We start from the raw sequence: 82420 nt of genomic DNA, 5'->3' as shown, positions 1-82420 counted from the left end.
CGCATCAGGCACTGAAGATGATGACGCCTGACCAAGCCTATGCCGCTACATTAACCACCTGACCTGTGCAGAAACCGATGGGTCATTACAGTGGTGTCCAACCGAGATTCTCCATTCTAGAGTAGCGCAGTGGTTTGGAGTCCGATTCCCTATCCGAGGTGATTGGATAGGCAGCGTACTCCAGACTTGCGATGAATACGTATGCACGAATGCGATTGAAGTTTGCTGCGCGGCTACGCTAGCGGTCTTGACTGAGCGCATGTTCTCGCGCTCGCATTGGCCCGGGAGGGGCGTACATGTCGCAGACACCATGGTGGCGCGGGGCCGTCATCTATCAGATCTATCCGCGCAGTTTTCTCGATTCCAATGGCGACGGGGTCGGTGATTTGCCCGGCATCATCGCCAAGCTGGACTACATCGCCGGGTTGGGGGTGGATGCGATCTGGATCTCGCCGTTCTTCAAGTCGCCGATGGCCGATTTTGGTTACGACATCGCGGACTATCGCGCGGTGGATCCCTTGTTCGGGACGCTGGACGATTTCGATCGCTTGCTGGACAAGGCGCATGAGCTTGGCTTGAAAGTGATGATCGACCAGGTGCTGAGCCATACGTCGATCGCGCATGCGTGGTTCCAGGAGAGCCGGCAGGACAGGACCAATCCGAAGGCAGATTGGTATGTGTGGGCCGATCCGCGCGAGGATGGGATGCCTCCGAATAACTGGTTGTCGTTATTCGGTGGCGTGGCGTGGCAGTGGGAGCCGCGGCGCGAGCAGTACTACCTGCACAACTTCCTGGTGGACCAGCCCGACCTGAATTTCCACAGTGCGGAGGTGCAGCAGGCGACTTTGGACAACGTGCGTTTCTGGCTGGATCGGGGCGTGGATGGCTTCCGGCTGGATGCGATCAACTTCTGTTTCCATGATGCGCAGCTGCGCGACAACCCGGCCAAGCCAGCGGACAAGCGAGTAGGGCGCGGCTTCAGTGCGGACAATCCGTACGCGTATCAGTACCACTACTTCAACAATACGCAGCCGGAGAACCTTGCGTTCCTGGAGCGCTTGCGTGCACTGCTGGACCGCTACCCGAACGCGGTGAGCCTAGGCGAGATTTCGTCGGAGGATTCGCTGGCGACCACCGCGGAGTATACCGCCCAGGGCCGCCTGCACATGGGCTACAGCTTCGAGCTGTTGGTGCAGGACTACAGCGCGGCCTATATCCGCGAAACGGTGAGCCGGCTCGAGGCCACCATGTTGGAGGGGTGGCCGTGCTGGGCGATTTCCAACCACGATGTGGTGCGCGCGGTAACGCGTTGGGGTGGCGAACATGCGTCGCCAGCATTTGCGCGGATGGTGGTGGCGCTGCTGTGTTCGCTGCGTGGGTCGATCTGCCTGTATCAGGGCGAGGAGCTAGGCTTGGGCGAAGCGGACGTGGCATTCGAGGACCTGCAGGACCCGTATGGCATTACATTCTGGCCGACCTTCAAGGGCCGCGATGGCTGCCGTACGCCGATGCCATGGACCGACGCGCCATCTGCTGGATTCACCAGTGGCAAGCCGTGGTTGCCGCTGGCGGAGCCACATCGTGCCGCTGCGGTGAGTGTGCAGCAGGACAATGCGCATTCTGTGTTGAGTGCAGTACGTGCGTTTCTTGCCTGGCGCAAGGAAATGCCGGCGTTGCGCGAGGGATCTATCGCTTTCTACGACACGGCCGAGCCTGTGCTGATGTTCCGGCGCGAGCATGCGGGTCAGGTCATGCTGTTGGCATTCAATCTGTCCGCCGATCCTGCTGACATGGCATTACCTGCCGGCGAGTGGGAGCAGATCGATGTGCCTGGTGTTGAGCGTGGGGCGATCGAGGGCGGTCAGATCAGGTTGGCCGGGCATGCGGTTGTTGCTGCGGTAGGTCGTGGCTGAGTACGACTAGCTGCAACTTCCATGCGTGAGCTTGAGATGGCTTTGAAAAACGCTGCGGCATTTTTTGCGATGTCGCTCCGTTCTTTTTAGCCGGCTGATCGTCTCGCGTACTAGAGCGTTGATAAGCCCTAGCATTGCAGGCCTTCTCACTAGTGAGTGGCAGGGTGTCATCAGGAGCGCATAAATTTTGATGCGTCTTCCGATCTGTTAGCTGGCTTGGCTAGCATGCGGCGTTATGGCTAGCGGCGACTCGCTGCAAGGCTTCTTTAAACCGCCTGCTGCCTTTGCGAGTGGGTCGCTAAGCGCATATGCGCGGCGTGCAGCTCGAAGGTCGGTCTTATGCCGCGTAACTTAGGACCTGTGGCCTGTGGCAGGAAAGGATGTGCTGCAAGTTGTCTTGCGCGATCTCGTTAGGTTGGACTTCGTGGTGAAGATATCAAAAGAAGACCTGCCGGCTTGATATCGGCGGGTCTTCTTTTATGCAGGGGCGCAATGGAAATGTCGTTTGGCGCTATGCGTTTCTTGCTTTGATCGGAGCTTACTTCGTCGAAAGTAATATCGATTTTGTAGCATTGATGCCTGGGCTTTAGGGAAGGGAGGGAGCCGTACCCTCACCCCAACCCCTCTCCCGGTGGGAGAGGGGCCTATCTTGCTGCTCTTGATCGCTGCGGCTTCGAGCGTGTCGTTCGCCTTCCGATGTGGAAGGCGAACTTGGGGTATGACGCTCCCCCGACGTTTCGGAAGCGACTCAGGCGTCTTGTCTCCAGAACGTGGTGATACCAGCCACTCAGAACTTGTAGTTCACGCCCAGCACAAAGGTGCGGCCCCATTCGATGTATTCGAGCGGGCGGTCCTTGGTTTCTGCGTAAGTGCGATACGGCGAGTTGCTGAGGTTGCTGGCTTGCAGCAGCAGTGTGAGGCCAGCGAGGGTGCTGCCTTCGGCGAAGTTGTAGCTGATCTGCGCGTCGGTAATGTTTTCGCCGACGACGTAGCGCAGGGTGCGGTTGCCGTTGAAGTTGCCGATCTCGCCGATGAAGTCGGAGCGGCGACGCTGGCTGACGCGTGCTTCGAAACCCTTGTGCTCGTAATACGCGGTGAGGTTGTAAACACGCTCTGACAAGCCGGGCAGGCTGATTTCACCATCACCGACGCTGGAGGCGCTTTCCGGGTCGCGGATCTTGACGTCGCTGTCGTTGAAGGTGGCGCTGGCCTGGATGCCGAAGCCTTCCAGCGGGGCGAACAGCAGATCCAGCGGCAGCGATGCAGTGAGCTCGACGCCGCGCAGCGTGCCGCCCTTGCCGTTGAACGGTGCACTGAAGGTGCCGGTGGTGAGCACCGGTGCCGAGCCCGGTGGCGGCACGTAGCCGGCGACCAGTGCGGAGAAATCGTAGTTGTCGCGGCTCTGGGTGTAGATGTAGCTCTTCAGGTCCTTGTAGAAGAAGGCGGCTGCGACATATGCGCGCTCGGCGAAATATTTTTCGTACGAGAGGTCGATGGCGTTCGCGCGCCATGGGTCGAGCATCGGGTTGCCGCCGCTGGCGCCGGGCCGGCCGGTCGAGGTGTCTACGCCAAACTCCAGCGAGGCACGCAGTTGGTCCACGCGTGGGCGCGCGACCTGCTTGGCCATCGCAAAGCGCAGTGTCTGCTCGTACGGGAACTGGAAGGCCAGGTTCAGGCTGGGCAGCCAGTCGCGATACTTCTTGCCATCGTCGATGGGCCGCACTTCGCTGCCAGGCGGCTGCGAGGCATCCCAGTAATTGGCCTGCGAGGATTGATCGGCGCTCTGCAACTGCACGCCGATATTGCCGCGCACGCCGACCTCGCCCCATTCGGTATCGATGTTGGCGCGCAGCCAGGCGGTGGTGATCTTCTCTTCGACCGTCCAGGCCTTGGAGACCAGGAACGAGGCGTCGTCGCTGGGGTTGAACAGCATGTAGCGCGAGACCGCCGCCGGTACATTCCACGCGGGCAGGGAGCCGAGACCGGCGAAGCCGAGATTGACCGGTGCGTACTGGAGATCCGCTGCCACCGTGGCCTCGCCCTGCGCGCCCAGCGTGATGTTGCCTTCCGGCTGGGTCTTCTGCTTTTCGCGGTTGGCGTAGTTGACGCCGACATCCAGATCCGAGAACCAGCTCAGCGCTTCTGGCATCGGGAAGCTGGCCTGCAGGCGTGCGCCCTTGAGCACGTCTTCCACACGCGGCACCTTGCCGTAACCGGAGCCGTAAATGGTGTTGGTAAGGAACAGCTCACCCGGATTGGAGTAATTCATGCCCGGCGCCAGCTGCGAGAAGCCATTGCCGGCCACCGACACGCCAACGGTGTCCAACTGTGGCATGGGGGCACGCTGGAGATTGTTCTCCAGGTTCAATTCATCGCGGGTGGCCTTGGAGTAATTCAGGTCGGCGATGATCTTGACCGCGCCTGCGGTGATTTCGTTGTTCCAGCCGAAGGCGTCGATCTTGTCTTCGCGCTTGTTGTACATGCCGCGGACCAGCGGGTAGACGCCGCTGGCGGTGCCGCCGATGAAGCTGTTGTTGTCGTTGACGCGCACGTCGGTGATGTTCAGGCCCGGCGTGTAGCCGCCGTTGTAGTTGCTCAGGTTGAGCTCGAACTGGTTGGCGGTGTCGATCTGCTCGGCCTTGGTGTGGAAGGCGTCGAGCGTGCTGGTCCAGGCGTTGGACGGGCGATATTGCAGCGTGGCCATGACGCCATCGCGCTTTTGGTTGCCGGTGCGGCGCAGCGCCTTGATACCGTCGGAAAAATACACGCCGTCGGCTACGCCGGGGCGTTGACGCTGTGCATTGACCTGCTGCCACGGTTCGTACAGGCCCACCTGGTTTTCCTGGATCGGCATGTCGGTGTGGGCGTAGCCGATGGTCAGGCCGATGGTGCGATCAGCGAACTGATCGATATAGCTGACGTTGAAGCGGTTGCCGTAAGGGTCGACGTTGGCAGCCTTGCCCAGCGAATTGCGCTGATAGCGGCCACCGATGGCGATCACCCGCTCGTTGTAGCTCAGCGGGCGCGCGGTCTGCATGTCGACGGTACCCGACAGGCCCTGGCCCACCAAACCGGCGTCCGGGGTCTTGTACACGGTGACGCCGCTGACCAGCTCGGACGGATATTGGTCGAATTCCACGCTGCGGTTATCGCCGGTGCTGACCACTTCGCGGCCATTGAGCAGGGTGGTGGAGAAGTCCGGCGACAGGCCGCGCACGCTGATGACTTGCGCGCGACCGGCCACCCGCTGCGCTGCCAGGCCAGGCAGGCGCGCGAGCGATTCGGCGATGCTGACGTCGGGCAGGCGGCCGATGTCTTCGGCCGAAATGGCTTCCACGATCGAGGTGGAGTCGCGCTTGACCGAGATCGCGCCTTCGATCGCGCGCCGCAGGCCGGTGACCTGGACCTTGTCCAACTCGGTGACTGCGCCGTTCTGTTGATTGGATGCGGTTTGTTCGGTGGCGGTGGCTTGTGCAGGCGTTGCCGACTGCGCGGCAGCCAGCGTCGGTGCCATGGCAACGGCCAGGGCGATACTCAGCGCAGAGCGCTTGTGCTTCAACATTTTCCCCTCCCAGGTACATGTTGTTCTTTGATTTTTTGATCCGGCAGACGCCTGGATGTCATGCGTCGCACGCCCGGACGGACGTCACGACTGCAACGTATGGTAGACACCGCACCCGCATGCAAACGGGTGCTGCATACGTATTCAACCCGCACAACTGCAATGAAATCGATTCCACGCAAGGCATCCAGCACAAAGCTGCTGCTGCAGATCACGCATGGGCGCGATGCACGACCTGCGGCGATGAGGCGCGGTGGTGAGATGCACTCGCTGGCGTCGGCGGCACCGCAGCGTGCTGCGATGCATCACTCAAGGCTTGCCATCCATCGGGACGAAGCGGATCGCCTGTCCGCCACCGGGTGCCAGGCGCAGTTCGAGGGTGTCGCTGCTGCCCACCTGGCGCTCCTCGCGCACGAAGGCGAACGGGTTGCTCAGGTAATCGGCGCCGTCGCCATCGCGATAGATCTGCGCGGTGTAGCGCACGCCGGGTTCGAGAAAACCCAGCGGCACCTGCAGCAGGCGGCCGTGCTCGTCGGTGATGCTGCCCAGGAACCATTCGCGGCTGTGCCGATCCTTGCGCGCGATGGTCACGTAGTCGCCCACTTCGCCATTCAATGCGCGGGTCTGGTCCCAGTCCACCGCCACGTCTTCGATGAAGCGGAACGCGTCGCGATGTTGCAGATAATGCTCGGGCAGATCGGCGGCCATCTGGATCGGGCTATACAGCGTCACATACAGCGCCAGTTGCCGCGCCAACGTGCTCGGGATGGCCTGGCCGTCGCGACCCTTCAGGCTGACGATGCCTGGCGTGTAATCCATCGGCCCGGCGAGCAGGCGCGTAAACACCAGGTTGACCTCGTGTTCCGGCGGATTGGGTGGCTGGCCCCAGGCGTTGTATTCCATGCCGCGCGCGCCTTCGCGCGAGATCCAGTTGGGATAGGTGCGGCGCAGCCCGGTGTCCTTGATCGGTTCGTGCGCATTGACTGCGATATGCCGCTCGGCCGCCTCGCGCACCACGCGCAGATGATGGCGCGCCATCCATTGGCCATCGTGCCACTCGCGCAACGGTGCACCGCCCGCAGGGTTGCGTCGCTCCACCTGGCCGTCGTCGCAGACATAGCCGGTCTTCACCGAGTCCACGCCGAAGCGTGCGTACAGGTCCATCGCCTCGGCGATCTGGTCTTCGTAATGGTCCACTGCGCATCCCGTTTCATGATGGCCGATCAAATGCACGCCTTTGGCTGCGGCGTACGTGCTCAGTGCGGGCAGGTCGAAATCCGGCGTGGATGTTGTGAAATCGAAGCGACCGCCGTTGCCGAACCATTCGCCGTCCCAGCCCGGGTTCCAGCCTTCGACCAGCACGCCGCGAAATCCATGCGCGGCGGCGAAGTCGATATAGCGCTTGGTCGTGGCAGTGGTGGCCGCATGTTTGGGCCCGGTGGCCCAGGTCTGTTGGTTGAGATGCATCGACCACCACACACCGACATATTTGGACGGCTTGACCCAGTCCACCGCGCCCAGCGCATTGGGTTCGTTGAGGTTGAGGATCAGGTTGGATTCCACCAGGCCGGTGGCCTGATCGGCGATCTGCAGCGTGCGCCAAGGCGTATCGAACGGCAGGCTGCGGCGCACCTTCCAGCCTTCGGCGGCCGGCGACAACTGCGCGCGCAGGCGCTGGTCGTCGGTGCGGCGTAGCCACATGCCGGCGTAGTCCACCAACGCCGCTTCGTGCAGCGCAATGTGCAGCCCGCTGTCGGTACGCAGCGTCAGTGGCGTATGCGCCAGTGCGACCTGATTCAACGGCGTGCGCCGATACAGATACTCGTAGTGGATCGGCTCGCCTGCGGGAATCCACCATGCTTCAGCCGGTTGTGCGATGGCGAACTCAGTGACTTCCTCGTCGATGATCGCTTCACGCAATCCGGCTTGCTGCGGGAAGTGGTAGCGAAATCCCACGCCGTCGTCGTAGACGCGAAAGATCACTTCGAAGCTGCGTTGCGCACCATTGCGTTCGCTCAGGCTGACGCGTAGTTCGTTGTAATGATTGCGCACCAGGCGTGTTTCGCCCCAGGGTTGCTCCCAGGTGTCGTCATGGCTCTGGCGTGATTGCGAACGCACCACTAACTCGCGGTCCAGGCGGCCGTCGCGCAAGGTAAAGCCCAGCCGTGAGCGCTGTATGACCGGCTGTCCCAGCCGCTGCACACGGTAGTACGGCGTGCCGCCATCCAGGTCCAGACTCACTTGCAAGACCTTGCCGGGCGACGCCACATCGATGGTGGTGACCTCGGCGTGCGCCATTGCGGTAAGACTGCCGAGGCAGGTCAGAACCAGCAGCCGCGCGATCCAGGCAGCGCCCAGTGTCGAGCGTGCTCGACGTGAAAACAGCGGCATATCCCCTCCCAAGGCGACCGTTGCAGAAGCGGCGACTATGCAGCGGCACACCGTACAAGCGCCGTGCTGTGCGCTCGTTGCCGCCATGAATACGTATGCAGTGATGCGTCAGGGCAGGGTGCGCGTCTACCATGGCGTACGGCACCTGGGAGGGTCCGCGACCGTGGCACGCCTGTGCCGCGCACCACAACGCGTGCAACGAGGGAGGAAGGCCGACGGCACCAGCCGTCTCGCCGCTTCGATGCTGAAGATGATCTGCATGGCTGCAACGCTCGGCGTTGCGGCAAGCTCGCCGGTATTGGCCGACGAGTTGGAATTTCAGGGGCGCCGCGCACATGCGCAGGCGCTGGACGATGGTAGCTTTGTGTTGCGCTGGCCGCAGGGCGAGCGCCGCATTGCCGCACAGCCGATGCGCGCACACACCGCCAGCCCGATGTTCGACGCCTTGTTTGCGTTGGCGCAGCAGGAGATGGCCGACGACCGTGTCGATGCGATCCGCGATCCGGCCTTCAACGGCCGCAAGCCGGTGCCGTGCAACTGCTTCGAGACCGGCGAACGCTGGCCATATGTGTGGACGCGCGATGTCAGTTTTGCCGCCGATCTGGCATTGGCGCAGCTGGAACCGGAGCGCACCCGCAATGCGTTGCGCTTCAAGCTATCGGCCGCACGCGACGGGAAGACCCCTGGTGTGTTCGTTGCGCAGGACACCGGCTCCGGTGGCAGCTGGCCGATCAGTAGCGACCGGGTGGTGTGGTTTCTGGCCGCACGTGGATTGCTGGACGATGCACAGTTTGCTGAAGAGGTCTGGCAGGCGCTGCAGGCGACGATCGCGCAGGATCGCGACGCGGTATTCGATGCGCAGATCGGCCTCTACCGTGGCGAAACCTTGTTTCTGGATTGGCGCGAGCAAACCTATCCGAACTGGACGCGGGAGAACGTGGTCTTCATCGCCGAGTCGTTCGCGCTATCGACCAACGTATTGCATTACCAGGCATTGCGCTTGGCCGAGCAGCTGGCACGCCAGCATGGCGACGCACGCGCTGCCAACTACGCACAGTGGGCCGATGCATTGCGCCAGACCATCGATGCACGCTTCTGGGATGCAGGCAGCAGCCAGTATGTGAGTTATCTCGGCACGGCGGCGCATCCGGTGCGCTATGCCAAGGTCGATCTGCTGGGCGTGTCGTTGGGCGTGCTGGCCGATGTGTTTCCCGCAGCGCGCGCGCGCGCCGCGCTGCGCAATTATCCGCTGGTTGCCGGTGGCAGCCCGGTGGTGTGGCCGCAGGAAGCGGCGCAGCCGATCTATCACAATCGCGCCATCTGGCCATTCGTCAGCGCCTATGCCTTGCGCGCGGCGCGTGCGCTGGACGATGCGCCGCGCATTGCATTGGAGCTGCAATCGCTGATGCGCGGTAGCGCGCTGGCCGGCTCCAACATGGAAAACTACGAGATGCAGAGCCTGGCCGTGCATGTGGAAGATGGCGTGCGCAGTGGCCCGGTGGTGAATTCGCCGCGTCAGCTGTGGTCGGTAGCCGGCTATCTTTCTGCGGTGCTGGACGGCGTCTTCGGCGTGTCTGCCGATGGCAGCGTTACCCCAAAATTGCCGCGCAGCCTGCTGCCGCTCCTGTTCGGCGACCGCCAGCAGATCGTGCTGGAGCAGGGCACACGTCGGTACGAGTTGCTGCGCCCGACAAACGGAGACGGCGACTTGCTGGTGGCCGGCCGTGTCACTCGGCAAGGCCAGACCACGCAGGTGCAGTTGGTCGGTCGCAAGGCCGATCTGGCTGCGCCGCCGCAGCCGGTGGAGGTGTTTGCTCCGCAAACGCCAGCGATGCCGGTTGCGCAACGGCGGAGCAACGGTCACCGCATCGCCATTCCCGCAGGCACCACGCTGTACATGAATGGCCGTGCGTTGGACGCCAGTGAACATTGGGATCTTGCCGATGACGGGGTGTTGCATGTGCTCAGCCTGACCCGTCGTGTGGAGGGTCTCGAATCGCTGCACAGTCCTTCGTTGACGCTTGGTCCGGCGCAGGAACTGCGCGGCAGCCACGCCTGGGCATGGCTGCCGTCGCGTAGCGGCCCGCATCGCGTGTCGCTGCGCTATCGCAACGACAATGGCCCGATCAATACCGGCGTCACTGCCGCAGTGAAGCAGCTGGTGCTGGAATGCGCGGGGAAAGCTGCGCAATCGCATGTCATCGTGATGCCGCATAGCGTGGGCGAGCAGGTCTCCACGCAGGCGAGCTTCGATGTGGTAGCGGGGCAGGCCTGTGCGTTTCGGCTGGACGATGGTTTCAACATGAGCGCCCTGGCGCACTTTGCGCAGTACAACGGCGGCCGTGGTGGTCGCGATGGGGTGGTCAACACGGCGCAGATCAGCGCGTTGATCGTCGGGCCGGCAGCCATCATGGAGACAGCGCAATGACCGCCAAACCACGCCTGAGCTTCTGGCAGATCTGGAACATGTGCTTCGGCTTTCTCGGCATCCAGTTCGGGTTCGCGCTGCAGAACGCCAATGCCAGCCGCATCTTCCAGACCCTGGGCGCGCAGGTCGACGATGTACCGGGATTGTGGATCGCTGCACCGCTCACCGGGCTGATCGTGCAGCCGATCATCGGCTATCTGTCCGATCGCACCTGGACGCCCTGGGGCCGTCGGCGCCCGTATTTCATGGTGGGCGCAGTGTTCACCACGCTGGCGCTGTTGGTGATGCCCAATGCGCCAGTGCTGTGGATTGCTGCCGGCACGCTGTGGGTGCTGGATGCATCGATCAATATCTCGATGGAGCCGTTCCGCGCACTGGTGGGCGACCAGCTGCCACCCGCGCAGCGGCCCACCGGCTATGCGATGCAAAGCTTCTTTATCGGTGTTGGTGCGATCGTGGCGAGCTTTCTGCCGTGGCTACTCACGCGCTGGGGCGTTGCCAATACCGCACCGCCAGGGCAACTGCCCGACAGCGTGCGCTACGCGTTCTACCTGGGTGCGGCGGTGTTGTTCCTGTCGATCGCCTGGACCGTGCTGCGTACCCGCGAATACAGCCCCGCGCAGCTGGCGAGCTTCGACGATGCGCATCCGCCTGTCGCAACGCAAGCGGGTAGCGGTGCGCTGCCGTCGCAGGCATCAAGCGCGGCGTGGTGCATTGCTGGTGTTTTGCTAGCTGCGGCCATCGCCTGGCAGCACGGCGATCGCATGCTGTATGTGCTGGCCGGCCTGTGCATCGCCTACGGCGCGCTGCTTGCGTTGACGCGTGTACTGCCGGGCACCAGCATGCTGGTCGTCATCGTGCAGGACTTGCGCAGCATGCCGATGACCATGCGACGCCTGGCCTGGGTGCAGTTTTTCTCGTGGTTTGCGCTGTTTGCGATGTGGATCTATACCACCGCAGCGGTGACGCAGGTGCACTTCGGCGCGACTGATACGGGTTCGGCAGCCTATAACGATGGTGCGAACTGGGTGGGTGTGCTGTTCGGCGCCTACAACGGATTTGCAGCGCTGGCAGCGTTGATCATTCCTTTGCTGGTGCGTGCGATTGGCCTGCGCTGGAGCCACCTGTGCAACCTGTGGCTGGGTGCTGCGGGCTTGCTGTCGATGTTGGTGATTCGTGACCCGCAGTGGTTGCTGCTGTCCATGCTGGGCGTCGGTTTTGCCTGGGCATCGATTCTGTCGCTGCCGTACGCCTTGCTGTCCGACAGCGTGCCCGCCGCCAAGATGGGCGTGTACATGGGCATCTTCAATTTCTTTATCGTGATTCCGCAGTTGGTCGCTGCCAGCGCGCTGGGCTTTGTGCTCCGCGTCTGGTTGGGCGGCCAGCCAATCTATGCGTTGGCCATTGGCGGGCTCAGCCTGTTGATTGCGGGCGTATGCGTGGTGCGGGTCCCCATCGCCTCGGGAGGGCAGTGATGCGTAGTGCGATCTATCTGGCGTTGACGATGTATGCGGGCGTGGCGCTCGCCGCGCCTGCTTCCAGGGAGTATTACGGCACCCTGGAGCCGTTCGCCGCCGATGCGGTGTATTTCGTGGTCACCGATCGCTTCGTCAACGGCGATACCGGCAACGATCAGCGCGAGCAGGGCGGTGCGCAGCGCACCTTCGATGTGCCCACACCGTGCGCCGATGGTAGCGACGACAACATCGGCTACCTGGGCGGCGATTTCAAAGGCATCGTCGAACAGGCCGACTACATTCGCGACCTGGGTTTCGGCGCGGTATGGATCACGCCGATCGTCGACAACCCGGACCAGGCATTTACCGGCGGCAAGCCGATCACCTGCGGCAGCACGCTCAGCGACCACGGCAAGACCGGCTATCACGGTTACTGGGGTGTCAACTTCTACACGCTGGACGAGCATCTCCCCAGCCCGGGACTGGACTTTGCCGGCTTCACCCGCGCCATGCACGCCAACAAGCTGAAGGTGGTGCTGGATATCGTGGGCAATCACGGCTCGCCGGCCTACACCATGCCGGTGGCGCAGCCGGGTTTCGGCAAGCTCTACGATGCGAGTGGTCGCTTGGTTGCCGATCACCAGAATCTGCCGCCGGCGCAGCTGGATCCGCAGCACAACCCATTGCACGCCTTCTACAACACCGGTGGCGGTCTGGCGGAATTGTCCGACCTCAACGAGAACAACCCGGCGGTGCTCGATTACCTGGCCGGCGCGTATCTGCAATGGATGGAGCAGGGTGCCGATGCGTTCCGTATCGACACCATCGGCTGGATGCCGGACCGCTTCTGGCATGCCTTCGTTGCGCGCATCCGCAAAAAACGGCCGGGATTTTTCATGTTTGGCGAGGCGTTCGATTACAACGCCGACAAGATTGCCGGCCACACCTGGGCACGCAACGCCGGCGTGAGCGTGCTGGATTTCCCGTTGAAGCAGCAGCTGTCGGCAGTCTTCGGCCACGCGCAAGAGGGTTTCGAACAGCTCGCCAAACCGTTGTTTCTGCGTCAGGGGCCGTATGCGAACCCGTACGAGCTGATGAGCTTCTACGACAACCACGACATGGCGCGGCTGGATGCCAGCGACACCGGCTTTATCGATGCGCACAACTGGCTGTTCACCGCGCGCGGCATCCCGGTGATCTATTACGGCTCGGAAATCGGCTTCATGCGTGGGCGGGCGGAGCATGCGGGCAATCGCAATTACTTCGGCGTCGAGCGCATCCAGGCCGCACCGCAAAGCCCGATCTTCGGCCCGCTGAAACAGATCGCCCGCGTGCGCCGTGAGACCCCAGCGCTGCAGCGCGGCGTGCAGGTCGACGTGTTGCTGCGCGGCAATCAGGCGGCCTTCTTTCGTGTCTATCAGCATGCCGGAACCAGCCAGACCGCCCTGGTGTTGCTCAACAAGGGCGATGCGGCTGCAAACATCGCGGTCAGCCGCTTCCTGCAGCCGGGCACGTGGCGTGATGCGATGAGTGGCGAAACGCTAGAGGTGCAAGGTCAGCTGGCGATGCAGGTGCCGGCGCACGGTGTGCGCGTCCTGCTCTCGGATGCACCGGTCACCGACCCAGGATTGCGCAAGCAACTCGATGCCCAGATGGCCGATCAAGCCATCCGCGATGCCCGCAATCGGTAGGAGCGCACCGGGGCGCGATGGGGCTTTGTCGGTAACGCTTCGTCGCGCCCGGGTGCGCTCCTACGAGGCATCAATGGTCTGCGGCCACTATCGCAGCCCGTCGTGCATGCTCTAACGATTCCCGATTCCCGATTCCCGATTCCCGATTCCCGATTCCCAAATCCCAAATCCCAAATCCCAAATCCCAAATCCTCATCGCGTCCCAGGCACATCAACGGCCCGCTCACGCCCGCCATCCTCGATCTCCGCCGCCGCGGCCGGCGACCAGCCTAGCGGCGGCTGCAACCCGCTGCTGCGCGAGGAATCGCGTAATGCCAGCCGCACCGGGATCGTGCGGCTCTGCGCCGCTTCGCCACGGATCAGCGCGACCAGGCTTTCCACCAACAACGCGCCGGCCTGCTTGGTGTCCTGTTGCACGGTAGACAGGGCCGGCGCAACCGATGCGGCCAACGCGATATCGTCGAAGCCGCTGATCGCCACGTCCTGCGGCACGCGCAGGCCGCGTTCGCGCAACGCGCGCATCGCACCGATCGCAATCAGGTCGCTGGCCGCACACACCGCATCGAACGCCTTGCCGCTCTCTAGTAGCGCCAGGCATGCCGCATGGCCCGACGATTCGGTGGTGATCGCATCGAACTGCAGCGCGGCATCGGCGACCAGATCCTGCTGCGCCAGCGCCGCGACGTGGCCCCGGTAGCGCTCTTCGAATTCGGGGTAGTGATTGGACGCGTGGCCAAGAAACGCAATGCGTCGGCACCCCTGCGCCAACAGGTGCTCGGTGATGTCCAGCCCGCCCTGATAATTGTCGCTGCCGATGGAAATGCCAGGCTGGCCCGGCAATGCCGCGCCCCAGCGCACGAAGTGCGTGCCTTGCTCCACCAGCAACTGCAGCCGCTGGCGCGATTCCTGATAATCGCCATAGCCCAGCAAAATAATGCCGTCGGCCTTGTTGCTGTCTTCGTAATCGGCCTGCCAGTCCTTTGAAAGCTGCTGGAAGGACACCAGCAGGTCGTAGCCCTGCAGCGCACAGGCGCGCGTGATCGAGCCCAGCATCGAGTGGAAGAACGGGTTGATCAGCGAATCGTCGGCGGTGGGGTCTTCGAAGAACAGCAGCGCCAGCGTGCCGGCGTTGCGCAGCCGTAGCGAGGAAGCGTTCTTGTCGACCTTGTAGTTCAGCTCATGCGCGATACGCAGAATCCGCTTGCGCGTTTCCTCGTTGACCATCGGGCTGCCGCGCAACGCGCGCGAGACGGTCGGCTGCGACACACCGGCCAGGTAGGCGATATCCAGCGAGGTGGCTTTACCCTTGATGGTCATGGTCGGCAACGGACAGGACAAGTGGCCGGCATCATGCCACGCGCCCGGCGGCGGCGTGCCGCACTGCCCAGTGGCCGCCTGATTGGTTTACCATTCACGTCCAAGACCCCTTGCGAGAAGGTGGCCCGCGCTCCGCGCCGGCCCAGCGTGCGACATGAGCACTATCACCGCCCACCGTTGACCCGGACCGGCCCCAGCGCAGCCAGCGCCCGCGTGCCGTTGTCCCGCGCAGCATGTCTCGTACGTTCTTTCCGAGCCTGTCCAGCAGTGGGCAGATCTCTCATGGCAGCTCACTGCTGCAGCCAGCCCAGACCTCATTCTTGCCCATGATCAATATCACGCTCCCCGACGGCAGTCGCCGCGAATTTGAATCCCCCGTCTCGGTGATGCAGGTCGCCCAGTCGATCGGCGCCGGGCTGGCCAAGGCCACCATCGCCGGCCAGGTGGACGGCCAGCTGGTCGATGCCAGCGACGTCATCGACCATGACGCCAGCCTGCGCATCATCACCGCCAAGGACGCCGAAGGCGTGGAGATCATCCGCCACTCGTGCGCGCATCTGGTGGGGCATGCGGTCAAGCAGCTGTACCCGGACGTCAAGATGGTGATCGGCCCGGTCATCGCCGAAGGCTTCTACTACGACATCTACAGCGAGCGCCCGTTCACGCCAGACGACATGGCGGCGATCGAGCAGCGCATGCAGGAGCTGATCGCGCAGGATTACGAGGTGATCAAGAAGGTCACCCCGCGCGCGGAAGTGATCGAGGTGTTCGCCCAGCGCGGCGAGGAGTACAAGCTGCGCCTGATCGAGGACATGTCCGACGACATCACCGCGATGGGTCTGTACTACCACCAGGAATACGTGGACATGTGCCGCGGCCCGCATGTGCCCAATACGCGCTTCCTCAAGGCCTTCAAGCTGACCCGCATTTCCGGCGCCTACTGGCGCGGCGATGCCAAGAACGAGCAGTTGCAGCGCATCTACGGCACCGCCTGGGCCGACAAGAAGCAGCTCGACGCCTACATCCTGCGCATGGAAGAAGCCGATAAGCGCGACCATCGCCGCATCGGCAAGGCGCAGGACCTGTTCCATCTGCAGGAAGAAGCCCCCGGCCTGGTGTTCTGGCACCCCAAGGGCTGGTCGCTGTGGCAGGTGGTCGAGCAGTACATGCGCAAGGTCTACCGCGACAGCGGCTACGGCGAAGTGCGTTGCCCGCAGATCCTGGACGTGTCGCTGTGGCAGAAGTCCGGCCACTGGGACAACTACCAGGACGCGATGTTCTTCACCGAGTCGGAGAAGCGCACCTACGCGGTCAAGCCGATGAACTGCCCCGGCCACGTGCAGGTATTCAACCAGGGCCTGCACAGCTACCGCGACCTGCCGATCCGCTACGGCGAATTCGGCGCCTGCCACCGCAACGAGCCCTCCGGCGCGCTGCACGGCATCCTGCGCGTGCGCGGCTTCACCCAGGACGACGGGCATGTGTTCTGCCTGGAATCGCAGATCGAAGCCGAAGTCACCGCCTTCCATCAGCAGGCACTGGCGGTCTACACCGCGTTCGGCTTCGACGACATCGAGATCAAGATCGCGCTGCGCCCGGAAAAGCGCCTGGGCGACGACATCACCTGGGACAAGGCCGAAGCCGCGCTACGCAGCGCGCTGGGCGTGTGCGGAGTGGAGTGGCAGGAGCTGCCGGGCGAGGGCGCCTTCTACGGCCCCAAGATCGAATACCACCTCAAGGACGCCATCGGCCGTACCTGGCAGCTGGGCACGATGCAGGTCGATTTCATGATGCCGGGCCGCCTCGGCGCCGAGTACGTGGACGAGCACAGCCAGAAGAAGCACCCGGTGATGCTGCACCGGGCCATCGTCGGTTCGATGGAGCGTTTCATCGGTATTTTGATCGAGCATCACGCCGGCGCCTTCCCGTCCTGGCTCGCCCCGGTCCAGGTCGTTGTCGCCAATATCACCGACGCTCAGGCCGAATATGTGGACTTGGTTCGGAAAACCCTTGCAAATCAAGGCTTCCGTGTCAACTCCGATTTGCGTAATGAGAAGATCGGTTATAAGATTCGCGAGCATACGCTGCAACGCGTGCCGTACCTGCTCGTCGTCGGTGACCGCGAGAAGGAAAATGGCGCAGTCGCCGTGCGGACGCGTTCGGGGGAGGACCTCGGGACCATGACGGTCTCTGCCTTCATCGAACGCCTGCAGGCAGAGCAGGCAGCGTGAGCCAACCCCGGCCGGTCTGGATGATCCGGATGCGCCGGTTCGATTCCCCTGGGAGATTGCAATATCAGTACCCCTGACAACAAACAGAACCGCAAGAACCAAGAAATCCGTGTGCCGCGCGTCCGCGTGATCGGCAGTGACGGTGAGATGGTCGGCGTGTTGTCGCGCGACGAAGCGCTCGCCAAGGCCGAGGAAGAAGGCCTGGATCTGGTCGAAATCCAGCCGCAGGCCGATCCGCCGGTCTGCAAGATCATGGATTTCGGCAAGTTCAAGTTCGAGCAGCAGAAAAAGGCCAACGAGGCCAAGAAGAAGACCAAGCAGGTCGAGATCAAGGAACTCAAGTTCCGTCCGGTCACGGACGAGGGCGACTACCAGATCAAGCTACGCAACATGCGTCGCTTCCTGGAAGAGGGTGACAAGGTCAAGGTCAACATCCGTTTCCGTGGCCGCGAAATGAGCCACCAGGAACTGGGTCGCGAGATGGCGGCACGCATCGAGGCCGACCTGGGCGAAGACATCGTCATCGAGTCCCGTCCGCGCCTGGAAGGGCGTCAGATGGTCATGATGATCGCGCCGAAGAAGAAGATCTGATTCCGCGCCGCGACGGGCCCCGACGGGGTTCGTCAGGGCGGCGAATCCGTCGATTTGCAAGAATTCCCGGCAACGGGTAGACTGCGCGGCCCGGTTTTGCCGGGAGCCGCGCAAGCGGCACAGGACCTGTCCGGATCGTGTTCGATCAAGGACTTACAAGCAGGCAAGGGCAAGGATGGAAAGCGTGGTCGCAAGACTGCCGCCCGTGTCAGTGACAAAACACCATCAAGGACATTGCAATGCCCAAGATCAAGACCAACCGGGCGGCGGCCAAGCGTTTCCGCAAGACCGCCTCCGGCAAGTACAAGTGCGGCCACGCAAATCGTAGCCACATCCTCACGAAGAAAGCGACCAAGCGGAAGCGCAACCTGCGGCAGACGAATCACGTCCGTGCAGAAGATGCTGGCCGTCTTGACCGTATGCTTCCCTACCTCTGAGGACTGAACCATGGCACGAGTAAAGCGTGGTGTGCAGGCGCGCCGCCGCCACAAGAAAATTCTGACCCTCGCAAAGGGTTACTACAACGCTCGCCGCAAGGTGTTCCGCGTTGCCAAGCAGGCGGTCATCAAGGCACAGCAGTACGCCTATATTGGCCGTAAGCAGAAGAAGCGTGTATTCCGCTCGTTGTGGATCACCCGCATCAATGCGGCTGCCCGCATCAACGGCTTGAGCTACAGCCGTTTCATGAATGGCCTGCTCAAGGCTGGCATCACCCTGGACCGTAAGGTGCTGGCTGATATCGCCGTGCACGACGCCGCCGGCTTTGCCGCGCTGGCCGAGAAGGCAAAGGGCGCGCTGGCGGCATAAGTGCGAGTCCCTCGCGAGAGCCCGCACATCCATGTGCGGACTTTTGAAGGGTTAGGCCATCGCGACATCGGCACATGCGTGTGCAGATGCCGGTGAGGGAACGCAGATATGCAGGGGAAGGGCGCGAGTCCTTCCCCTTTTGCGTTTTGGGCTGCCGGCTTGGAGTGATGCAAGGGCTGGCAGCATATGAGTGGTCATGCATTCCGGTGCATCCGGAAACACCGTTCGGCTGAGCAGTTGAGGCGCGAGTGCAATGAGTGAGATTCAATCCCTGACCGAGCGCGCGCTGGCCGATGTCGCCGCCGCGCAGACGCCGGACCAACTGGAAGCGTTGCGGGTCGCCCTGCTGGGCAAGAGCGGCAGCGTCACCGCCCAGCTCAAGCAGCTCGGCACGCTGCCGCCCGAGCAGCGCAAGGCCGCAGGCGAGGCGATCAACCAGACCCGAGATACGCTGAGCGCAGCGTTGTCGGAGCGCAAGACGACCCTCGAAGCCTCAGCGCTGGATGCACGTCTTGCCGGCGAACGCATCGACGTCACCCTGCCAGGTCGCCGCAGCGAGCGCGGTGGCCTGCATCCGGTCACGCGCACGCTCGAGCGCATCGTCGAGATTTTTGCGCGGCTGGGGTACGAGTTGTCCGATGGTCCGGAAATCGAGGACGACTGGCACAACTTCGAAGCGCTGAATTTTCCGCCGCACCACCCGGCGCGTGCGATGCACGACACGTTCTATTTCGGCGACGGTCGTCTGCTGCGCACGCATACCTCCGGCGTGCAGGTGCGCTACATGGATGCGCACAAACCACCGCTGCGCATGATTGCCGCCGGCAAGGTGTATCGCTCCGATTCGGACCAGACCCACTCGCCGATGTTCCATCAGGTCGAGGGTCTGCTTGTAGACGAACATTCGAATTTTGCCGATCTCAAGGGCACCTTGTCCGAGTTCGTGCGTGCGTTCTTCGAGCGCGATTTCGAAATGCGTTTTCGCCCCAGCTATTTCCCGTTCGTGGAGCCGGGTGCGGAAGTGGACATTGCCTGGCAGCAGCCCGACGGCAGCACGCGTTGGCTGGAAGTACTGGGTTGCGGCATGGTGCACCCGAATGTGTTGCGCAGCGTCGGCATCGACCCGGAGCGCTACACCGGCTTTGCCTTCGGTCTGGGCGTGGAGCGTTTTGCGATGCTGCGCTACGGCGTCAACGACCTGCGCGCGTTCTTCGAAAACGACGTGCGGTTTCTCAGACAGTTTGCTTGACGGCCGGGAATCGGGAGTTGGGAATGGGGAATCGCACAAGCCGCAAGCTCCGCGAGTCCCGTTCCGAAGTCCCGACTTCCCCGCTTTTGCGATTCCCAATTCTCCATTCACGATTCTCGGCCCCTCATGAAATTCTCTGAAAATTGGCTGCGTAGCCACGTTCCGATCCAGGCCTCGCGCGAGGAACTGGCCGCCACGCTGACGGCGATCGGTCTGGAAGTCGAAGACGTCACGCCGTTGGGTGAGGCGCTTGGCCAAGTGGTGGTGGCGCGTATCGTCGAGGCCGTGCGGCATCCGGAAGCCGATCGCCTGCAGGTGTGCAGTGTCGATGCGGGGCAGGGCGAATTGCTGCAGATCGTGTGTGGTGCGCCCAACGCGCGTGTGGGTCTGGTGGCGCCGCTGGCGCTGGTTGGCGCGCAGATCGGCGAGTTGACCATCAAGGCTGCGAAGCTGCGCGGCGTACCGTCCAACGGTATGTTGTGCTCGGCCAAGGAGCTGGGCCTGGATAGCGATGCGTCCGGCCTGTTCGAGTTGCCGGACGATGCGCCGGTGGGTCAAGCCCTTGCGGAGTATCTGGGCCTGCCGGATGCCAGCATCGAAATCAAGCTCACCCCCAATCGCGCCGACTGTTTCAGCGTGCGCGGCATCGCCTTCGACGTGGCTGCAGCGTGCGCCAGCGAAGTGGTGGCGTTCGATGCCGGTGCCGTGGCGCCGGTGTCCACGCGGACTCTGGCGGTCGAGCTGCAGGCAGGCAAGGAAGCGCCGCGCTATTGCGGGCGGGTGATCGAAGGCATCGACCCGCTGGCGAAGACGCCGGTGTGGCTGGCCGAGCGTCTGCGTCGCAGCGGCGTGCGCCCGGTGTCGCTGCTGGTGGATATCACCCAGTACGTGATGCTGGAGCTGGGCCAGCCGATGCATGCTTTCGATCTGGATACCTTGCAGGGGCCGATCGGTGTGCGTCGTTCGCACAGTGGCGAGCAGCTGGCGCTGCTGGATGGGCGTCAGGTCACGCTGGACGACAGCTTCCTGACCATCACCGATGCCGGCCGCCCCGTGGCGCTGGCCGGATTGATGGGCGGGCTGGACACGCGCGTCACCGACAAAACGCACAACGTATTCCTGGAGTCGGCGTATTTCGATCCGGCGGCGATCATGGGGCGTGGTCGCAAGTTCGGCCTGCATACCGATGCGGGCCATCGCTTCGAGCGAGGCGTGGATCCGGCGCTGCCGCCGCAGGCGATCGAGGTAGCCACGCGCCTGGTGCTGGAACTGGCTGGCGGTACGCCGGGCCCGGTGGTGCACGCGCAACTGCCGGAGCATCTGCCGCAGCCCGCGCGCATTCTGCTGCGTCGCGCACGCATCGCGCGAGTGCTCGGCATCCACATCGACGACGCCGATGTCGTGCGCATTCTCAGTGCGCTCGGCATGCAGCTCGATGCGGTTTCCGAAGGCTGGCAGGTCGTTGCGCCGAGCCGTCGGTTCGATATCGCCATCGAAGAAGACCTGATCGAAGAGTTGGCGCGCATCCACGGTTACGACCGGGTGCCGACCACGCTGCCGGGCGGTGCCAGCCGGATCGCGATGCCCAGCGAAACCCAGCTGGACGAGCTGACGGTGCGCCGTCAGCTGGTGGCGCGTGAGTTGCAGGAAACCATCAATTACGCCTTCGTCGATGCCGCCTTGCTGGAGCGCTGGCAGTTGACCGACGGCCTGGTGTCGCTGGCCAATCCGCTCAGTGCCGAGCTGGCCATCATGCGTCCGCGCTTGTTGCCGGGCCTGGTCGCGACGCTGGGCCGCAACGCCGCCCGTCAGGCTGGGCGGGTGCGTCTGTTTGAGCTGGGCAAGGTGTTTGCGGCTGCATCGCAGGCGGGCGCTGCGCCGCAGGAATCCCAGCATGTCGCCGCCGCAGTGTGTGGCGATGCGCTGGCGCTGCAGTGGGGCGAGCCCGCACGCAAGGTGGATTTTCATGATGTGAAGGGCGACCTGATGGCGCTGGCAGCGGCCAGCGGCGCGGCGCTGGAGTTTCAGCCCTCCGCCCAGCCGTTCGGGCATCCTGGTCGGTCGGCCGATATCTATCGCGATGGCGTGTGCATCGGCTGGATCGGCCAGGTGCATCCGCGCCTGACCAAGGCGCTGGAGATCGACGTCGATGTCATCGCGTTCGAACTGCAGCTGGCGCCACTGGTGCAGCGGGCGCTGCCGCGTGCTGGCGAGCTGTCGCGGTTCCCGTCGGTGCGTCGCGATCTGGCCTTCCTGGTGCCGGAGACGGTGAGTTGGGCGGCGTTGTCGGCCAGCGTGCAGACCACGGTCGGCCCGTTGCTGCGCGAAGTGCAGCTGTTCGACCGGTACGTCGGGCAGGGGGTCGAGCCAGGTTTCAAGAGTCTGGCTATGGGCTTGATTTTGCAGGATAACTCGCGCACTCTCACCGACCGGGACGTGGATGCGGTCGTTACCGATGTGGTGGCCGTGATTGAGCGCGAGCACCGCGCCCGGATCCGGAGTTGAGGCGGTAACCAGGGGATTGGCATGGCATTGACGAAAGCGGAGATGGCCGAACGTCTATTCGACGAGGTCGGTCTGAACAAGCGCGAGGCAAAGGAATTTGTCGACGCGTTTTTCGATGTGCTGCGCGATGCGCTGGAGCAGGGTCGTCAGGTGAAGTTGTCGGGTTTCGGCAACTTCGATTTGCGGCGCAAGAACCAACGGCCCGGTCGCAATCCCAAGACCGGTGAGGAAATTCCGATCTCGGCCCGGACGGTGGTGACCTTCCGCCCTGGCCAAAAGCTCAAGGAACGGGTGGAGGCTTATGCTGGATCCGGGCAGTAATCGCGAGCTACCGCCGATTCCGGCCAAGCGCTATTTCACCATCGGTGAGGTCAGCGAGCTGTGCGACGTCAAGCCGCATGTGTTGCGGTATTGGGAAACGGAATTTCCGAGCCTGGAGCCGGTCAAGCGACGCGGCAACCGCCGTTACTACCAGCGCCACGATGTGCTGATGGTCCGGCAGATCCGCGGCCTGCTGTACGAGCAGGGCTACACCATCGGTGGGGCGCGTCTGCGGCTGGAGGGCGATGGCGCCAAAAGCGAGTCGGCGCTGAGCAACCAGATCATCAAGCAGGTGCGTATGGAGCTGGAAGAAGTCCTGCAGCTGCTTCGCCGCTAGGAAAACGGTTCGCAAAGCCGCTATAATCGCAGGCCGTCCTCGCGACGGGATGCAGCATCTTCGGGGTATAGCGCAGCCTGGTAGCGCACTAGTCTGGGGGACTAGTGGTCGTCGGTTCAAATCCGGCTACCCCGACCAAACATCAAGCCCATGTCAGTCCGACATGGGCTTTTTTGTTGCGGCGCAACATTGCATTTTTGTGTCCTGGCAGCGTTCGCTCGATATGTAGATCGGCATATCGCAGTGCAGCATGAACCGAATGCTATCGCCCGGTTTTTGCGCTCCCGTTCGCTCTGGACTTGGGTCACGGAACGGTGCTAAGTGTCGGGAAACGCTCTAAATCATTAGTTTCAGATTAGAACGTGGATCACGTTTTTTTAACGCGACAACGACGAACTTGAATCAATAGGCCAACGCCGTCAAAAAAATGGCGTGCCGCGTCTTGCGATGCGATCGTTCTGTGCCATAGTGCAGTGCAACACGTCATACCTGTCGTGATCCCGATGTTCCTGGGATGAATTTCTCTGTCGTACGTTCGTGCTGGCGTGTTGGCCGGTTGAATGCTGCGCGAGCTCCTGTCCCACCCAACCGAGGCAGCCAGCCACACGCATGAAGAAACTGATCGGACGATTTTGCCAAGGCCTCAGCCTGGCGTTGATCTGCTCGATGGCCCTGGGTGCTTGCAGCACCGGGAAGGAGATGGCGTCGTCATTGCCGCTTCCCGATCCGCTGGCAATGTCCGCGGTACAGCCCGAATATCGACTCTCCCCAGGCGACCTGTTGCTGGTCAAGGTGTTTCAGGTCGACGATCTGGAACGGCAGGTCCGCATCGATCAGAACGGCCACATTTCGCTGCCGCTGATCGGCGACGTCAACGCCGCCGGCATGGGTGTCGGTGAGCTGGAAAAGATGGTTGCCGATCGCTACCGCGGCGGCTACCTGCAGGATCCGCAGGTGTCGGTGTTTGTGCAGGAATCCAATGGCCGTCGCGTGACCGTGACCGGCGCTGTCACCGAGCCCGGCATCTACCCGGTGATCGGTGCCAATTTGACCTTGCAACAGGCCGTGGCGCAGGCCAAGGGCGTCAGCACTGTGGCAAGCCGCGGCAATGTCATCGTGTTCCGCATGGTCAACGGGCAGAAGATGATCGCGCGCTTCGACCTGACCGAGATCGAAAAGGGTGCCAACCCGGATCCTGAGATCTACGGCGGCGACATCGTCGTGGTGTATCGCTCGGATGCGCGCGTCTGGTTGCGCACCATGCTGGAACTGACCCCCTTAGTGATGGTGTGGCGCGCTTACCGATGAGTATGAATTCCGACAATCGTTCCTCGCCGTCGCAGCGTCATGGGCACCTCGAACTGGCCGACGTCAGCTTGCTCGACTACTGGCGTGCCCTGGTGTCGCAGCGCTGGCTGATCATCATGATCACGATCGCCGCCGTGCTGTTGGCGCTGGTGATCACCTTCCTGATGCCGGAAAAGTATCGCGCCACCAGTACGCTGCAGATCGAGCGCGATTCGCTCAACGTGGTGAATGTCGACAACCTGATGCCGGTCGAGTCGCCGCAGGATCGCGACTTCTACCAGACCCAGTACCAGCTGCTGCAGAGCCGTTCGCTGGCACGCGCGGTGATTCGCGAGGCCAAGCTCGATCAGGAGCCGGCGTTCAAGCAGCAGGTCGAAGAAGCGCTGGAAAAAGCTTCTGCCAAGAATCCCGAAGCAGGCAAGTCGGTGGATTCGCGTCAGGCCATCATCGAGCGCAGCCTGACCGACACCTTGCTGGCAGGTCTGGTGGTCGAGCCGATCCTCAATTCCCGCCTGGTCTACGTCAATTACGATTCGCCGGACCCGGTGCTTGCGGCCAAGATCGCCAACACCTATCCGAAGGTGTTCATCGTGAGCACGCAAGAGCGCCGCATGAAGGCGTCTTCGTTCGCGACCAAGTTCCTGGCCGAGCGTCTGGAGCAGTTGCGCGACAAGGTGGAGGACTCGGAAAAGACGCTGGTTGCGTACTCGACCGACGAGCAGATCGTCTCGGTGGGCGACGACAAGCCGTCGTTGCCTGCGCAGAACCTGACCGACCTCAACGCGTTGCTGGCGTCGGCGCAGGATGCGCGCATCAAGGCCGAGGCCGCCTGGCGTCAGGCCGCTACCGGCGATCCCATGTCGTTGCCGCAGGTGTTGAGCAGCCCGCTGATTCAGACCTTGCGCGGCGAGCAGGTGCGTCTGACCAGCGAATATCAGCAGAAGCTGTCGACCTTCAAGCCGGATTACCCGGAAATGCAGCGCCTGAAGGCGCAGATCGAAGAGTCGCGCCGGCAGATCAATGGTGAGGTCGTCAACGTCCGTCAATCGCTCAAGGCGACCTACGACGCGTCGGTGCATCAGGAGCAATTGCTCAACGAACGCATCGCCGGTCTGCGCACCAACGAACTGGACCTGCAGAGCCGCAGCATCCGCTACAACATGCTCAAGCGCGACGTCGACACCAACCGTCAGCTCTACGATGCGCTCTTGCAGCGCTACAAGGAAATCGGTGTGGCGAGCAATGTCGGCGCCAACAACGTGACCATCGTCGACACTGCAGATGTGCCTACGTCGAAGACTTCGCCGAAACTGAAATTGAACCTCGCTTTAGGCTTCATCTTTGGCGTATTCCTTGGGTTGGCTGTGGCGCTTGTGCGTTACTTCCTGCGGGGCACTGGGCCGGAAACACGATTGCACTGACATCGTGATGTTGCAAAACAGTGGTTAATTAAAGTGACAACCGATTCAGCGTAGAAAAAGTGGGATCCCGTATGTTTCGGGCTCCCTCGTTTTGAAAGTTTGTCTCTGTTGAAACAAAGGGCTGTCGAGCGATCTGGGGTCGGTAGGTATTACCGCGGTGATCGCTCGACGGAGATGATTAAAAGCTCGCGTGCGATTCGTATGTTCCCCCGCATGCGCCGTATCGAGTTTGGAGGACATCCCCATGCTTTTGGCAGACTTGAGTAGCGCGACGTACACGACATCCTCGCCGCGATTGTTATCCAAGTACTCGGCGGCAGCCGACTTGGTACTGCGCGTGTTCGACCTGACCATGGTGGTCGTCTCGGGCCTGATCGCATACCGCATCGTGTTCGGTTCCTGGGTGCCCGCGGCGCCGTATCGTGTCGCAATCGCCACGACGCTGTTGTATTCGGTGATCTGTTTTGCGCTGTTCCCGCTGTATCGCAGCTGGCGCGGTCGCGGGCTGTTGAGCGAGTTGATGGTGCTGGGTGGTGCCTTCGGCGGCGTGTTTGCGTTGTTTGCGGTGCATGCGCTGATCGTGCAGGTCGGAGAGCAGGTCTCGCGCGGCTGGATCGGCCTGTGGTTCGTCGGCGGCCTGGCTTCGCTGGTGGCGGCACGCACCTTGCTGCGCGGCTTCCTGAACCACCTGCGTGCGCAGGGCGTGGACGTCCAGCGCGTGGTGGTGGTCGGCCTGCGCCATCCGGTGATGAAGATCAATCACTACCTGAGCCGCAATCCGTGGGTCGGCATGAATCTGGTCGGCTATTTCCGCACGCCGTACGACATCGCCGTGACCGAACAGCGCCAGTCGCTGCCGTGCCTGGGCGAGCCGGATGCGTTGATCGATTACCTGAAGGAAAATCAGGTCGAACAGGTGTGGATTTCGCTGCCGCTGGGCGAGCGCGACCATATCAAGCAGCTGCTGCAGCGTCTGGACCGTTACCCGATCAACGTGAAGCTGGTGCCCGACCTGTTCGACTTCGGTCTGTTGAACCAGTCCGGTGAGCAGATCGGCAATACGCCGGTGATCAACCTGCGTCAGGGCGGTGTGGATCGCGACAATTACTTCGTGGTTGCCAAGGCGCTGCAGGACAAGATCCTGGCTGTGATCGCGCTGATGGGTCTGTGGCCGCTGATGGCTGCGATTGCCGTGGGTGTCAAGATGAGCTCGCCGGGCCCGGTGTTCTTCCGCCAGCGTCGTCACGGCCTGGGCGGTCGCGAGTTCTACATGTTCAAGTTCCGCTCGATGCGCGTGCATGACGACCATGGCAGCACCATCCAGCAGGCCACCAAGAACGATACCCGCATCACCCGATTCGGTGCGTTCCTGCGTCGCAGCAGCCTGGATGAGTTGCCGCAGATCTTCAATGTGCTGGCGGGCAGCATGTCGATCGTGGGCCCGCGCCCGCACGCCGCGCAGCACAACACGCACTACGAAAAGCTGATCAACCATTACATGCAGCGCCACTACGTCAAGCCGGGCATCACCGGTTGGGCGCAGGTCAATGGTTTCCGTGGCGAAACCCCGGAGCTGCGGACAATGAAGAAGCGTATCCAGTACGACCTGGACTACATCCGTCGTTGGTCGCTGTGGCTGGATATCCGCATCATCGTGCTGACGGCAGTACGCGTGTTCGGACAGAAGACCGCGTACTGATGATGGCGGGGAGCGTGCGACCTGGCGCGTCAGGCGTCGCGGGCGGCTGCAGTGCAGCCGCCCCTCTCAGGCAGGCATGTCTATGCTGATCCGAATGAGCGAGGAAACCCGCGTTCGCTGGCATAACCTGCTGATCGAACTGACGTTGCTGGTCGGCGTGGGCTACAACCTGGTGCTGGCACTGATCAATGCGAACGTGTTCGCCGTGCGCCCGGTGATCACCTACGCCGTCGAATTCATCGTCTACGCGGCCTGCTTCGTGCTGGGCCTGGGCTCGCTGAGCCGTCAGCGCATTGCATTGATCGTCAGTGGGCTTGGATTGATCGTCCTGCTGATGTTCGTGCGGTTCCTGGTGAACTGGCAGATCGATCCTAAATTCTTCCGCGATGCCCTGGTGGTGTTCGCCTTTGTGGTGCTGGGCTCTGCCTATACCGGGTCGGTGCCCAAGTTGTTCATCCGCATGACCATCATCGTCTCGCTGGTTGCCGCCTTCGAGCTGGCAATGCCAAGCGCCTATGGCGACCTGGTCAATCCGAAGAGCTTCTTCGTCAACGCGCGCGGCATGAGCGCCGAAGGGTTCTGGAACGAAGACAGCAATTTGTTCGTCAGCGCCACGCGGCCGGGCGAACGTAACTTCCTGCCAGGGTCCAATCTCCCGCGTGCCTCCTCGATGTTCATCGAGCCGGTGACGATGGGTAACTACATCTGCTTCTTTACCGCCATCGTGCTGGTGTTCTGGCGCTGGATGCGGCCGGCGGCGCTGGTCCTGTCGGTGGGCTTGATCGGTTTCATGATCGTCGCCTCGGATGGACGCTTGGCGGCGGGCACCTGCGTGCTGATGGTGTTGCTGACGCCACTTTTGAAACGCATGGATCAGCGCTTGGCGTTTTTGGTCTTCTTGCTGGTAATCATGAGTGCGTGGCTACTGGTGTGGATGACCGGAATCACGGCCTACCAGGACACCACCATGGGCCGAATATTCTTCACCGTTTACTCGATGAACAACCTGTCTTTCGAGTCATGGCTGGGGCTGGATTTTGCGCAGGCCTACCGTTACTTCGATAGCGGCATTTCGTACTTCATCGCGTCGCAGTCGATCGTCGGGGTGCTGGCATTCCTGTTGTCGTATTCGTTCCTGTTGCTGATGCCGAGCAAGGAAGGCCAGTTGTTCAAGAACCTGGCCATCTTCGCGTTTGCGCTGAGCCTGTTGGTGTCCAACGGCTACTTTTCGATCAAGACCTCGGCGCTGTGGTGGTTCGTGTGCGGCTGCCTGTGGCATATGCGCCCGACCTGGTCTGCGTCGGCCGTTTCCATTGCTTCGATCAAGGACGATCCAACGGTGGATGGCGCGCAGTTGCCATTGCCTGCGGGAGCGGGGCGATGAGCGCGGCGGCGGCAGAGCCGTCGTCGGTCGTCCCTGACGCGGGCGTGCGGATCGCAGCCGGCGGGAAAGCGCGCGATCCGCGGATCGATGCGGCCAAGGCAATCGCGATCTTGCTGGTGGTGTTCTGCCATGCCAAGGGCGTGCCGCATGACATGACCTTGTTTGCATACAGCTTTCACGTCCCGCTGTTCTTTTTGGTGTCTGGCTGGTTGGCCGCTGGCTATGCGTCGCGTACTACCAGCATGGCGCAGACGATCACCAAGCAGGCGCGCAGTCTGCTGCTGCCGTATGTCACGTTCTATCTGCTGGGCTACGCGTACTGGCTGCTGACCCGCAATATCGGCGAGAAGGCCGCGCGCTGGGGAAGTCACCCGTGGTGGGAGCCGATCGTGTCGCTGTTTACCGGGATCGGTCCGGACCTGTATGTGCAGCCGCCGCTGTGGTTTTTGCCGGTGATGCTGGTCACTGTGGTGAGCTACGTATTGCTGCGCCGCTTGCTGCCGCCGTTGGCGATTGCGGCGGCGGGATTGGTGCTGGCGTGGGTCTGGATGAACTGGTTCCCGACGCAGGGAGTGAGGCTTTTTTTCGGGCTCGATGTGCTACCGGTGTCGTTGTGCTTCTACGCGCTGGGCGCGCTGTTGATTCACGTGTCGCCGCGTCTGCCGACCTCGTTGCCGGTCAGTGCGTTGGTGAGCGTTGCATTGGCACTTGCGGTGGCGTGGCTGGCGCAACGTAACGGACGTATCGACGTCAACATGCTCGGCTTCGGCCGAGACCATGCCGTGTTCCTGCTCAGTGCGGTGCTGGGGTCGTTGATGGTGATCTGTGCGGCGCGGCTGGTGCAGAGCTGGGGCTGGGTACAGTGGATCGGCCGCAATACCTTGCTGATCCTGTGCACGCATATGCTGGTGTTCTTCGTGCTGTCCGGCGTTGCCGCGGTGGCGGGTGGATTCGGTGCAGGGCGGCCGGGTCTGGGTTGGGCGGTCTTCGTGACCGTCTTCGCGCTGGCTGCCTGCGTGCCGATGCGCTGGGTGTTGATGCGTTTTGCCCCCTGGACCCTGGGTGCGCGCACGGTGGCGGCATGACCGGTGTCGCGACATGACGACTGCGCCTTATCCGCAGCAAGCAGGGCACGACAAGACCGTGGTAACCGCTGGTCGCGCGCCGGCAATGGCCCGCGATTGGCAGATCGATGCGGCAAAGGCGCTGGCTATCGTGCTGGTGGTGCTGGGGCACGCGAGCGGCATGCCGCCAGCCTACAAACTGTTCGCCTACAGCTTCCATGTGCCGTTGTTTTTCGTGCTTTCCGGCTGGGTCGGCGAGCGCTTCGGACGTCGCGGGTTGAATGTGTCGACGGTGAAAAAGCTGGCGCGGACGTTGCTGGTGCCGTACCTGGCGTTTTTCCTGGTGGCGTACGGGCTATGGCTGCTGACGGCCGTGCTCAATCATGCGTTCCAGCAGCCCGGTGCGCGGGCGTGGTGGGACCCGCTCCTCGGTGTGGTCTGGGCCAACGGCACGCGCCTCTACGTGCTGCCGGCGTTGTGGTTTCTACCGGCGTTGTTTGTCACAACGCTGACCTACATCGCATTGCGTGCACGTTTGAGCACGACGGTGGTAGCGGCGCTTAGCGTGCCGATCGCCCTGGCATGGGCGGCATTGTTTCCCTCGTTGCAGCTGCGCTTGCCGCTTGCGCTGGACGTGTTGCCGATTGCCTTGTTCTTCATCGCGGTGGGTGGCTGGCTGTCGCGCTTTGCCGATGCGCTGCGCGCGCTTTCGGCATGGGTGTGGGCGTTGGCGCTGCCTGTCGTCGCAGCGGTATGGTGGCTGCTGGCCGGTGCGAACGGGCAGGTGGACGTGAACAACCTGCTGTTCGGCCAATCGGCTGCGCTGTTCCTGGTGGTGAGTCTGTTGGGGACCGCGATGACGCTATGCCTCGCGTATTTCGTCCGGCACTGGCAGTGGGTGCAGTGGATCGGCACCAACACCTTGCTGATTCTGTGCACGCATACGCTGGTGTTCCTGGTGGTCACCAGCGTGGTTGCGCGCACCGGGGTCGTCGATCGCGGCCTCATCGGCACCCCAATGTGGGCGATGGGGCTCAGCGCATTTGCGATCGCCTGCGCGGTGCCGATGCGTGCAGTGCTGGTGCGTAGCGCGCCTTGGATGTTGGGGTTGAAGAGTCAATGACGCAGTTCAAGAATCATCAGCTGTCGCGGCACATGCGTGCGCGTCACTGGCACAGGAGATTGGCGTAATGAAAGTGGTGCATGTCGTCCGCCAATTCCACCCCTCGATCGGGGGCATGGAAGAAGTCGTTCTCAATGTTGCCCGCCAGCATCAGGCCAACAGCGCCGACACGGTGGAAGTGGTGACGCTGGATCGGGTGTTCACCGATCCGGGTGCGCAGCTTGCGCCGCAGGAGACCCATCAAGGTCTGCCGATCCGGCGGATCGGCTATCGCGGTTCGTCGCGCTATCCGCTTGCGCCGTCGGTGCTGGGCGCGATTGGTTCGGCCGATGTGGTGCATCTGCACGGGATCGATTTTTTCTACGACTATCTGGCCTTGACCAAACCGCTGCACGGCAAGCCGATGGTGGTGTCCACGCATGGCGGGTTCTTCCACACTGCGTATGCGTCGCGCATGAAGCAGCTGTGGTTCCAGACACTCACGCGCACCTCGGCGTTGGCGTATTCGCGGGTGATCGCAACCAGCGAAAACGATGGCGATCTATTTGCCAAGGTGGTGTCGCCGGCACGCTTGCGGGTGATCGAAAACGGCGTGGACGTGGAGAAGTACGCGGGGCAGGGTGCGGCCACTGCGGGTCGGACACTGCTGTACTTCGGGCGCTGGTCGGTCAACAAGGGGCTGATCGAGACGCTGGAGCTGCTGAAGGCGATGCTCACGCGCGATCCGCACTGGCAGCTGATCATCGCCGGCCGCCAATACGATTTGAACGAAGCCGACCTGCGCAAGGCGATTGCCGAGCGCGGGTTGCAGGACAAAGTGCAGCTGAGCATGTCGCCGTCGCAGGAGCAGCTGCGCGCCTTGATGCAGCAGGCGCAGTTTTTCGTCTGCCTGTCGCGCCATGAAGGCTTTGGCATTGCCGCGGTGGAGGCGATGAGCGCGGGCCTGATTCCCATCCTCAGCGATATTCCGCCGTTCGTGCGGCTGGCCAGCGAGTCGGGGCAGGGTGTGATCGTCAACCGCGACAGGATCGAAGCGGCGGCCGACCAGGTGCAGGCGCTCGCGCTGACAGCCGATGGCGACTTTGTAGCGCGTCGTGCGGCGTCGATGGCCTACGTGAGCCGCTACGACTGGAAGCATGTGGTGGGGCGCTATATCGACGAGTACCACAGTGCCCTGGGCACCCCGCGCCCGCAGGAGACGCTGCGATGAGCGCGCTTGCATCGGCGTCGATGGCACGTGCGGCGGCCAAGCCGCAGGTCACGGTGTTGTTCTCCACCGAAAAACCCAACGCCAGCACCAACCCGTATCTGACCCAGCTTTACGACGCGTTGCCTGACGCGGTGCAGCCACGTTTCTTCTCGATGCGCGATGCCTTGCTGTCGCGCTACGACGTGCTGCATCTGCACTGGCCCGAATACCTGCTGCGCCATCCCAGCGCGGTGGGCACGTTGGCCAAGCAGGTTTGCGCGGCATTGTTGCTGCTGAAGTTGCAGGTCACCGGCACGCCGGTGGTGCGCACCTTGCATAACCTGGCCCCGCACGAAGATCGCGGTTGGCGCGAGCGCAGCCTGCTGCGCTGGACCGATCGCCTGACGCGCCGCTGGATCCGCATCAACGCCACCACGCCGGTGCGCCCGCCGTTTACCGACACCATCCTGCATGGTCACTACCGCGACTGGTTCGCGACGATGCCGCAAGGCACCACGGTGCCAGGGCGGCTGCTGCACTTCGGGCTGATTCGTCCGTACAAGGGCGTGGAAACGCTGCTGGAGGTCATGCACGAGGTCAGCGACCCACGCGTGAATTTACGCATCGTCGGTAACCCGGCCACGCCGCAGATGCGCACGCTGGTGGAAGAGGCCAGTGCGCAGGATCCGCGCATCAGCGCATTGCTCGCCTATGTCGAGGAGCCGGTGCTGGCACGCGAAGTCAGCGAGGCCGAGCTGGTGGTGTTGCCGTACCGGCAGATGCATAACTCCGGCACGTTACTGCTCGCATTGTCGTTGGCGCGCCCGGTGCTGGCGCCGTGGAGCGAATCCAATGCGGCGATTGCCGAAGAAGTGGGGCCGGGCTGGGTGTTTCTGTACGAAGGCGAATTCGACGCGGCGCTGTTGACCGGCATGCTCGACACGGTGCGCGCTGCGCCGCGCGGGCCGGCGCCGGATCTGTCGCAACGCGATTGGCCACGCATCGGGCAGCTGCACTACCGCACCTACCTCGAAGCGCTGGGCAAGGATGGAGACGCCGCGCTGTGACCGCAGAAACCCCCACGACGTCCTCTCCCACACCGCCGCCGCAACGCAGCCTCGGCGCGCGCGCTGCCGGCGGAGCAGCGGTGACCATGCTGGGCCAGTCGGCCAAGATGGTCGTGCAGTTCGGCGGCATCATCCTGCTGGCGCGGTTGCTGACGCCCTACGACTACGGGTTGATGGCGATGGTCACCGCGATTGTCGGTGCAGCCGAAATCCTGCGCGATTTCGGCTTGTCGGCGGCCGCGGTGCAGGCCAAACACGTCAGTCGCGAACAGCGCGACAACCTGTTCTGGATCAATAGCGGTATCGGTCTGGTGCTGTCGGTGGTGGTGTTCGCCTCGGCGCATGTGATCGCCAATTTCTACAAAGAGCCGGCACTGGTCACGATCTCGCAGGCGCTTGCGGTGACGTTCCTGATCAACGGCATGACCACGCAGTACCGCGCGCATCTGAGCCGTGGGCTGCGCTTCGGGCAGGTGGCGCTGAGCGATGTGGGCTCGCAAGTGCTGGGGTTGGGCGCGGCCGTCGCCGCTGCGCTGCTGGGCTGGGGCTATTGGGCATTAGTGGTACAGCAGGTGGTGCAGGCGGTGGTCAACCTGGTGATCGCGGGCAGCTGCGCACGTTGGCTGCCCGGAGGCTATCGGCGCGAGGCACCGATGCGCGATTTCATGAGCTTCGGCTGGAACCTGATGGCCGCGCAGTTGCTGGGCTACGCCAGCCGCAATGTGGGGCAGGTGATCATCGGCTGGCGCACCGGGCCCGATGCGTTGGGTCTGTACAACCGCGCGTTCCAGCTGTTGATGATGCCGTTGAACCAGATCAATGCACCGGCGACCAGCGTGGCGTTGCCGGTGCTGTCGCAGTTGCAGGACGACCGCGAGCGCTTCAGCGCGTTCCTGCTGCGCGGGCAGACGGTGATGGTGCACCTGATCGTGGCGCTGTTCTCGTTCGCGTGTGCGGTGGCGATGCCGTTGATCGTGCTGGTGCTGGGCGAACAATGGCGCGAGGCAGTGCCTTTGTTCCAGGTGCTCGCGCTGGGCGGTATTTTCCAGACTGCGTCCTACGCCACGTATTGGGTGTTCCTGGCGCGCGGGCTGATGCGCGAGCAATTGTTGTTCTCGCTGGTCAGCCGCATCGTGCTGATCGCCTGCATCTTCGTCGGTTCGCGCTGGGGTGCGATGGGGGTCGCCATCGGCTATTCGTTCGGGTTGCTGGTGACCTGGCCGATGTCGCTGATCTGGGTCGGCAAGATTTCCGATACGCCGGTGGGTGTGCTGTTCACCAATGCGGTACGCGCGATGGTGGCGTACGGCGTTGCCGGCGTCTGTGCGTATTACGCCTCGATTACCGCCGGCGGTCCGCTATGGCAGCAATTGGCCGCAGGCGCAGCGGCGATGGCTGCAGTGTGCCTGCTGATGCTGGGTATCTGGCCGTCGTTCCGTCGCGACGTGATCTCCATCGTCAACATCCGCAAGTTGCTGAGTCAGGCCAAGGCACGTCGATGAGATCGACATCGTCTTCGCCTGCATTCGGGCATTCTTTCTTCCACTCATTCATAGGACACGGCCCATGAGCGAAACACCCGCCGCCGCTGCTTCCGGCATTCGCCGGCCTTGCTATCTGGTCTTGTCCGCACACGATTACCGCACGCCGCGCCGCGCCAACATCCACTTCATCACCGATCAGCTTGCGCTGCGCGGGACGACGCGATTTTTTTCGCTGCGTTACAGCCGCCTGTCGCGGATGAAGGGCGATATGCGGCTGCCGCTGGATGACACCGCCAATACCGTGGTGTCGCACAAGGGCGTGGAGTGCTATCTCTGGCGCACCACGGTGCATCCGTTCAATACGCGCCGGGCGTGGCTGCAGTCTGTCGAAGATGCGATGTTCCGCTGGTATGCCGCACATCCGCCGAAGCAACTGCTGGACTGGATGCGCGAAGCGGATGTCATCGTGTTCGAAAGTGGCATTGCCGTGGCTTTTATCGAACTGGCCAAGCGCACCAATCCCAGTGCAAAGCTGGTGTATCGCGCTTCTGATGGATTGAGCACCATCAACGTCGCCTCCTATATCGAACGCGAGTTCGACCGGGTTGCGCCCACCCTGGACGTCATCGCGCTGGTGTCGCCGGCCATGGCCGAAGAGATCGCAAGCCGCGATAACGTCTATCACGTCGGGCATGGCGTGGATCACAACCTGGATCAGCTGGGCGACCCATCGCCGTACGGCGAAGGAATCCATGCGGTGGCGGTAGGGTCGATGTTGTTCGATCCGGAATTCTTCGTCGTTGCCAGCAAGGCGTTTCCGCAGGTCACGTTTCATGTGATCGGGTCGGGCATGGGCCGCCACCCTGGCTATGGCGATAACGTCGTCGTCTATGGTGAAATGAAGCACGTCGAGACGATCGGCTACATCAAGCACGCGCGGTTCGGCATCGCGCCGTATGCGTCGGAGCAGGTGCCGGTGTATCTGGCCGATAGCTCGATGAAGCTGTTGCAATACGACTTTTTCGGCTTGCCTGCGGTGTGTCCGAATGCAGTTGTCGGGCCGTATCGGCAGTCGCGCTTTGGTTACACGCCCGGCAACGCCGATTCGATCGTCGCTGCAATCGGGCAGGCGCTGGACGCGCCGCATGTACGTTACCGCCAATGTTTGAACTGGTCCGACACTACCGACCGTGTGCTGGATCCGGCCGCGTATCCGGAAACCCGTTTGTATCCGCAGCACATCGGCGCAGCCGCGCGTGCTTCCTCGGAGGCCGCGCTCTCGCATTGATGCAGCGCACCTCATACGTTTGAGACAGGAGACCCCTCTTTATGGCCAACGCTTTGCTGCAGAAGTGGATAGAACACGCAGAACGTCGCGCATTGTTCTGGTGGCAGCCGAAGAACGCTGGCGTCAACATGGGGGATCATCTGTCCAAGGTGATCGTGTCCTGTGTGCTTTCGCTGCAGGACAAGACCCTGATCGAGAAACGCGATCTCAGCAAGAAGCTGATCGCGATCGGCTCGGTGCTGCACTTCGCCAAAGATGGCGACACCGTCTGGGGCAGCGGCATCAATGGCAAGATTCCAGCCGAGCGCAACACCTTTGGCACGCTCGATGTGCGGGCGGTGCGTGGGCCCAAGACCCGTCAATTTCTGCTGGACCGTGGCATCGCAGTGCCGGAAGTCTATGGCGACCCAGGTCTGCTGACGCCGATGTTTTTCCCTGCCGAGGCACTGGGCACGGTCGAAAAGCGTCCGTTCGCCATCGTGCCGCACTTTAACGAACCGGTGGAAAAGTACAGCGCGTACACAGATTACCTGGTGTTTCCCAACGTCAAGCCGGCAACCTTCATGAGCCAGCTGCTGGGTGCCGAGCTGGTGGTGAGCAGCTCGCTGCACGGCCTGATTCTTGCCGAAGCCTATGGCATTCCGGCGGTGTATCTGGACTGGGGCAACGGCGAAGACCGCTTCAAATACGACGATTACTACTACGGCACCGGACGCACGCAGTGGCACTCGGGCAACAACATCGAAGAGTGTCTGACGCTGGGCGGCAACGGCGCGTTCGATCTGGAAACACTGCAGGCCGGCTTGCTGGCTGCATTCCCCTACGACCTTTGGTGATTCGATGATGCAGGGCCAGCGTGTGGACAGCGAAACAACGACCGTCGCCGCCGTCGACACACCGCCAGGTGTGGTGATTCCGCTGGGTGGGTTTCCGGTGTTGTCCACCACCCAGGAAGCATTCGCGCTGGATCTGTTCCACGCATTGGCCGCCCAACAGCCACGCCGGGTGTTCTTCGCCAACACCAATTTTGTGGTGCAGTGCCAGGCGCTACGGATGCGCATGCGCGAACCCAGCGTGCGGATCGTCAACGATGGCATCGGGATGGACCTGGCGGCGCGACTGATTCATGGCCGCCGCTTCGCCGGCAACCTCAATGGCACCGATCTGATTCCGTATCTGTGCCGCCAGGCAGCGCAGCCGCTCAAGTTCTTCCTGCTTGGCGGGCGGCCCGGTGTGGGCAAGACCGCTGCCGCCACCTTGACCGGCACGTTGGGGCAGCAGGTAGTCGGTATGTGCGACGGCTACGGCGAATTTGCCGCCGCGGGCGAAGGCCTTGCCGAGCGCATCAACCGCTCCGGCGCCGATGTACTGCTGGTGGCGTTCGGCAACCCGTTGCAGGAACGCTGGATTCTTGATCACAGCCAGGCGCTGCGCGTGCCGCTGGTGTTCGGCGTCGGTGCGCTGCTCGACTTTTTGTCCGGCACCGCCAAGCGCGCGCCGGACTGGGTGCGCCGGCTGCATCTGGAATGGATGTATCGCCTGCTCAACGAGCCGCGCCGTCTGCTCAAGCGCTACAGCTGGGACCTGCTGGTGTTCTTCCGTACCTGTCTGCGCGCGGGCAAGCACCTGCCCTGATGCATGGCGGCGGCGTCTGGGCTTAGCATGCACGCATGCATCCGACCGCCGCCGCCCTGATCCGCTCGCTCGACCTGTCGCCGCATCCGGAAGGCGGGCACTTCCGCCGCGTGTATGCCTCCGAGCGTCAGATCAGCGACAACGGCCGGTCCCGCCCTGCGCTGACCGCGATCCGTTTTTTGCTCGCTGCCGGCGAATGCAGCGCCTGGCATCGTGTCGATGCCGAGGAAAGCTGGCACTGGCAACAAGGCGATGCGCTGGAATTGCTGATTTACGACGAGGCCAGCGGGCAGCTGCAACGCTTGATGCTGGACGCCGCCGACCGTGGCGAACCGATGCAGGTGGTTCCCGCAGGGCAGTGGCAGGCGGCACGTTCGCTGGGCGAGTTCACCCTGGTCGCTTGCACCGTGTCGCCGGGATTCGTGTGGGAGGGATTTGCGCTGCTCGACGCCACCTCGCCATTGGCCACCCACCTGGCAACACTCACCCCACGCTGATCGATCGCGGCGCCGCGTGCGGCCGAACGCTTCCCTAACGCGGCGCGAGCGGGCTTGGCGTACTGTCCGCCTCAAACAGGGGCGACATGTGATGCGATACAGGCCAACGTTATGGGGCGCCGGCGTGATGCTGGCATCGATGCTGGCGACGGCCAGCGAGACCGCGCCGCAAACAGCGGCCGCGCCACCGCCGGTGGTCGACCTGGAGGCGATGGTGGTGCGTGGCGTGCAGCCCGGCCCTGGCTTGTGGAAGGTCAGCAAGGGCGACCACGTGTTGTGGATCCTCGGCACCTTGTCGCCATTGCCGAAACGCCTGCAATGGCAGTCGGCCGAGGTGGAAACCATCATCGGCCAGTCCCAGCAGGTACTGATGGCGCCAACCGTGCAGGTCGATGCGGACATGGGCTTCTTCGGCAAGCTGACCTTGCTGCCATCGGCGATGAAGGCGATGAAGAACGAAGACGACCGCGAACTGCGCGATGTGTTGCCTGCCGAGTTGTATGCGCGGTGGAGTGTGGCCAAGGCGCGCTACATCGGCAGCGATCGTGGCGTGGAGCGCAAACGCCCGATGCTGGCGGCCGGCGAGTTGTATCAGGCGGCGATTAAGCGCTCCGGCCTGGCCCGTTCGCCGGTGATCTGGTCGGTGGTCGAGCGCGCGGCCAAGCGCGCAGGCATCAAGCCCACCCCAACCGCGCTGGACTACAAGATCAAGGACCCGCGTCAGGCGCTCAAGGAGTTCCGTGCCGGCGGCATGGACGACACCGCCTGCTTTCGCAGCATCCTGGTGACGGTGGAGCGCGATCTGCCGACCATGGTCGAGCGTGCCAACGCCTGGTCGGTGGGCGATATCGAGGCCTTGCGTCAATTGCCGCGCGAAGATCCGCAAGCGGCGTGCATGAGCGCGATGGCCAGCTCCGGCGCCGCCAGAAAACGCGGCATCGACGATCTGGAGCGGCGCATGCGCGAACATTGGCTCGGCATCGCCACTACCGCGCTGCAACGCAACCGCAGCACCTTCGCGGTGCTGCCGATCAGCCGCATGACCGCGCCGGACGGCTATCTGGCGCGATTGCAGGCGCTGGGGTACGAGGTAGAAGCGCCTTGAGCGACCGCCATCGCGCATGAGCTCGTCGTAGAGCTGCCGGCGGGGCGAGGGGGCGCAGGGATTGCGACGTGTGGCGCTGGTCGCAGTGCACCGGCTCGTCAGTCGCCGCCGGGCGGCAGTTACGCGACCGCTGCTTCGGTCATCGTTCGTTCGTGCGCACCGCTGCTTCATCGCTGTCACCTCGGGTTAGGCCAGCCCAGCCAGCCACGGTATGCTGCGCGCCTTGTTCACTGAGAGCTCCGCGTTGAACGCACTGCCGCTGCGCATCCTCGGTACCGGGCGCCACCTCCCGGCCAGGGAAGTCACTTCGCACGCGCTGGACGCGCGCTGGCAGTTGCCGGCCGGCACCACCTTTGCGCGCCTGGGTGTCGCCACGCGCCATTACGTGGGCGAGGGCGAGACTGCATCGTCGATGGGGGCCGCCGCCGCACAGCAGGCACTGGCCAACGCGGGCATCGACAGCAGCCAGATCGATTGCCTGATCTCTGCCTGCAGCGTGATGGAGCAGCCCATTCCGTGCCAGGCGGTGCTGATCCAGCGCGCACTGGGGCTGGGCGATTCCGGCATCCCTGCCTTCGACGTCAATGCAACCTGCCTGAGCTTTGTGGTTGCGCTGGACATGGCCGCCAATGCGCTGGCGCTGGGCCGCTACCGACGCGTGCTGATCGTTTCCAGCGAAGTCGCATCGGCCGGCCTGGACGAGGCAGTACCCGCCACCGCCGGTCTGTTCGGCGATGGCGCCGCGGCCGTGGTGGTCGGGCGCAGCAGCGCCGATGATGGCTCGGCCTTACTGTCCAGTCGCCTGTCCAGTTATGGCAGCGGCGCAGATGTCTGCCGCATTCGCGGCGGCGGAACCCGCGCAGCGCATGAGCAGGACAGTGCAGTCGACGCATCGCGCGCATTCTGGATGGATGGGCGCAGCGCCTACCGCTTTGCCGCGCGGCAGCTGCCGGCGTTCTGGGAACAGTTGCTGCACGATGCCGGCATCACCGCGGCGCAACTGCGCTATCTGGTACCGCATCAGGCCTCCGGTGGCGGCCTGGATCACGTGGTGCGCGCGCTGGGGCTACGCAGCGATCAGGTCGTGCGCATCCTGCACGCCACCGGCAACCAGGTAGCCGCTTCGCTCCCGCATGCCTTGCATCACGCCTGCGTCGATGGGCAACTGCAGCGCGGCGAAGTGTTTGCGCTACTCGGCACCGGCGCCGGTCTGGCGATCGGCGGCATGGTGTTGCGCTACTGATGCGCGTGCGCGTTTCTCTCGAGCTGTTGCGCGTCGGCCACTGCCGGCATTGCGAGCGCATGGTGCGTGCAGACGGCCATTGGCATGCGGTGGAATTTCCCGCATTGAGCGTGTTGATCCGGCACCCGCAGCGCGGGGCGATGCTCTACGACACCGGCTACGCCACGCATTTTTTCCAGGCCACCGATCCCTGGCCGGAGCGCCTGTACCGCTGGACCACCCCGGTGACCCTGCCCACGCACGAAACCCTGCGCGCGCAGCTGGCACGTCGCGACGTGCAGTTGGACGATATTGCCTGGTGCCTGATTTCGCATTTCCACGCCGACCACGTGGGCGGTTTACGCGATCTGCCAAACGCACGCTTCCTCTGTCTGCGTGCGGACTACCAGCAACTGCGCAGTTGTTCGCGCCTGGGGGGATTGCGCCGTGCCTTGCTGCCGCAGCTACTGCCGGAAGATTTCGATCAACGCCTGCAGTTTGCCGAGCAGGCGCCGCAGCGCGAGCTGAGTGGCGTCTGGAAGGGCCTGGGCACCGCATACGATCTGTTCGAAGACGGCAGCGTGCTTGCCGTGCCGTTGCCCGGCCACGTACCCGGACAAATGGGCCTGTGGCTACGCGACCAGCATGACCGCGAGGTGCTGCTCTGCGCAGATGCGGTGTGGTCGTCGGCCACCTGGGCAACGTTGCAGTGGCCGGCGTGGCCCACCCGTTTGCTGATGCACGACTGGAGCGCGTTCCGGCGCACCGTGCAGCAGTTGCATGGGTTGTCGCAGGCGCATCCGGAGCTGGCGATCCTGCCCTCGCATTGCCAACCCAGTCTTGACCGTTACCAACCGGAGTGGCGATGAGCCTGCGCATTCTCGTGACCGGCGCATCCGGTTTTGTCGGCGGCGCGTTCCTGCGCCGTTTCCAGGGGCAAGCCGGTGTGGAGATTCACGGCATCGGGCGTCGTGCCAGCGAATTACCCAACTATCACCGCATCGATCTGAGCCAACCGTTTTCGCTGGACTGGCGGCCGGATGTGGTGATCCACGCGGCGGCACTGGCATCCCCGTGGGGGAGTCGCGCGCAGTTCCAACTGCACAACGTGCAGGCCACCGCCAATGTCATCGATTTCTGCATGCGCAACGGCTGCCCACGGTTGCTGTACGTTTCCTCCAGCTCGGTGTTTTACCGCGAGGCGCATCAATACGATCTGGATGAAGACAGCCCCATCGGCCCGCACTTCGTCAACACCTACGCCCACACCAAATACCTCGGCGAAACCTTGCTGGAGCGCTATCCGGGTCAGACATCGGTGTTGCGCCCGCGCGCGGTATTCGGGCCGGGCGACACGGTGTTGTTCCCGCGTGTGATCGCCGCTGCGCGCAAGGGCGCGTTGCCGCGCTTTGTCGGCCAGACCCAGCCGGTGATCGGCGATCTGATCTATATCGACACGCTCTGCGACTACCTCTACCGCGCGGCCACTGCACCGCAACTGCAGCGCGCTTACAACCTCACCAACGCGCAGCCGGTGGATCTGCAGCAAACGGTGCTGGATGTGCTGACGCGCCTGCAACTGCCGTTGCCGCAACGCGAAGTGCGCATCGGCACCGCGCTGCGCATGGCCAGCGTGGTGGAAGGTCTTTATCGCGTGCTGCGGTTACGCAGCGAGCCGCCGATCACGCGGTTTGGCGTCGGTGCGTTTGCCTACTCCAAGACCTTCAATCCGCAACGCACGCTTGCCGATCTTGGGGCGCCCAGCGTGGGCGTGGAAGACGGCATCGAGGCCTTCGTGCGCTGGCAGGCGGCGCAATGGGTGTAGCCGTGCTCGCCTTGGCCGCGCTGTATCTGAGCCTGCTGGTGGTGAAGGCGGGCGCGGCGCTGTGGGTCATGCGTGACGCGCACGCACGGCCAGCACGCGGGCTTGCCGCTACCCAGGCCGAGGTGGCAATCCTGCAGCCGATCCTTGGCGGTGATGCGCATTTGCACAGCGTACTGGCGGCCAATCTGCAGGCGCTGCCGCATGCGCATTTCTGGTGGCTGCTGGACGCGGACGATGCGGCGGGGAATTCGGTCGCAGATGCATTGGTCGTGGAATATCCGCAGGTGCGTATCACACGGATGCTGGTGCCCGCAGAGCCGGCCAGCATCAATCCCAAGGCGTGGAAACTCGAATACGTGCTTGCCCAGGTGCAGGCGCCGATCTGCCTGATCCTGGACGACGATGCGCAGCTGAGCGAAGCCGCCCTGGTGCAGCTGTTGCAGGATCTGAGCCATGCCGACGTGGTGACCGCATTGCCGTACTACTGCGACAGCGACACCTTGGCCGGCCGCCTGCTGTCGCAGTTCGTCAACAACAATGCCGCGCTCACCTATCTTGGCTGGCTGCCGTTCGCCGCGCCGCTGACCATCAACGGCATGTGCTACGCCGCGCGCACGGCGCAACTGCGTGCCTGGGGCGGCTTTGCCACATTGCTGGAGCAACTGACCGACGATCTGGCGGTTGCCACGCTGGTGCGCGAACGCGGCGGGCGCCTGTGGCAATCCACGGCGCCAGTGGCGATGCGCACTGCAATGCCGGATCTGCACAGCTACGCGCGGCAGATGCATCGCTGGATGTTGTTCGCCTTGATCCTGCTTGGGCAACAACGTGTGCGCACGCGCAGTGCCATCGGTCTCTTGCAGGGCTTGCCGCCGCTCTTGCTGGTTGCAATATCGATCGGCGCCTGCCTCTGGCCTTCGTGGTGGGTGCTGGCAGGTGTTGTTGCCACGGTGGTGCTACGTGCGTTGCTGTTGTGCGCCGTGCAATGGCGCGCGACCGGTGCACTGCGGCATCGCCCGCTGTTGTCGCTGTGCGCCGAGTGTCTGCAACCGCTGCATCTGCTGCATGCCGCGTTGGTGCGCACCATTCGCTGGCGCACCCGCCGGTACCGCGTGTTGTCGAACGGGTGCTTTCGTGCGCAGTGACGCCGCGCTGCTGCAGATCGCCTTCCTGACCGGGCAAAGCGACCCGACACGTTGCGCCTTGAGTGCAGAACAACACGAATTTCTGCACGCGCTGCAAGGCGCGCGCCGACGATTGATCGCGTGCAATTACCCGTACTGGCCGGACAGTGCCCCGCACCGGCGCACGCCGCTATGGCGTGCGAGTCTGTCCAACGCGCGCCACTATCTGCAGGCGCGTGCCGGTCGCGTTGCAGAGGCCGAGCGCGTGCGGGTCGGTGCACTGTTGCAGCAGGCGCCGATGACGGTACTGCTGGCCGGCAGTTGCGGGCTGCAGTTGCTGACAGCACTGCAGTTGCCGCAGGCGCTACGCGCGCGGCTGGCCGTGTTTGCATACGGCCCGGTTTGTCGCACGCCTGCGACATTCGGTGACTTGCGGGTGGTGCAAGGGCAGGGCGACTGGATCTCACGCGCGTTGTTCGATGCTACGGTTGAGCTGACGCCGGCCTGCGGTCATATGGATTATTTGCGCGATGCAGCGGTGCTTGCCAGCTGCCAGGCCTTTGTTGCCGAGGTCGAGCACACCCTGCGGAGCAGCGCGGATGCGGATTGATCTGATCGCGCCGCCGTACAGCGGTCATCTGCATCCGATTCTGGCCATTGCGCGTCAACTCGCGGCCCGGCATGACGTCCAGGTCATCAGCACCCCGGCGGCGAAGGCGCGTATCGCTGCCTGCGGGGTGCGCGCGGCAAGTGTGCTGGACGCGCAGGCCGATCGCGTCTTGCTGCAGATCGCCAACCCACCACACGCCGTGGGCCATCACCCGTTGCGTCTACGCCGACAGCTGCACGATGCGCTCGGCCTGATGGCACGTGTGGGCACTGCACTGCAGCAGCGCTGGAGCGAGCGACGGCCGGATCTGGTCATCGTCGATTTCACCCTGCCCAGCGCCGGGCTGACAGCGCAGGCCATGGGGATTGCGTGGTGGACCAGCATGCCGTCGCCTTGCGTGATCGAAACCTCCGACGGCCCCCCCGCCTATTTCGGTGGGTTGCTGCCTGCAACCAACCTGCGTCAGCGTGCCTGGCATGCGCTGGCGCGGCGGCTCACCCGCGGATTCAAGCGCAGCCTGCATGCCTGCTATCGGCGCCAGATGCGCGCCTGCGGCTTGCCGGCGCTCTACCGAAGCGATCGCAGCGAGGCGGTGTATTCGCCGCAGTGCATTCTGGCGTTGGGGCTGCCGTCATTCGAATTCGCGCAGCGCTGGCCGGCGGCGCTGCGCTTCGTGGGGCCGCAGTTGTGCACGCCGCCTTCCACGGTGGCAGCACCCCAATTCGTCCCTGGTCATCGGCATGTGCTGATCACGCTGGGCACGCATCTGCAATGGGTCAAGCAGCGCATGGATGGCGTGCTGCGCGCGCTGGCGCCGCAGTTTCCCGAGGTGATCTTTCACTTCAGCGATGGCGATACGAGTGCGCCTTACCAGCCAGGGCAGGGCAATTATCTGAGACTGCCGTATGTGGATTATGCGCAGCATCTGCATCGCTACGATCTGGTCGTGCACCACGGTGGTGCCGGCATTCTGTATGCCTGCCTGGCCGCGGGATTGCCGTCGATCGTGTATCCGCTGGACTACGACCAGTTCGATCATGCGGCGCGTCTGCACGTCGCAGGCGCCGCAACATGGCTGCGCGAGCTGAGTGCATTGCCGCAAGTGCTGAGCGAGGCGCTGACGGCGGCGGGGCCGCCCTCGGGCGTGCTGCGCCTGCAGGCGGAGTTGCAGCAGGTCGCCGTGCAGGCGCGCATCGTGCGGCTGGTGGAGGCCTTCGCGCAGACGGGAACTGTGCCGAGCGACGACGGCATCGACGGCATTGCAGCCCAGGTGTGATGCATCGCCTGCGTTGATTGTGAGGATGCAATGCGCATTGGTGCAGCTGCTTATGAAAGCGATGCTTCTTTCAATGCGTTAGCTTCGTCGCTGCGGATGCCGGTGACCGAGTCGCGCAGGGTCTGCAGGCGGATAGCGAACCGGTGCGATGTATCCGTCGCCGCGCAGGCGTCGCATCGAGATCATCCATCGCACGCTGGACACAGCACACGCAGAACGCATCGCGCGCCTTGGCGTGGCTAACACACTGATGCGAGCAATCGTCGTTGGACCAACATCTGCGCGAGCAGGTCGCGCGCACCGATCATCTGAAAATCGCGCTTACCAAGCGTACCCACACGACCGGCGAACCCGGTCGTGTGGGTGGCGCCGCGCTTAACCTGCAGCAGCGTTACGCGGTGCGGTGGTGCCGGCCATCAGTTGCGGCCAACGCTTGAGCACGGCGGCGCGGATGCCGGCCTGGTCGATGCCGGCTTCGGCCAGCAGGTCTTCGCGGCTGGCGTGATGCTGGAAGCTGTCAGGCAGGCCCAGGTGCAGCATGGGCATGGTGATGGCTTCGGCATTGAGCAGTTCGGCCACGCCCGAGCCGGCGCCACCGGCGACGACGTTGTCTTCGATGGTGACGAAGCCATCGTGGGTCTTGGCCAGCTCCAGCAGCAGCGCCTTGTCCAGCGGTTTGACGAAGCGCATGTTGACCACGCTCAGTCCCAGTTCGCGGCCGACCGCTTCTGCTGCTTCCACGGTCACGCCGAAGCCCAGCAGCGCGATGCGCGTGCCGCTGTGGCGCAATTGCGCCTTGCCGATCGGCAGGGTGGTCAGCGCTGCGTCGAGCGCTACGCCGGGGCCGGTGCCGCGCGGGTAGCGCACTGCCGCCGGGCCTTCGTAACGCACACCGGTACTCAGCATCTGGCGGCACTCGGCTTCGTCGGCCGGTGCCATCACCACCATGTGCGGCACGCAGCGCAGGAAGCTCAGATCGAGATTTCCGGCATGGGTGGCGCCATCGGGGCCGACCACGCCGCCGCGATCGATCGCGAACAAGACATCCAGTTTCTGCACCGCCACGTCGTGCACCAGCTGGTCGTAACCGCGTTGCAGGAAGGTGGAATAGATCGCCACCACGGGCTTGGCGCCCTGGGTCGCCATGCCGGCGGCCAGCGTGACCGCGTGCTGCTCGGCAATGGCCACATCGAAGTAGCGCTGCGGGTATTCCTTGCTGAAACGCACCAGGCCCGAGCCTTCGCGCATCGCCGGGGTGATCACCAGCAGCTTGGGCTCGGCGGCGGCCATGTCGCAGACCCAGTCGCTGAAGACATCGGTGTAGGTCGGCTTCTTGGCGCCGGTCTTGGCCACCAGTCCCTTGCTTGGATCGAACGGGCCGACCGCGTGATAGCCGATCTGGTCGCCTTCGGCCAGCTCGTAGCCCTTGCCCTTGGTGGTGATCACGTGCAGCAGCTGCGGACCCTTGAGGGTCTTCAGCGTCTTGAGCGCGCCGACCAGGCCGGGCAGGTCGTGGCCATCGATGGGGCCGGTGTAATGGAAGCCCATTTCCTCGAACAGCGTGGAGGGCACGAACATGCCTTTCCAGTGTTCTTCCCAGCGCCGCACGAAGCGCGCAGTGGGGTTGTTCTTCTTGTCGCCGAGGATCTTCTTGCCGCCTTCGCGGATGGCGTTGAGCGTGCGGCTGCCGCTGGCACGGCCCAGCATCTTGGTCAACCCGCCCACCGCTTCGGAGATCGACATACGGTTGTCGTTGAGGATCACCAGCAGGTTGGGTTCCGGGTCCATGCCGCCAGCGTGGTTGAGCGCCTCGTAGACCATGCCGGCGGTCATCGCGCCATCGCCGATCACCGCAACGACCTTACGGTCGTCGCCATTGCGCTGCGCGGCGATGGCCATGCCGAGCGCGGCCGAAATCGAGGTGGACGAATGGCCCACGCCGAAGGTGTCGTAGATGCTTTCTTCGCGCTTGGGAAACGGCGCCACGCCGTCCTTCTGCTTGACCGTATGAATCTGGTCGCGACGGCCGGTGAGGATCTTGTGCGGGTAGGTCTGATGCCCGACGTCCCACACCAGCTGATCGACCGGGGTCTGATACAGGTAGTGCAGGGCGACGGTGAGTTCGATCACGCCCAGGCCCGCCGCGAAATGCCCGCCGCTTTTGCCGACCGATTCGATGAGATAGGCACGCAGCTCCTCGGCGATCGCCGCAAGCTCGGCTTCGTCGAAGCTGCGAAGATCGTCGGGGGTCTGGATGCGGGACAGACGCGGGTAGCGGGTGGAGTCGATCATCATCGTGTCAATGTTCTGAAGCTATATTGTCCTCCCCATGCGAAGGCCCGGCAAGCAAACCGGTTCAGCTGTCAGCGGGTGGTGATGGTCGGGCGCACCGTCGCTGCTGGCCTGCGCGGGCGTTGCTGCTGCCTGCGGCAATCTGCCGCACCCTGGAGGCGGTACGTTGCGTTTACCGCAGCCCGCACTCAGCAATACGCAAGTGGCGCGTCGCGGCCAGTGTTGGTGCCGCTGTTGGTGGGTCGCGCACTCGATGGGTGGGCAGGCGCGGAACGTGCTCTCGGCCGAAGCGGTGACCGCTGCTCTGTGGCGTCATCCGCGAGGGCACCGCAGCGTCGCATGCAACGCAAGCCAAGTCAGGCGAGGCTTTGATGGATGACCACCCTCGTCACGGGTGCATCAATCGCTTGCACGATGGCGCAGCATCAGTTCCAGCGGCTGGCGTCGCTAGCGTTGTTGGCGTCGTTCAGTTCGTCGTTGCGTGTGCCAGCGCAGTCAACCAGGCTTACAGCGACAGCTTCGAACGCTTCGGCAGCTGCGCGCGCAGGAAGGCCATCTGATCGGACAGGATGTTGCGGTTGGACAGGATCAGATGCTCGATCCAGCTCGGCCGATACGGCACCGCCAGCAGCGGCATGTGCGCCTGCTGTGGCGTGCGGTTGGCCTTGCGCGAGTTGCACTGGAAGCAGGCGGTGACCACGTTCTCCCAGCTGTCGCGCCCGCCCTTGGAGACCGGCATGACGTGATCGCGGGTCAGATGCGGGCGGCTGAAGTGCTGGCCGCAATACATGCACAGCTGCGAATCGCGTGCGAACAACGCGGTGTTGCTCAGGGTCGGGGTCGGGTCCAGCGCACGCGAGCGGGCGTGGCCGCGTGCAGCGATGATCGGGTGCAGCTCCAGCGTGCTGCGCTCGCCGGTCAGCCGCGAAATGCCGCCGTGGATCTGCATGCACGGCTCGCCCAGCGTCCAGGACACCGCACCGCGGGCATACAGGCAGGCCGCATCCTGCCAGTTGATCCAGTCCAGCACGCGGCCATGCGCATCGAGGGAAAGCAGGCGCAAAGTGGGAAGTTGCTGGATCGCAGCGACAGCGCTGCCCGCGACCGGGGCAGAGATGCCTCCGGGGACGATCACATCACGAGCGTGCGTGTCTGTCTCCATCGGGAAAACAGCTTATACCCGATCGTTGACAGTTTGTGTATCGCAGCGAACGCCGTTGGCGCGTGTCTTGCAACGAATGGCTCAGTGATTACTCGCTAGGCCGCGATGCCGACGTGCTGCGGGATCAATCTTCGGACGCGTCGAAGGCTTTGGTTACCCCTAGGAGCGCACCTGGGCGCGACGTCTTGTCGATCGGTACTACCTCATCGCGGCCAGGTCCGCTCCTACGACAGCAACGGAATCCCGCGATGTTTGCCTGTAGGAGCGCACCTGGGCGCGACGTCTTGTCGATCGGTACCGCCTCATCGCGGCCAGGTCCGCTCCTACGACGGCGGCAGCCCGCGATGCGGCGTGGCTCAGGCTTCGCCGAACAGCTCCGCTTCCAGCGTCATCAGCGGGGTGGCACCGCTGCGGATGGTGGCGGCATGGGTCAATGTGCGCGGCAGGATGCGGGCGAAGTAGAAGCGTGCGGTTTCGCGTTTGGCCCGCTTGAAGTCGTCGCTGTGTGCGGATGCATCCGCTGCGGCAACGCTGCGGGCCCACCAATACGCCAGCACCACGTAGCCGGAATAGAACAGATAGTCGTAGCTGGCGGCGCCCAGTTCGTCAGGATCACGTGCGGCGCGGTCCAGCACATCGCGGGTCAGCATGGCCCATTCGCTGCACTTGTCGCGCAAGGGCTTGATGAACTCGGCCAGTGCGGCGTTGCCTTCCTGCGCATTGGCGAAGGTTTCCACATCGGCAAGGAACAGCTTGAGCCCGGCGGCCTGGCTGGCGGCGGTCTTGCGGCCGATCAGATCCAGCGCCTGGATGCCGGTGGTGCCTTCGTAGATGGTGGTGATGCGGGCATCGCGGGCCAGCTGCTCCATGCCGTATTCGCGGATATAGCCGTGGCCGCCGAAGCACTGCAGCGCATGGTAAGTATTTTCGATCGACCATTCGGTCTGGCAGGCCTTGGAGATCGGGGTGAGGAAGCTCACCAGGGTCTCGGCATCGGTGCGTTCCTGTTCGCTGCCGCCGCGGTGCGACACATCGACCAGGCTGGCCGCATGCAGCGCCAGCAGACGGCTGCCTTCGGTCAGCGACTTGATGGTCAGCAGCATGCGGCGCACGTCCGGGTGCACGATGATCGGGTCGGCCGGTTTATCGGGGAATTTGGCGCCGCTGAGCGCGCGCGACTGCAGGCGCTCGCGGGTGTAGCGCAGGGCGTTCTGATAGGCGCGCTCGGACAGACCGTTGCCTTGCAGGCCCACGCTCAGGCGCGCGGTGTTCATCATCGTAAACATCGCCTGCAGGCCCTTGTGCGGCTGGCCGACGAGATAGCCCTGCGCGCCTTCGAAGTTCATCACGCAGGTCACCGAGCCCTTGATGCCCATCTTGTGCTCGATCGAGCCGCAATGCAGCGCATTACGTTCGCCCACGGTGCCGTCGCGGTCCACCTTGAACTTGGGGGTGACGAACAGCGAGATGCCCTTGGCACCGGCCGGGGCGTCGGGCAGTTTGGCCAGCACCAGATGCACGATGTTATCGGTGAGGTCGTGCTCGCCGGCGGTGATGAAGATCTTGGTGCCGGTGATGGCGTAGCTGCCATCGGCATTGGGTTCGGCGCGGGTCTTGAGCAGGCCCAGGTCGGTGCCGCAATGCGGCTCGGTCAGGCACATGGTGCCTGTCCAGCGGCCGTCGGTCAGCGGCTTGAGAAACGCCTCCTGCTGCCAAGCCTCGCCGTGCTGACGCAGCGCTTCGCTGGCGCCGTGCGAGAGCAGCGGGAAGTTGCCCCAGGCCAGGTTGGCCGAGTTGATCATTTCGCTCAGCGGCACGCCCAGGGTGTGCGGCATGCCCTGGCCACCGAACTCCGGCTCGGAAGTCAGCCCGTTCCAGCCGCCTGCCACGAACTGGTCGTACGCCGCGCGGAAGCCGGGCGGGGTGGTGACCGCGTGGGTGCTCTTGTCGAACGCGCAGCCGATTTCATCGCCGACGCTGTTGAGCGGCGCCAGCACCTGGGTGGTGAAGCGGCCGGCTTCTTCGAGCACCGCGTCGATGATGTCGGCGCTGGCGTCGCCATAGCCGAGCCGGGCGAACAAGGCTTCGGCACCGAGCACGTCGTGCAGGGCGAAGCGGAAGTCGGTCAGTGGGGCGCTGTAGCTGCTCATGCGGAATCCTTACGAAAGACGGTGCGGGAGGCGTGCGCGTCAGCGCAGCACGCCGTTGAGGCCGGGGGCCGGGCTGAGCGTGTTGCGCGATTCGACCGCGAACTCGCGTTGTTTCTTGTCCTGCGGGGTGGCCCAGACCGTGCCCTTGAGCGAGTACGGCAGCGAGCGGCCGCTGGCGAGCACATCGGCCACGGTGATGCGGCCCAGGGAGGTGGGTTGCAGGGTGACGGTCACCACGTCGGCGGTTTCCGGGCCGATCGAGATCCCCACCGCCCGGTCGAGCTTGCCGGCGACCTGTTCGCCGGCAGAAATTTCCAGCGCCACACGCTCGAACTGCATCGGGATGCTGCTGTAGTTCTGCAGGCGCAGGTCCACCGACCAGGAGCCGTCGGCACGCACGGTGAGCTGCTGGATGCTGGCCGCCGGCTCGGACACGCGGCGGACCGCGCCACCGCAGGCGCTCAGCAGCAGGCCGCAGGCTAGCGACACGATCAGAAGGCGATAGGCACGCATGGAAGTGAGTCCTTGGCGGATGTGAGGCGGCGCCAAGAATACTACGCAGTACGGATGCCGCCTTGCCGCCGGCGTGGACGCTGCGCTGCCGGTCAGCCGGCGCCCTAGCTCATAGCAAGCCAGCTCACAGCAAGCCAGCTCACAGCAAAGGCGCTGCAACGATCAGTGGCGACAGGTCGTAGCCCATCTGCGCGGCCTGCGCCTTGAGCTGCTCGAACTGCGCGCGCGGCATCTGTGGCGAGCGCGACAGGATCCACAGGTAGTTACGATCCGGCTCGCCGACCACCGCCCATTGATAATCCGGGTCGAGCGCGATCACCCAATAGTCGGCCCATACCAGCGGCAACCAGCTCAACCATTCGGGCGCAAAGCGCACCTGCAACTGTCCGGCGTGGCCATCCACCGGTTTCGCCACGCCCTCGGCCTGGGTCAGGCTGCCATCGGCGGTACGGCAGCCATTGCGCACGCCGATCAGGCCGTCGTCGCGCAAGGTGTAGCTGGCGGTGATGTCGCTGCGGCACTTCTTCTGGAACGAGACCGGCAGGTGCGCGATTTCATGCCATTGCCCGGCATAGCGCGAGATGTCCAGTTGCGTCACTGCACGCACCGGTTGCTGCGCAACCGCCGTCAGTGGCAGCAGGACAAGCGACAGCAGCAGGCGGGGCAGGCGCATGACGATCTCCGGTTGACGCGGGCAGGCTAGGCCATCGCCCCTGCCGCGCGGCGTGAACCTGCGCAAGAAACGCAGGCTCCGACGCAGCGCTGCAACAAAGTTCGTCACAACGCTTGCCCAAACTGCGCCTGCTCGCTATGATGCGCGTCCTCGCAACGCTGGCAACAGTGTTGGGTTAGTGGCCGAGTAGCTCAGTTGGTAGAGCAGGGGATTGAAAATCCCCGTGTCGGCGGTTCGATTCCGTCCTCGGCCACCATTTCTTCAGTCTCGCAGCGCAAGTGGGTTGTACCTTCGCGCTGCCGATCACCGCAACACCTCCCTTCGATCTGATTTGCTCTGCAGCTGCCGACTGCCTGACGTTTTGCTGCGTCGGTCGCTTGCTGTTTTGACGCTTTGCGATGCGAAATGCCGGCATGGATTTCTAGCCTCTTTTCCTCATCGTATAGAACAGGCGCTGTGGATGCGCAGTGCGGCCCGCACTGCGTTTCCACGTGATCTTCAACTCTGCGTGGCGATACTGCGCGCATGACGCACAAGACACTTCGACGCACATTGATCCACGGCTATTGCGGCGAGTTCCGCGTGGAGACGATGGAAAGTCAGGCGCCCGGCCAGACGCGCTGGCTGTCGACCGCATTCGTCTATCACCGCGACCGTGCGGCACCGATCGCCACCATCGAAGGAGCGGGCGAGGGCGACTATCGCGGCGACGCGCGCGAGCAGGCATTGCGGGTGGGGTCCTGTCTGGCGGATTTTCTCGACCCGAAGGAATATCGCGTCTGAGAACGGGATGGTCAGTAGCGCGCCGGCAACAGACGTATTGATGCCTGCCTGCCGGCTGATTGCGTCGCCCGTGGCGTCACAAGCCGCTAGAGCAGCACCCTGCAATGCAGGTGGGTCTCCTGCCCTTTACGCAGGATGCGGAAGCTGTGGCGGCAGCACAGCCTTGCCAGTTGTTGGGCAGCGTAGCCGCCGGGGAGCATCTGCGGTTGCGCTACTGCAGCCACGCCACTGGCTGCATCCTGCAATTGATTCAAGGCGTGATGACCGCTATTAGCGGTTATGTACTGAAAAGCGTGGAATTGAGAAGCGGGCAATCACTTGGTCAACCCGGCGGCGACCAGTCCGCGCAGCACCAGACCACGGCCGCCATCGCTCAGGTCCGCCGCATCGATCGCAAGCGGCACATCAGGCACGACGCCGATGGACTGGGTTGCGAACGGATGCGTTCGGCTTGGGTGAAAACCGTCTGCCGCGACGCGATCGACGAGCGTCGCTTCGTCCATCTCGCCAGCGCGCAGCTCTTCGGTCGGATCGAAGATGTAGAAGTTTTCGCTGACAAGCGCGCGATATCCGGAATCGCCCAACGCAACACCCTGGCTTTGCGAATCCCGGCCGCCGCCTGCACCGATGGTGCGCTCGCCCATGATCGTGGCGCCGCTGGCCCACAGGTAGGTGGCCAGCAATTCGCCTGCCGATCGGGTGCCTGCATCCACCAACACAAGGAGCGGCTTGTGCGACGCGACGCTGCCGCAGCTGGCATCGTCCTGCAGCGCTTCAAGACGCACGATTCCCGGCGTTCCCGACGCGCTCATCTCGTAGGTTTTCACCGGCTTGCGTCCGATCAGTGCCCAGGCGAATCCGCGCACTTCGCGTGCGAATCCACCCATGTTGCCGCGCAAGTCGATGAGCATGACATCCGAGCGCGCTGCAATGGCATCGTAGCGACCGATCAACTCCCGGGTCACCGCACAGAACCCCGCCAACGTGGGCGCGTCCGGGTTATTTGCCTGTGGCGTTGCGGCCTCGCTGGCTTCCGCCGCCGTCGTGAAGGCGGCGTTGTACTGCGGCGCAAACGCGCCCAGGCGAATGCTTCCCACCCGTGTGCTTCCGACCTGCACAACCTCGGGCAGATCAGGCGCGTCGACTGCGGATGCGAGCGTGCGCGCAAGCTCCTGGGTCATGGGCTGATAGGGCAGCGCGACCTGGCGCGGTGCCTGCGCGGACCTCTGCACGCGCAGGGCAACTGTCTTGCCGGCACCGGCCACCTGATGCGCCGCCGGCGTGCCGAGTGCGAGCGACAAGGCAGCTTCCGCTTGTCGCGCGCGCGTGTTGCCGCCGAACGTCAGCTCTGCTGCGTTTTTCAGCCATGCCGAGGTGGGTGTGCCGTCGATTTGCAGCACCTTGTCGCCTTGCGCGAGGCCGGTGATGCGCGCATCGAGGATGCGCCATACGATCATCTGACCATCGCTTGAGGTTCTGAACAGAACGCCCAAGGTTTCTGTCTTGCCGGCCTTCGCCCCGGCGAGCGCGACGTGCTGATCCGCGAGGCCGACAAGCCGTCGCGAAACATCGCTGGCTGTGGTTTCGGGCGCAAGGCTGGCGCTTGTCGCCCACGCCTCATCGCTGCCTTGCACATCTTCTGGATGCGTGGCGCGGTAGCGCTCGACGTACTTCAACGACGGGTAGTGGGCACGCAGATACGCATCGAGTTCTTCGGCCGACGCTGCGACGCAAAGCAAGCATGTCGAGAGTGCGAGACAGGCGATGAGTCGTTTCATGAAGTTCCTGACGTACGGTGCACGGCTGTTGCCGGGTGAGGTGAAACCCGCTTGGCGCGCCTGCCGCCCGGCTTCGCTCGCGTCGATGATAAGACGCTGTTGCATGCTGGAGGGGTACTATCCGGCACTGTGACCTCTGGCGCGCGATGTCGGAGGCATCCACGCAGCAACGTCTTGCAAGCATGCGGCTGAGCGCTGTCGTGCGGGAGTTGTGGCCGTCGGTGGCGTGGTAGGTCGGCGTGACGGTCCGGTCCTGCGCGGTATCGAGATCGGCATCGTCGAGCGTGTGCTCGAACCGCATGCCATCGCGCGCAAAGGATTGCCGGCTATGCTTGCGCGCTCGATGCAGACCAGATGAGGGAACGGCCATGACAATGCGATGCTGGTGGTTGACGGTGGTAATGACAATCGCGCTGCCGGCTGGCGCCGCCACGTTGCCCGCGGGCGCTGCCAAATTGGTACCTGCCGGGCAGTCGGTCATTGCTGTCGCCAGTACGGATTTGACTGGCGATGGCCGGCAGGATTATGTCGTTGCGTTGCGTGCATCCGCAGAAGAGACGCTGCATGCGAATGGCCACGCAGCGCCAGCGCGCACCTTGTTGGTTCTGGTGACGAATGCGGACGGGAGCGTTGTCGAGGCCGCGCGCAACACGCGGGTGATCTTCAAGGCCGACGAGGGCGGGCAGTGCGATCCGTTTCTGGATGGCGAACAAGGCCTGGTGACCAAGGGCGCCTACTTCACTGTGCAAAATGGCGTGGCCTGCGGCCAGCACTGGACCGACTACATCACCTTCCGCTACGACCGCACACGCTGCGCATTCCTGTTCCACAAGCGCGTGATCGAAGCCTGGGAACTGAATACCGACGACACGCCCGACGCCGATGCGCTGCGCCTGAGCGAGCACAAGGAGATCAACGCCGATCCGCGCAAGCCGGTGCTGTTGTCCGACTACACGCCTGCGCCGTAAGGGCGTGGTGCCCTCACGCGTCTGCCGGCCACCAGTTGTCCATATTGCGGCGATAGACGAACAGCCGCGGCGCCTTGGCCACCTGCGCCGAGGCCTGGCGCTCGCCGGCGATCAGCGAAAACCCGATATCGGCCAGCATGCGCGAAAGCGCGTTGGCGTTGCCGCGGCCAGGGTCGCTGATCACGATCTCGCACGAGGGCTTGGCCAGCCCCGGGATCAACTTGGCCAGCATGGTGGCGTGGCGGGTTTCGTAGAGCACGTCGCTGGCGATGATCATGTCGAACTGGCCCATGTTCGGTGCGCCCGCGTCCCAGTCGAGCCGGCGATACGGCACCGAGTCCAGTGCGTTGAGCGCGGCGTTGTACGCCAGAAATACCTCTGCCAGTGGATGGTGATCGCTGGCCACCACGTCTGCGCCGCGTTTGCGTAACACCAGACTCGCCAGGCCCAGGCCGCAGCCGAGCTCGAGAATGCGCTTGCCTTCCACCGGACGTGTGGCCATCGCTTCGGCCAGCAACTGGCCTGCCGGCCACACCTGGCCGAACAGACTCCACTGCGCCGAAGAAATGCCGGCGTCGGCCGCCGCATCGTCGGGGTCGGCGAATTGCTGCTTGTCCGCCAACGCGCGGATGACGTAGGTCTGCTGCCCGAAGGTCAATTCGTGAATCTGGGTCTGATAGCCCGTCATGGTGGCGTCGCATGGTCGCCAGGCGCGTACGCCGGCGTGGGAAAAGGTGCGCGCGACGCAACCGACACGGCGGGACGACGGCGCAAGAGCTGCAAACTGCCCGGGCATGCTACGGCAAAACAGCGCGGGCGCGTGGCCGTCTCGGCCGGCACCAGCGCGCTGCATCAAGCCGCTGCCGCTGCGCGCGATGCGCGGCTACGCAGAGCCACTGTATTTGGTTGCATCGACGCACGCAGTCGTACCGGAATGGCTCATCGATGTGAGGAATTAACTCACTTCGCCCAAATAGACTGTGCCCACGGAAATGGCCCGCGGAGAACATCACTTGAACGATACCCGTCACGGAGAGCTACGGGCGCCTCATATCGGCGAATCTCGCAGCCTGCCTGTGGAGAAGCATCGCTCGGATATCTTTTTTGCCGCCGTGGAAACCACGCGGATGCCGATGACGGTCACCGACCCGCACCTGCCCGACAACCCGATCGTATTCGCCAACCGTGCGTTCCTGGAAATGACCGGGTATTCGGCCGAGGAGATCATCGGCAACAACTGCCGTTTTCTGCAGGGCCCGGAGACCGATCCGGCCAGCGTGCAGGACGTGCGCGCGTCCATCGAGCAACGCCGCGAATTCGCCACCGAGATGCTGAATTACCGCAAGGACGGCTCGTCGTTCTGGAATGCGTTGTTCGTCTCGCCGGTCTTCGACGACCAGGGCAACCTGGTGTATTTCTTTGGCTCGCAGCTGGACGTGAGCCGTCGTCGCGATGCCGAGGATGCCTTGCGCCAGGCGCAGAAGATGGAAGCGCTGGGGCAGTTGACCGGCGGTATCGCGCACGATTTCAATAATTTGCTGCAGGTGATGTCCGGACATCTGGAAGTGATCCAGATGATTGCGTCCAAGGCCGGCGGCAACGCCGAGCGCATCGCCTTCAGCGCCGAACATGCCGCAACCGCCGCGGCCAAGGCGGCCACCTTGACCCAGCAACTGCTGGCGTTTTCGCGCAAGCAGAAATTGCGTGGCCGGGTGGTCAATCTCAACGGTCTGGTGTCGGGCATGAACAACATGGCCGAGCGCGCGCTCGGTGGCGGCATCAGCCTGCGGCAGTCGCTGGAAGACGGGCTGTGGAACTGCCAGATCGACACCACCCAGGCCGAAGTGGCGCTGTTGAACGTGCTGATCAATGCGCGCGATGCGATGGCGCAGTCCGACCGCAAAGAGGTCACCGTGCAGACCCGGAATGTGGAGATCACCAGCCACGATCTGGCCATGCACCACCAGCTGGTACCGGGCCGCTATTTGAGCATTGCCGTCAGCGACACCGGCTCGGGCATGCCGCCGGAGGTGGCTAGCCGCGTCATGGAGCCGTTCTTCACCACCAAGGACGAGGGGCAGGGCACGGGGCTGGGGTTGTCGATGGTGTACGGCTTCGTCAAACAGTCCGGCGGCACCGTGCGCATCTACAGCGAAGTGGGCGAAGGCACCACGGTGCGGTTGTATTTCCCCGCATCCAGCGAGTTCGAGAACGATCTGCAGGCCGTCAAGAGCCGTGCCATCGACAAGGGCGGCAACGAGACCATCCTGGTGGTGGAAGACAAGCAGGACGTGGCGGTGGTCGCCAAGATGTTCCTGGAAAACGCCGGTTATCGCATCTTGTCGGCAGCGAGCGGGCGCGAGGCGATCGAGTTGCTGGAACAGCACCCGGAGGTGGATGCGCTGTTTACCGACTTGATCATGCCCGGTGGCATGAACGGAGTGATGCTGGCACGCGAAGCGCGCCGCATGCTGCCCAAGATCAAGGTGCTGCTCACCACCGGCTATGCCGATGCCAGCATCCAGCGCACCGATGTCGGCGGCGCGGAATTCGACGTGGTCAACAAGCCGTACACGCAAAAGGAATTGCTCAAGCGCATCCGCATGTTGCTGGATGGGCCGACCGGCGTGGGCTAAGCAGGTTGTCGTGCCCGGTGACACGCTACCGCTCTGCGGTGGCGTCGCCCATGCGCGGTTGGGAGTGGCGATTGGCTGCTGCTTGAAGACTGCGATGATCTTGTAGCGCCACCGTGGAAACACCGGCGGCGTCAATAACCGTGCCTTGGGTCGCGGGCGCGGATGCACCCAAGCGTGGGCGTGGTTTGTACTGCGGATAACCGGCGATGCAGCCGCAGCGGCGAGCGGTGCGATCAGCGATGCTGATCAGATTCAGCGCGCCGTCGATACAGCAGGTGTAGACGCATGCCAAGCAGCATCGCCAACACGAACACCAGACTGGACGGTTGTAACGCAGCCGCGCCCAGCAGTGCGGGCGCCGGGCAGAGCCCGACCAGCCCCCAGCCGATGCCAAACAATGCGCTGCCCCACAGCAGTGGGCCGTCGATCTGCCGTTGGGTGGGGAGCTGCAGCGATGCCCCGCGCAGTGTTCGGCCACGCCGACGCGCCCACCAGAAAGCGGGCGCTGCCACACCGATGGCGCCGAGCATGACCAACGCAAGCGATGGGTCCCAGCGGCCGGCGACATCGAGAAAGCCCAGCACCTTGGCCGGATTGGCCATCCCTGAGAGCAATAGACCGGCACCGAAGATCAGCCCGGCGATCGCGCTGCTGAAAACCCGATTCACGAAACGCCCCGTAACTTAGTGAGCAAGGCATGCGTGGCGATCGCCACGCCCATGAACACGGCGGTGGCGACCAGCGAGCGGCGTGCGCCCCGCGCGATGCCGCACACCCCATGGCCGCTGGTACAGCCGCCGCCCAGGCGCGCGCCAAATCCCACCAGCAAGCCTGCGCCGAGCAACAGCCCCCATGTCGCCTGCGGCTGCATGGAAGGCAGCGGCCGCACGATGGCCCACAGCGGCACGGCACTGAGCAACCCGAGCACAAACGCACCCCGCCAGTTGCGTTCATCGCGGCCCTGGCGTTGCATCAGGCCGCCGACGATGCCGCTGACACCGGCGATACGTCCTTCGAATACCAGGAGCCACGCGGCAGCAAGGCCGATCAAGCTGCCGCCGGCCAACGCACTGAGCGGGGTGAAGTTGCTCCAGTCCACGGCCATGTCAGTTTGGCTCCGCGGCGCCGCAGACGCTGGCATACAGGGCCTGCATCACCGCCAGCACGTCGGCGCTGGCGAGTTGGTAGTAGATGTATTTGCCGGCGCGGCGGGTACTGACCAGGCCTTCGTCGCGCAGCACGCCCAGTTGTTGCGACAGCGTGGGTTGCACGATGGCCGTGGCTGCCTGCAGCTCGCCGACATTGCGCTCGCCTTGGGCCAGCTGGCAGAGCAGCAGCAGGCGATCTTCGTTGGCCATGGTCTTGAGCAGGGCACAGGCGCGCCCGGCCGACGCACGCAGGCGCTGCATGCTGTCGGGATCGGCGTGGAAGCGTGGTAGTGCGGGCGTGGCGTGGGTCGGCATGCCATTCAATCTACTTAAAAATATAATGTCTTGCAATAGAGTGTTAGGGTCTGACGGGGTCGCAGGCTGCGTTTCAGAGTCCCGAAACCCCGAGGTATCGGACCACCAGAGGTCGGCAATGCATGCAGGAAGCGCCTGAACCGCCGGTTGGCACGCGCGCGGCGCAACGGGCGAACGACCTTTGGCACCTCGGTCCCGGGGGCTTGGAGCGGCTCGCACAACGTCGCGGGCAGTCGTCAGGCCGGTGTGGACGACGCGCAGGAGCTGCGATGGACGCGTGGGACATGCCGCACTGCGCACTGGGTGCGCCCGCTTGGCGGTGAGCGCAGGCGTGTTGCTAGCTACTCTTGGATACCTGAAGCAGCGCGCTGCACGACGCAATGCCTAACGCGGACGCCTCAGCGTGCGTGCGACGAATGCGCCGCAAGGCGCACCTCGCGATGTCGCCAGTCGGTGACATCGCCCGCTGCCTCAAGCCGACCGCTGCGAACAAGGCGGGCAATGCGTTGCGCAACGTGGTCGGCCGCGTCCTCGACGTCGGCCAATTTCAACTGCGGGTCAGTGAGCGCTCTGGCAATGATCATCGCGACCTTGTGCCACTGCGCGTCGACAGCGTCGGTGATGAACGCATCGATCGCGTGCAGTTCAATGCTGGATGGGCCAGTGCGTGTCATCGCGAATCACCGCTGCAGATGTCCGGAGCATCGCCGCAGGATGCGTGATCCCGCATTGCGGCGATCGACTCCCGACATCACTGCCAATCTCCAATTCCCAATTCCCAATCTCGGAACCAGCTACTCCTCGCCAAGCGGCGCCACATAGCCTTCGGGTTTGTCGGCATTGCGCTCGAACAGGAACTTCTGCAGCTCGGTTTCGAGAAAGGCGCGATGCTTTGGGTCGCGCGGCGAGAGCCGGTTTTCGTTGATCAGCATGGTCTGGTGCGCCAGCCATGCCTGCCACGCGGTCTTGCCGATCTGCGCGAAGATGCGCTGGCCGAGTTCGCCGGGATACGGCACAAAATCCAGGCCGTCGGTGTCGCATTGCTGGTACTGGCAGAACACGGTGCGGGACATGCGAATTCCTTTGAGGCGTGCTTAAGAGTAGCTAACAAAACTGCTGTGAAGCGGCCAGGCGGGCGCGGCCGGTGCTCGGTGCGGCATGTACCATCTCGTACACTCCGGCTCCTCCGCGCCGCCCACACCCACCTGACGAGCGCTCGCTACGTTTTGTTAGCCACTCTAAAGCGTGTCGAGCAACTTGCGGATCGGCGCCGGCAGGCCCAGCGAGCCGAGATCGGCGCGGGCGACCCAGCGCAGCTCGTCATTGTCGCGCACCGCCGCGCGCAGTGCGACCTTGCGCAAGCGCAACGGCTGCAGATGCAGGCGGTAATGGCTGAAGGTGTGCACGATTGGCGCCATCTCGTCGGCGCGTTCGTAGTCGCCATCCAGGTGCGTGGCGAACCAGGCGCGCATGCCGCTGTCGGTGTCGGCCTGCGGCAGCGTCCATAGCGAGGCCCAGATGCCGGTGGGCGGGCGGCGCTGCAGCAAGATCTCGCCGTGCGCGTTTTCCAGCAGCAGGGCGGTCGCTTCGCGCTCGGGCAGCACCTTGCCCGGTTTGGGCGTAGGCAGCGCCTCCACCAGACCCTCGCGGCGGGCAACGCAGGCATCCTGCAACGGGCACAACACACAGGCCGGCTTGGCACGCGTGCACAGCGTGGCGCCGAAGTCCATCTGCGCTTGCGTGTAGTCGGCCAGGCGGCCGTCGGGGACCTGCGCAACATGCGTGGTCGCCAGCTGCCACAGCTGCTTTTCGACCGCCGGCAGGCCGGGGTAGCCGGCAATGCCGTGGAAGCGTGTCATGACGCGTTTGACGTTGCCATCCATGATGGGAAAGCGGTCGTTCCACGCCTGACTCAGGATCGCACCGGCGGTGCTGCGGCCGATACCGGGCAGCGCGAGCAATGCATCGAAGTCGCGCGGCAACTCGCCAGCGTGCAAGGCGACGCACTGTTTGGCGGCGGCATGCAGATTGCGCGCCCGTGCGTAGTAGCCCAGCCCGGCCCAGTGCGCCATGACCGTGTCGTTGTCGGCTGCTGCCAGATCGGCAAGGGTCGGAAAACGCGCAACGAACTTCTGGAAGTACGGAATGACCACCGCAACCTGGGTCTGCTGCAACATGATTTCCGACAACCAGACGCGATACGGCGCGCGTGGATGTTGCCAGGGCAGATCGTGGCGCCCGTGGCCGTCGAACCAGTGCAGCAACGGGGCGACGAAAGCGTCAGCGGATGAAGCGGCGAGATCTGCGGGCATGAGGTCTGCTGGCAAAGGGAGGCGATGAACGGCAATGGGGTCAGGACGGACACCGGGACGACCGTACGCTGTGGTGGGGCCCGATCACTGCAGCGGAAACGCAAGTCCGACCAGGCATTGTTCGCAGAAGAAGCCTTCATCGCCAGGCCAGTGCGGTTCTGCGGGTGCATGGTAAGCAACCACCGGTGCATCGACGCGGGCTTGTGCGCGTAACGTCGCAGGCAAGGGCTGGGCGAATTCCAGCACCTGTTTGGCGCGCGACCAGCCGTGCGACACCTGCTGCACCGTGCAACCTGCCTGCAGTGCCTGTGCGCACAGTGCTTGCAGATGCGGGCAGGGGTCTTCCAACTCAGCTGCCCAGCGCTTCCGGGAGCAGGGCATCGACGAAGGCGACCGGGTCGAACACGCGCAGATCTTCCGGGCGTTCGCCGATGCCGGCAAAACGGATCGGAATATTGAACTCGCGCGCCAGCGCGAACACCACGCCGCCCTTGGCGGTGCCATCGAGCTTGGTCACCACCAGGCCGGTGACGCCGACTGCCGCATGGAACTGACGCAGCTGCGAAATGGCGTTCTGGCCGGTGGTGCCGTCGATCACCATCAGCACTTCGTGCGGCGCGGCGGCGTCGATCTTGCCGAGGACGCGGCGGATCTTGCCCAGCTCGTTCATCAGGCCGGTCTGGGTGTGCAGGCGGCCGGCGGTGTCGGCGATCAAGACATCGGTGCCGCGTGCCTTGGCCGCCTGCAGGGCGTCGAATGCCACCGAGGCGGCATCGGCGTTTTGCCCCTGCGCGATCACCGCCACGCCATTGCGATCGCCCCAGGCCTGCAACTGCGCCACGGCAGCGGCGCGGAAGGTGTCGCCGGCGGCCAGCATCAGGCTGTTGCCTTCGTCCTTGAAGCGCTTGGCCAGCTTGCCGATTGTGGTGGTCTTGCCAACGCCGTTGACGCCGACGGTGAGCACCACGAACGGTTTGACCGAGCGGTCGATCACCAGCGGTTTGGACACCGGCTGCAGCAACGCGATGAGATCGGCGCGCAGGGCCTTGAACATGGCCTGGGCATCGGCGAATTCGCGCGACTTCATGCGCTTGCGCAGGCCTTCGATCAAGGCGGTGGTGGCGCCGATGCCGACATCGGCGGTGATCAGCGCGGTTTCGATCTCGTCGAGCAGATCGTCATCGAGCTTGGGGTTGCGCGAAAACAGGCCGCCGAAGCTGCGTGCAAAGGTGCTGTTGCGCAGCCGCTCGCGCCAACCCGGCTTGCCGGCCGGTGCGGCAGGCAGCGCGTCGTGCTGGCCGACGATGCTGTCGGTGTCCTGCGTCGCTGGCGCCGGGCTGCTGACGATGGCCGGTGCGGTCACCAGCGGTGTGGCGCTTGAGTCAGGGGCTGCGGCAGGCGGCGTGGACGCGATGGGTGTTGCGGCGGGCGGCACGACCACAGGCGGAGCCGCGACCGGCGGGGCGGCAGCGGGTGCCGCAACAACAGGAGCCGCAACAACCGGTGCTGAGACCAAGGGTGCGGTGCTCGGCGCCAGCGCTGCAGGTTGCGCCGGGGCAGCGACAGGCGGCGTTGGTGCAGACTGCGGCTGCACAACGACAGGCACCACTACCACCGGGGTCGGCGCGGCGGGCGCGGTGGCCGGTGCCGGGTCCGGCAACGCCTGCAGGGCAGACGGCGCAGGAGGTGTGGGCGCGGCGGGCGCGCTCGGCACAGCGGCAATGCTCTGCGCCTGGCCGGTGCGGGTGGCGATATCGCGTGCAAGCGCCTCAGCCGGTGTTGCTGGCGCGGTGGTTTCGGCTATCGGTGCAGGCGCGACCGCCGGCGCGGCGGCAGGCACTGTGCCGGACTGCGCAGGCGGGATGGCCTCGATCGGCGATGCGGGCGTGGCGGCCGATGGCGCAGTGGGGAATGCGGCTGCCAGTTCTTCCAGGCTATAGCGCGAGGTCCGCGAGCTGTCGGGCGTGGTGGGCTTGTTGCGGCGGAAAAAGCTGGCCATTGGCAACGCAGTAGGGGAAACCCGGAATTCTATCATCCGGGTCCCGGCTCACCTTGACGCGCCCTTCAGCGCCGCCCTGTTTCAAGGGGACCAAAATGCACCGCGGCGGGGTGCTCAATCCTGCCGAATTCTGCATTTGTGCCAGCTGTGTGTCAGCACCCGATTACAGCCTGCAACCGGCGCTCTTACAACTGGCCCTTGAGCGCGCGGTAATCGCGCGGTGTCATGCCGACGGTGGCCTTGAACTGGCGGGCGAATGCGCTCTGGTCGGCAAATCCGCAGCGTTGGCCGATGCTGGCGATGCTGTCGTCGCCGTACAGCAGGCGCATGGCCGATTCGATGCGTAGCTTGGTCAGCAGCTGCTGCGGGGTGACCTGGAACACGCGACGGAAGTGCCGCTCCAGCTGCGCCACCGAGAGCCCGGCCAGGTCGGCCAGCGCCTGCACGCGCAGGTTGTCGCCGAAGTTGGCCTGCATGTGTTCCATCACCTGGCTCAGGCGCTCGTAGGCCGAATGCCGGCTATCGGGCTGGCCCAGATCGCGCGAAATTCCCACCACGCCAATGACTTCGTTGGCCTCGCACAGCGGGCGTTTGAAGGTCAGGCACCAGCCGGGCAAGCGGTTGGGATACAGATGCACTTCGAGCTGGTTGTCGATCAACTCGCCCAGCAGCACGCGACGGTCCTGCATCATGTAACTGCCGCCCAGCGGCAACGGAAACACTTCCAGCGGCGAACGGCCGATGATCTCGCTGCGCAGCTTGCGCCCGAGCCGGCGCACCAGGGTGAGGTTGCAGTGGGTGTAGCGGCCCTCGCTGTCCTTGATGAAGAACACCACGTCCGGCAGTGCATCGAACAGCGTCTGCATTTCCAGCGCGGGAAGGTTGAGGTCCATCAGGGTCATGATAGCGGTCACGATTTGACGGCTGCACGGTGGTGCAACCCAGGCTTGATCCTAGCGTAAACGCATGGCTGTGAATCAGGTTGGCGATTGTGCAGATTTCCGCATTTTCACTTCGCATTGAACGCTAGTCGTCGAAGGGTCGGCAATGGGAGCATAAGCCATGCACACCATCGACGTCATCGACTCCCATACAGCCGGCGAACCCACCCGCGTGGTCCTGGCCGGCTTCCCCGATCTGGGCGATGGCGACCTGGCGCAGTGCCGCGAGCGCTTCCGCCAGGACTTCGACCACTGGCGCAGCGCGATCGCCTGCGAGCCGCGCGGTTCGGACACCATGGTGGGCGCGTTGCTGCTGCCGGCGCGCGACCCTTCCGCCTGCACCGGAGTGATCTTCTTCAACAACGTTGGCTATCTGGGTATGTGCGGCCACGGCACCATCGGGGTGGTACGCACGCTGGCCGAGCTGGGGCGTATTGCGCCCGGCCAGCACCGCATCGAAACCCCGGTCGGCACCGTGGGCGTGGAACTTGCCGAAGACGGCACGGTGTCGGTGGACAACGTCGAGAGCTATCGCGCGGCCGCCGGTGTGGAAGTGGACGTGCCGGGCCATGGCCGGGTGCGTGGCGATGTGGCCTGGGGCGGCAACTGGTTTTTCATCACCGAGCAGTCGCCGTGCGCGCTCGATCTGGCGCACCAGCGCGAGCTCACCGCCTACACCGAGGCGATCCGGTTGGCGCTGGAAGCGGCCGGGATTACTGGTGAGGCGGGTGGTGACATCGACCATATCGAAGTCAATGGCGCCGCCCCCGATGGCAGCGGCGTGGCGCGCAATTTCGTGCTGTGCCCCGGGCTGGCCTATGACCGCTCGCCTTGCGGCACCGGCACCAGCGCCAAGCTGGCCTGCCTGGCCGCAGACGGCAAGCTGGGCGAAGGCGAGCGCTGGGTGCAGCAAGGCATTCTGGGCAGCGCGTTCGAGGGCAGCTACCGCCTGAGCGGGCGCGGCATTGCGCCGCGCATCAGCGGGCAGGCGTTCATCACCGCGCGGTCGCAGTTGATCATCGACCCGGCCGACCCATTCGCCTGGGGCATCGTGGCCTGATGCAAGTGTCGCCGCCCGCGCCGGATGCTGCGTTGGCTGCGCCGTCGAGCGGTTCGGCTGCGGCGTTGCTGCATGGCGATGCCAATGCGGAGTCCAACTCCGCTGCCGCCTCCACGCGGCGCAGTTACGACCTGATCGTGATCGGCGCCGGCATCGTCGGTGCCGCCTGTGCGGAAGCTGCGGCAGCCGAGGGTTTGCGTGTGGCGATCGTCGAGCCGGGGCCGATTGGCGGTGGTTCGACCGCAGCGGCGATGGGACACCTGGTGGCGATGGACGACGACCCGGCCGAGCTGGCGTTATCGGCGTATTCGCTGCGCTTGTGGGAGCGCTTCGCGCAATTGAGCGAGGCCGAGTTCAGTCGCTGCGGCACGCTGTGGGTGGCACGCGATGCGCGCGAACTGGCGGCGGTGCCGGCCAAGATCGCGCGGCTGGCAGCGGCCGATCTGCACGCAGAAGCCATCGATGCGCAACAGTTGTATGCCCTGGAACCGCAGCTGGTGCCCGGGCTGGCCGGTGGCATGCGGGTGCCCAACGAAGCGGTGGTGTATCCGCCGCGGGTGGCGCGGCATCTGGTAAGCCTGGCCTGCAAGGCCGGTGCGCAGCTGTTTGCCGGCCGTCGGGTAACCCAACTGCAAACGCAGGGCGTGCGTCTGGACGATGGCCAGCTGCTGTCCGGGCCGGTGCTGGTCGCCAGCGGTGTGGCCCTGCCGCAGTTGCTGCCCGAGCTGGCGCTACGCCCGCGCAAGGGCCATCTGGTCATCACCGACCGGCATCCCGGCCTGATCCGGCATCAATTGCTGGAGTTGGGCTATGCCGATTCGGCGCATGGCGCCGACGACACCAGCGTGGCCTTCAATGTGCAGCCACGGCCGACCGGGCAGATTCTGATCGGCTCGTCGCGGCAGTTCGGCGAACACGACCGCGCGCTGTCGATGCCGGTGCTGCAGCGGATGTTGCAGCGGGCATTTGCGTATCTGCCGGTGTTGCGCGAGCTGCAGGCGATCCGGGTATGGACCGGCCTGCGTCCGGCCACCCCGGACGGGCGCCCGTATCTTGGGGCGGTGCCCGGCCGGGCCGATGTGTGGGTGGCAGCGGGGCATGAAGGGCTGGGGGTCACCACGGCGCTGGGGAGCGCACGGGTGATCGTGGACAGCCTGCTCGGGCGCACGCCGGCCATCGACCCGGCGCCGTACGCACCGGCGCGCGCGGTGCAGGGCGCCGCGGCATGAGCGCCACGGTTCGCCTGTACGTGGATGCGCAACCGGTGGACGTGCCGGCCGGCGCCAGTGTGGCGGCAGCGGTGGCGCAGGCCACGCTGCAATTTCGCCAGTCCAGCAGCGGCCAGCCGCGGGCACCGTTATGCGGCATGGGCGTGTGTTTCGAATGCCGCGTGCGCATCGACGGCATTGCGCAGCAACGCGCATGCCTGGTGGATGCGCGTGACGGCATGCAGGTGCGCACCGATGGCTGAGCGCGTGCTGCATTTCGATGTGCTGGTGATCGGTGCCGGCCCGGCCGGACTGGCTGCCGCGCAGGCGGCCGCTGGCCATGGCGCACGCGTGGGCGTGGTGGACATGCAGCCGCGTGCGGGCGGGCAGGTGTGGCGTAGCGACGTGCAGTACGGTGCGCCGGCCGATGCGCGCGCGCTGCTGCGGCAGGCGCAGGGCAATGCCGCGATCAGCCTGCTGACGCGCACGCAGATCTTGCTGGCCCAGCCGGGCTGGCTGCTGGCCGATGGCGCGGACGGCACCCTGCAACTGCATTACGCCGCGCTGGTACTGGCCACCGGCGCGCGCGAATTGCTGTTGCCGTTTCCGGGCTGGACCTTGCCCGGCGTTACCGGTGCAGGCGCGGCGCAGGCGCTGGCCAAACAAGGCTGGCCGGTGCGCGGCAAGCGCGTGCTGGTGGCCGGTAGCGGGCCGTTGCTGCTGGCCAGCGCGGCCACCTTGCAGCGTCATGGCGCGCAGGTGCTCGGCATCCACGAACAGACCAGCGCTGCAGCATTGCGCGCCTTTGCTGCGCAGTTGTGGCGCTGGCCAGGCAAGGCCGCGCAGGCGGTGGCGCTGCGGCTGCAATTGCATCGCGTCGCCTATCGCGCCGGCAGCGTCGTCGTGGCTGCGTATGGCGATACGCAGTTGCGCGAGGTGGAGCTCGATGGCCCGCGTGGCCGCACCCGCGTGGCGTGCGACCAACTCGCCGTGGGCTACGGCCTGGTACCCAATACCGAGCTGGCGCAGCTGCTGGGTTGCCACCTGGAACCCTGCGGCGCGCATCGACAGATCCAGGTCGATACCTTGCTGCGCACCAGCGTCGTGCAGATCTTCGCCGCTGGCGAAGCCTGCGGCATCGGCGGACGCGATTGCGCGTTGGTCGAAGGTGCGATGGCCGGGCATATGGCCGCCGGCGCACCCGATCACGCACTGCAGCTGCAGCCGCGTCGGCGGGCCGCACGCGGGTTTGCGCAGCTGTTGCAACAGCAATTCGCACTACATCCGCGCATCCGCACGCTGGCGCAACCAGACACGCTGGTCTGCCGCTGCGAAGACGTGCCACTGGGCGCGCTGGACAACTTCGACGATGCACGCGACGCCAAGCTGGCCTCGCGCTGCGGCATGGGCGCCTGCCAGGGCCGCATCTGCGGCAGCGCACTGGCCGAACTGGGCCGTTGCCCGCCCGATCTTTCCACCGACGCCGGCCGCCGGCCGCCGTTGTTCCCGGTCCGCCTCGCGGCGCTGGCCGACTCGTTCACTTCCGACTCGCAAGGGAATCATCCATGAGCATCGCTACGTTCTGGCACGGCGTGTTGCCGGCCATCACCACCCCGTTCACCGCCTCCGGTGAGATCGACCACGACTTCCTCGGCAAGCACGCCAACCAGCTGGTGGATGCCGGCTGCACCGCGATCGTGCCGCTGGGCTCGTTGGGCGAAGCGGCCACCTTGAGCGTGGACGACAAACTGGCGGTTCTGCGGACCCTGGTCGCTGCCTTGAACGGCCGCGTGCCGGTGGTGCCGGGCAGCGCCAGCCTGGCCACCGGCGAAGCGGTAGCGCTGGCCAAGGCGGCCAAGGAGATCGGTTGCGGCGGCTTGATGGTGTTGCCGCCGTATGTCTATTCCACCGACTGGCGCGAGATGGGCGCGCATGTGCGCGCGGTGATCGGCGCGACCGATCTGCCGGTGATCCTGTACAACAATCCGGTGGCCTACAAGACCGATTTCGGCCCGGCGCAGATCGCCGAACTGGCCGCCGAATTCCCCAACCTGCAGGCAGTGAAGGAATCTTCCGGCGATGTGCGCCGCTTCGCCGCGCTGCAGGAATTGCTGGGCGATCGCCTGGCGCTGCTGGTGGGTATGGACGATGCCATCGTCGAAGGCTTGAGCATGGGCGCCAAGGGCTGGATCGCCGGTTTGGTCAATGCCTATCCGAAGGAATCGGTGCGGCTATTCGAGCTGGCGCGCGATGGCGGTTATCCGGCCGCCAAGGAGCTGTACAACTGGTTCCTGCCGCTGCTGCGCCTGGATACCGTGCCCACCTTCGTACAGCTGATCAAACTGGTGCAGGCAAAGGTCGGCCTGGGCAGCGAGCATGTGCGTGCGCCACGGCTGGTCGTGGCCGGCGCCGAGCGCGAAGCGGCGCTGAAGGTGATCGATCATGCGATTGCCACCGCGCCTAAGCTGTCCTGATGACGCAGGCACCATGACGCTGCGCAACACGCCGATCTGTCAGCGTGTTGCGCAATCACGTCGCCGTGTGCGCAGCGACGTGTGCTGATCGATGCGGATGTCGCGTTTGATACGGCATCGGCATCGGCCCCTTGGTCGGCCGCTGCCGCACGCGGCGCACAGGTCGATTCCATGCAATTGAAGGTGCCGCAATGAACGAGACGATCCAACCCATTCTGCTGGCCGGCCAATGGCAGACCAGTCACGCGGCGACGGGCAGTTTCCGCGCCGCCAACCCCGCCACGGGCGAGGCGATCGGGCCGCTGTTTCCGGTCAGCGGTGCCGACGATATCGAAACCGCGCTGAGCGCCGCGCAAGCAGTCGCCGCCGAGTTGGCCGCCGCGCCGGCCGAGCGGATTGCCGCATTTCTGGACGCATACGCCGGTGCGCTGGATGCCGACGCCGACACCCTGGTCGCACTCGCGCATGCAGAAACCGCATTGCCGGCGCCCACGCGTTTACGTGGCAATGAGCTGCCGCGCACCAGCGGCCAGTTGCGTCAGGCCGCAAACGCGGTGCGCAGCTACAGCTGGACCAACCCCATCATCGACACCGCCGCCGATCTGCGCTCGCATCTGGCGCCCCTGGGCAAGCCGGTGCTGGTGTTTGGCCCCAACAATTTCCCGTTCGCGTTCAACGCGATTGCCGGCAGCGATTTCGCCTCTGCCATTGCTGCGCGCAACCCGGTGATCGCCAAGGCGCACCCGCTGCATCCGGCCACCAGCCAGCGCATGGCGCAACTCGCGCATCAGGCACTGGTGGGCGCGGGTCTGCCGGCGGCGGCGGTGCAGTTGCTGTATCACTTCGACAATACCGTCGGCGTGCGCCTGGCCGGCGATGCGCGCCTGGGCGCCATCGGGTTTACCGGTAGCCGCGCGGGCGGGCTGGCGTTGAAGGCGGCGGCGGATGCGGCCGGCGTGCCGTTCTATGCCGAGCTGTCCAGCGTCAACCCGGTGTTTCTGTTGCCGGGCGCGCTGGCCGAGCGCTGCGACGCGCTGGCGCAAGAGTTTTTTGCCTCATGCACCTTGGGCAGCGGCCAGTTCTGCACCAATCCCGGTGTGGTGGTGGTACCGCACGGCGCGGCGGGCGATGCATTCGTTGCGGCCACCAAGGCGCATTTCGATGCGGCCATGCCGATGGTGCTGTTCTCGGCTGCAGGAGTGGATGGCGTGCAACGTGGGGTCGCGAGCTTGCGCGCTGCCGGCGCCGCAGTGCTGGCGGGCGGCCACACCGGTGAGGACGGCTATCGCTATGCGCCGACCTTGCTGAGCGTGGAGGCATCGGCATTTCTCGCCAAGCCGCATGCGCTGCAGACCGAGGCATTCGGCCCGGTGAGTCTGCTGGTGCGTGCGCAGGACAGCGCGCAGATGGCGCAGCTGGCCGCCGCATTCGAAGGCAACCTGACCGGCACGTTGTATCGTGCTGTCGATGGCAGCGACGATGCGGCATGGCAGGCCATCGCACCGGTGCTGCGTGCGCGGGTGGGCCGGTTGATCAACAGCAAGATGCCGACCGGCGTGGCGGTCAGCGCCGCGCAAAACCATGGCGGCCCGTTCCCGAGTACCGGACATCCGGGCTTCACCGCGGTGGGCATGCCAGGCGCGATCCGCCGCTTTGCCGCCTTGTACAGTTACGACGCCGTCCCGGATGCCTTGCTGCCGCCGGAACTGCGCCAGCACAATCCCGGCGGTGTCGCGCGGCTGGTCGATGGGCAGTGGAGCACCGCCGATCTGGGAGCGGGCACATGAGCACGCAGATCGGCGGTCTGTCGTTGGAACAGGCGCGCGCACAACTGGCGCCCTGGGCGCCGCGCGCCGCGCCGATCGCCGCCGACGAGTACGCAAAGCGCATCGAACGCGCACGCGGGCTGATGCGCGCACATGGTGTGGACGCGTTGTTGATCGGTGCCGGCACGTCCTTGCGCTATTTCACCGGCGTGCCGTGGGGCGCCAGCGAGCGGCTGGTCGCCGCGTTGCTGACCCTGGACGGCGACCCGGTGCTGCTCTGCCCGGCGTTCGAGGAGGGCTCGTTGGACGCGGTGCTGCAGGTTCCGGTGGCGAAGTACCTGTGGGAAGAACACGAAGACCCTTACGCGCTGGCGGTGCAGGCGATGGACGACCGCCATGCGCACGCACTGGCGTTGGATCCGGGCATCGCCTTCGCCGTGCACACCGGCTTGCGCGCGCATTTGGGCACGGCCATCCGTGATGCGGGCGTCATCATCGACGGCTGCCGCATGTGCAAGTCGCCGGCCGAGCTGGCGCTGATGCAGCAGGCCTGCGACATGACGCTGCTGGTGCAACGGCTGGCCGCGGGCATCGCGCACGAAGGCATCGGTACCGATCAGCTGGTGCGCTTCATCGACGAGGCGCATCGCGCGCTGGGCGCGGACAACGGCTCGACCTTCTGCATCGTGCAGTTCGGGCATGCCACGGCGTTTCCGCACGGCATTCCCGGCGTGCAGCACTTACGCGAAGGCGAGCTGGTGCTGATCGATACCGGTTGCACCGTGCAGGGCTACCACTCCGATATCACTCGCACCTGGAGTTACGGCACGCCCAGCGATGCGCAAGGGCGCATCTGGGACCTGGAGCAGGCCGCGCAGGCGGCGGCATTTGCGGCGATCCGCCCGGGCGCGGCCTGCGAGGCGGTGGACCAGGCCGCGCGCACCGTGTTGGAAGCGGCCGGGCTGGGCCCGGATTACCGGTTGCCGGGGTTGCCGCATCGCACCGGCCATGGCTGCGGTCTGGCCATTCACGAGGCGCCGTATCTGGTGCGCGGCAACGCGCTGCCGCTACAGCCGGGCATGTGCGCCAGCAACGAACCGATGATTGTGGTGCCGGGGCAGTTCGGCGTGCGGCTGGAAGACCATTTCTACGTCACCGATGCCGGCGCGCAGTGGTTTACGCCGCCTTCTATCGCCATCGATCAACCGTTTGCCTGAGTCCGCACAGGCAAACCAACCGTAGGAGCGCACCCGGGCGCGACGAGGCGACGGGCATTCCCGAGAAAGCCAGTCGCGCCCGGGCGCGCTCCTACCGCCGTCCCTGCATTCTGGAGTCACTGCATGAAGCACCTGCGTCCTGTCGCCATCGGCCTGCTTGCAGCCGCATTGTTCACCGCCTGCAAACCGGCGCCGTCCACGCCGGATCGTCCGGCCGCCACTGCGGCAGCCGTACCTGGCGAACAGGCAGCCAAGGCCTTCGATGCGCTGCTGGACAAACAGTGGCAATACCAGCTGCAGCACAGCCCCGAGTTCGCCAGCATCATCGGCGACAAACGCTATAACGACCGCTGGAGCGACTACTCGCTGGAGGCCGTACAGGCCGACCGCAGCGCCACCGCCGCGCTGCTCACGCAATTCGAAGCAGTGGATGCCAAGGCGCTGGATGAGCAACGTCAGCTCAGCCTGCAGATGATGCTCGGCCAGTTGCGCGACAAGCTCGAAGGCATCGACCTGAAGACCTATGCGATGCCGCTGGAGCCGATCGGCGGCATCCAGCTGGCGCTGGCCGGCTATGGCGATGCGTTTCCGTTCGAAAACGCCAAGGATTACCAGGATTACATCACCCGGCTGCAGGCGATCCCGACGGTGATCGATCAGGTCATTGCGGTGTCGCGGCAGGGCGCCAAAGAGGGCCTGGTGCAGCCGAAATATCTGCTGGAGCGCCTGCCCGAGCAGATCGACAAGATCGCGGCACTGACCGGCGAGCAGAGCCCGTTCGCCTCGCCGCTGAAAAAGCTCGACGCCGCGGTGCCGGCCGATCAACGCGCTGCACTACGCACGCAACTGCTTGCGGCGATCGATCAACAGGTGCGTCCGGCCTACGGCAAGCTGGCGGCATTCGTGCGCGACGAATACGCCGCACAAGGCCGCAGCTCCGAAGGCATCTGGTCGCTGCCCGATGGCGAGCGCCGTTATCGCTACGCCATCCATACCCAGACCACCACCGACATGGCGCCGGAGGAGATCCATCAGATCGGGTTGAAGGAAGTGGCGCGCATCGAAGGCGAGATGGCGGTGATCGCCAAGGCGCAGGGCTTTGCCGATCTGGCCAGCTTCCGCAAGGCGGTGGAGACCGACAAGCGGCACTTCGCCACCTCCGGCGAGCAGATCCTGCGGCAGTACCGCCAGTACATCGCCGCGATGGAGCCGGAGCTGCCCAAGTTGTTCGGGCACCTGCCCAAGACCGCGCTGGAGGTGCAGGCGATGCCAGCCTTCCGCCGCGCTGCGCCGGGCGCCGAATATTGGCAAAGCAATCCGGAAGGCACCAAGCCGGCCATCGTGAAGGTCAACACCAGCGACTTCGCCAGCCGCACCTTGATCAACATCGAAACCACCGCCTATCACGAAGGCGTGCCCGGCCATCACCTGCAGATCTCGCTTGCGCAGACGCTGCCGTTGCCGCCGTTCCGCCAGCAGGCCGGCTACAACGCCTATATCGAAGGCTGGGCGCTGTATGCCGAGCGCCTGGGCAAGGAGATCGGTTTCTTCAAGGACCCGTATAACGACTACGGCCGCCTGTCCGGTGAGTTGCTGCGCGCCAACCGCCTGGTGCTGGATACCGGAGTGCATTACAAGCGCTGGAATCGCCAGCAGATGGTGGATTTTTTCCACGCCCATCCGTCCGATGACGAGCCCAGCATCCAGTCCGAAACCGATCGCTACATCGTGTGGCCGGGGCAGGCGCTGGGCTACAAACTGGGGCAGTTGCAGATCCTGGCGCTGCGTGCCGAAGCGGAAAAAACACTCGGCGAACGTTTCGATGTGCGCGCCTTCCACGATGCGGTGCTCGGTGGCGGCGCAATGCCGTTGGCGATGTTGCAGCAACGCATGCGGCAGTGGATTGCGCAGGCCAAGGCAGCGCCGGAGGCACGCCAATGACGACCAGCACCGTGTGGCGTGCCAGCGCATTGAGTGTCTTGATTGCAGCCAGTGTGGGTGGCACCGCATTGCAGGCGCAGGCCGCAGCACCCGCATCAGCCACGCAAGACAGTGCAGCAGCGCGCTTCAAGGCGCTGTACACGCGCGAATGGCGCTGGCGCCAGGCGCAGCTGTCCGGCGCGGTGGATGAAGACAACCAGGCCACGCAAGACAAGCAGTCCGACCATCTGCCCAAGGTCGATGCGGCCACGCAAAACCTGCGCACTGCGTACTGGCAACAGGCCTTGAAAGAGCTGGATGCAATTCCGCAGGCGCAGCTGTCGGCCGACGATCAGGTGAGCTACCAGGTGTATCGGCAGCAGCTGCAGGTGCTGCTGGACCAGCAACGGTTTCGCGCCTGGGAAATGCCGTTCAACAGCGACTCGGCGTTCTGGAGCGACCTGGGCTTCAGCGCGCAGGCCACGCTACGCACGCGCGATGACTATCAGCGCTATCTGAAGATGCTGGCCGATATCCCGCGCTATTTCGCCGAGCACACCGACAATATGCGCGCCGGCCTGGCGCGCGGCTTCAGCCAACCGAAGGTCACGTTGACCGGGCGCGACCAGTCCATCGCCGATGTGGTGCAGGCCAGGGGCGAGGCCAATCCGTTCTACGCACCGTTCAAAACGATGCCGGCCACGCTGCCGGCGGACGTGCAAGCACAGCTGCGTGCGCAGGCAGTGGCAACCATCGACGCACAGGTGGTGCCCGCATATGCAACGTTGCTGGATTTCATCCGCACAGAGTATCAGCCGCGTGCGCGCACGACGCTGGCCGGGGAAGCCTTGCCTGATGGCCAGGCCTATTATCGCGCGCAGATTCGCGAGTTCACCACGCTGGAGCTGAGTCCGGACCAGATCCATCAGATCGGTTTGCAGGAAGTCGCCAAGCTGCGCAAGCAGATGGACGCCACCATTGCCGAGAGCGGCTTCAAGCCACCGGCCGGGCAGGCGGTGTTCCCGGCGTTTCTGCACTTTCTGCGCACCGACCCGCAGTTTTATGCCAAGACGCCGGAAGAACTGCTCAAGCAGGCGGCATGGATCGCCAAGCGGGTGGATGCCAAGGTGGGCGATTACGTCGGCCGGCTGCCGCGTCGCCGTTTCGCGATCGAACCGGTACCGCCGGAGCTGGCGCCGTTCTACACCGGTGGCCGCGGCGGCCCCGGCGTTTATCTGGTCAATACCTACAACCTGCCATCGCGGCCGTTGTACAACCTGACCGCACTGACGCTGCACGAGTCCTCGCCCGGCCATGCCTTGCAGATGCCGCTGGCCGCAGAAGCGCAGGGGCTGCCGGCGTTTCGCCGCTATAGCTATATCTCGGCGTATGGCGAAGGCTGGGCACTGTATTCGGAGTATCTGGGCCAGGAAATGGGCATGTACGACACGCCCTATGATCGCTTCGGCTATCTCACCTATCAGATGTGGCGCGCCTGCCGGCTGGTGATCGACACCGGAATCCACCACAAGGGCTGGACGCGGCAACAGGCGCAAGCCTACCTGCGCGATAACACCGCGCTGAGCGAGCACGAAGTCACCACCGAGGTGGATCGCTACATTGCATGGCCCGGGCAGGCGCTGTCGTATTACCTGGGCGAGGTGAAGATTCTAGAGCTGCGCCACAAGGCCGAAACGGCGCTTGGCGAAAAATTCGACTTGCGCCATTTCCACGATGCGGTGCTGCAGACCGGCTCGGTGCCGTTGCCGGTGCTGGAGGCGCGCATCGCGCGCTTCATTGCCGACGGTGGCGTGTCGCCGTATCCGGACGACACCACCGACGATTGATGCACCACCACCACGGGTGCGGCGTTACTGCCGTCACCGCGCTTTCCACTCTTCGGGGCGACGTATGACAACACACGGTGCGACCACGCAAGGCAAGTTCCACAAGCGACTGAGCCTGACCGACCTGACCTTTATCGGCCTGGGTTCCATTTTCGGCTCGGGGTGGTTGTTTTCCGCAAGCCATGTGTCTTCGATCGCCGGGCCGGCCGGCATCCTGTCATGGATTCTCGGCGGCATTGCGGTGTTGCTGCTGGGGCTGGTGTATTGCGAACTCGGTGCCGCACTGCCGCGGGCGGGCGGGGTAGTGCGTTACCCGGAGTATTCGCACGGTGCCTTGCTGGGCTCGTTGACCGGCTTCATCACCTTGATCGCATTTTCCAGCCTGATTGCGATCGAGGTGGAAGCCGCGCGGCAATATGCGGCAGCGTGGTTTCCTTGGCTGAGTCAGCCAGGCAGCAGCCATCCCAGCGTGTGGGGCTGGTTGGTGCAGCTGGCTTTGCTGCTGCTGTTCTTCGTGCTCAACTACTTCAGCGTCAAGACCTTTGCGCTGGCCAACAACATCGTCAGCATCTTCAAGTTTCTGGTGCCGATCCTGGTGATCGTGCTGCTGATGAAGCACTTCAACGCAGACAACCTGAGCGTGCATGGGTTCGCCCCGTCGGGCATGGCCGGGGTGGAAGCGGCGATCTCCGCCGGTGGCATCATCTTTGCGTATCTGGGGCTCACCCCCATCGTGTCGGTGGCCAGCGAAGTGCGCGACCCGCAGCGCAATATTCCCATTGCCTTGATCCTGTCCGTGGCGCTGTCCACGGTGATCTATGTGCTGCTGCAACTTGCCTTTCTGGGCAGTATTCCGGCCGCGCAACTTGCGCAGGGCTGGAGCGGCATCGACAAGGCATTTTCGTTGCCGTATCACGACATCGCGCTGGCCTTGGGCATGGCATGGCTGGCGGCGCTGGTGATCTGCGATGCGATGGTCTCGCCCAGCGGCACCGGCAATATCTACATGAATGCCACGCCGCGCGTGGTGTATGGCTGGGCACGCAGCGGTGGATTTCTGCCGGTGCTGACGCGAGTAGACCCGGCGTCGGGGATTCCGCGTCCGGCGTTGTGGTTGAGCCTGGGGCTGTCGATCTTCTGGACGCTGCCGTTCCCGTCATGGGAGACGCTGATCGGGGTGGTATCGGCCGCCTTGGTGCTGAGCTATGCGGTGGCGCCGGTAACGGTGGCTGCCTTGCGCCGCAGCGCGCCGGACTTGCCGCGGCCGTTCTATGTGCGCGGTTTGACGGTGTTGGGGCCGCTGTCGTTCATGGTGGCGGCGTTGATCGTGTACTGGTCCACCTGGCCCACCTTGTCGTGGTTGCTTGGCCTGCAAGTGTTCGCCTTTGTCCTGTACGTGCTGTACCGGTTGCCATCGCGCGAGGGCAGAGCGCGCTTGCTGCGTCAGGTGCGTGCGTCGCTGTGGTTGATCGTGTTCTTCGTGCTGGTGATGGCGGTGTCGTGGGCCGGTACGTTTGGCGGCCACGGCTGGATCGCGCATCCGTTCGATACCCTGAGCGTGGCGGTGATTGCGTTCTTCATCTATCACTGGGGCGCGCGCAGCGGCTTGCGCAATGACGAACTGGCATTGGAAGAAGACGATGGCGAATGACGCCTGGCGTCACGCATGGATAACGCAGGCGGCGCGCGTCATCGCCGCCTGCATGCTGTTGCTCGCGGCCACTGCGCAGGCGGCGCCCAGTGTGGCCGATTACCAACGCTCGCTCGGCCTGCGCGCGCGCTGGAGCACGTTGACCGAAAACGTCGCCTGGCCAGCGCAGTGGCAGGACGACGGCACGTTCTATTACCGTAAGACCGTGCCTGGCGGGTTCGCTTTCATCCGCGTGGACGTTGCCACATTGCACAAGCAGCCGGCCTTCGACCAGGCGCGCGTGGCGCAGGCGCTGCAAGCTGCCACTGGCGTCGCCTATACGGCGTTGGGGTTGCCGTTCGAGCAGTTTGTGTACTCGCAGGAAGGCACGCGTGCGGATGGCGCGATCGTGTTCGCCATTGAGGACGCTGCGTGGCGCTGCACCTTGACCACGTATCAGTGCGCGCCCGACGCCCCCGGCCGGCAGCCGCAGTTGCAGCAGCGGCCGCGCGGCTTTGGCGTGGTGCGCGACCCGGACGTGGCGGCCGACACCACCCCGCGCCGCTCGCCCGACGGGCAGTGGGAGGCGCTGGCCGATGGCTGGAACCTGGTCGTGCGCCGGGTGGCCGATGGCCACCTCGTGCAGCGCACCGACGATGGCCGTGCCGAGGATTATTTCGATCCGGACAGCATTGCCTGGTCGCCTGATTCGCAGCAGCTGGCGGTGTATCGGGTGCGGCCTGGTACTGCGCGCCGGGTCACCCGTGTGGAAGCCGCGCCTGTCGGACGTCTTGAGCCGGTGGTGCACACCCAGCTGTATCCCAAGCCGGGCGATGCGGTGGATGTGGAACGGCCGGTGCTGATGGCGGTGGATGGCACACGCCGCGTGGTGGACAACGCGTTGTTCGCCACACCGTACTCGTTGTCGCCGCTGCAGTGGCGGGCGGATGGGCGCAGTGTGAGCTTTGAGTACGTGCAACGCGGGTTTCAGCGCATGCGCGTGATTGCGATCGATGCCGCCACAGGGCAGGCGCATGTGGCAGTGGGCGAGGACGCACGCACGTTCGTCTATGCCGACCGCAGCTTTCGCCATGAGGTGGATGCGCATGGCGACCAGATTCTGTGGATCTCCGAGCGCGACGGTTGGCGACATCTGTATCTGTACGACGGCCATAACAGCACCATCATCGAGCAGGTCACCCAGGGGCCCTGGGTGGTGCGCGATGTGCTGAAGGTCGACGATGCGCAGCGCCGCATCTGGTTCACCGCCAGCGGCATGGATGCCGGCAAGGACCCGTACTATCACCAGCTCTACAGCGTGGATTTCGATGGGCGCAACTTGACGCGACTGACCACCGCCGATGCCGATCACGAGGTGGCGATTGCAGACGATGGCCGGCATTACGTCGATGTCTACTCGCGCCCGGATCTGCCGCCGGTGATGGAGCTGCATGCCATCGACGGCCGGCTGTTGCAGCAAGTGGAACGCGGCAACATCGATCGGTTGCTTGCCGCAGGCTGGCGTGCGCCGGAAACTTTCGTCGCCAAGGGCCGCGACGGCCGCACCGACATCTGGGGCATGGTGGTGCGGCCGCGCGATTACGACCCGCACAAAAAATACCCGGTGATCGAAAACATCTACGCCGGCCCGCACGACTCGTTCGTGCCCAAAACGTTCTGGCCGTTCGGCTATCACTCCGGCGGCGACAAACAGATCGGCATGCAGGCGCAGGCGGATCTGGGCTTCATCGTGGTGATGATCGACGGCATGGGCACCGCCAACCGCTCCAAGGCCTTTCATGATGCGGCGTGGAAGAACCTGGGCGATTCCGGATTCCCCGATCGCATCGCCTGGCATCGTGCACTGGCGGCCAAAGATCCTTCCTACGACATCAGTCGAGTTGGTATTTACGGCGCTTCTGCCGGTGGGCAGAGCACCTTGGGCGCGCTCGAGCGCCATCCGGATTTCTACAAGGTGGGCGTGGCGTTCGCCGGTTGCTACGACAACCGCATGGACAAGATCAGCTGGAACGAGCAGTGGATGGGGTGGCCGGTGGATGCCAGCTATGCCGCTGCCTCGGGGGTGGTCAATGCGGCCAAGCTGCAGGGCGACCTGCTGCTGATCGTCGGCGAGCAGGACAGCAACGTGGATCCTGCCTCCACCGCACAGGTGGCCGATGCCTTGATCAAGGCCGGCAAGGACTTCGACCTGCTCAACGTGCCGGGCGGCGAGCATTCGGTGGGCCGCTCCAGCGGGCCGATCGACTACGTGCAACGCCGCCAGTACGACTTCTTCGTGCGCCACCTGCTCGGGCAGCCCACGCCGCATTGGAATTCATCCACCCCGGAGGCTCGTTGATGCTGTTTGCCCGTTTATCCGCCATGCGCCGGCGTGGCCGCGCGGTTGTCTGCCGGTGTGTGCTGTCGTTGCTGGCAGTCGCGATGACACCGGCAGCATGCGCGGAAGAAATGCCACGCTTCGTCAGCCAGAACGGCCGCCATGCGGTCTTCGTCGATGGTGCGCCGTATACGATGTTGGCCGCGCAATTGCATAACTCCAGCGCATGGCCGGCAGTGTTGCCGCAGGCACTGGACGAGGTGGTCGCGCTGCATGCAAACACCGTGGAAGCGCCGGTATATTGGGAGCAGTTCGAGCCGGCACCGGGCCGTTTCGACACCACCAATGTGGATGCGTTGATCGCCGGCGCACGCAAGCGCGGCCTGCGCGTTGCACTGCTGTGGTTCGGCAGCTGGAAGAACGGCCAGATGCATTACGTGCCGGAGTGGATCAAGCGCGACGATGCCACGTATCCGCGCATGCGCGATGCCGATGGCACGCCGGTGGATGTGCTATCCCCGCATGTAGCCGCCAATGTGCAGGCCGATGCGCGTGCGTTCACCGCGTTGATGCAGCATCTGCGCAAGGTCGATGGCGACCGCCACACAGTGATTCTGGTGCAGGTGGAAAACGAACCCGGTGCCATCGGCACGGTGCGCGACCACGGACCGGCCGGCGAGGCGGCGTTTGCGCAGCCGGTGCCTGCAGCAATCGCAAAGGCGTTGGGCAAGCCGCAGGGCAGCTGGCAGCAGCTGTTCGGTGCCGAGGCAGCGGAAGCCTTCAATGCGCATGCCACCGCCGCGTATATCGAACAGGTGGCCGCGGCCGGCAAGCGTGCGTATCCGCTGCCGCTCTACGTCAATACCTGGCTGCGCTACAAGGGCAAGCGCTACCCGGGCATGGATTACCCGTCCGGCGGCGCAACGGTGAATGTGTTCGCACTGTGGCGCGCGGCCACGCCGTCCATCGACTTCATCGGCACCGACATCTACACCAGCGATTACAACGAATACACCAAGGTCATCGGCCAGTACGCGCGGCCGGATAATCCGGCCTGGGTGTCGGAGACCGGCTTCGAAGCGGCCACCGCGCCGTATCTGTTTCATGTGCTGGGGCAGGGCGGGATCGGGTTTTCGGTGTTCGGCATGGACGGCAACCCGGATAGCGACGCCAATCGCGCTGCCGTCGCTGCGCATGCGGCCAATTTCAAGTTGTTGGCGCCGCTGCAACGCGTGCTGGCGCAGGCCGCCTTCGACGGACGGCTGCAAGCCATTGCCGAGCAGCCCGGCATGCCGCAACGCACCCTGCGCTTTGGCGATTGGCAGGCCAAGGTGTCGTTCGGCGCGCCGTTGTGGGGCGATGCGCCGGCGATCCTGCCGGGCAACGACGATCACGGCGGGCGGCTGCTGGTGGCGCAGCTGGGGCCGGAGGAGTTTCTGGTCACCGGCATGGCCGCGCGCATTGAATTTTTCCGCGAGGCGGCCGATACCCGTCATGGACAGCTGTTGCGGGTGGAGCAGGGGCGGTATGTCGACGGGCGCTGGCAGGTGGAAAAGCAGCTCAACGGCGACCAGACCGACTACGGGCTCAACTTCGGCCGCGGGGGTCCGGCCAGCCAGGAACCTGTCGTGCTGCGGGTGCGCGTCGGTTCTTACTGAGCCTTGCTGATCGTGTCGTTGCCGCCCTTCGCATGCTGTCTGCAACGCGTGGGTACTTGTTTGCATCCACTAACCGCCACACCGGAGCCACCATGAGCATCAGCAGCATCGCCAGTTCCGGAATGCAGGTCGCCGCGCTGCGTCAGCAGGTGGCCGCCAGCAATGTGGCCCGCCAGCCGGTGGACGGCAGTCCGCGTCAGGCCGTTGCGGCCAGCACGCAAGCCAATGGTGGAGTGGCGGCCAGCGTGGTCGATGCCAGCTCCGATCCTTCTGCGCCAGCCACTGATCTGGTCGAAGGGCTATCGGCACGCAACGATTTCCAGGCCAACGCCGCTGCGCTACGGCGCTCCGACGAGATGTTGGGTAGCTTGTTGGACGTATTGAGCTGAGAGCCCGGAGTGGACGACGGCCGTTGTCGATCTAAGGAAGGTCTGAATAACGATGCCTGAGAGGGCAGAATGTCCGCATCGTTCCGGAGAATCGCGTTTGGATCTTCGGAGTTTCGCCATTT

General features: G+C 64.4%; 67 protein-coding genes, 2 tRNA genes and 2 other RNA genes. 51 read left to right on the top strand and 20 right to left on the bottom strand.

Going from position 1 to position 82420, the window contains the following annotated elements:
* The first annotated feature begins 296 nt into the window (after window positions 1-296).
* Window positions 297-1913, top strand: a complete 1617-nt coding sequence (locus XdyCFBP7245_RS15265; protein WP_104616405.1) for an alpha-glucosidase — start codon at window positions 297-299, stop codon at window positions 1911-1913.
* A gap of 787 nt (window positions 1914-2700) precedes the next feature.
* On the opposite strand, the gene XdyCFBP7245_RS15260 is transcribed toward XdyCFBP7245_RS15265, so the two are convergent.
* Window positions 2701-5475, bottom strand: coding sequence for a TonB-dependent receptor (locus XdyCFBP7245_RS15260; RefSeq protein ID WP_170068668.1), 2775 nt, complete (start codon window positions 5473-5475; stop codon window positions 2701-2703).
* A 309-nt stretch (window positions 5476-5784) separates the two neighbouring features.
* On the bottom strand, window positions 5785-7866 hold the full coding sequence (locus XdyCFBP7245_RS15255; RefSeq protein WP_104616403.1) for a glycoside hydrolase family 97 protein: 2082 nt from the start codon (window positions 7864-7866) through the stop codon (window positions 5785-5787).
* A 241-nt stretch (window positions 7867-8107) separates the two neighbouring features.
* Between XdyCFBP7245_RS15255 and XdyCFBP7245_RS15250 the strand changes: the two genes are divergently transcribed.
* From XdyCFBP7245_RS15250 to XdyCFBP7245_RS15240, 3 genes are read left to right on the top strand one after another with little or no spacing between them, the layout of a single operon-like run.
* Window positions 8108-10294 carry a glucosidase family protein gene (locus XdyCFBP7245_RS15250; RefSeq protein WP_104616402.1) on the top strand — a complete coding sequence of 729 codons (2187 nt, stop codon included), beginning with the start codon at window positions 8108-8110 and terminating at the stop codon, window positions 10292-10294.
* Window positions 10291-11769, top strand: a complete 1479-nt coding sequence (locus XdyCFBP7245_RS15245) for an MFS transporter (protein ID WP_104616401.1) — start codon at window positions 10291-10293, stop codon at window positions 11767-11769. Before XdyCFBP7245_RS15250 ends, XdyCFBP7245_RS15245 begins: the two co-directional genes overlap by 4 nt.
* Window positions 11769-13442: an alpha-amylase family glycosyl hydrolase gene (locus XdyCFBP7245_RS15240; protein WP_170068667.1), complete on the top strand. Its 1674-nt coding sequence runs from the start codon at window positions 11769-11771 to the stop codon at window positions 13440-13442. Before XdyCFBP7245_RS15245 ends, XdyCFBP7245_RS15240 begins: the two co-directional genes overlap by 1 nt.
* 192 nt (window positions 13443-13634) lie before the next feature.
* Here the strand turns inward: XdyCFBP7245_RS15240 and XdyCFBP7245_RS15230 are convergent, their stop codons facing one another.
* Window positions 13635-14759 carry a LacI family DNA-binding transcriptional regulator gene (locus XdyCFBP7245_RS15230; protein ID WP_170068666.1) on the bottom strand — a complete coding sequence of 375 codons (1125 nt, stop codon included), beginning with the start codon at window positions 14757-14759 and terminating at the stop codon, window positions 13635-13637.
* A gap of 326 nt (window positions 14760-15085) precedes the next feature.
* Between XdyCFBP7245_RS15230 and thrS the strand changes: the two genes are divergently transcribed.
* From thrS to XdyCFBP7245_RS15085, 29 genes are all read left to right on the top strand, one after another.
* Complete coding sequence (gene thrS / locus XdyCFBP7245_RS15225) at window positions 15086-16990, top strand: threonine--tRNA ligase (protein ID WP_158255513.1); 1905 nt, start codon at window positions 15086-15088, stop codon at window positions 16988-16990.
* Window positions 16991-17038: 48 nt separating this feature from the next.
* On the top strand, window positions 17039-17581 hold the full coding sequence (infC, locus tag XdyCFBP7245_RS15220; RefSeq protein ID WP_070690874.1) for a translation initiation factor IF-3: 543 nt from the start codon (window positions 17039-17041) through the stop codon (window positions 17579-17581).
* A gap of 239 nt (window positions 17582-17820) precedes the next feature.
* Window positions 17821-18018: a 50S ribosomal protein L35 gene (rpmI, locus tag XdyCFBP7245_RS15215; RefSeq protein ID WP_002811096.1), complete on the top strand. Its 198-nt coding sequence runs from the start codon at window positions 17821-17823 to the stop codon at window positions 18016-18018.
* Between the two features lie 10 nt (window positions 18019-18028).
* A complete protein-coding gene (gene rplT, locus XdyCFBP7245_RS15210) occupies window positions 18029-18388 on the top strand; it encodes a 50S ribosomal protein L20 (protein ID WP_016903313.1) in 360 nt (119 codons plus the stop codon).
* Between the two features lie 253 nt (window positions 18389-18641).
* The gene (gene pheS, locus XdyCFBP7245_RS15205) at window positions 18642-19637 is read left to right on the top strand and encodes a phenylalanine--tRNA ligase subunit alpha (protein WP_104616398.1); all 996 of its coding nucleotides are present in this window, start codon (window positions 18642-18644) and stop codon (window positions 19635-19637) included.
* Between the two features lie 126 nt (window positions 19638-19763).
* On the top strand, window positions 19764-22142 hold the full coding sequence (gene pheT / locus XdyCFBP7245_RS15200) for a phenylalanine--tRNA ligase subunit beta (RefSeq protein WP_104616397.1): 2379 nt from the start codon (window positions 19764-19766) through the stop codon (window positions 22140-22142).
* A 21-nt stretch (window positions 22143-22163) separates the two neighbouring features.
* Entirely contained in the window at window positions 22164-22463 is a 300-nt protein-coding gene (locus XdyCFBP7245_RS15195) for an integration host factor subunit alpha (protein WP_002811076.1), read from the top strand.
* Complete coding sequence (locus XdyCFBP7245_RS15190) at window positions 22444-22800, top strand: MerR family transcriptional regulator (RefSeq protein ID WP_005995911.1); 357 nt, start codon at window positions 22444-22446, stop codon at window positions 22798-22800. The genes XdyCFBP7245_RS15195 and XdyCFBP7245_RS15190 overlap by 20 nt, the downstream gene beginning before the upstream one ends.
* Before the next feature lie 61 nt (window positions 22801-22861).
* Window positions 22862-22938, top strand: a tRNA-Pro gene (locus XdyCFBP7245_RS15185).
* A 471-nt stretch (window positions 22939-23409) separates the two neighbouring features.
* Window positions 23410-24108 carry a polysaccharide biosynthesis/export family protein gene (locus tag XdyCFBP7245_RS15180; protein ID WP_170068665.1) on the top strand — a complete coding sequence of 233 codons (699 nt, stop codon included), beginning with the start codon at window positions 23410-23412 and terminating at the stop codon, window positions 24106-24108.
* Complete coding sequence (locus XdyCFBP7245_RS15175; protein ID WP_104616396.1) at window positions 24090-25529, top strand: GumC family protein; 1440 nt, start codon at window positions 24090-24092, stop codon at window positions 25527-25529. The genes XdyCFBP7245_RS15180 and XdyCFBP7245_RS15175 overlap by 19 nt, the downstream gene beginning before the upstream one ends.
* A 244-nt stretch (window positions 25530-25773) precedes the next feature.
* Window positions 25774-27228 carry an undecaprenyl-phosphate glucose phosphotransferase gene (locus XdyCFBP7245_RS15170; protein WP_104616395.1) on the top strand — a complete coding sequence of 485 codons (1455 nt, stop codon included), beginning with the start codon at window positions 25774-25776 and terminating at the stop codon, window positions 27226-27228.
* Window positions 27229-27322: 94 nt separating this feature from the next.
* A complete protein-coding gene (locus XdyCFBP7245_RS15165) occupies window positions 27323-28612 on the top strand; it encodes a polysaccharide biosynthesis protein GumE (RefSeq protein WP_170068664.1) in 1290 nt (429 codons plus the stop codon).
* Window positions 28609-29697, top strand: a complete 1089-nt coding sequence (locus XdyCFBP7245_RS15160) for an acyltransferase family protein (RefSeq protein WP_104616393.1) — start codon at window positions 28609-28611, stop codon at window positions 29695-29697. Before XdyCFBP7245_RS15165 ends, XdyCFBP7245_RS15160 begins: the two co-directional genes overlap by 4 nt.
* Window positions 29698-29782: 85 nt before the next feature.
* The gene (locus XdyCFBP7245_RS15155; RefSeq protein ID WP_211287713.1) at window positions 29783-30799 is read left to right on the top strand and encodes an acyltransferase family protein; all 1017 of its coding nucleotides are present in this window, start codon (window positions 29783-29785) and stop codon (window positions 30797-30799) included.
* A gap of 67 nt (window positions 30800-30866) precedes the next feature.
* Window positions 30867-32009 (top strand): glycosyltransferase family 4 protein, encoded by a 1143-nt coding sequence (locus XdyCFBP7245_RS15150; protein WP_104616391.1) that lies wholly within the window; start codon window positions 30867-30869, stop codon window positions 32007-32009.
* A complete protein-coding gene (locus XdyCFBP7245_RS15145; RefSeq protein WP_104616390.1) occupies window positions 32006-33055 on the top strand; it encodes a glycosyltransferase in 1050 nt (349 codons plus the stop codon). The genes XdyCFBP7245_RS15150 and XdyCFBP7245_RS15145 overlap by 4 nt, the downstream gene beginning before the upstream one ends.
* Window positions 33052-34557 carry a lipopolysaccharide biosynthesis protein gene (locus tag XdyCFBP7245_RS15140; protein WP_104616389.1) on the top strand — a complete coding sequence of 502 codons (1506 nt, stop codon included), beginning with the start codon at window positions 33052-33054 and terminating at the stop codon, window positions 34555-34557. Before XdyCFBP7245_RS15145 ends, XdyCFBP7245_RS15140 begins: the two co-directional genes overlap by 4 nt.
* Before the next feature lie 64 nt (window positions 34558-34621).
* Window positions 34622-35827 carry a GumK N-terminal domain-containing glycosyltransferase gene (locus tag XdyCFBP7245_RS15135; RefSeq protein WP_104616388.1) on the top strand — a complete coding sequence of 402 codons (1206 nt, stop codon included), beginning with the start codon at window positions 34622-34624 and terminating at the stop codon, window positions 35825-35827.
* 41 nt (window positions 35828-35868) lie between these two features.
* Window positions 35869-36663: a polysaccharide pyruvyl transferase family protein gene (locus XdyCFBP7245_RS15130; protein ID WP_104616387.1), complete on the top strand. Its 795-nt coding sequence runs from the start codon at window positions 35869-35871 to the stop codon at window positions 36661-36663.
* Window positions 36664-36667: 4 nt separating this feature from the next.
* Entirely contained in the window at window positions 36668-37462 is a 795-nt protein-coding gene (locus XdyCFBP7245_RS15125) for a WecB/TagA/CpsF family glycosyltransferase (RefSeq protein ID WP_170068663.1), read from the top strand.
* Window positions 37463-37497: 35 nt separating this feature from the next.
* Window positions 37498-37959 (top strand): cupin domain-containing protein, encoded by a 462-nt coding sequence (locus XdyCFBP7245_RS15120; RefSeq protein ID WP_104616386.1) that lies wholly within the window; start codon window positions 37498-37500, stop codon window positions 37957-37959.
* A 91-nt stretch (window positions 37960-38050) separates the two neighbouring features.
* Window positions 38051-39064: a TraB/GumN family protein gene (locus XdyCFBP7245_RS15115; protein ID WP_104616385.1), complete on the top strand. Its 1014-nt coding sequence runs from the start codon at window positions 38051-38053 to the stop codon at window positions 39062-39064.
* A gap of 211 nt (window positions 39065-39275) precedes the next feature.
* Window positions 39276-40307 (top strand): 3-oxoacyl-[acyl-carrier-protein] synthase III C-terminal domain-containing protein, encoded by a 1032-nt coding sequence (locus tag XdyCFBP7245_RS15110; RefSeq protein ID WP_170068662.1) that lies wholly within the window; start codon window positions 39276-39278, stop codon window positions 40305-40307.
* Window positions 40307-41155: an MBL fold metallo-hydrolase gene (locus tag XdyCFBP7245_RS15105; protein WP_104616384.1), complete on the top strand. Its 849-nt coding sequence runs from the start codon at window positions 40307-40309 to the stop codon at window positions 41153-41155. The genes XdyCFBP7245_RS15110 and XdyCFBP7245_RS15105 overlap by 1 nt, the downstream gene beginning before the upstream one ends.
* Entirely contained in the window at window positions 41152-42111 is a 960-nt protein-coding gene (locus tag XdyCFBP7245_RS15100; protein WP_104616410.1) for an NAD-dependent epimerase/dehydratase family protein, read from the top strand. Before XdyCFBP7245_RS15105 ends, XdyCFBP7245_RS15100 begins: the two co-directional genes overlap by 4 nt.
* Window positions 42102-43256, top strand: coding sequence for a glycosyltransferase (locus XdyCFBP7245_RS15095; protein WP_104616383.1), 1155 nt, complete (start codon window positions 42102-42104; stop codon window positions 43254-43256). Before XdyCFBP7245_RS15100 ends, XdyCFBP7245_RS15095 begins: the two co-directional genes overlap by 10 nt.
* Window positions 43177-43845 (top strand): hypothetical protein, encoded by a 669-nt coding sequence (locus XdyCFBP7245_RS15090; RefSeq protein WP_211287712.1) that lies wholly within the window; start codon window positions 43177-43179, stop codon window positions 43843-43845. The genes XdyCFBP7245_RS15095 and XdyCFBP7245_RS15090 overlap by 80 nt, the downstream gene beginning before the upstream one ends.
* The gene (locus tag XdyCFBP7245_RS15085) at window positions 43835-45121 is read left to right on the top strand and encodes a glycosyltransferase (RefSeq protein ID WP_104616381.1); all 1287 of its coding nucleotides are present in this window, start codon (window positions 43835-43837) and stop codon (window positions 45119-45121) included. The genes XdyCFBP7245_RS15090 and XdyCFBP7245_RS15085 overlap by 11 nt, the downstream gene beginning before the upstream one ends.
* 375 nt (window positions 45122-45496) lie before the next feature.
* Here the strand turns inward: XdyCFBP7245_RS15085 and dxs are convergent, their stop codons facing one another.
* The 5 genes from dxs to XdyCFBP7245_RS15060 all read right to left on the bottom strand — a co-directional run bounded on the left by dxs (window position 45497) and on the right by XdyCFBP7245_RS15060 (window position 51911).
* Entirely contained in the window at window positions 45497-47413 is a 1917-nt protein-coding gene (dxs, locus tag XdyCFBP7245_RS15080; RefSeq protein ID WP_104616409.1) for a 1-deoxy-D-xylulose-5-phosphate synthase, read from the bottom strand.
* Between the two features lie 505 nt (window positions 47414-47918).
* Window positions 47919-48575, bottom strand: a complete 657-nt coding sequence (locus XdyCFBP7245_RS15075) for an HNH endonuclease (RefSeq protein WP_104616380.1) — start codon at window positions 48573-48575, stop codon at window positions 47919-47921.
* Between the two features lie 356 nt (window positions 48576-48931).
* Window positions 48932-50725 (bottom strand): acyl-CoA dehydrogenase C-terminal domain-containing protein, encoded by a 1794-nt coding sequence (locus XdyCFBP7245_RS15070; RefSeq protein ID WP_104616379.1) that lies wholly within the window; start codon window positions 50723-50725, stop codon window positions 48932-48934.
* Between the two features lie 39 nt (window positions 50726-50764).
* Complete coding sequence (locus XdyCFBP7245_RS15065; protein ID WP_104616378.1) at window positions 50765-51238, bottom strand: LEA/WHy family protein; 474 nt, start codon at window positions 51236-51238, stop codon at window positions 50765-50767.
* Window positions 51239-51377: 139 nt separating this feature from the next.
* Window positions 51378-51911 (bottom strand): lipocalin family protein, encoded by a 534-nt coding sequence (locus tag XdyCFBP7245_RS15060; RefSeq protein ID WP_104616377.1) that lies wholly within the window; start codon window positions 51909-51911, stop codon window positions 51378-51380.
* A gap of 180 nt (window positions 51912-52091) precedes the next feature.
* Here XdyCFBP7245_RS15060 and XdyCFBP7245_RS15055 point away from each other — a divergent pair.
* Both XdyCFBP7245_RS15055 and XdyCFBP7245_RS15050 read left to right on the top strand, forming a co-directional pair.
* A tRNA-Phe gene (locus XdyCFBP7245_RS15055) sits at window positions 52092-52167 on the top strand.
* 269 nt (window positions 52168-52436) lie between these two features.
* Window positions 52437-52694 (top strand): hypothetical protein, encoded by a 258-nt coding sequence (locus XdyCFBP7245_RS15050; protein WP_104616376.1) that lies wholly within the window; start codon window positions 52437-52439, stop codon window positions 52692-52694.
* A 314-nt stretch (window positions 52695-53008) separates the two neighbouring features.
* Here the strand turns inward: XdyCFBP7245_RS15050 and XdyCFBP7245_RS15045 are convergent, their stop codons facing one another.
* Entirely contained in the window at window positions 53009-54577 is a 1569-nt protein-coding gene (locus tag XdyCFBP7245_RS15045) for a S41 family peptidase (protein ID WP_104616375.1), read from the bottom strand.
* A 296-nt stretch (window positions 54578-54873) separates the two neighbouring features.
* On the opposite strand from XdyCFBP7245_RS15045, the gene XdyCFBP7245_RS15040 reads away from it, so the two are divergent.
* Window positions 54874-55440, top strand: a complete 567-nt coding sequence (locus XdyCFBP7245_RS15040; protein ID WP_372364379.1) for a hypothetical protein — start codon at window positions 54874-54876, stop codon at window positions 55438-55440.
* Between the two features lie 13 nt (window positions 55441-55453).
* Here XdyCFBP7245_RS15040 and XdyCFBP7245_RS15035 read toward each other — a convergent pair whose 3' ends face one another.
* Window positions 55454-56128, bottom strand: coding sequence for a class I SAM-dependent methyltransferase (locus XdyCFBP7245_RS15035; protein WP_104616374.1), 675 nt, complete (start codon window positions 56126-56128; stop codon window positions 55454-55456).
* A gap of 325 nt (window positions 56129-56453) precedes the next feature.
* Between XdyCFBP7245_RS15035 and XdyCFBP7245_RS15030 the strand changes: the two genes are divergently transcribed.
* On the top strand, window positions 56454-58076 hold the full coding sequence (locus XdyCFBP7245_RS15030) for a hybrid sensor histidine kinase/response regulator (protein WP_104616373.1): 1623 nt from the start codon (window positions 56454-56456) through the stop codon (window positions 58074-58076).
* A gap of 233 nt (window positions 58077-58309) precedes the next feature.
* On the opposite strand, the gene XdyCFBP7245_RS15025 is transcribed toward XdyCFBP7245_RS15030, so the two are convergent.
* The 6 genes from XdyCFBP7245_RS15025 to XdyCFBP7245_RS15000 all read right to left on the bottom strand — a co-directional run bounded on the left by XdyCFBP7245_RS15025 (window position 58310) and on the right by XdyCFBP7245_RS15000 (window position 60612).
* A complete protein-coding gene (locus XdyCFBP7245_RS15025) occupies window positions 58310-58744 on the bottom strand; it encodes a DUF6691 family protein (RefSeq protein ID WP_104616372.1) in 435 nt (144 codons plus the stop codon).
* A complete protein-coding gene (locus tag XdyCFBP7245_RS15020; RefSeq protein WP_104616371.1) occupies window positions 58741-59181 on the bottom strand; it encodes a YeeE/YedE family protein in 441 nt (146 codons plus the stop codon). Before XdyCFBP7245_RS15020 ends, XdyCFBP7245_RS15025 begins: the two co-directional genes overlap by 4 nt.
* Before the next feature lies 1 nt (window position 59182).
* The gene (locus XdyCFBP7245_RS15015) at window positions 59183-59539 is read right to left on the bottom strand and encodes an ArsR/SmtB family transcription factor (RefSeq protein ID WP_170068661.1); all 357 of its coding nucleotides are present in this window, start codon (window positions 59537-59539) and stop codon (window positions 59183-59185) included.
* A gap of 210 nt (window positions 59540-59749) precedes the next feature.
* A non-coding RNA gene (locus XdyCFBP7245_RS15010) (sX9 sRNA) lies at window positions 59750-59825 on the bottom strand.
* 112 nt (window positions 59826-59937) lie between these two features.
* Window positions 59938-60213 (bottom strand): DUF3658 domain-containing protein, encoded by a 276-nt coding sequence (locus XdyCFBP7245_RS15005; RefSeq protein ID WP_104616370.1) that lies wholly within the window; start codon window positions 60211-60213, stop codon window positions 59938-59940.
* A 120-nt stretch (window positions 60214-60333) separates the two neighbouring features.
* Window positions 60334-60612 (bottom strand): oxidative damage protection protein, encoded by a 279-nt coding sequence (locus tag XdyCFBP7245_RS15000; RefSeq protein WP_055851591.1) that lies wholly within the window; start codon window positions 60610-60612, stop codon window positions 60334-60336.
* An 85-nt stretch (window positions 60613-60697) separates the two neighbouring features.
* Between XdyCFBP7245_RS15000 and XdyCFBP7245_RS14995 the strand changes: the two genes are divergently transcribed.
* Window positions 60698-60774, top strand: a non-coding RNA gene (locus XdyCFBP7245_RS14995) — sX9 sRNA.
* Between the two features lie 3 nt (window positions 60775-60777).
* Here the strand turns inward: XdyCFBP7245_RS14995 and mutY are convergent.
* The 4 genes from mutY to XdyCFBP7245_RS14975 all read right to left on the bottom strand — a co-directional run bounded on the left by mutY (window position 60778) and on the right by XdyCFBP7245_RS14975 (window position 64752).
* A complete protein-coding gene (gene mutY / locus XdyCFBP7245_RS14990; RefSeq protein WP_104616369.1) occupies window positions 60778-61851 on the bottom strand; it encodes an A/G-specific adenine glycosylase in 1074 nt (357 codons plus the stop codon).
* 84 nt (window positions 61852-61935) lie between these two features.
* The gene (locus XdyCFBP7245_RS14985) at window positions 61936-62199 is read right to left on the bottom strand and encodes a hypothetical protein (protein WP_104616368.1); all 264 of its coding nucleotides are present in this window, start codon (window positions 62197-62199) and stop codon (window positions 61936-61938) included.
* A gap of 1 nt (window position 62200) precedes the next feature.
* On the bottom strand, window positions 62201-63850 hold the full coding sequence (ftsY, locus tag XdyCFBP7245_RS14980) for a signal recognition particle-docking protein FtsY (protein WP_104616367.1): 1650 nt from the start codon (window positions 63848-63850) through the stop codon (window positions 62201-62203).
* A gap of 185 nt (window positions 63851-64035) precedes the next feature.
* Window positions 64036-64752 (bottom strand): AraC family transcriptional regulator, encoded by a 717-nt coding sequence (locus XdyCFBP7245_RS14975; protein WP_082473564.1) that lies wholly within the window; start codon window positions 64750-64752, stop codon window positions 64036-64038.
* A gap of 160 nt (window positions 64753-64912) precedes the next feature.
* On the opposite strand from XdyCFBP7245_RS14975, the gene XdyCFBP7245_RS14970 reads away from it, so the two are divergent.
* From XdyCFBP7245_RS14970 to XdyCFBP7245_RS14910, 13 genes are all read left to right on the top strand, one after another.
* Window positions 64913-65851, top strand: a complete 939-nt coding sequence (locus XdyCFBP7245_RS14970) for a proline racemase family protein (protein ID WP_104616366.1) — start codon at window positions 64913-64915, stop codon at window positions 65849-65851.
* Window positions 65851-67080 carry an NAD(P)/FAD-dependent oxidoreductase gene (locus tag XdyCFBP7245_RS14965; RefSeq protein ID WP_104616365.1) on the top strand — a complete coding sequence of 410 codons (1230 nt, stop codon included), beginning with the start codon at window positions 65851-65853 and terminating at the stop codon, window positions 67078-67080. The genes XdyCFBP7245_RS14970 and XdyCFBP7245_RS14965 overlap by 1 nt, the downstream gene beginning before the upstream one ends.
* A complete protein-coding gene (locus XdyCFBP7245_RS14960; RefSeq protein WP_104616364.1) occupies window positions 67077-67322 on the top strand; it encodes a 2Fe-2S iron-sulfur cluster-binding protein in 246 nt (81 codons plus the stop codon). Before XdyCFBP7245_RS14965 ends, XdyCFBP7245_RS14960 begins: the two co-directional genes overlap by 4 nt.
* Window positions 67315-68628 (top strand): NAD(P)/FAD-dependent oxidoreductase, encoded by a 1314-nt coding sequence (locus XdyCFBP7245_RS14955; protein ID WP_104616363.1) that lies wholly within the window; start codon window positions 67315-67317, stop codon window positions 68626-68628. Before XdyCFBP7245_RS14960 ends, XdyCFBP7245_RS14955 begins: the two co-directional genes overlap by 8 nt.
* Window positions 68625-69533: a dihydrodipicolinate synthase family protein gene (locus XdyCFBP7245_RS14950; RefSeq protein WP_104616362.1), complete on the top strand. Its 909-nt coding sequence runs from the start codon at window positions 68625-68627 to the stop codon at window positions 69531-69533. Before XdyCFBP7245_RS14955 ends, XdyCFBP7245_RS14950 begins: the two co-directional genes overlap by 4 nt.
* Window positions 69534-69724: 191 nt before the next feature.
* Entirely contained in the window at window positions 69725-71320 is a 1596-nt protein-coding gene (locus XdyCFBP7245_RS14945) for an aldehyde dehydrogenase family protein (RefSeq protein WP_104616361.1), read from the top strand.
* Window positions 71317-72516, top strand: a complete 1200-nt coding sequence (locus XdyCFBP7245_RS14940; RefSeq protein WP_104616360.1) for a M24 family metallopeptidase — start codon at window positions 71317-71319, stop codon at window positions 72514-72516. Before XdyCFBP7245_RS14945 ends, XdyCFBP7245_RS14940 begins: the two co-directional genes overlap by 4 nt.
* Window positions 72517-72639: 123 nt before the next feature.
* Entirely contained in the window at window positions 72640-74457 is a 1818-nt protein-coding gene (locus tag XdyCFBP7245_RS14935; protein WP_104616359.1) for a DUF885 domain-containing protein, read from the top strand.
* Window positions 74454-76283 carry a DUF885 domain-containing protein gene (locus XdyCFBP7245_RS14930; RefSeq protein ID WP_104616358.1) on the top strand — a complete coding sequence of 610 codons (1830 nt, stop codon included), beginning with the start codon at window positions 74454-74456 and terminating at the stop codon, window positions 76281-76283. Before XdyCFBP7245_RS14935 ends, XdyCFBP7245_RS14930 begins: the two co-directional genes overlap by 4 nt.
* Window positions 76284-76347: 64 nt before the next feature.
* Window positions 76348-77934, top strand: coding sequence for an APC family permease (locus tag XdyCFBP7245_RS14925; protein ID WP_104616357.1), 1587 nt, complete (start codon window positions 76348-76350; stop codon window positions 77932-77934).
* Window positions 77924-80272 carry a S9 family peptidase gene (locus XdyCFBP7245_RS14920; RefSeq protein ID WP_104616356.1) on the top strand — a complete coding sequence of 783 codons (2349 nt, stop codon included), beginning with the start codon at window positions 77924-77926 and terminating at the stop codon, window positions 80270-80272. The genes XdyCFBP7245_RS14925 and XdyCFBP7245_RS14920 overlap by 11 nt, the downstream gene beginning before the upstream one ends.
* A complete protein-coding gene (locus tag XdyCFBP7245_RS14915; RefSeq protein ID WP_386261582.1) occupies window positions 80269-81909 on the top strand; it encodes a DUF5597 domain-containing protein in 1641 nt (546 codons plus the stop codon). Before XdyCFBP7245_RS14920 ends, XdyCFBP7245_RS14915 begins: the two co-directional genes overlap by 4 nt.
* 92 nt (window positions 81910-82001) lie before the next feature.
* Window positions 82002-82298, top strand: coding sequence for a flagellar basal body rod protein FlgC (locus tag XdyCFBP7245_RS14910; RefSeq protein ID WP_104616355.1), 297 nt, complete (start codon window positions 82002-82004; stop codon window positions 82296-82298).
* The last annotated feature ends 122 nt before the right edge of the window (window positions 82299-82420 follow it).

Origin of the sequence: Xanthomonas dyei (assembly GCF_002939865.1) — a bacterium.
Lineage (GTDB): Bacteria > Pseudomonadota > Gammaproteobacteria > Xanthomonadales > Xanthomonadaceae > Xanthomonas > Xanthomonas dyei.
This window is presented reverse-complemented; position numbering and strand designations above follow the sequence as displayed.

What these genes read in the sequence shown, in the direction of transcription:
- XdyCFBP7245_RS15105 (WP_104616384.1), top strand. Translation starts at nt 40,307, where the DNA reads ATGCGCGTGCGCGTTTCTCTCGAGCTGTTGCGCGTCGGCCACTGCCGG.
- XdyCFBP7245_RS14945 (WP_104616361.1), top strand. Translation starts at nt 69,725, where the DNA reads ATGAACGAGACGATCCAACCCATTCTGCTGGCCGGCCAATGGCAGACC.
- XdyCFBP7245_RS15090 (WP_211287712.1), top strand. Translation starts at nt 43,177, where the DNA reads ATGCCGCGTTGGTGCGCACCATTCGCTGGCGCACCCGCCGGTACCGCG.
- XdyCFBP7245_RS15260 (WP_170068668.1), bottom strand. Translation starts at nt 5,475, where the DNA reads ATGTTGAAGCACAAGCGCTCTGCGCTGAGTATCGCCCTGGCCGTTGCC.
- XdyCFBP7245_RS15035 (WP_104616374.1), bottom strand. Translation starts at nt 56,128, where the DNA reads ATGACGGGCTATCAGACCCAGATTCACGAATTGACCTTCGGGCAGCAG.
- XdyCFBP7245_RS15120 (WP_104616386.1), top strand. Translation starts at nt 37,498, where the DNA reads ATGCATCCGACCGCCGCCGCCCTGATCCGCTCGCTCGACCTGTCGCCG.
- XdyCFBP7245_RS15190 (WP_005995911.1), top strand. Translation starts at nt 22,444, where the DNA reads ATGCTGGATCCGGGCAGTAATCGCGAGCTACCGCCGATTCCGGCCAAG.
- XdyCFBP7245_RS14930 (WP_104616358.1), top strand. Translation starts at nt 74,454, where the DNA reads ATGACGACCAGCACCGTGTGGCGTGCCAGCGCATTGAGTGTCTTGATT.
- XdyCFBP7245_RS15180 (WP_170068665.1), top strand. Translation starts at nt 23,410, where the DNA reads ATGAAGAAACTGATCGGACGATTTTGCCAAGGCCTCAGCCTGGCGTTG.
- XdyCFBP7245_RS15070 (WP_104616379.1), bottom strand. Translation starts at nt 50,725, where the DNA reads ATGAGCAGCTACAGCGCCCCACTGACCGACTTCCGCTTCGCCCTGCAC.
- XdyCFBP7245_RS15230 (WP_170068666.1), bottom strand. Translation starts at nt 14,759, where the DNA reads ATGACCATCAAGGGTAAAGCCACCTCGCTGGATATCGCCTACCTGGCC.
- ftsY (WP_104616367.1), bottom strand. Translation starts at nt 63,850, where the DNA reads ATGGCCAGCTTTTTCCGCCGCAACAAGCCCACCACGCCCGACAGCTCG.
- mutY (WP_104616369.1), bottom strand. Translation starts at nt 61,851, where the DNA reads ATGCCCGCAGATCTCGCCGCTTCATCCGCTGACGCTTTCGTCGCCCCG.
- XdyCFBP7245_RS15020 (WP_104616371.1), bottom strand. Translation starts at nt 59,181, where the DNA reads ATGGCCGTGGACTGGAGCAACTTCACCCCGCTCAGTGCGTTGGCCGGC.
- XdyCFBP7245_RS15145 (WP_104616390.1), top strand. Translation starts at nt 32,006, where the DNA reads ATGAGCGCGCTTGCATCGGCGTCGATGGCACGTGCGGCGGCCAAGCCG.
- XdyCFBP7245_RS15040 (WP_372364379.1), top strand. Translation starts at nt 54,874, where the DNA reads ATGACAATCGCGCTGCCGGCTGGCGCCGCCACGTTGCCCGCGGGCGCT.
- XdyCFBP7245_RS15110 (WP_170068662.1), top strand. Translation starts at nt 39,276, where the DNA reads ATGCTGCGCGCCTTGTTCACTGAGAGCTCCGCGTTGAACGCACTGCCG.
- XdyCFBP7245_RS14950 (WP_104616362.1), top strand. Translation starts at nt 68,625, where the DNA reads ATGAGCATCGCTACGTTCTGGCACGGCGTGTTGCCGGCCATCACCACC.
- XdyCFBP7245_RS15240 (WP_170068667.1), top strand. Translation starts at nt 11,769, where the DNA reads ATGCGTAGTGCGATCTATCTGGCGTTGACGATGTATGCGGGCGTGGCG.
- XdyCFBP7245_RS14955 (WP_104616363.1), top strand. Translation starts at nt 67,315, where the DNA reads ATGGCTGAGCGCGTGCTGCATTTCGATGTGCTGGTGATCGGTGCCGGC.
- XdyCFBP7245_RS15170 (WP_104616395.1), top strand. Translation starts at nt 25,774, where the DNA reads ATGCTTTTGGCAGACTTGAGTAGCGCGACGTACACGACATCCTCGCCG.
- XdyCFBP7245_RS15000 (WP_055851591.1), bottom strand. Translation starts at nt 60,612, where the DNA reads ATGTCCCGCACCGTGTTCTGCCAGTACCAGCAATGCGACACCGACGGC.
- XdyCFBP7245_RS15125 (WP_170068663.1), top strand. Translation starts at nt 36,668, where the DNA reads ATGATGCAGGGCCAGCGTGTGGACAGCGAAACAACGACCGTCGCCGCC.
- XdyCFBP7245_RS15015 (WP_170068661.1), bottom strand. Translation starts at nt 59,539, where the DNA reads ATGCCGACCCACGCCACGCCCGCACTACCACGCTTCCACGCCGATCCC.
- rplT (WP_016903313.1), top strand. Translation starts at nt 18,029, where the DNA reads ATGGCACGAGTAAAGCGTGGTGTGCAGGCGCGCCGCCGCCACAAGAAA.
- XdyCFBP7245_RS15085 (WP_104616381.1), top strand. Translation starts at nt 43,835, where the DNA reads ATGCGGATTGATCTGATCGCGCCGCCGTACAGCGGTCATCTGCATCCG.
- XdyCFBP7245_RS15245 (WP_104616401.1), top strand. Translation starts at nt 10,291, where the DNA reads ATGACCGCCAAACCACGCCTGAGCTTCTGGCAGATCTGGAACATGTGC.
- XdyCFBP7245_RS15165 (WP_170068664.1), top strand. Translation starts at nt 27,323, where the DNA reads ATGAGCGAGGAAACCCGCGTTCGCTGGCATAACCTGCTGATCGAACTG.
- XdyCFBP7245_RS15095 (WP_104616383.1), top strand. Translation starts at nt 42,102, where the DNA reads ATGGGTGTAGCCGTGCTCGCCTTGGCCGCGCTGTATCTGAGCCTGCTG.
- XdyCFBP7245_RS15265 (WP_104616405.1), top strand. Translation starts at nt 297, where the DNA reads ATGTCGCAGACACCATGGTGGCGCGGGGCCGTCATCTATCAGATCTAT.
- XdyCFBP7245_RS15115 (WP_104616385.1), top strand. Translation starts at nt 38,051, where the DNA reads ATGCGATACAGGCCAACGTTATGGGGCGCCGGCGTGATGCTGGCATCG.
- pheS (WP_104616398.1), top strand. Translation starts at nt 18,642, where the DNA reads ATGAGTGAGATTCAATCCCTGACCGAGCGCGCGCTGGCCGATGTCGCC.
- XdyCFBP7245_RS14910 (WP_104616355.1), top strand. Translation starts at nt 82,002, where the DNA reads ATGAGCATCAGCAGCATCGCCAGTTCCGGAATGCAGGTCGCCGCGCTG.
- XdyCFBP7245_RS15130 (WP_104616387.1), top strand. Translation starts at nt 35,869, where the DNA reads ATGGCCAACGCTTTGCTGCAGAAGTGGATAGAACACGCAGAACGTCGC.
- XdyCFBP7245_RS14965 (WP_104616365.1), top strand. Translation starts at nt 65,851, where the DNA reads ATGCAAGTGTCGCCGCCCGCGCCGGATGCTGCGTTGGCTGCGCCGTCG.
- XdyCFBP7245_RS15135 (WP_104616388.1), top strand. Translation starts at nt 34,622, where the DNA reads ATGAGCGAAACACCCGCCGCCGCTGCTTCCGGCATTCGCCGGCCTTGC.
- XdyCFBP7245_RS15045 (WP_104616375.1), bottom strand. Translation starts at nt 54,577, where the DNA reads ATGCAACAGCGTCTTATCATCGACGCGAGCGAAGCCGGGCGGCAGGCG.
- XdyCFBP7245_RS15160 (WP_104616393.1), top strand. Translation starts at nt 28,609, where the DNA reads ATGAGCGCGGCGGCGGCAGAGCCGTCGTCGGTCGTCCCTGACGCGGGC.
- XdyCFBP7245_RS15050 (WP_104616376.1), top strand. Translation starts at nt 52,437, where the DNA reads ATGACGCACAAGACACTTCGACGCACATTGATCCACGGCTATTGCGGC.
- XdyCFBP7245_RS14940 (WP_104616360.1), top strand. Translation starts at nt 71,317, where the DNA reads ATGAGCACGCAGATCGGCGGTCTGTCGTTGGAACAGGCGCGCGCACAA.
- XdyCFBP7245_RS14970 (WP_104616366.1), top strand. Translation starts at nt 64,913, where the DNA reads ATGCACACCATCGACGTCATCGACTCCCATACAGCCGGCGAACCCACC.
- XdyCFBP7245_RS14925 (WP_104616357.1), top strand. Translation starts at nt 76,348, where the DNA reads ATGACAACACACGGTGCGACCACGCAAGGCAAGTTCCACAAGCGACTG.
- XdyCFBP7245_RS15250 (WP_104616402.1), top strand. Translation starts at nt 8,108, where the DNA reads ATGCTGAAGATGATCTGCATGGCTGCAACGCTCGGCGTTGCGGCAAGC.
- XdyCFBP7245_RS14975 (WP_082473564.1), bottom strand. Translation starts at nt 64,752, where the DNA reads ATGACCCTGATGGACCTCAACCTTCCCGCGCTGGAAATGCAGACGCTG.
- XdyCFBP7245_RS15075 (WP_104616380.1), bottom strand. Translation starts at nt 48,575, where the DNA reads ATGGAGACAGACACGCACGCTCGTGATGTGATCGTCCCCGGAGGCATC.
- XdyCFBP7245_RS14920 (WP_104616356.1), top strand. Translation starts at nt 77,924, where the DNA reads ATGGCGAATGACGCCTGGCGTCACGCATGGATAACGCAGGCGGCGCGC.
- pheT (WP_104616397.1), top strand. Translation starts at nt 19,764, where the DNA reads ATGAAATTCTCTGAAAATTGGCTGCGTAGCCACGTTCCGATCCAGGCC.
- XdyCFBP7245_RS15150 (WP_104616391.1), top strand. Translation starts at nt 30,867, where the DNA reads ATGAAAGTGGTGCATGTCGTCCGCCAATTCCACCCCTCGATCGGGGGC.
- XdyCFBP7245_RS14960 (WP_104616364.1), top strand. Translation starts at nt 67,077, where the DNA reads ATGAGCGCCACGGTTCGCCTGTACGTGGATGCGCAACCGGTGGACGTG.
- XdyCFBP7245_RS15255 (WP_104616403.1), bottom strand. Translation starts at nt 7,866, where the DNA reads ATGCCGCTGTTTTCACGTCGAGCACGCTCGACACTGGGCGCTGCCTGG.
- XdyCFBP7245_RS14935 (WP_104616359.1), top strand. Translation starts at nt 72,640, where the DNA reads ATGAAGCACCTGCGTCCTGTCGCCATCGGCCTGCTTGCAGCCGCATTG.
- XdyCFBP7245_RS15155 (WP_211287713.1), top strand. Translation starts at nt 29,783, where the DNA reads ATGGCCCGCGATTGGCAGATCGATGCGGCAAAGGCGCTGGCTATCGTG.
- XdyCFBP7245_RS15195 (WP_002811076.1), top strand. Translation starts at nt 22,164, where the DNA reads ATGGCATTGACGAAAGCGGAGATGGCCGAACGTCTATTCGACGAGGTC.
- XdyCFBP7245_RS15005 (WP_104616370.1), bottom strand. Translation starts at nt 60,213, where the DNA reads ATGACACGCACTGGCCCATCCAGCATTGAACTGCACGCGATCGATGCG.
- dxs (WP_104616409.1), bottom strand. Translation starts at nt 47,413, where the DNA reads ATGATCGACTCCACCCGCTACCCGCGTCTGTCCCGCATCCAGACCCCC.
- rpmI (WP_002811096.1), top strand. Translation starts at nt 17,821, where the DNA reads ATGCCCAAGATCAAGACCAACCGGGCGGCGGCCAAGCGTTTCCGCAAG.
- XdyCFBP7245_RS15060 (WP_104616377.1), bottom strand. Translation starts at nt 51,911, where the DNA reads ATGCGCCTGCCCCGCCTGCTGCTGTCGCTTGTCCTGCTGCCACTGACG.
- XdyCFBP7245_RS15065 (WP_104616378.1), bottom strand. Translation starts at nt 51,238, where the DNA reads ATGCGTGCCTATCGCCTTCTGATCGTGTCGCTAGCCTGCGGCCTGCTG.
- XdyCFBP7245_RS15100 (WP_104616410.1), top strand. Translation starts at nt 41,152, where the DNA reads ATGAGCCTGCGCATTCTCGTGACCGGCGCATCCGGTTTTGTCGGCGGC.
- thrS (WP_158255513.1), top strand. Translation starts at nt 15,086, where the DNA reads ATGATCAATATCACGCTCCCCGACGGCAGTCGCCGCGAATTTGAATCC.